The sequence below is a fragment of the Aporhodopirellula rubra genome, assembly GCF_014192335.1.
GTDB classification, from domain to species: Bacteria; Planctomycetota; Planctomycetia; order Pirellulales; family Pirellulaceae; genus Rhodopirellula; species Rhodopirellula rubra.
On sequence record NZ_JACHXU010000007.1, the window covers coordinates 164,422 to 279,764 of the forward strand.

Genomic DNA, 115,343 nt, shown 5'->3' on the forward strand with positions numbered 1-115,343 from the left:
GTGGCACCTTGACCGCCGATCAAATGCGTGTCACCTCGGGCGGCGCGTTTTCGACCGGCTCGCTTACCGCTGGATCGATCACTGTTTCCGGTGGGGATCTGCAATTGTTGAGCGAAACTGACGTCAATCATCTGGACGTCACCGGTGGTAGTTTAGATGCCGACGGCCTTTTGCAGGTGGATCAGACGTTCAATTTCACAGGGGGCACGTTGTGGGGCGACGCGGGGATCGAACTGGCCGGCACCGTCATCGGCACGATGTCCGGAAGCAACTACAACGAATACAGTTCGACGATCGCGACAACACTGACCAACCATGGCACGCTCACTTGGGATAGCGAGTACGCCGTGAACCTGGGGGCCAGGATCGATACGACTGGCAACTACAGCTACGAATACTTCGGTGGCACGCTGCTCAATCACGGGACTTTGGAATTGACCAGTGATGCTCGGCTCAATGATCTGTCCAGTGAATTCGACTACGACACCGACCAAGAGGTTTCCTTGAGTCTGCTGGACAACCGAGGCACCATCATCAAAACGGGCGTTGACAGTTCCAGCTTCACGGTCAGTGAATTCAACACGCCGATCAACAGTTCCGGCGACTTCCAAATACTCGATGGAAACCTGGAGATTTCCGGAGTCGGCACTGTCTCGGGGGACATCTATCTGGCAACCGGAAGTGAATTGGAGTTGAGCCCCGCCAGCAGTAGCTATGAACCATCTAGCGATCCGGACCTGACGTTTACTTCAACCGCAGCCATCACTGGCCAGGGAATCGTTGAGGCGTCTAGCGGCAACATACTCTTTCAAGGTTCCTTGGACGCAGCTCAGCTAGACGTGACCGGAGCAGACTTGGACGTTACTGAATCCGTCTTCATTGATGTCGTGCGGGTTCAATCTGGATCGATACAAATCAGCGGTAACGTGAACAGTCTCGAGTTAACCGGTGGTGAACTGTCTGGTGTATCGGATTTGACGATCGGCCAGTCGCTCCTTTGGTCGGGTGGCAAGATGGACGGGGTCGGCAGCACAATCTTGGCCACCAGTGCCACAGGGATGCTTACCGGCAACTCGACCAAGATTTTGGATCGCGAGTTCCGCAATCAAGGTCATGTTGAATGGACCGGCGGTGACTTCCAATTGGATGATGAGTTCGACCAATACAACTACGTATACGACGAGGAAGACGATGCAGACTCAATCCGGTTTGTGAATCTTTTTGGAGCCGTATTTGATATCATCGCCACACGCCGGATTGTGTCGGGGGCTCAAGTCGAATACGACCCGTTAACGGGTACAGATCGCGCACCACAGCCGCCCATTATCGAGAACCATGGGTTGGTCGTAAACAACGTGCAGGGCGAACTGTATGTCCAGTCCGTTTTTGAAAACTACGGGGTTTTCGATCTCGGATTGGCCAACCCTCAGTCCAGTCCCAGTGGGGATTTGACCAGCAATCAGACTTTCCTCTACGGCGGTTTGGTCACTCATCCTGATTCAGAAACCATTTTCCGATTCGGTGCGTCCAGTCATGGTGATCGTTACTCGCGAATCATGTTGGACAGTGATGACAACTTCAACTTTGCCTCCTTGATGCTGCAAGGCAATGTCAGTTTGGAAGCAGAAGACGGTACAACGCTCGATGGAATCGACTCGCTCACGCTGATCGAAAATTATGCCGATTCCTTCACCAACCAAATCGCAGGTGAATTCGTCGATCTTCCCCAAGGGGAACCATTGATCCTAGGCGGCAATCTCTACTATGCCTTCTACAACTCCGACGTTCTTGGTGGCTTGGGTGATGGTAATGACCTGGAATTGATTAGCGATTCGACGATCAACTTCGGCGCAGACACCGTCGGTGACACTCGAAACACCGCCCAACCTTTGAATGTCGTAACCGGTGAAACAACAGCGTTTGCCGCGCGAATCGGCGATGGTGTCTACGGTCGAAACGATGTCGACATGTTCTCGGCTACCCTGACCCGTGGTCAACGAATCATTGTGGATGTGCAAACACCGATCAGCCAGCTCGATGCCGAAATTCGTGTCTTTGACCCTAACGGGGATTCGGTCGCGACAACGACCGTCTTTGACGGATCATCCGGCGACAAGGTTTCTTTCAATGTCACCTTGGATGGGCTGTATTTCATCGGGATCTCGGGGCGTGCCAATGATGATTATGATCTCGACGTAATCAATAGCGGTTCCGGCGGCAACTCGATTGGCACGTTTGAACTGAACATCACCGCCGAAGATCCCACGGCCGATACGGTGGGTGATTCCATCCAAGCCGCTCGACGCTTGACTGTTGCCCCCGGTACCACCACCACGTTCGATGCCCGCATCGGTGACGGGTTCTTGGCTGGAAACGATGTGGACGTGTTCTGGACCGAACTGTTGCCCGGCCAAGTGCTGACCGCCACGGTCGCCACGCCGGGAAGCAACCTGGATGCCACCTTGCGGCTGTTCCAAGAAGATGGAACCGAGTTGGCCATCGATCAGGGCAGCGGTCCCAATGGCAATCCGCAGATCAGCTACACCGTGGTGCACCACGGGCGATACTACATCGGAGTCAGTAGCAGCCCCAACGACGAATACAATCCGCTAACAATCGACAGCGGCTCGCCAGGAACAACGCTCGACACATTTACGATTCAGCTCGATGCCACCGAGGTTCCACTGGTCGGCGAGGCTGACTTGCACGCGAGATTGGATCTGTCGGAGCCTCTTTCACCAACCGGAAACCCTATTGATTTCGGCAACACGGTATTTGGCTCGCCCCGCCGTCGTGCTTTCTATGTACACAACTCCAGCGACTATTTCCTACGCGTGCAATCCATCGACGTTCCCGATGGCTACCGAATCATCGGATCGCAGTCCAACGTGCTGGTCCATCCGCAATCGACCGTCGGCTTTGTCATCGAACTCGAAGCATTCAGCTTGGGTGACATTTCGGGCGATGTGATCGTTCGCAGCAGTGACCTCGACGAACCGGTCCTGAGCTTCCCAATTACTGGCTTTGTCGCTCAAGCAGACTTGGATGCACAAAACGACACGTTCACAGGCATCGTCGCTTCCGAATCAACGCGGCTGACACCGTTGACCAATGACGACGGAGTCTTCCCCACGATCGTCGACGTCAGTGGCCATCCAGGGGTGAGCATTGCCGATGATGGCACGACTCTATTATTCCAAACCGATCCTGGATTCGGGCAAGCTGTCTTGACCTACACGATCAGTGATGGATTTTCGCAAGACACCGCCGAAATCACGCTCCAAGAAAACTTGGCCCCTGTCGCGGTCGATGACCACATCACCCATGTCATCGAAGGTGGCACTCACGATCTGTCTGTGATCGAAAATGACGCGGATATCGATGGCGACTCGCTCAGTATTGTTGCGGTTTCCGCACCCACTGCGGGGTCGGTGGTCAACATGGGTACGTATTTGGTTTACACGGCAGGTGAAGGCTTTAGTGGGGACAACCTGACCTATACGATCCAAGATGCCGCCGGCAATCAAGCGACCGCGACCGTCAACTTGTCGCCTCCTGCCCAACCCAGCGGTGTGGCGACGATCGATTTCGATCGGCTAACCGATGTGACCACCAGCGTCGATTCTCGCTATCTTCGCACCTCGTTTGTGGACCAGTCCCGCGAATTGCATGCTGAGCTGTTGCTAGAGAACGTCGGCACCTTTGGCATTCGCGGCCCCATTCTGATGGGCGTGCGGAACATCGACCGACCGGATGTGCTTCCGCTGGACGTCGACGGTTTCACCCCCAATGGCATGCCTTACTATGACGTCACCGAATACCTCACCGACGATCAGTTCGATCTTTTCTCGCCTGGCGAAGTTTCATCGGAGCGTTTCGACTTGGCGTTCGACGTGCCTTCGCGTGATCCTTTCACGTACGACTTGGTGTTCCTGGCGTTCTTGAACGAAGCACCCGTTTTTGAAACGACACCGGTTACCAGTGTCCGTCCCGGGGCCACCTACGTTTACGATTCGGGTGCCGTCGACCCCGACTCGGATCCGGTCACCTATCGCTTGGCCGCGGGCCCCGCCGGTATGCAGTTGTTCGCAACCAGTGGCTTGATTCAATGGACGACCACGGGGGCGGACATTGGAAATCACAGCGTCGTGATTGAGGCCACCGATCCTTACGGCGCGACAGCCCAACAAGTCTTTACGATCTCGGTGGAAGATTCCGGCAATCGTCCGCCCCTGTTCACCTCGACGCCCGTTGCGGACGCTCATGTTGGTGAAGTTTATGTCTATGACGTCGATGCAATCGATCCCGATGGCGACGTGGTCCAGTACACACTGATCGATGGGCCCGAAGGACTCGAAATGCTTCCCGATGAGCGAGGAGTGTTGCGTTGGGATCCGCCCTCATCACTCGGTGGCCAAGTCGTTACGGCAACTGTGCTCGCCGAAGACGCAATGGGTGGCCAGGCGGTTCAAACGTTTGACATCTATGTACACCCGGACCCGCTGAACTTACCTCCGGTCATCATCACTGAGCCCGATCTCGAGCACGTAGTTGCCGCGTTCCCTGGTCAAAGTGTTGGCGATGTCAATCCCGATGCCATCCACCTAGAACTTGGCCCTGGGCAATCGATCGACATTCCGGTGGTTCTGGGAACTCAGGGCGACGAGGCACCTAGCACGCTTCCTGGGTTGGTTCCCGACCAATTGGTCGTTCGCAATACCGATGACGCGATCGAATTGCTTGATGCCTTGTTGGCGACTGGCAACGAAGGCATTGTCGTTACGGACGTCAACTTGGCCGGCCAGTTCCGCGGCCCAGAAGCCAACCCGACTCATCTGTCCAGCGGTATCTTCCTGAACGACACCGACATCTACGGACTTTCCCCGTACGGGATCGTGCTCAGTAGCGGCAACGCGGAAGATTACGGCCAAGGGCCGGACAGCACCGGTTCGACAAGCACATCTTTCGGCACCGTCGCAACCCCCGAACAAGCCGACATCCTGCGGCCTATCAGCGGGAACTACACCTTTTACGATGTCACCCAATTCGACGTTACGTTTGAGTTGGATCCTGAATTCGATGCGATCAGTTTTGAGGTCGTCTTCGGCAGTGAAGAATTTCCCGAGTGGGTCAATTCGTCTTACATCGATGGCTTCGGTCTGTTGGTCAACGGTCGCAATGTCGCGTTTGCCAACGATGAAGCAGTCAACATCAATCACCCCGACTTCCGGACCGCACCGGGAACCGAGCTGGATGGCGTCATCATTGCCCATACCACCTCGGCGCCCGGAACCAGCGTCGATGCCGAACACGCCACCCAAGCGGTCATGCAATTCGTGGTCCCAATTACCCCCGGCTCCGAAACCAACACGGTTACCTTCATTACTTCCGACGCCAGTGATGGAATCTACGACACGACCGCCTACATCTCGGGATTGACCGGTGCCCTTGCCAATCCGGTCGAACTGGATGCCAACGCTGATCTGGCGGGCAAGCCATTTGTCAATCAAACCGGTGTCGTCACCGGAGTCTTGCCGGGTGCCAATGCTTACTTCGACAACACGATCTCGTCTCCTGATGGGACCGGCGATGCGTTCAATATCTTGATCACCGATGCGAATGACGGTGCCTTGGAAGGTTCGATTCCCGTCACGCTGAACACCGGTTATTTCTACCCAGTTCGCGCCATCGATCCCGACGGCGACGCGATCACCTATGCACTGGTCGATGGCCCCGAAGGAGCCAGTATCGATCCCGAATCGGCCTTGGTTTCGTGGGTACCGCCCGCACCTGGGGACTACGATTTCACCATCCGCGTCGATGACGGACGTGGTGGCGTCGACACTCAAGCATTCACGGTGACGGTTTCTGACAGCGCTGATTTGACCAACAACGGCCCCACGCTTCAGGACATCGACGATGTCGTCGCCGATGTGAACCGACCGATCGCGATCCAAGCGGTCGGTGACGACATCGACGGAGATGCGCTGAAATATTACCTGTCGGGCGCGCCCGAAGGATTAGGGATTGATACCGACACCGGGCTGATCACTTGGACGCCCTCGTTGGAACAATCCGGACTCACTGATCATCCGGTCACCGTCTCGGTTTTGGATCGACGCGGCGGAGTCGCCTCGGTCGATTTCAATGTGACGGTCAACGATTTCTCCGTTTTGATCAACAACGCCCCCGTGATCACTTCCGCGCCGGTGACCAGTGTGGCTGCGGGTTCGGAGTATCGGTATGACGTCGATGCAATCGATCCCGATTTCGATCCGGTTAGCTACGGCTTGGTCTTTGGGCCGACGGGAATGGCAATCGATTCGACCACCGGAGAATTGGTTTGGAATCCCACCCGCGAAGCGATCGGGACTCACAATGTCTATGTCACGGTCGAAGATTCCCGTGGTGGCGACGATTACCAAATCTTCCAATTGACCGTTGCCGCCGAAAACCAACCGCCAGTGTTCACATCGCTGCCCTCGATCGCTGCGGTGCCTAGTGAAGCTTGGACATACACTCCCACCGCCACCGACCCCGATGGTGACGCGGTATCCTACCGCCTGCTCAGCGGTCCGCTCGGCATGCAATTTGACGGGCCCGCACTGAGCTACACGCCGGATAGCCATGTGGCGTCTTTCCGATTCACGATCGAAGCCGACGATGGTTTGGGAGGCACCGCCCAACAGACCGTCGAGGTCTTCGTCCAACAAAACGCGCCACCCGAAATCACGTCACAGCCCGAAGGAACCTGGTTCGTCGGCGACACGTTTGTTTACGACGTGGTGACCTCCGATGCCGATGGCGATACCGTCACGTTGTCGCTCGACGACAGTTCGCTCGCTCGTGGAGTCCAGGTTCAGGGGCATCAAATCACTTGGCCACTGACCGCCGATGGTGAATTCGAGATCGCCGTGACGGCCAGCGATGGCCAGGGCGGCACGGCCCAGCAAATCGTGACGCTGCCGGTCTACCAACAGGTCGTCGATAGCCTTCCTCCCGAATTCACTTCAACCCCTTCAGGACCCATCTATACGGGAACTCCGTGGCATTACGATTTCGCTGCGACCGATCCCGATGGGGATGATTCACAGATCACTTACGCCTTGGTGGCGCCGGTCGCCGGCGCAGCAGGGGTTCAGCTCACGGGACAACGTTTGACGTGGACCGCCGATTCGCCAACCGCGCTCGAGTTCACGATTCGAGCGACCGACGAAGCAGGAGTCTCGACCGATCAAACCTTCACCGCACGTGCGATCGCCAACCGAATCGGCAGCCCCCCGGTGATTCATAGTGTGCCGGTCGGGCCCGCAGTTCGCGGCACGGCGTATACCTATCAAGTGGACGCGACCGATGCCGATGGGGACACCCTCCGCTACGCCGTCACCGATGCCTCGGGAACCCTGATCGATGGACTGAGCATCGACTCCGACACCGGTCTACTGACCTACGCCACCGGAAGTGTTTCATCAGTCACGATGCACATCACCGTCAGCGATGTCGATGCCCAAGGCAATGTGCTTGATGGATCCACCGTTCAAGTATTCACGTTGCCAATCGTGGATCCCCCCGGATCGATCCCACGAATCACCTCGACACCCGTGGGCCCGGCGATCACGGGTCAACCATGGCAATACACCGTCACGACGACCGACATCGATGATGATTCGATCACCTACGCCTTGGAATCATTCTCCAGCAACACGGGCTCGGCAACTCCCGTCTTTAGCGGCGACACGTTGACCTGGACTCCCTCGGCCGATGACGTGGAATTGACAGTGACGGTCTCGGCATCGGACGTCGACGGCACACGCACACAAACCTTCACCATTGCGTCCGTTCCACCAATCGACACCGGTAACGGAAACGCCGCCCCGGTATTCACCAGCACCCCGCGTGGTCCTGTCTTGGTGGGCCAACAGTGGACCTACTTTGCACGGGCAAACGACCCCGATGGCGACGCGGTCACCTACTCCCTCCCCTCTCCCGACTCGGGTCTTGCGACACCGGAAGGCATGACGATCGACGCGGCAACCGGTCGATTGCAGTGGACGCCCGACGCTACCGGTGATTACCCGATCACCATCACAGCGTCGGACAGCTTGGGCGCCGCCACGCCCCAAACCTTCACGCTCAGCGTGGACGTGTCCAACGTGGCCCCCGAGATCACCTCCAACCCCGAAGGCCCCATCACAGTCGGACGTCAGTGGTCCTACACCTTGACCGCGACGGATGCCAATGATGCCCCCGAGTCACTTACGTTTGCCATGTTGCAACCCACCGCCAACGGTGATCTGGTGTTCGACGCAACGACGGCGACGGTGACCTGGACACCCGCGGACACCTCGCCGGTGAACTTTGTCTTTGCGGTCACCGATCCACAGGGCGCTTCGTCAACCCAATCGTTTACCGTCACTCCGGGAACGGCGACGGGCGCCCCGAACCGCGCGCCGATCATCACCAGCGTGCCGACCGGTCCAGCCGTCCTTGGCGAAACGTTTGAATACCAAGTCGTCGCCACCGACCAGGACGGCGATGACTTAACGTACACTCTCAATCCATCGGTACCCGGGGCAACCTTGAATGCAGACGGCCTGTTGCAATTCACCGTCGCATCGCTGGCCCCACAGCCCTTCGTGATCGAAGTCTCCGACGGCAACGGGGGCCTGGCGACCCAGGCGTTTACGCTTGAGGTCCGAGACAGCAACGATTTGAATCTGCCACCTCGTTTCATCACGTCGCCCGTCGGGCCCGCGATCGTTGGCGAACAATGGACGTACACCCCCGATGGACAGGATCCCGAAAACGATGACTTGACCATCCTCTTTACCGAGACCTCTTCGCTCGGATCCGTTTGGACAGGCACGCAGATTCAGTGGCAACCGGCTTCTGCCAACGATGTGCTCACCGGTGATGTCACGATCACCGATAGTGCTGGCAATGTCGTCACCCAATCCATTTCCATTTCGGCCATCGATCAACCCACCAACGATCCCGGCAATAGTCGGCCACGATTCGTGACCACTCCCCAAGGCGGCGCGGTCGTCGGGTTGAGTTGGTCCTATGACGCCCTTGCCGTTGACGATGACATTAACGATGTCATCACCTACTCGTTGGACGACGCAGCCCGTGCGGGTGGCTTTGCCGTTGATCGCAACAGTGGATTTGTGACTTGGACACCGACTAGCGATGGATCGGCAACGTTCACGATCACCGCCGATGATGGGCGGGGCGGCATCGATCAACAAATCGTTTCGGTCCCGGTCGCCAACCCCAACGCGGCTCCTCGTTTTACCAGCACCCCCACGGGTCCGGCTGTGTTGGGCACCGCATGGACTTACGCGTTCAACGCGACCGACGCCAACGACCCCGACACCAGTTTGGTTTACGAATTGGTGTCCCCGAGTGCCGATGCGAACGTGGTCTTCGATCCAGTGGGCCGCACCTTGAATTGGAACGCGCCGGCTCCCGATTTGGATCAAAGCTTTACGATCCGCGCCACCGACCCGCAGGGTGCGTCGATCACCCAGCAGTTCACTATCCGGAGCGTTGCCAACTCCGATGCGGTCAACAGTCGTCCGGTCTTCACCAGCATCCCCGTCACGACGGTGCGTCTGGGTGAAGCGTATCGCTACGACGCGGATGCCTTCGATGCCGACGGCGACAACGTCATCTTTGGATTGGCGTCCGCTCCGATTGGCATGACCATCGATGCCCAATCGGGCCAGATCGTTTGGACCCCACCGGCGATCGGTAGCTACGACGTCGTCGTGAGCGCTTCGGACGGCAATGGACCAGCGACCCTCGACGGGTTCACCATCACCGTCACACCGCCGGTGACGACCAACGATCCTCCGGAAATCACCAGCACCCCATCGGCCCGTGCCGTTCGCGATACCAGCTGGCAATACGCAGCCACCGCGATCGACCCCAATGGCGATGTGATCACCTGGCGAATCGATACCTCGTCGGTTCCGGCCAATGCCATCGGCGACTTGCAAGTCGACTCGTCGACCGGGCTGTTAACGTGGACACCAACCGTTGCCGGCAGCTTCACGTTTGACCTGTTCGCCGCGGACGACCAGGGCGCCGAAACCGGTCAACGGATCACCCTGCCGGTACTCGAAAACGCACCACCTCGATTCGAATCGGCGCCCGTCCTCAGCGTCGCCCAAGATTCGCCGTACGTTTACGATTCTCTGGCCGTTGATCCCAACCTGGATGACGTGCTGACCTATTCGCTTGATGCGGATTCGCTCGCCCGAGGCTTGGAAGTCAACGCTGAATCGGGCGTGGTCACTTGGGCCGCCAATCTCACCGGCACGCCGGGACTGTATCCGGTCACCTTAACGGTGGCGGATGACGATGGTGCCACCGATACCCAATCCTTTGACCTGCGTGTCGTGGCCCCCGCCGCGCCGAACCAGCCGCCCCAAATCGCCAGCACACTGTCTGGCAATGTCCAAATCGGCCAACGATTAATTCACGATGTGATGGCGTCGGATCCCGACGGGGATGCGTTGACGCTCTCGTTGATTGATGCACCGGCAGGAATGACCATCGCACAGACGGGGTTGTTGGACTGGACACCCGCCGCTTCGCAAAACGATCAATCCTTTACGTTCACCGTTCGCGCCGATGACGGACGCGGCGGTGTGACCGACAAACCGTTCGCTTTGACGGTCGTCTCCGAAAACACCAATTCGGCGCCCCTGTTCACGAGCCAACCGAACACAGCGGCCGTTGCGATTGGCTTGTACCAATACCAGGCGACGGCGATCGATCCCGATGGCGACACACTGCGTTACACGGTGTCCACCGGTCCGGAGGGAATCATCGTCAATCCACAAACCGGACTCGTCCAGTGGATTCCCACGACCGCACAAATCGGTGATCACGATATTCAGTTGTCCGTTGCCGATCCACGCGGCGGAGTCGACACGCAGTCCTTCACTATCACGGTCGGTGGCGCCAATCGACCGCCCGCGATCACGTCCTCACCGGGCACCAACGTGGTCGTCGGTCAAACCTACACTTATCCCGTCATCGCGACCGATCCGGACAACCACACGCTGACCTACTCGCTTGGCGAACCGGCCACCAACGCGGATAACAACGGATCGATCTCGATCGATCCCGACACAGGGGTTCTGTCGTGGACGCCAACGTCTCTCGGCTCGCACTACATTCAAATCGAAGTTCGTGACCAATTCGGCCTTGGCACCGCACAAACCTTCACCGTCGAGGTGGTCAACGAATCGACCGGTGGCGGTGGAGGCACGGGGTCGGTCAACCGTGCCCCCTTCTTCGTCGACGGCGACGTCACCTACATCGCCCGGCAAGGTTCACCCTACTCGGCTACTTTGGCCGCCCAAGATCCCGACGTCGCTGATACCCTGGTCTTTGAATTGGCAAACGGTCCCAGCGGTGCCACCATCGACACCTCCACGGGCGAATTGGTTTGGAACGTGCCCGCCGATCAACCCCTTGGCCAGGTGAACTTCACCCTCCAAGTCGCCGATCGCCCGGTCGGTGACCCGGACCGTGAAACGGCGGAGTTCAATTACGGCGTGTTCGTGAACCCCGCTAACGTGGCCCCATGGGCACGCGATATCGACGACCAAACGATCATCGCTGGCAACGAACTGGCCGTCGATGTGTGGGCCTTCGACGCCAACGGCGACACGATCACCTACACCATCGACCAAGCCTCCCAAGACCTCGGGATTACGATCGATCCGCTTGGCCGGATCCGTTGGCAAACGACCGCCGACGACGTCATGCCCGACGGGCACCAGGTCCTGGTGCAAATCAGCGACGGCTTTGAAGCCGACGGTGGCATCTCGGATCAAAAAGGATTCACCGTCCGTGTGCTTGCCGACGATACCGGTCCGGCGGTCAGCCTTTCGGCGTCTGCAGGTCAAGTCGACCTGGGCACCTTCGTCGACGTGCGACTGCTTGCCATCGACGATGTCGAGGTCACCTCTCGAACACTCACCCTGGCATCGACAACTGACCCGCAAGGCAACACGATCCAACTGGACCAGCCGCTGAGCATCAACGACCAAGGCTACGCTCGCGTCGAAGGATCCCTGTTAACCCTCGGCACACTCACCTTCCTCGGCACCGCCCGCGATGCCGCCGGCAACGAATCCACTTCGGCCCCACTGACCGTTCAGGTCATTGACCCCGACGACAACGAGGGCCCCCGTGTCGATCTGTTGCCGATTGACGGTAACCTCGAACACGTCGCCGATCTCGTTGGCACCGTGCTGGACGACACGGTCAACGTGAACTGGGAATTGACCCTGTCGCCGCTGGACAGCGAACGCGGCGATTGGACCAGCGTGATTGCCTCGGGCAACGGTCAAGTCACGACCGCCGAGCGACTTGGACAGATCGATGCCACGAGTCTGCGCAACGGATCTTACCTCGTCACACTGACGGCGACCGACGCGGGAGGCAACACAGCAACCGATAGCGAACCGGTCAACATTGACAGCGAATTGAAGTTAGGTAACTTCAGTCTGTCCTTCACCGACCTGAGCATCCCGGTATCGGGCATCCCGATCACGGTCACGCGCACCTATGACACGCTCGAAGCGGACGTCTCAGGTGATTTCGGCTATGGTTGGGATCTTGACTTCAACATGCCCACGATGACCGTGGTGCGTGGATCGACCGGCGCGACGAACTTCTCCGGCTATGCCTCGTTCGTCAACGGCACCCGCGTGCTGGTCACCACCCCCGAGGGGAACCAGGAAGGTTTCACGTTCGCCTGGGTGCAAGCCGGTGACGGGCTGGGTGGTATTGGGCTGTCCCGTACCTACCGACCTTCGTTCACCCCCGATCCAGGCAATGAGTACACGCTGATTCCGCCGGGACAGGACGTAGCCTTCCGCCGATTGACCGTCGACGGGCCCTACCAAGACGACTCGGGGCGACTGTACTCGGCGCAAGATCCGTACTTCGGCGGCGTCTATCAGCTCAAGCAATCCGATCCACGTGGACGCCAGTTGGATTATGACATTTTGGTTGGGGATCGTGGCACCGTCGAAATGACCGCCCATCGGGTCAAGGATAAGTACGGCAACGCATTCGAACTGCAGCCCGACGGCATCTTCGGCCAACAGGTCGCCGAGGACGGGACCATCACCGCTGCGACCCGCAATGTCTCCTTCGTGCGTGATTGGCAAGGGCGGATCACTCAGATTATCGATCCACGTGGCGGCGAGCTGAACTATCGCTACGACTCGCTCGGACGCCTGACCGAATTCCATGATCGACGCGCCAGCGAACGGTTGAACGATTCGGTCGAGGGCAACGAATTCGAACCGACCCGTTTCGTCTACGACATCGAAGAATCGATCCGGCGAAACGAACTCGCCCTCGGCACCCCGATTGAAGACGAAGCATTGCAAGTCGTCATTTCGCAGTTGCCCGGCGCCGACAACTATCTGTCGCAAATCATCGACCCACTGGGCGTTGATGCCCTACTGGCGAATTACGGCCGCGATGGTCGTCTCGGTGGGCTCGTCGATGCCGAGGGTAACCCGTCGCAATTGGAATATGAAATCGGTCCCGACGGAGCGACCGTTTCCAGTGAGACGACCGAAATGAATCAAACCCAATCCGCGTTCGATCGATTCAATCGATTGATTCGCGAAACCTCCGCGTCCGGGCAAGTCACGATTTACACCTACCTGAGCGACGCCGAAAACGACGACTACCCCTATCAAACGATTCAAGTGATCGGCGCCGAAGACGGCCCCGAGGCTTGGGCCGACACCAGCATCGGTGACGATCGCGTCACGACGCGTTTGTATCATCAAGAATTCGACGGCGCGGTCACCCAGGAAACGGACGCGGACGGCAACACCGTTCTGACCGCCTACAACACGTGGGGCTACAACAAGGGGACTCCCAGCACCGTCTACAACTTGTCCGACGGCACCTCGACGGATTACCACTGGTTCGACTTGACCGGCAACGGCCAACTGGAACTGGTCACCCAAACCGACTCCTACGGCAACACCACGCAGTACGGTTACGACACGTTCGGCAACGTCAGTCAATTGACTCAAATCAACGAGTTTGTCGGAAGCTCCACCACGACTGGCTTCACCTACGACACCTTCGGCGACCTCGTCGAAGTGATCGATCAAGACGGCAACGTTCGTGGTATCTCCTACAACGAAAACGGCGACCAAACCGGCACCTTGTTCTACCATTATCCCACTGACCAACGGCCTCCCGTAGTGGACGAGGCGACGAGTCCCTCCACACAAGGCTACACGGCCGCCGACTTCCCAATTACGCGCACCAAACTCCGCACCGAAAACGAGATCAACTTCGCCGGAGACGTCACCGGCTCACGCACCTACGTGACCGAGCAAACCCTGGATCCCGCCACGCTCACCTACATCGACGGCGAGACGACGGTACGCAACGAATCCGGCACCGTCGAATTCGACGCGATCGGTCGCGCTTTCCGCACCACCGACGAAAACGGGCGCACGTCCGAGACGATCTTCGACGCTCGCGGGCTCGCCATCGAAACCCGCAGTGAATCACCCACCGAAAACGGCAGCGGTACCTGGCTGATCAGCCGTACCGTCTATGACACCGAAGGACGGGCAGTCTATTCAACTGGTTCATTCCCCGAAGACGTCTTCACGAATTCGCCGGACCAGATCACTGGCACGTACTCAATCTACGACGGCAAGATCCCCGTCACGTTCGATCTCGACGGAAATGGCACCATTGAAGCCGACGAAACATTCGGCGGCGCGGGCACCGGTCGCATGCTAGCCAGCGTCCAACTGCTCGGCCTGGACATCGACCTCGTAGGACAGGCTGCCAGCCTGTCATCGGCACTCACATCCGCCGGTTCTGTCGTCAGTTTCTCGCGCAGTTTCTACGACGACAACGACCGCGTCATCGAAACCGAAAACGACTACGGCCTCCGCAGTCAAACACTCTACGACGACAACAGTCGCGTGATCGAGAGCCGTAGCGAAGTCGTCGCCAGTGACGGTACCCGATCCTGGATGGTCTCCCGCACGATCTACGACACCGAAGGCAAGGTCACCGCCTCGACCGATCGCTTCCTGGTCCCCGGCGACACGCCATTGGGCGAAGACCCCGCATCGGGCCCCGTCATCACCCAGATCACCCAAACCATCTACGACGATCGCGACCGAAGCATCGCCACCGAACGCTACATCCAAGCCATCGTCGCCCCCGCGAGCGGCGAGGCGCTAGCCACCGGTGCCCCTCACCCCGGTTTCGAAATCACCAACCCCGGTACGCTCGAATCCGTCAGCGAAACGCTCTACGACGAAGCCAGCCGCGTCTTCCGCACCATCTCGGGCCGGATTCCCGTCGAGGAGGTCGCCACGCAAGACATCGCGGCGGCCCAATCGCTGTATGCGACCTACGGCAGTGACACCGACCGCTACGCCGATTTGAATTTAAGCTCCGGCGTGATCAGTGACACTCTGTTCGATGATCGTGGTCGCCAGATCGCGAGCCTGGGTCATCCACTGCCCGCCGAAGAAGTCGGCATGGGGGATGCCTATCCCGGGCTGTTGATACGTCACCGCAGTGAAACCGAATACAACGGTCTGGGCCAAGCCTTCCTCTCTCGTGGCGGACTGGCTCAAGTCGAAAACCCGGATGGCACTCTGGTCGCGATCGTGGACGATCAGTCGATCGACATGCAATCAACTTTTGACGCGTTCGGAAACGTCGTTCGAGTGGACTACGTGACCGGTGGCACGATCAGTGGCGGCACAAGCCGGGTTGGTGGGATCAGCCAAACGAGCACGCGCACCGGCGGCGTGAGCGAAACGTTCACGCAAACCCGCTTCGACGACGAAAACCGTCCGATCGCCGAAATGCAGCAAACTTCTGCCGACATCAATGCTGTTTGGGATGAGACGCTTGATTCCTTCGTCATCGACGGCACGTCCACCACCATCCCCACCAAACTCTATCACTACGATAGCGACGATCAACTCGAAGGCGTTTCGCTTGGTTACGTCGACCCTCAAGACTCAAGTCTCAGGCCTCGCTACTCGTACAGTTACGACGAACGCGGCAACCAAACCTCGTCCATCGACCCGCTCGGTCGAGAAACCCGTTTCACCTTCACCGACCGAGGCCAACAGGCGACACGCACATTACCGCTCGGTCAAAACTTCACCCTCCCTCTGGGAGGATCGAGCGACAGCGAGGGGAGGGCGGGCATGGAAAACGCGTTCACCGAAGCATTCTTCTACGACGACCGAGGCCGCCAATCCCACCACACCTCCTTCGAAGGCATCGTCACCGAGAATGTCTACGACGATTATGGTAGAATGTCAGCGATGAACTACTACGCCAGCAAAGCCGACTTCGACGCGGGCCTTGTCTCCGAGCGGGACGAGTACACCTTCGACGCCTACGGCAGACGGGCCGGCTGGACTCGCTACACAGTAAGTGAGCCGACGGCGCTAGCCGCGGGTGACAGTGCCGCAGACGACACCAACTTCACCGCATCCCGCACCGAAGTGATGGGCTACGACAACCGAAGCCGTCTGCTCTTCGAGACCTCTCCCGAAGGCGTGTTGTCATACGGTTACGACTCCGCCGGGCGAATGACGCACACGGCGATCAACGCCGATCCGGCCGTAGTGGATTTTGTCAACGATCCCTACAGCTACCTACCCGCCGACGCAACCACCGCCGAACGCGTCACCCTCTACGGTTACGACATCCTCGGTCGCCTCGTCAGCGTTACCGAAGACGCCACCCCCGGCGACGGTACCGACGAGGCACAAACCGAAACCACCTACGGTTTCGATTTGCAAGGTCGCCAGCGATCGATGCAGACGTTCACGGGCAACAACACCGTGCCGACCCCATCGATCCTAACCGTCATGCGTTACGACTCACTCGGCCGCCTCGACGTGATGACGGACTTCACCCTCCCTCCGGGAGGGTCGAGCGTTAGCGAGGGGAGGGTCACTGCCTCGTACGATTACGAAGTCCGCGCCGACGGCCGCCGCACCAGTTCCACCGAAACGTTCTGGATCGACGAGAACGAAGACGGTGAGCTAACCGCTAACGAGCTAAAAGCTAACAGCTATTCTTGGACTTATGATGGCCTGAACCGTCTCACCGACGAAGTCATCGACCACTGGGACGACGCCTTCGACCAAACCGAGTCATTCGAATACGACCTCACCGGCAACCGGACATCCAAGACGCTCGACAAAGGCAACGACGGCACAGTCGATGAGTCCGTCGACTATCGCTACGACGCCAACGACCGCCTCTTCGCCGAACTCTCTAACGATCTCACGGCCACGGACGCCGACGCCACCACGATTTACGGCTACGACCATACCCAACAAACCGCCAAAACGGTCTACGCCGATCTCCTCGACGATTCCACGATCGAAGCCCTCATCGCGGGCGACACCCTCACCTCGCCACTCGTCACTCGCAGCTCGCAACTCTTCACCTACAACCTCCAAGGGAGAATGAGCGAAGCGGTCATCGACAAGTACAACACCGATGGCACGCTCGAATCACGCGAACGTTCTAGCTACGAATACGACATGCGCTCATTCCGAGTGGGCAAGGTCCTCGAAAAATGGAACGAAGCGACAAGCAGTTTCGATCTCGCTTCGAGCACCTCGTATCTCGCGTCTCACCGCAACCACACGGGTTACGCGCAAACGCTACGCGAAATGGTCAAAGACGCAGACGGCAACGTCATCAAGACAACCGACTACACCATCGGCAGCGACGAGATCGCGCAAACAGTCACCGAGAACGGAGAGACCACCACGCTCGTTTACGGCCACGATGGCCACGGCAGTGTGCGAGTTCTCTACGACCTATCCGAATCGGCAGCCAACCTAATCGAACAGATCGCCACGTACTCCGCCTACGGCGTGATGATCGCGATGCATTCCGGAAACGGAATCGCGTCACCAATCACCGAGTTCATGTCCACGCTGACCTACTCAGGTGAAGCCTGGGACAACACCCTCAACAAAGGCTACAACCGAGCCCGTTGGTACGACGCCTCGTCCGGCCAGTGGAACCGTCTCGATCCATTCGTAGGCAACATCCAAGATCCGCAGAGCCTGCACAAATACGCCTACGTGCATGGGGATCCGATAGGAGGCATTGATCCGAGCGGATTGGTCAAAGTTAAGCCATGGGTAACGCGTTGGATTACACGTATAGGGCTGAGCGCAGCTTACTACATTCTGTTCGGATGGCTGGCAGAATACACGATCGCGCAGCAGTACCTTCTCAATCGTGGTAGGGGGCTGGAGGACGTTAAGCTTGGCGTTCCATTAGGTCGCAACAACGACCCGGATTTGCCGCCTGGTGGCAACACAGATCAGTTCAGACGAAACAAGCCGGATATCGTCGACAAAGGGCACCGAACCTACTACGAGATCAAGTCGGGAAGCCCGTTCGGAATAGCGAAGGGCTTAAAACAGCTGAAACGGTACGATGATGCTGTTGCCGCTCGTTGGCCAGGCCAGAACTACAAACGCGGAACGTGGGCACCAAGCCCAATGATGCTTTGGCTGAAGGCACCAATTTGGATATCGGGTGATACCGACTTGCCAATCAATATTGAGTTGCCAACAATGATACTAACCTACCGTCATTCGCCGGGTCTGGTAGTTTATGATCCGTACACACTGATGACTCAGTCACTTGTATGGGGCTATGCTACCGAAAAGATAGTGACGAAAGCTATCACAAAGATTATCACTCGAATGGGAGGTCCCCGGACTGGAAGTTCTCAAGGTATTCAAGAAGTCGTCGACGAGATCTTCACGACGACCGGGCCATCAGGCGGATCACCTGTTCGACTACCGAACCTACCTGGCTCCTCACCCACATCACCGACAGGGACGCCAGTCCATTTTTCGGGGATGTCATTCTCCTTCACTTTCTCCGTCGGAGGGTTCTCGTTTTAAATCAAAATAGCATGATCAAATTCAGCCATAAAAAGACCTACATACTTCCGGGTTATGTACCAACAGCGCTTTGGAATGAAGAAGCATTAGAGAATCAAGAAATTGAATTCCAACATGGTATTCATTCTGGCGGCATCTTCTACCGCGATGTGACTGCTGAATCTGAAGACGAAGACTTAGATTTATTCGTCATCAATCAACTCTGGCGGGATGCAATATTCGAATGTAGGGTCGGCCCAACAGATTTTGCCAACAAGATGTCCACTTTACTCAGAAAGTCTGCTATCTCGCTCGAACCTCCAAGGGTTCCTAAAATTGCAGAAAGGTACGGTTATACCACCACAAAGTTTCGCCGCCCGACCTGTTTCGTGACACCGGAATCCGTCGATGGATTAAAAGACGAAATGTTTCTTGCGATTGCACCGAGAGCAAAGAAACAGCGATTCGGCGCCTCCCAATTTTTGCTGGAACAATTGGGTGCGTTCGCCATAACTTGTGTACCAGTCGAAGCGTTACCGTCAATTTGCGTGCGTGAACTGCCTTGGTTGACGGAAGGTCGTTCGAACTGGGTATTTTTCTCACTTCATTTCAAAATGGAAACTCCCAGTGAGATTTTGCTGAGCTGCTTGATTCACTGTATTGAAGCGATTGATTCGCTTCACCAGAAAATTTCCGTCGCTCATGTCTTCGCTGATTTTGAGGGAAATCCAAGAGTGCGTGAGTTTTGGACTTCGCCACCGGCATAATGGTCGCAGGAGAAATCAAAGGAGAAACGCGTCGCGTGGGGTCAGGCTCGGGATTCGGGATTCAGTGTCAATCACCGATCACGAAGTGAACGGGCGAGGACCAAGAAAAGGTGGGCGAGATCAAATGGGACGGGAAGACAAGGGTGTCAGGTACCGAATTGGCAGCATAGGCAAGACAGCGTTACCCAGTTATCTTCAACGCAGATTGACGTGATGACCTCCAGGGAGCGAAGAGAATGGGTCGACCGAAGCGTGCTGATGAGGCCGGTTGCATTTACCACATGCTCAACCGCGCCAATCGGCGAGACAAACTGTTCTTCAAGGACCAGGATTACGAAGCATTTGAACGTGTTCTCGGCGAAGCGGTCGCACGTCACAAGATTGACCTTTTTAGCTATTGCGTCATGCCCAATCACTGGCATCTTGTTGCAGCTCCACGTCTCGGCGGCGAGATGTCCCGGTTCGCCCAGTGGCTCACGTTGACTCACACGCAGCGGCATAACGCTCACTACGATACGGTTGGCTACGGGCACCTCTACCAAGGCCGATATAAATCCTTTCCGGTGCAGAATGACGAGCATTTTTTGACGGTTTGCCGATACGTCGAACGCAATGCCTACGCCGCCGAGTTGTGCGAAACGCCCGATGCATGGCGATTCGGAAGCTTGCACCGCTGGAAGCACGGCACGGCGAAGGAAAAGTCTTTGCTCTCGAAGTGGCCCATTGCCCGCCATCGGGACTGGATCCGATGCGTTACCATGGCATTGAGCGACAAGGATACCAAGCGATTGCATTGGTCGAAAACACGCGGCTGTCCGTTCGGCGAGGAAACCTGGGTCGAGTCAGTCGCTAGACGTTTCGATCTCGAGATGACGATGAGGCCACGAGGTCGGCCACGGAAGTTTCCGAGCACGCACAAAACCACCTAACCTGCCAATTCGGTACCTGACACCTTTCTTGCCAATCCTGAAAGATCGATCGGCTGAGTGTCACGCATGCCATCCATCCCCTGCCGCCTGCCAGGGGTGATTAGACGCCGGGACCAATAAACGCCCCGCTCACGACGCACGCGTTTCGCTGCTTTTGCTAGGGAGCAGCCACAATTGCTCGCGATGTTGTTTCCATAGCGACGATTGCCGACTCCGAATCGAGATCCTTTTTGAGTTCGGGGTGAGCGGTGAGGTACGCGGTCACTTCATCTTCGCTGGCGACGGGACCGCCCCCGTCACCACAGCCACAAATCAGCGAACTGAAAAGTACAACAGTGGATAACGGAATCAGTCGCGATCGTAGACTTGAAAAAGGTTTCATCAATTTGTTCACAGAGGAGACACGGAAAAAGAAAAACGAGATCAGTTGAGACAAAAATCTCAACACTGATAACTCATCCAACGACGCACTTTTGCCGAATCGCGTGCAACACGGCAAAAGTGCAAACACCGGTTTGGATCAATCATCAAACGCAACCGCTTCAACATGCAGAATAATTAGAACAACGATTCTGCAACACGAATCATTCAAAGCCGAAACGAGAACTGATTAGAAGTCCGCTTCGATTGTTTCTTTGGATGCGGCGGTGCTTAGAGCACCCCACAAGCCGAACGGGCTTTTCGATCCGGGTGCAATCGGACCGCCATAGTAGACCTGCGAACTTGTCTCGTCGCCCGCTTCGATGGAGTCCGTGATGAACTTGACCGCACCGTCGCCCATCAAGATGTGGCAGCCACCTTGATGCCGACTTCCGGGAGGAGCAATCATCGCGTTGCCGTGATAATTTGCCCGTGGGCTGGTCCCTTTGGCGACACAAATTTCTTTGTTGGGAGCTAGGATCGCGTTCATCTGACCGTACATCGGACGTCCCGACGCCCACTTATAGCCTCGGCGTTGCTCAGCGTCGCCGACGTTCGTACCACTGGCCCAAAACTGCGGACGTTCAGGATCGATGAACGTACGGCACGAAAGCGCCTCGCCTGGCCCTCGGATTCCCTGTCCCGTACCACGACCACTTGCCGCTCCACCGATGTCGGCCTTCCCGTGGGTTCGTTTGTCTTGATCACCCAAGTCGGTTGGAATTTCACCCATGGCGATCGTGTTAGAGAGGCCGTCCAAGACGTCACGGAAATAGGAGTCCGCTCGAGCTTTGAACATTCCGCGGCAAGACGCCCGAGCCAACTCAGATAGATTGTTCGGGCTGGTACGATTCCCATCTTCATCGGCGTACCCGTGATTGCAGATGTATGCCGAATCACCGGAGCAGGCGACATAGTTCGTGCGGCCCGCCGATGGCAAACCGGCACCGGGGTCACTAGGACAACGCAAACCGGGAACCTCCGTCAGCCACGGTTCATAACGACTGATCTGATGGTGGCTCAAATTGGCCTGCGGGTTACCGCCCATGGGTTGATGGATGTTCCCATTCTGATCTTGGAGCGGATTCGAGATTTGCTCCCAAAGGGCTTGCTGCTCCATGAAGGGCATCAACCCTACGAGAATACTGAGTTCTTCACGGTTGTTAGAAGATGGCGCCGTTGTGCCACCGTTAATTGCACCAATCGCATTCGTTCCACCTTGCAACCGCGGTAGCTGGTCATAGGCGGAATGGTAGTTGTGAATCGCGAGGCCGAGTTGCTTGAAATTGTTACTACAACTCATTCTTCGAGCGGCTTCTCGAGCCGCCTGCACCGCGGGCAATAACAATCCGACGAGCACACCAATAATGGCAATGACGACCAATAGTTCCACCAAGGTGAAACCCTGGCGGACACGTGTTGTCTTGTGAAAACACATCAATAGCACTCCGAAGAAGCGAGGTGACGAAAAATCCAGAACGGGGCACTTTATCCCCGCACAACTTGTTTCCGTGGTAGATTGTCGCAGTGCCATGAATTCCCTCAAAAAGAATCGATTTCGTTAAATGCCCTCGAAATTGATTCAAATCATCAGAAATCGTGGCACGCTATCGGCAAAGCCACTAAGTAAGAGCGACCGCGTGGCACTTCTTGTGATGAACATTGCTATCTGCCATCCGCGTTGGCAACAGCTTCATCTCGCCGAGATCAACGCAGGCGGTATCAGATGAGTTTGCATGACTCGCCAATCGAAAAGGAGCAAGAGAATCCGCTGTGATCCCTTTAGACCCTCTCCAATCGAAATCCGAAACGCTTGTGCAGTTGTTATCTGAACACCACGATCAACTGTATCGTTACATCCACTCGCTCGTCGGTACCTCGCACGACGCACGAGATGTTTTGCAAGAGACATCATTTGCACTCTACGAAAAGTTCGAAGTTTTCGATTCGAGCCGACCGTTCCTGCCGTGGGCATATAAGTTCGCATACATCCACGTACTTAAATGGCGTGAAAGTCAATCAAGGCAAATGCCACTTCTCAGTGGCGACGTCTTGGAACTCTTGGCGCAGGAGCGACAGACACAGGAAGTTGCGTTAAGTGAACGTCTGACCCTGCTCGGCGAGTGCATGAGTCAGTTGCCCGAGAGCGATCTCGAACTCGTGCGATCGCGTTACCTCGAAGGCATCGCGCCCGATCTCATCGCAGAAAAGGTGAACGCAAGTCGACGCACCCTGTTCCGCGATCTGAAAAGAATCCGACATCTCTTAATGAATTGCATCGATAAAAAACTAGCGATGGATGAGTTTTGATGAGCCAGAACAACAACCCGCATACCTCACGTCCCCGGCTCGAAGAACTCGGGTCCGCTTTCATCGACCGAACGATCACGCAGGAAGAAATCGAGGAACTGGATTTCCTCCTTCGCGACGATTCGAGAAATCGGATTCTCTTTTTGCGGTACATGGATCTGCAATCGGAGATGGTGAACGTTCTCGTGCGAGACTCCGACGAAAAGAACGCAAAGGCAGATTCAGTTTTCGATTGGGCGTCAACACTCGCCGAATACGCGGCATCGCGGCAAACGTCCTCTCAAACCCGAACGCACCAATCGAAACGAGAAAGTGCTGTTGCAACACCTTGCCAGGGCAACCTAGCGCCTTGGATCGTATCGGTCGCGTCGGTAGCCGTGTCGCTCATGTTTGCGATTGCGTTCTACACCACGCAATCCGTTGAGAGCATCAAGAACGAACCTACGCTGGTCCAGCAAGTCGTTGCCAAGAAGACGGATCAAGATTTGGTCCGATTGTCAGACCTCGCGGGTGCCGAGCTTTTCAATGAGATGGCTCCGGCCAAAGGGTATTCGTTGCAATACCAGCATGAATATGCATTGGTAAATGGAATGATGTCGCTGATTTTTCCATGCGGCGCGGAAGTCATTTTAGAAGCACCGAGCGTGATCGAAATCACCGATCCGATGCAACTCTTGGTCAAAGCCGGTAAATGCAGCGTGCACGCACCCGACGGCGCCGAGGGCTTCCAAGTGATCACTCCTCAAACGGAAGTCACCGACCTCGGGACACGTTTTTCGGTTTCGGTCGACGAAGGCGGCAATACTGAGGTGCAGGTTATCGAAGGCGCCGCCGAGGTACGCCAACTCGACAAGAACGACTCGGAGAAGGTTCTTCTTAAGGAGAAACAAGCGAGCCGCTTCGACGGCGGAGAATCTTCTTCGGTTGACTTCACTCCCTCTCAATACCGCAGTCAACTGCCCGACCGGATTGTCGGATTTCATCTCGCGAACGAAAGTCAGGATTCAAAAGGGAAGCTCGAAAGCGTTTCCATTCAACACGCGGGTGTTCAGCGTCTCTACCACGTTGACGAGTTAATCGGCGTGGAGGTGATCCATTTTCGCGGAGGCAACAACACCAGCAATCTCTCAACACATATCGGCGTCAGCGCTGGCGAGGGAGATGCTCGGCGTGCAGCGTTGGAGACGGACGCCTTTCTCCATACCGGCTTGATCAATCCCGGCGGCAGCCGCGAACCACTGACACAGGATCCCGTGATGAGTCACGCCGATGGCAAGGAACTCACACTGGGAATGGCGATTCGATTTCGCGAACCTGTCGTCAATCGCCCCGGACCCGACGTCGTGTTTTTTGAGTTGCAATCGGCCATGAATCCTGTCGCAGGCGATGGTTTCCACGTCAGTCCGCTGAAGTTTCAACCTAATTTGCGATCGCATACAGTGATGCGTTACGACATCACGTTGAATTCACCGGAAGCGTGGGCACTCCCCGATTTCGAACTGATGCAGTTCGACTCTCAGATCCAGTCACTCGATGATTTGCTCAACGGAACGTTTGAGATACGTAATCCCGCGATGTCATTTTGGGCGATCGCGGTGAGCATCGATTTCAGCGACCTCGGCTACGCCGACAACTCGATTGTCGAAGGCCTCTTCTTTCAAGATGTGATGGACGACGAACACTTCATCGACCCGGTCTTTATTGCGGGACTTCCTTTTGAACAAGAGGAAGGCGAATGAACGTGCGGAAACTGATTCCATTACTGATTCTAGGATGCTTCGCACCGGGTGCTCGTGGTCAAGACGTGTCGCCGGGTCACGCGAAATTCTTCGAAAATGAAGTGCGGCCGTTGCTGGCAAAGCGTTGCTATGAATGCCACAGCGATGCGAAGTCGAATGGCGAGCTTCGTCTCGACACGTTTGCGGATTTGATGCTCGGTGGCGAATCCGGTGACCCCGCGATTGTTCCCGGCAAGCCCGACGAAAGCATGCTGATTGATGCGATTAACTATGAATCGTTGGAGATGCCCCCTGGCGAAAAACTAACCGACCAGGAAATCCAAACGTTGACCCGCTGGGTTTCCATTGGAGCGCCGTGGCCGGGCGCAGACCCCAACGCCCCGCTACGCAAACGCGAACAATTTGACGACCAAGACCGTGCGTGGTGGGCAATTCAACCATTGAAGAAACCACGGGTCCCGGGTGTTGAGAGGAGTGGTTGGGCAATCAATCCGATCGATCATTTCATCGGCGACCGTATGCTGTCCGAAGGATTGTCGCCTGCCCGTGAAGCGACCAAAACGGAACTCGTGCGTCGACTCTATCTTGACGTGACGGGATTGCCGCCTAGACCGGAACAAGTCACCGCTTTCCTCGATGACGATTCACTCGACGGGTACGCGAGACTCGTTGATTCACTGCTCGACTCGAAAGGGTATGGCGAACACGCCGCCCGGCAATGGCTCGACCTCGTCCGATACGCCGACAGCGACGGATATCGCGCGGACGGTTTTCGTCCTCAGGCGTGGCGTTACCGCGACTACGTCATTCGATCATTCAACGACGACAAACCCTACGACCGCTTCGTCCAAGAACAATTAGCGGGAGACGAAATGTTCCCCGGCGACCTCGACGCGCAGGTCGCACTGGGCTATTTGCGTCACTGGGTATACGAATGGAATATTCGCGACGCCCCGACGCAGTGGAATACGATCATCGAAGATCTCACGGACACGACCGCAGACGTGTTCATGGGGTTGGGACTGCAGTGCGCCAAGTGCCACAACCACAAATTCGATCCGTTACTGCAGCAAGACTACTTCCGCCTCCGCGCCTTCTTTGCCCCCATCATGCCCCGCGATATTTCCGTCGCCACCGCGGAAGAAATCGCTCGTCATGACGTCAAACAGAAGAGATGGGAAGAGAAAACAGCAACCATCCGCGAGCAAATTGCTGCGATTGAACAGCCTTATCGCGACAAGTATCGCGACATTGCCATCGACCGCTTCCCCGAAGACATTCAAGCGATCGCGCGCACACCCGAAGATCAACGAACGGCCTACGAAGATCAACTGACTTATCTCGTTCAACGCCAAGTCCAGGCCGAACACGACCGCCTCAATTCGATCATCAAAGGAGATGACAAAGAGCGGTTGGTTGAACTGCGCCGAAAATTCAAAGCGTTCGACTCGCTGAAACCGAAACCGCTGCCGACGGCGATGTCCGTGACCGAGGTCATCAAACCGCCGCCACCGACGACGATCCCCAAGTTCAAAAACAAAACGATTGAACCAGGCGTCCCCACCATCATGGAAGCATCGCCGTTGCCGATCGTCGCGTCGCAGTCATTAACCACCAGCGGTCGCCGCACGACGTTAGCTCGATGGATCACCACGCCCGAAAACCCGTTAACCGCACGCGTTATCGCCAATCGCATTTGGCAAAGCCACTTCGGTCGTGGGCTAGCCGAAAACACCAGCGACTTTGGCATTCTCGGCGGCCCACCATCACACCCCGAACTACTCGATTGGCTCGCAACTGAGTTAATCAAAGACGACTGGAGTTTGAAGTCACTGCATCGCAAAATCTTGCTCTCGGCGACCTATCGGCAATCGACGCAACACTCTGAATTCGCCACTTTCCATCAAATCGATCCCGCCAACGAATTCTATTGGCGGCACGACACATCACGCTTGAGTGCAGAGCAAATTCGAGATTCGTTGCTCCTCGTCTGTGGACGTTTGAAAGACCGCAACGGCGGAGGCAGCGTTCATGCGGATTCACCGTATCGGTCGATCTACACTCGCCAAATGCGAAATTCACCCGATCAGTTGCTAAACAGCTTCGATCTGCCGCAGTTCTTTTCGAGCAACTCATCTCGCAATACGACGACGACGCCGATCCAGTCACTGTTGCTGTTCAACAGCGACCAAATGCTGTCCTACGCGAGATCCTTGGCAGAACTCGTCTCGCGGCAATCGAGCGATTTGGAAACGCGAATCGCGATCGCGTGGCGACGCACCTTTGGCCGCGAGGCCACGCCCGACGAAATCAGATCGTCACTGGAGTTCATTGCCGGACAGACCTCTCACCTGCGTTCTCTCCAGAAGCAACGATCGGAACAAGAAGAAGATCAAACACTCATCGAGACTTCTAAATTGCCTTACCGCGATGGTCAGGCCGTCCGCTTTCAAATCGACGATCCATCGTTGGTTTTGTCGATTCCCCATGCTCCCGAATTGAACCTCGGCGATTTCACAATCGAAACGTTCTTTCAATTGCGATCGATCGCTAACTCGGGAAGTGTTCGTTCGATCGTCAGCAAATGGAACGCGAAAAAGAATCCTGTTGGATGGAACTTTGGCGTCACGGGAAAGGGCTCCCGCCGCAAACCGCAAACGCTGGTCATGCACATGTTCGGCCAGTTACGAAGTGGCAAATTGGGTGAAGCTGCGGTCTTCTCGGACCAACATATCGCGTTGCATACTCCGTACTACGCATCGGCGAGTGTTCGACTGGCAACGGAAGACAAACCAGGCAAGGTCACGTTTTTCTTGAAGGACTTATCGAACGATGACGAACCGCTGCAAATCGCGGAGGTCGAACATCACATCAGCGAAGGCATCACCAACGAGGCTCCCGTCTCAATCGGTCGACGCAGCGACACCGGCGCAAGCCAATTTGACGGCTTAGTTGACGATGTGCGATTGGTCAGCCGAGCGATCCATGTGGATGAGATCCTGCAGACGGTGGAACGTGACATCCCTGGCGTGGTCGGGTACTGGCAATTCGAAGTCGACCCGGGCGTCCGTCGAAACAGCGTCAGCGACAAACATGGAATCACTGCGTCCGGCGAAGCCATCATCGACGACACGCCCGAAGAAGCGGCACTCGTCGATTTCTGCCACGCGTTACTCAATTCGAATGAGTTCTTATATGTGAATTAGGTTCTCTCGTCTAATCGGTCACGAGTTGGACCTCACCATGCGGTTCGCTCTGACAAGAGAAACGCATCCTCCAACCCTCCGAGCCAATCGATTGCAATCCTTTGGGCGAATATCGATTTCCCGCCTCCCTTCCCTCCCCACCTCAACGTGTCATGCACATCAAGATCCCCCAATCGAGACGTGAGTTCCTTGCACACAGCGGTGCCGGCTTTGGCGCCGTCGCCTTGGCTGGGCTCATGTCCGGCGCGAACGCAGAGCCGATCCGTGCGAGCGACAGCGATCCCAAGGGACCGTCACTCAATCCGGTCGCCCCCAAACTCCCGCACCACAAACCGACCGCGAAACGCGTCATTTTCTTGTTCATGGAGGGAGGACCGAGCCATGTAGATCTGTTCGATCCGAAGCCCTTGCTCAACGAGTTAGCCGGCCAAGCGATCCCGGATAGCTTTGGTGAAGTGATCACGGCAATGGGTGAGATGAAGTCGCCTCTCCTTCCGAGCAAACGCAAGTGGAAACAACATGGCGAAGGAGGGTTGTGGATTTCCGACTGGCTGCCTCACACCGCCGAGTGTGCGGACGACCTCGCCGTGATTCGCTCGTGCGTTGCCAACGGAATCAATCATTCCGCAGGCGTTTGTCAAATGAACACGTGCTCGATCTTGAGCGGCCGGCCATCATTGGGCAGTTGGGTGACCTACGGACTCGGCAGTGAAAACGAAAACCTTCCCGCCTTCGTTGTCATGCAGGACAACAACTCTCAAATCGTCAACGGCCCACGAAACTGGAGTGGCGGGTTCATGCCAGCGGCGTATCAGGGCACGCGGCTCAGCGAAGGGTCTCAGCCGATCCCCTACTTGAACACTCCCGAAGGCATCACCCAAACACGACAGTTGTCGAAACTGGATTTCCTGAACACGCTCAATCGCAACTATGCGGACTACCATCCTGAGCAGACCGAACTAGAAGCCCGCATTGCGAGCTATGAGTTAGCGTTCCGCATGCAATCCGAAGCTCCCGACGCGATCGACCTCAGTGACGAAACGGCAGAGACGCTCGAACTGTACGGAATCAACGACAAAGAGACGAGCGGCTACGGGCGTCTCTGTTTGCTCGGTCGACGCCTAGCCGAGCGTGATGTTCGGTTCATCCAGTTGTACAGCGGCGCGGGGTCAAAGTGGGATTCACACAGCAACATCGAAGGCAACCACTCGGCGCTGTGCCGCGGCGTTGACAAACCCATTGCGGGGCTCCTCAAAGATCTCAAACGTCGGGGCATGCTGGACGACACACTCGTCGTCTGGGGCGGCGAATTCGGACGGACACCGATGAGTGAAAAGGGCAGCGGCCGCGACCACAATCCGAGCGGTTTTACGATGTGGATGGCGGGCGGCGGCGTCAAAGGCGGTCAAGCGATTGGGCAGACCGACGAACTCGGGCTGCACGCAACGGTCGACCGCCAACACGTCCAAGATCTACACACGAGCATCCTGCATCTGCTCGGACTCGGCAACATGGAACTGACCTACATTCACAAGGGTCGCCCCGAACGCCCCACGATCAATGAAGGAACTTTCTGCAAACAACTGGTAACGGGATAGCCATGAATACTCGATTCTTTTTCGCGGCGATCACGCTAACAATCGCTGGCATGACATCAGCCCATGCGACCGACGAGAGTGTCGCGGCGAGATGGACGTTCGATAGCGAGGGCGCCGCACCACTGGACCTCAACGGCGAAGTCGAGCGTGACCAAGCGGGCCCGAGGCCTCCCGAGTATCCTGATTTCTCCGATGACAACACTGCGTTGAAGTTCAACGGTGGCGGTTACCTGGCCGTTCCTAAATATCTCAACGACGACCGATTTCAGTTTCGAAACGGTGACGACATCACCATCGAAGCGTGGGTCAAAGTCGACACGGCCCGCGACGGGCAACAGATGTACGTGATCGGCAAAGGTCGAACCGGCTCGCCCCTCTATCCACCGGACAATCAGAACTGGGCACTTCGCACCGTCTCGCATGGTGGAACGGTGCGAGCGAGCTTTCTGTTTGCGACGAAGCTCACATCCGATCAATCGCATTGGCACCGATGGACATCCGACGAAGGATTCGAGTGCGCGACAGGATGGCATCACATGGCGGTGACATACCGATTCGGGACGCCTGATTCGATTCGCGGCTGGATCGATGGGCAGCCCGCCAAAGGTCGTTGGGACATGGGCGGAACAACCGAGGAACCTCCTGTGGTGGACGCCGACGCCGTCTGGATCGGATCATCACAAGGCGGTGCCCGTGCAAATAGCTTCGTCGGATACCTCGATAACGTTGCCGTGCACCGAGAGCGTTTAACTGACAAAACGATTGCGTCACGTTTCAATCGAGTCGGTGGCCCGCGAGTCGCGGCGGCAAAACCGGTCCCCAAACCGCTTCCCGAGATTGCACCGGAGCTGAACGACGTTCCCGCGGGCAAGGTTCTGTTCTCGGTCGCCGAAGGTTTGCCGAGCAACGCTCGCTGGTTGCTCGAAGGCGAATCATGGCCACGCGAAACGGTACGCTGGACAGGTGATGCGTTTCTCTTGCCTCGTGTGCCTGTCCGCTACGACGAATGGGGCATTCGCGGACGCTGGAACTCGCCTTTGTTGGTCCGAGTCGCCAGTGACATTTCACTAAAACCGGGAAAGCATCGCGTGTTGGTGAGGGCGAGATCGTTGAGCCGGCTTTGGATCGACGGAAAGGTCGTCGCCCGAACGCGAAAGAACCCACATGGTGGAGGAAACCTGCAACCCATTATCCCCATTGCTGATCCGCCCGCACCGGGCAATCGTGTCGTGCGGTTTCCTCAACAAGAAGTATTCGGGGAATACGTTGTCGCGGGCGACCAAACGAAATCGCTTCGTGTGATTTATGAACTCGTCGTCGGCGGGAAAGGCTACCGCACAGAATCGGGAGAAGTTTGCGTTGCAATGCAGCACGAAAATAGCGACACCTTTGTGGTGCTCGGTCCTTCAATGTCACTTCCGCTGACCGATGATGCCGTTAACTCGGAATTAATAAAGATTGAAGAATCGCTCACCAAACTAGACGATAAATCGCGTCGCACGGCCTCGTTATCGCAAAACGCATTTTGGAACCGTCGTCATGAAATCGCACGTGATGTGAGTCACCAACAAACTCGTGGGAAGCACACGTCGAGAGAGCATCCAATCGATCGAGCGATTGCCAATAAGATCAGCCTCGCGGTCTCTCAGTCGAATCAACATGACGAAGCGACGACCACGCACTTCTACGAGCGTGTGTTACCGATCTTGCGTGACGAGTGCTTTCGTTGCCATGGCGAAAAGAGCAAGGGTGGGTTACGCCTGAATTCTCACGACGCCGTACTCGCGAGTGGTGAGTCCGATCTTCCCGCGGTCGTGCCCGGCGATCCCGATAACAGCGAACTGATTGTGCAGATTCGCGATGGCAACATGCCACCCACCGACACGGGACTCTCGCCCGATCAAATCCAAACACTCGAACAGTGGGTAGCGTCAGGTGCGGTTTGGCCCGCGCAGCCGATCGATCCAAAAACAACCGAACTCGCGTCAATTGTGAGCGATGAGTCGTTCTTAAGGCGAGTCTATCTCGACACGATCGGAGTCCCGCCGAGCGAAGCTGAAGCCGCCGCATTCCTGGAAAATCCAGACCGCAACGAAAGCATCGACAAGTTGCTGGCCGATGACCGGTACGCTGATCACTGGGTCAGTTTGTGGATGGACTTGTTAGCGGAAAACCCGACTCTGCTAAACGTTTCGCTCGGCAGCACGGGACCGTTTCGCTGGTTTCTCTATGAATCGTTGCGTGACAACAAACCGCTCGACCGGATGGTGACCGAACTGATCTTGATGCGTGGCGACGCCCATTACGGGGGCAGCGCCGGATTCGCCATCGCGGGAGAAAACGACGCACCGATGGCCGCCAAAGCCCACGTGTTGGCGGCGGCGTTCCTGGGCATCGATCTGCAATGCGCTCGCTGCCACGACTCGCCCTTTCACAACACAACCCAGGAAGATCTGTTTTCACTCGCAGCGATGCTGGGGCGAAAATCGATCACGCCACCGAAGACGAGTCGGGTGCCTGATGAGTTCTTTGAAAATCAAACGCGAGAGTCGTTGATTAGCGTGACGCTGAAACTCGGCGAGTCGGTGAAAGCGAAGTGGCCATTTGCGGACTTCACCGGAGCGGAAGATTCACCACAACTCGATGAACTCATGCAGAATCCCAAGGACGCACGAGAGCGTTTGGCGGCTCTGTTTACCACGCCAAACAATGTTCGATTCCCACGGGTTGTTGTCAATCATCTTTGGAAACGTTTGATGGGTGCCGGCTTCGTCGAACCCGCCCATGATTGGGAGGGAAAAACGCCGAGCCATCCTGAACTGCTCGATGAATTGGCCATCGAACTGGTAACGCACGATTACGACTTGAAGCATGTCCTGAGATTGATCATGACGTCGCGTGCCTATCAACGCGAGGCGATGGGACAAAACGAATCCGCGACGCCGGAGCAGCGTTACTTTGCCGCACCCGATCGACGACGACTGACGGCGGAGCAAGTTGTCGATTCACTGTTCCAGGCAACCGGTAGCAAAATGGATGTCGAAGAATTGACCTTCGTTCACGATGGAACGCAGGCGATGAATCGACGCGTCACACTCGGCAAACCGAAACGTGCGTGGATGTTCGCCGGACTTAACAACGAACGTGATCGCCCGAGTCTTTCGTTACCACGAGCGCAGGCCGTCGTCGATGTACTCGAAGCGTTCGGTTGGACGGGCACCCGTCAACAACCAATCATCGAGCGAGAGACGGATCCCAACGTGCTGCAGCCCGGTATTCTGGCGAACGGCAATCTGTCCAAATCGCTGACGCGAGCCGCCTACGAGAGCGAACTCGCCGAATTAGCGGTGCAGGCAACGTCTGCCGAGCAGCTGGTTTCGTCGCTGTATCTGCGTTTTCTTTCACGCTACCCGAACTCTTCGGAACGTCAACTCTTTGTCGCCGCGCTGGACCATGGATTTGTGGACCGGTTGGTGCCACCGGCGGACGTCACGCCACCGCCGAACGATCCGCTGCTGCCTCAGTCGACATGGACGAACCACTTGGTTCCCGAAGCGAACGAGATCCAACAGGAATGGGAACGTCGCGTGAGGCGCGGCCCGCATGAGGACCCTCGGCTTCGCCCCGAGTGGAGAGAGGTCTACGAAGACGTGGTGTGGAGTCTCGTCAACCACGCCGAGTTTGTTTGGATTCCTTAGAAATCCGGTCCGTGAAGTCCAACGCCGAAGGTTTGCCCCGAAGGAACGCCGTCACGCTTCGTTATTCCATTCCGTGAAAGGTTTTATGCAATGAATATCAACCGCCGCCAGGCTCTTGCGATTGCAGCATCAGGTGCTTTGTTACCTCGTCTCGTGTCTGCTGAATCCACACCAACCCCCGTTGCCGGCAAGGCCGAACACGTGATCTCCATTTGGCTCGGTGGCGGCATGGGCCAGATCGACACGTTCGATCCGAAGCGTAAAGGTGATCCCAAAGCGAAGAAGGCAGGCTCCTACTACGATCCGATTGAGACAAGCGTCGACGGTGTCCAACTTTGTGAACACCTACCCAAGATGGCCAATTTGATGGAACGGGTCACGGCCGTTCGGAGCGTGCATCATGAAGTCATCGACGAGCACGCTGCGGCGACCAATCGGATGCACACAGGTCGAGACATCAGTGGCACGGTAACGTACCCGTCGCTCGGTTCGATCGTGACTCATGAACGCGGCGCTGTTCACGACGGTGCACCGCCTTATGTCTTGATTGGATACCCCAACGTGACACGCGGCCCAGGTTTCCTTGGCGCCAAAGATAGCTATTTGTATCTGACCGACACCGGCCAGGGTCCAGCCGGGCTTTCGCGTCCCGATGGCATCACGCCGGATCGTCAGGCTCGACGCGAAAGTTTTTTGACGGCGCTCAAACAAAGCGGCAAGGCCGTCGCCGATCAAAAGATGAGCGACTATGACGAGGCGATCGAACAAAGCTTAAAACTCAGCGGTCCTGAATTCGGCGGCGTCTTCCAACTCGATTCAGAACCCGATCGTCTGCGCAATCAATATGGAGGCGAGTTTGGGCAACGTTGCTTATTGAGTCGTCGTTTGGTGCAGCGTGGTGTACGGTTCATCGAAGTCTCCCATAATTTGAATTTCCTCAATGGTGCCGGATGGGACGTCCACAACGCCGGGATTCTCAATCAGCACAAGTTGATTCGCGAACTCGACAACGCCGTTTCTGCTCTGATCACGGACCTGCAAAACAATCGCCTTCTCGACAAGACCCTGATTGTGATTACGACCGAGTTTGGACGACCGCCGGAATTTGACAGTGGCGGAGGCCGAGGACATCACGGCAGAGCGTTCTCGTGCGTGCTCGCCGGTGGTGGGCTGAATCATTGCGGCGCCTATGGCGTGACGGACGAACTATCGAAAACGATCCTCCAAAACCCCGTCAGCATCCCCGATTTCTTCGCGACCATCTGCGCCGTCCTGAACATCGACCCGGCCAAGAATCTCTACGACGGCGACCGCCCCGTCCCCATCACCGACCGCGGCCGCCCCATCCAAACACTCTTCAGCTAGCCCAAACGGCGTCATTGGCAGGCGTGTTTTTCCAAACACAACTCAAACGCAATGTTTCAAATCAATGGGCGGTCAATTCGTAGGCCGGACCGAGCGAAGCGATGTTCCGGCACAACATGTCTCACGATTGCCGGAGCGACGTCGCGGGGCTCTTTGATCCGGCCTACTTCGCGGCCGTTGGGAGGATGGGCACAAAAAAAGCCAGCCCGTGATTTCTCACAGGCTGGCTTGAGTGGAGGCGGGGAGGATTGAACTCCCGTCCCGCGATACATCCACGACACCGTCTACATGTGTAGTCAAGCTATTTGTAGGAACTCGAAGTCCCCTTTTCGCTTCACGAGGCGCTACCTGACAGGCTCCCCGATCGGCTAACTCGAATCTTTTTTAATCCACCGCGTCCCGAGTAGGACGATGGACGATCCAGAATTGTGACGGACATTCAGGCGACTCTGGCGATCCCCATCAGTCCGCGCTACCTGTTCTTAGGCGGCGAGTGCAAAGTTTTCTTCTGCAACTAAAAATTTTTGATCAGATTTTTACGTGGCCTTCTGATCAACCACGACACGCAGGTATTCGCTTCTTGTCATCCGGTCGATTCCAAGTCGCCCCCGTTGCTTGGGAGAACCCGAACGGCGTTAATTCGCCGCTCAGATCCTGTTCTTATCTTATCAGACGCAGGTGGCGAAGGAAAGGTTCACCCTTTCGCGGACAGAGCGGATTAACGGCCTGATTTGCTCGGCAGTTAGCGAGAAACGCCGGCGGCGATTGCCCCGCCGTGGGCGAGTTGCCAATAAACCTGGGATTGGTAATCTCGCGAAACCAGTGAACTGCGTTTGTACGCGGGTAGTCGCGACAATAACATCTCGTACAGATCCCGCAAAATCGCTTCGCTGTCTCCGTAGTAGCTGTGCCCGAGCAGACTCAGATCGATGCCCGAGACGTCGATCGTGTCGACCCCCGGCACCACCACGAGAAATTCACCTGTCTCGCCTGCTCGCGGGTATCCGTGGACGGCCTTGGATGCGACGAGAGCCTGATCGTCCGACGAGGCGTATAGCGTCACTTGCTCGGCGACCTGCGTAAGGGCACCGGCGAGATCTTTGCGGAACAAGTCGGCATCAACGTCAGGTGCGGCGAGTACGACCCGATCGAAAATAGGCTCGGCGTCCTGTCGCGTGAGCGCCATTTGTTGCATTGCGGCGGTCATGGCCCGGTTGCCCATGCTATGCGCGACGACGTGAATCGACTTCGCCCCGCTAGTGTCGACCAATTCGTTTAAGAATTCCTTGAGGTGCCCGACCGTCCACGCGGCATTATTTTCATCAACGGGGTATCCCATCAACGTGCCTTGGCTCGGCCAACTGTAACAAATCGGAACGCCCTGGAATGGCAGGTCGACGGCGATTTGGGCCGTTCTCAAAACCGCCGATTCGAAGCCGACGTTGTAACCGTGAATGAACACCAATAGGTCGGGCTGTGAGGCCGATTGGATTTCGGCATGGAGACGTTGCGAAAACGCGTCGCCCGCGAGTTCTTCGACACTGGTCAAAACAATGTGCTTGGATTGATCCTCGGAGACTTCAAATTTGAGAAGACTCGGTCGCTCCACCGTTCCGGGTGTATGCGTTTTGGGAACTGTGACACGGCACACGCCACGGACCAACGTTCCACGATCACCGGTATACGTGACGCCATGTTTTTCAATCGTAGCGGCGCCGGAGAAAAACACACATGCAGCGGCGATCGAAAACGCAAGCGTGAGCCCACCGGAGAGTTTGGCCGTCGTCGTGCGACGCAGCAGCCAGGCGAGCATCGCGAGAACTGCGGTGGCCGCGACGCCCATTCCGAGCAGACTGACGAGTTGCCGCTGCCCGGTTAACTGATAGGCGGACAACGGGTGAGTGTCCTGTTTTCGGTCAGTCGCGTAGAGCACATCGACGGATTGAAATGGCGACTCGGAGTCTTCCGCACCGCTGTCCGCCGGTAGCGAATCAGACGTCAGTGGAGCGTCCGGTTGATCCAGATCGATTTGTTCGAGAGCAAGATTCTCGACGGCCGTGCTCGCAGCCGCTTTTTCGTCCGCAATGCTTTCATCTGCGGTATTTTCGTCTGCGGTGCCTTGATCGAAGGACATCGCCTCTTCGGACGACATCTCAACCATCCCGCTCGCAGGCGTCGAATTGCCCGAGAATGACGATCCGGATGCTCCCTTGTCTGAGAACTTCCACGACGGTGCCTTCGAACTCTTACTCGGTGTGGGTGAATAGGGGCCGCGAGATCGAGAGTAGCTCTCCTGAACAGCAGATTTTGTCGCGTTTTGGCTCCAAATCGAAGCCGACGAGCCCGATGCGCGCGGCCGACGAGCAGGAGGAGCCGCTTGACCAACAGGTGGCATCGCGGGCGTTGGTGATGTTCCGGTAATCGGCGATGGCTCGACCTCGGCCACCAAAGGTTCCACCGACTGGCTCGCCGGACCCGTCATCGGCGCCGCATTGGGGAGTTGGTGAGGTGTCGAAAACTCTTCGGGAAGCTCGATCTCCTGCACCGGCGAGGAATTTTCCGCCATTTGATCGGGAGCGCGAGAACATCCCGCCACCACGATGATCACGATTCCAGCTAGCCACGTGTGATTGTTTCGCCAGTTCATCGCTTGCTCTCTACCCATCGGAATGATTGCACTTCTCGTGTCGTCACAATGGCGACGGCCCCGTTTTTAGGCTATCGGGGGGATCGACGTAAATGTCGATCTGGGAGATGCGATCGCAACCGATGCCCTGATTAGCGAAGAATCAGGGCGTGCGATGTGGTAACCGGGACCCTGGATTCCCGACGCGTTCCATTGCCGAATCGAAACCGTCAGCAGCCAGACGATTGCGTCTTGACGATCACGGCGGTTCGATCGTCGTGCTGGATCGCGTTACCGTTGAAGTTTTGAGCGAGCATGAACACCGAATCGAGAATGCGTGTCGCGGGCAAATTTCTACCCATGACAACTTCCTCCACGACTCGGCGGTCACCGAGGAAGTCTTGATGGTCGCACGTGGCTTCGGAGATGCCGTCGGTGAACAGAGCCAGCAAATCTCCACGCTCGAACTGGTGCGCGCAGCATTCGCAGAATTGTTCTTTCGGATTGATGCCCAGAGGCGGGTTATCGGTTTCCAACCGGACGACACATCCGTCGGATTTCACTAGGTAACCGGGATGTCCAGCGCTGCAGTATGATAACTCGGTCCCCTCGGCGTTGAAGCTCGCGACGAAGAGCGTGACAAAGAGTTGTTGCTGCATATCATCGGCGAGCAACCGATTGACTTGCGTGATGATTTCACCGAGCGTCATTTGCGTCGACGCGAGTGCGCGGACAAACGCGCGAGATTCGACCATCATCATGGCGGGTCCGATTCCGTGACCGCTGACGTCGCCGATAACGACCATTAGGGAGCCATCGAAGCGGGTGATGTAGTCGTAGAAGTCACCACCATTTTGCGTTGCCGAGGAACAGCGACCGGCAAGGCTGACGTTGGGAAACTGCGACTCGTTGCGAGGATACAGTCGCTGTTGGATCGTGTCGGCCAACTCAAGATCGTGCCGAACGCTGGCGAGTTCCTTTTCGAGCAAATGCCGAGCGTTGCGTTCGACGGCGAAATGAACGGTACGGCCGAGTAACTCGGGCGTGAAGTCGTCACCCTTGACGATGTAATCTTGAGCGCCCAAACGAACGGCGCTGACGGCGGTTCTCTCGTCGGTGTCCCCACTGATAATCACGATTGCCGCGTTGCCACTGGCATGAGCCAGTTTCCGGAACGTCTCTAGTCCATGACTGTCGGGCAAATTTAGATCGAGCAGGACGAGATCGACCTTCGTTTCATCGAGGGCCACCAAAGCAGATGCCAGACTGTCTGCTTCGCGAACCGAGTACTTTCCACTGAGACCTTTTTTCAAACAAACCTGCGCATGAAATCGTGCGGTCGGGCTGTCTTCGACAAGCAAGATTGCAATGGGAAGAGCGTTGTTCAATGGGGACTCAAGTTGGCTTGCTCTCGTCGGTCCGATTTCCGACGAGAGACTTCGAACCGCTGCGAGACAAGAACGCGGCATAAGCAACACGCTCTTATGAGGGGTAACGGACATCCCTTATTATATTACCGCCAACAGATGCTTCACAAGTCTCTAATCTGAGACTCTTTGTCACCGTTTGCGTTTTTTCTTCTTCTCCCTACGCTCATTTTTGCGTTTCGATTTGTAAATCGATTTCCCCTTTGCGGCGGCCTTAGGTGGACGAGCGGAGCCCTTCGCGGCAGAGAGATTCTTGACCACTCGCAGGTAGAGTTGTCGGTCCTGCAAATCAACTTTATCGATGCGGACCACCAACTGATCGCCAAGACGAAACTGGTTGCCCTCCTTGTATCCGACGAGCATTTGGCCACGCCGTTCGAAACGGTATTGGTCACTCGGCAACGTCGTGACGGGAACGAATCCGTCGACGGGCAATTTGATGCAACGTGCGTGCAAACCGTCGGCGAACACACGACTGACAACCGCCTCGAGAGTCTCGCCGATTTTCTTCTTGAGAAAATGAAGCAGCTTGAGTTGGATCAACTCGCGTTCGGCCGATGCGGCGTTTCGCTCGGCGTCACTGCACTCATGCCCTAATTTAACGAGTTCGGCAAACGACTCGTCGGGAGTGGACTTCTTATCGATTAGTTTCTGCACCAACCGATGCACGCTGAGATCCGGGTAGCGCCGGATGGGACTCGTGAAGTGACAGTAGTGCTCCATGTCCAACGCGTAGTGCCCTTCGCGGTGCGGGCCGTAGACCGCTTTGTTCATGCTCTTGAGCACGGCAAAGTTCACCGCATTTTCCATCGGAGTGCCAGCGACCTTGTCCAGAACCGCTTGGATTTCAAAGCGGCTCTCGACGTTGTCGATTCCGATGCCGAGGTCTTTGACGAACGACGTGAGGCTGCGAAGTTTCCGTCGCTCAGGTGGCGCGTGGATACGATGCAAGAAGTTCAGTTCGAGGTTATCGAGCCAATACGCAACCGCTTGGTTGCCCGCCAACATGAACTCTTCGATGATCTGATGACTCTCGGTATGTTCGACCAGATAGGCACCTTTGACTTTGCCGAGTCGATCAAGATCGAGCTTGATGTCTGGCATGTCCATCGACAGCGAACCTTCGCGGAAACGCTTTTTGCGCATCTTCATCGCGAGGGTGTGCATGTTATCGAGCAGTTCGCAGATTGGCTCGCCCCATTCCTCTCGGAACGCTTCGGGCGATGCGAGGTATTGATCGATCTGCTCGTAATTGAACCGCTTGTCACTGCGGATGACCGCGTTGTGCGTTTCGGTATGCGTGATCGTAAGGTCGTCAGTGAACTCAATTTCCACTGATTTGACGAGACGACGGCGATCGGGTTGCAGTGACGCGAGGTGGTTGCTGATGATTTCGGGAATCATCGGGATCACTCGATCGGGCAGATAAACACTCGTGCCCCTTTTTCGAGCCTCCTCATCGATCGCGCCACCGACGTGAACGAAATGGCTGACGTCGGCGATGTGCACCCACAACCGCCAACGCCCGTTTTCACGGCCGAGCGAGATTGCGTCATCGAAATCGCGAGCGTCAAAGGGGTCAATCGTGATCGTCAACAGATCGCTGAGGTCGGTACGATCCTCCGGCGGATTGTCTTCATCAAATTCATCCGCCCGAACGCGTGCTTCATCCAAAACGGCGGCCGGAAACTCGTCCGGCAGTCCGTACTGACGCATGATCGTCAGGGTGTCGATCGCGGGGTTCTTGCTGCTGCCGAGGCGTTCGAGAATGACCGCTTCGCCCCCGCCCCCGTCGTCATCGGGGAAATCAACGATCTCGACAAACACCTTGTCGTCATCGACGAGCGGCAAGCCGCGAACATCTCCGACGCTGACCGGGGCATTGAAGTGGACGCCGTCGAGATATACAACGGGGCCATCGATCTCGACAACGGGTCCGCGGTCCTCTTCATCGGGCGGCATCGGTTTCGTTCGGAACGTGCCGGTGAATTGGCGACGTTCGCGCTGGATCACCGCGATCACGACGCCCTCGACACCACCGCGACGTCCCGGGCTGATTTCGACTTCGACGAGATCGCCTTCCATGGCCCCGCCCGTGGCACCGGGCGGCACAAACACGTCTTCGGGCACGTCACCGTCGGCATCGGTCCCACCGCTCGATGGACGGACGAATCCAAAGCCGCCTCCCATGGCGCGACGAAATTTACCGCGGATACTGTCGGCGCTACCACCGACGGCGGCCGCCGCCATGACAAGGTGATTGCCACCGTAGACGAGCCGCCCCTCAAGGACGAGCTGTTTGATCACACGACGTAGTTCGCGATATTCATCGCCGTCGAGCTTCAAATGGGTGGCGATTTGTTTTGGTTTGCTAGGGCGATATTCCGCCGCATGGACCCATCGAAGCAAACGATCGGTCAATTGTTGAGAAACTTCCATGTCGCCCAGGATAGCGACAGGGTGAACCGGAAGCGAGACGCTGAAAATACCGATTCCGCCAACATCACCCCCAACCGCCAAACAGAGCGTCCCCGTGGTGGGGAGTCACCGCGATACCAGATGCGTGCCGCGAGCCCTCAGCCGATCAAATCGAACGGCCGTTTAACAGAAATTCTCAATCACACCGACACCGCTGAGGCCGTTGCGTCGCAGCGAAAGAGCAAGCGTTTCCACCTCGAGGGCTTTCGTTCGTTGCATGTCACGCACGATCAAGGCGGTGTCGCACAAAACCGAATCCGCAATCGAGGAAGGGCCACAGTCAACAATGACAATGTCAAACGACTTTTGCAGCCGAACGAGCATCTCACGCAATTCTTCGGATTGAAACGGTGCTTCGCCGTTGCGTTCGAGCAGCGGTAAGAGCGTCAACGCGTCGGCATCGGACGCGACCGCGATTTCCTCCAGCGGCGTGTTCCCGCGGATCGCATCGGGCCAACTGTGGTCGAGATCAAGGTGCAGATCAGTTGCGATTTTGACTCCTTCACGGTCGGCATCGACTAGAGCCACGCGTAGTCCCGAGAACGCAACACTGAGAGCCAAACCGATGGCAACGGTCGAGCGTCCTTCACCGGGTTTCGTACTCGTGATGGAAATCGTACGGAGACCTTGCTCGCGAGCCTTTGCCAAGCGGGCTGAAAGTTGTTCGGCGATCGATCCGGACAAAAACAGCTCATCAATCGTTGCCGGGACAATGAACTCGTCGACTTGCCAAGCCGGGGTGAACTCAGCCAGCGGTGCGGGTTGGCGTGCGGGCTCGGGTTCGGTTTCGACAACGGGAGGCGTGACCGGTTGTGGTTCAGCCGCAGGTTCGAGTTGAGTCGCCGACTCGGGTTGAGTTGCTGTTTGCGGCGGTGCAGTTGTTTGCGGAGGTGCAGCGACGGGTTGCTCCGCGGCAACCTCAGGCTTCACGGGAACTTCAGTTGCCACCACAACTGCGGCGGGCTCCACTGCCGAAACCACCGGTGCCGGCTGGACCGGAGCAGCAACAGCGGATTGAGACGCGGAGTTGTCCGCTTGATGCAAACGGGTTTGCTCCGGTGCTGGGATTGGTTCTTTGACTTCGTTATCAGTGATGCGAGCGGTCGTCGACAAAATCATGACGTCGATCGGCTGCGCGAACATCGCTTCGAGAGCGTCCGCCGAGATGCTCGTTTGCTCCTCGGAGACGCGGTTTGCCTCGACTGGTTCGGCGGGACCAGCGACAGGCGGACGGGTGTCGACGGGTGGATGTTCGGCGACCGGCTCGGGGTTCATCCGAGGTGCAAAATGAGGTGCGGATTGCGGTGAGGGATGGGCCGTGTCGAGACGGATCTGCTGAGCGGTCTCCTCGTTTTCCAACCACATGGAACTGGATTGCGACACCGAATGATCGAACTCGAGCCCGGCGCGATGCATCCGCTGAGGTGATTGAAAGTCTTCGTCGTACAGGTCACGCTCAACATTCAATGCTCCCGCGCCCATCGCGGCGGCATCCTGTTGGAACGAATCACCCGATACGGAGTCGCCCGTGATGGAGTCGCCGGTAAGTGGGGCCATCGCGACACGATTGGAATACGCGACGGCTTGCGTTGGTCTCGCGACCGGAGCCTGTGATTCTTGAGTGCGGTTGCGACCTGCCGCTCGGTCGAGTCGCAATAACGCTTCATCCAATCGCCGCGACGCCAGAACACTGGACTGCGTCATGTTTTCTTGACCGATTCGTTCACGCAACGATCTTGGGTGAACAGCGGTCGCCGTTTGTTGTGGAACGTGTGCATCGCCCGTGGCACGGGTGGGTTCATTGGCGTGGGGCATGATGGGTCTCAAACGAAAAAACTTTGATTGAGCGATCGGAGGAGCATCCGTGCTCGGATTCGAAATGATTCAGAGGTCTCAGCGAATTCCGCTGGCACCGGAATAGCCACCCGAGGGCATCGCAACACGAGCTTCGGGAGTCGTCATCGATTCCGCCGCACCGGTCGCGGAGGACGAGCGAGCGTCTTGACCGGTAGCACCTGAGGCGGTTTCACCCGGCAATGCGAATCCGAAATCAGGTTCGTCCGGCAATCCGGTCGTGCGAGGCCCGACCGACACGTTGGCGTCAACGCCCTGCATCGCGGCGGTTGGCTCAACGAGCGACTCCGATCCGACAGGTGGCAGGTACTTTTTCCAGTTCGTGATCGCTTGCGGTGTGCGGCTTTGCAGGATTTCCGTTCTCGGTGCAGACACCGGTTCAACCGAAACCGTCGACTGAGCGATCGACGGAGCCATCGCGAACGAGTCGGTTGGCATTGCGTTGGTGCCGACGGGCCCTGTTTGCGAATAGGCTTGTGGCGTTTGAGCGGCAGCACGTGCGGCGTCCATACGACGAATCTCTTCGTTAGCCGCCGCTGCGAGTCTGGCCGACACCGCGTCGAGTTGCGAAGGATCAAATTCCGGCGTGTTTGTCGTCCGGTGACCGCTCGGCTGTGACGCAGAATCAAACGCGACAGGAGGCATCGCCGCGCCGTTCTGGTTTGGCATGCCGGGCTGGTTGGGCATGCCAACGTGGTGATGTGAGGAAGGATCATCGAACCCAGGTTGCGTTTGATTCGCATAGCCGGGGAACGGCGGAGCGTTCGGTTGCGATACACTCACCGTTGACGCATGGGCGTGGTCATGTGGTGGTTGAACTGGCATGCCGAATTCGTCCGAACTCGGTTGCTGGATCATGTGCGAATTCGCCAACGGGCTTCCGATATGGCTGGTCGCCGTTGGCGATCCGGCCGACGCGTGATTGTGTGCTCCCGCCTCACCATCAATTTCGGAATGGAATAACGATTCTGGCGTGGCCTCCGAAGAGGCCACCGATGAAAAGAAGTCTTGTTCGGACGGCATGACGTCGGACTCTGCGACGAGAGATGACATGTCTTCGATTTCGCCTTCACCGCCTCGCGGCATGAACACGGCGAGTCCCGCGATCAAAAGAAGCACGACCAACAACGCCTTTCGTGATGCCATGGTTTCGAGCAACGAAGACTCCTGCGACTCACGCTCCTCGTGTGCCTTCGATTTGGCACCGGTCGAAAACTCGATCGTCGCTGGCGATTCATCAGCGGCCGAAACTTCGACGAACGATTCCTCGAACACAGGCGGAGTGCTGGCGGCGCGAGGCAGGGCGCCGAACGAGGGCAGCGGCTCGGACAATGCGTTCGGCCCGTTGCCGGGACCGGTCGCAGAATGAGTTGGTGAGGCGGGGGCCTGCGGTTTGGCCGACGCAGTGGGTGCAGGATCCTTCACAACCGAGCGAACCGGCTCCGTGGCCATCGTGTCCGTCTCTACCGCGACCTCGTTTTCCACAACGCCGTTTTCATCAGCATTGTTTTCGACGCCGCCGTCTTCGGGTGCGTACTCATCTTGCTGTGCGTCCACGGGATCGAGATCCGGGAGGCGCAACAACGTCGGAGGCAGAGCGTCCGAGGTGGAGTTTCGGCTGGAATATTGATTACTGGCACCGGCGCGATCCGGCGTCTTGTTCTTGGTTTCAGACGCGAGCGTCATCGTTGCATCCCTGCATTTTGAAATGGATCGATTCCGATCTTCCCCCCTATCGTGTGCATCGACCTGTCGGCGGCACATGCTTGAGGATTATTCGGGATAGTGAAACTTTGACGGCTCTCGCAAGATGAAAACGGTCACGGGAACCGCGTTACGACGTTTTTTGACGCAAATTGCCCGTGGTGGTCGATTCGGATCGACTTTGCAAGAATGCCTGGGCAGCGTTTGTTCCGACTGTGTTTTGCGTCATCCCCAATCCCCCATCTTGCACAGAGTTCGTCACCGCTCATGCCGCGTCGCCTACTCGTCACCGCTGCGTTGCCCTACGCCAACGGTCCTATTCACATCGGGCACCTCGTCGAATATTTGCAAACGGACATTTGGGTTCGTTTTCAAAAACTCCGTGGTCACCGCTGCCTCTACATCTGTGCCGACGACACCCACGGCACCGCGATCATGATTCGGGCCCGCAAAGAGGGCCGCAGCGAACTGGAACTTATTGGCGAAATGAGTGAGTCGCATCAGCGTGACTTTGCCGGGTTCGGAATCGAATTCGACAACTACGGCAGCACCCACAGCGACGAGAATCGCAAAATCTGCGGCGAATTCTGGCAAGCGTTGCGGAACGAGGACCTCGTCACCGAACGGACCGTTGAACAACTCTTCGACCCGGAAGCAGAAACGTTCTTGGCCGATCGGTTCGTTCGCGGCACTTGCCCGAAATGCGGACGCACCGACCAAGCCGGCGATAACTGCACGTGCGGGCACACCTACAACCCAACCGATCTGATCGATCCGGTCAGCACGCTCAGCGGCGCGACCCCCGTTCTACGCGAATCGGCCCACCTTTTCGTTGAGCTGGAAAAGCTGCACGGATTCCTGAACGAATGGGTTGCCGAATCGGGCGCCCTGCAGAGCGAAACGGCCAACTATCTCAAGGGACATTTCCTTGCCGACGAACTGCGTGACTGGGACGTCAGTCGTCCGGCACCGTATTTCGGTTTTGAAATCCCAGATTCACCTGGCAACTATTGGTACGTCTGGTTCGACGCACCGATCGGATACATCGCCAGCACGCAGCAGTGGTGCGACAAGCACGGCGAAAAACTCGACGATTGGTGGAAGAGCGACGAGTGCGAAGTCCACCACTTCATCGGCAAAGACATCACTTACTTCCACACGCTGTTTTGGCCGGGCATGTTGAAGACGGCCGGCTATTCGCTGCCGACGAAAGTACACATCCACGGTTTCCTGAACGTCAACGGCATGAAGATGTCCAAACGTGACGGAACCCTGGTCAAAGCCGAAACGTTTTTGAAACACATCGATCCGGCAGCGCTGCGTTATTTCTACGCGTCGAAACTGTCATCGCGCGTCGAGGATCTCGATCTTTCGTTGACGGAGTTTGTTGACAAGGTCAATTCGGACCTCGTCGGCAAAGTCGTCAACCTCGCCAGCCGCGTGGGTAAATTCGCTGGACAAACCGGATTGTCGGAAACCTATCCCGATGACGGGGGACTGTTCGAGAAAGCGGCTGCGGCCGGGGATGCGATCGCGGACGCGTATGAACAGTGCGAATACGCCAAGGCGATGCGATTGATCATGGAACTCGCCGACGCGGCCAATCCGTTCGTCGAACACGCACGTCCATGGGAAATGAAGAAGGATGCCGAGCGAACGGACGAACTGCGAGACGTATGCACAGTCGCGTTGAACCTGTTCCGACAACTCGCCGTTTACCTCACGCCGGTACTGCCATCGCTCGCCGCCGCGTGCGGTGAACTTTTAGACGATCCCATTGTGTCGTGGGACCAAAGTCAGACGCCGTTGGTCGGTCGCGGCGTTAACAAATTCAAACGAATGATGGACCGAGTTCAACTAGAGAACCTCGAAAAGATGATTGAAGAAAGCAAAGCCGAAGCCGCCGCTGACGCCGATGTTACCGATTCGCCAGCACCCACGTTCAACGACAGCGATCAACCACTCAAGGACGAACCGCTCGCCGACGAAATCACAATCGATGATTTCATGAAAGTCGATTTGCGAGTCGCGCGAGTCGTCGCGGCCGAACACGTTCCCGAAGCCAACAAATTGCTGAAACTCACGCTGAGCCTCGGCGGTGACGAAACACGTCAGGTCTTCGCCGGAATTAAAGCGGCGTACGAGCCTGAAAAACTCATCGGCCGACTGGTCGTGATGGTCGCTAACTTGAAGCCACGCAAAATGCGTTTCGGCATGAGCGAAGGCATGGTCGCGGCCTCCGGTCCCGGTGGTGCAGAAGTCTTCGTACTGGGCGTGGACGAAGGTGCCCAACCGGGCCAACGGGTACACTAGAGCATTTCCATTTTTGTTGTAGCCATCGTCGCCCGACGGTGGCCCACGGTGCGGCGAACGTAGCTACTATTGAAAACTACGTCATTGCCAGAAACGCTCTAATCCCCGTTCTTTCGCCGAACAGCGTCCTGGCACGATTGTCAGAGTTTGAGACGAATGAGGGCGTTGTCCCGCTTGCGGTCCACGCACCCCGTTGAGGTTCGCAAACCAGGAGCGTTCGCGTCTGAAAGGGCACGACGCTCTGGTTCTCAGGCGTCTCAAACTTCGTGTGGCATGCCGCGCCGCGGACCTTTGGGAACTCTTCCATCTTGGGTTTGAAACCACGTGAATGAATCTCCGATCAACGTCGCCATTGTTCATTGCCATTTCGAACCGGGTGGCGTGACGGGTGTCGTTCAGAATCATGTTGATTGCTTACGTTCGGGAAAGGAACGCGAGTCGATCGGAAAGATCGTTCTTGTCTCCGGCCAACGCGTGTCTGGGATCCGCAAATCGACGCTCGCTCATGCTGACGCGATTCAGATTCCCCAGCTCGATTACGACGCACTCGCGATCGATGGATTGCCCAGTGCAAAAAGCTCATCCGGACAACCGGAATCGGAGGAGTCGCAATCGCCAAAATCGTCGTTTGAGCGAATCAAAGGCTTCCAACGCAGCGACGCGAGGCACGGCTCCGTGGCCGGTCAACGCCTGTTCGAGTTACTCGATGCGACCCTGCGACATGAGGGACTGCGGCCGGAAGATTCCGTTATCCATTGGCACAACCATAGCCTTGGAAAAAACGCGGGTGCCCCCTTTGCGATCGCTCACTTGGCCAATGCAGGCTGGCGGTTGCTGCTTCAAATCCATGACTTCGCCGAAGACCAGCGTCCAGAGAACGTTCAACATCTGCTCGAACAAACCGGCGCGACGCGATCGTCCACATTGGACGCGATCCTGTACCCGTCTCATCCCAACATCGCGTACGCGTGTTTGACGGCAGGTGATGCGGACGTGTTGAAGGAGTATGGCTTTCCGCAATCGCGTGTGACGACGATCCCAAACAGCGTTCGGCTGCCTCCCGGCGAGATGTCGAGTCGTGAAACGGCGATCGCGAAAGTCACCGCTGCCGTCTCGATCGCGCCAACAAGCAAATGGGTGCTGTATCCGGTACGCGGAATTCGGCGAAAGAACGTCGGCGAGTTTTTATTGGTCTGTCAGTTGTTGCCGGATGGGTTCATCGGCGGGCTGACGCTCAAACCCGACACAACTCTCGAGGCGGAATCGTACGAACGATGGCGAGCGGTCGCCAAGGCATACGTGCCAAACGTTATTTTCGACGCCGCTCACCACGACAACATCACTTACGCGGACAACCTGTCGGCGTGTCATTGTGTTTTATCGACCAGCGTGGCCGAAGGATTCGGGATGGCATTTCTCGAACCATGGTTGGCCTCACGCCGCGTGGTCGCTCGAAATCTTCCTACCGTAACATCGGATTTTGCGGCCGAAGGCGTTCGCCAACCGGACCTTTACGAGGGTGTTTGGATTCCCGGCGAAGCCGCCTGGGTTGCCGAAATGAAACGCCAATGGTCGGCGGCGCGGGAACAAGCCTGGGCGTCATTACCTGCGGATGTCCAACCACGCGAACTCGACGCCGACGCGGTCACCGGACGATCCGACGCCGTCGACTTTGCCTGCTTGCCGCCGTCGGAACAAATCACAACGATCAGACGTTCCGCGACGGACGCGTCCTTTCGCAAGTCGATAGAAGAACTCAACACGGACTTGATTTCATCGATCACCGCCGACCCACCCTCGGACCTGATAGAATCCAACCGGCAAACGATCGCGATTCGGTACAGCCCCGAGGTTCAATGCGAGTTGTTAACGAACTGTTACCGGGCGTTGACGTCTGGCTCCGCCGAGGAGCTTAATTTGATCCCCACTCTGCCACGAAGTGACGACGTGAGAATGATGGACCTGGTCGCAGGTTCGCACCCATTTTACCCCTGCCGCGTCGAAGGCCACCCGGTCGCTCAGTTGCCCGGCGATCAACGGTAACCGTTAACTACACTGTTGCCACTCCTCCTCACATCCCCACTCCTTGACGCATCTCCACCTATTGAGACTTGATATGAAAGCTCTGTTGCTAACCGAATACAAAACGATGCAGTGCACCGATGTCGAGGAACCCGCCATGGGCCCGGACGACGTTTTGATTCAAGTCGAAGCGTGTGGGATATGCGGCAGCGACATTCATGGATACGACGGCAGCACGGGACGACGAATCCCGCCGTTGGTGATGGGACACGAGGCCGCGGGAGTAGTCGTCGCGACGGGCGATAATGTGACCGACTTGCCTGCCGGGAGCCGCGTGACGTTCGATTCGATGGTTTCCTGTGGGCAATGCCACTTCTGTAACGACGGTCATCAAAATCTGTGCGACAATCGCTTGGTGCTCGGCGTCTCTTGTAGCGAATACCGACGGCATGGCGCGTTTGCGGAGCGTATTTCAGTTCCCCGTCGCATCGTTTATCAACTGCCTGACTCACTCCCGTTCGAACATGCCGCTTTGGTCGAGGCGGTCAGTGTTGCCGTTCATGCCGCCGCCGTCACGCCAATACGATTGGGCGACACCGCTGTCGTCGTAGGAGCAGGAATGATCGGCCTCTTGACGTTGCAGGCCGCTCGCGCCGCCGGCGCGACGCGGATCATCGCCGTTGATTTGAACGACAAACGGTTAGACACCGCGTTGAAGCTAGGTGCGACCGACGTCCTTCGCGGTGATCAAGTCGATGTGCCGAATGCGATTCGTGAAATGACCGAAGGACGCGGGGCCGACGTGGCGTTCGAAGTCGTTGGGGCGACACCTACCGTTACCACGGCAATCGAATCAGTTCGCAAGGGCGGAGCCGTGACCTTAGTCGGAAACGTCAGCCCCACGATCGAACTGCCATTGCAGTCGGTCGTCACCCGCGAAATCCGACTTCAAGGAACGTGTGGCTGCAACGGTGAATACCCACAGTGCATCGACTTGATGAACCGAGGCGTGATCGACGTCGAACCACTGATCACGGCAAAAATTTCGCTCGCCGATGGCCCGAAATGGTTCGAGCGTTTGTACGCAGGCGATCCTGAACAAATGAAAGTTGTGGTCTGCCCTAACGCTTGAAATCAGAGCCGACAAACATCCGAATCGCCGAGGGAATCACCTCAAATTCGATTGGTTCCTTTTCAATCAGTTCACCGTCGAGCGTGAACCGCATCGGCGGTTCGGATCGCAATCGAATCCGTTTCGCTTTGCGGAAAATCACCTGTTCGCATTCCAAGAAGTTACCGAGCAGGTTTCCTGAAACGATCTCCACCATATCGATCAGATCACCGTCGCGAATGATCACCACGTCGAACAATCCATCGACGGGAGACGCGTGCGGGGCAACCTCGATGTGCCCCGCGTTTGTTCGGCCGTTGGCGATCAAAACGGCCCACGAATCGAGCTGTTCGAACGTTTCTCCATCGACGTCGGCAAAGAGACGATACGTCTGCATGTCGGCGAGCACGCCGACGGCCCCTCGCAAATAACAGAACGCGCCCCAGCGAGCCTTCACGTCATCGGTCAGCTCTTCCGACACACGCACGCAATTTCCCCCGGCGGCGACATTGGAATAGTAACGTTCGATCCCGTCACCGCGGATGCGGATCACGTCAACAGGCACACTTTCCCGGCTGAACAACGTCTTCGCGGCGAGGTCGATTTCATTGGGGATTCGTAACGTTCCCGAGAAATCGTTGGCTGTTCCCAATGGGACAATGCCCATTGAAGGCCGAGACTTAGAATCGATTTGCATCAGATGGTTTACTACCGCGTGCACGGTCCCGTCGCCACCTGCGGCGACCACGGTCTCACCGCCGGAATCGATGAAGTCTGTAATCTCAGCAGACAAATCCACGTCACGATCGAGCTCCAACCAAGCCGTCGGATGCTCGGCTAGTTCCAACCGAAGACGCTCGATTTGCGAGGATCTCCCCGAGCCTCCGTTCCATATGACGAGTAATTTCATGGTCGCATCTGCGTCTGAATTCTTCTGACTGGGATCGCACGTGCGATCAACCAACACAGCAAAGCCCAGACCAATCCGGCCGCCCATCCGGCGAGCACGTCGGTCGGATAGTGCACCCCCATATACACGCGACTGACGCCGACCAAGAACGACAAAAACACCGCGACCGCGATCACATAAACCCGCACCCAAAAATGTCGCAACACGGGGGCGATCAAAGCTGCCAAAGTCAGATACACGACCGCCGACATCATCGAATGCCCGCTCGGAAAACTACTCGTGTAAACGTGCGACAAATGCGGGACGATGTCGGGGCGTGGACGGGAAAACCAATGCTTCATCATCAGACTCATGCCCATTCCCCCAAACGCGGAAACCAACAACACGAGCAGCAAGCGATAGGAACGATTGATCGCCAAGAATCCAGCGGATGCCGCGATTGCGATCAACAAAACCGAGATCCCACCGAGGCCCGTTAAATCACGACCGGCCTCCGCGAGCCACGCGGGCCCGAGCGGTTGAGACAGGTCACCGTCCTGCCGCAGGTTCAACACCGCCCAACGGTCGAATGTGGCGGTATCCCCTTCGGTCACCTCACCGGCGAGTTCGACGAACCCCCAACTCAACAACACGACCGCCAACATACCAAACAACACGATCGGTTCACGACCTCGGATAAACCGGACCACGCGAACAAGGGATGAGTCAGACTGGTGAAGATGTTTGGTTTCCATGAGACCCTCAAATTAGCAATCCTCGTGCCAGGACGCAGTCGTCAGCGGCTTTACCGAAATCGCAAACACAGCCGGAACAGCGCAGGCGTCCCCGCGATATCCGGTGAACACACATCCTTCCTGTGAACCGGCCTTAAACGGTGCCTCGAGTCGAAAAACGCGCCGAATACCTCGTGCAGGTGCCTTTCGCCGGCATCATCTTCGCTTGCGATGAAACCGCATCGTCTTGTCGATCGGGCGGGGAATGATATCGTGTAGGATTCACTCCAAACCTCGCCAGTGCCCGATTTTTTCATGCCGCAGTCCGATCTCGACACAAACCAACACCGCGATCCGGACGGCGATTCGCTCGATTGGCAGCGTGAGGGTTTGTATCTCAACGCATTCGGCCGCGCGTTACGGCGAAAATTTGGCGGACGCGTCCAACGCGTCAGTCTCGACGCGGGATTCACCTGCCCGAACGTCGATGGCGCCGTGACCACCGGCGGATGCAATTTTTGCGACAACCGATCGTTCAGCCCGTCTCGCCGCGTTCGCCTGGAACGTGTCAGCGAACAGTTGCGTGCTGGCATCACTCGAGTGACGCGACGATACGATCGCGTTCAGGGTTTCATCGCCTATTTTCAACCCGCGACGAACACCTACGCCCCGGTCGACCAACTGAGAGAGATTTACGAACTGGCGTTAAATGCCGACCCACGAATCGTCGGACTCGCGATCGGCACCAGACCGGATTGTGCCCCCGAGAGCGTTCTCGAACTGCTGGAAGAGATCGCCAAGCATCACGTCGTATCGCTCGAGTTTGGAATGCAATCGGTGCATGACGAATCGCTGCGTTGGATGAACCGAGCTCACACGCACGACGACATGATTAACGCGATCGACCGCGCCCGCGGCCGAGGGTTTGAATGCTGCGGCCATGTGATCTTAGGTGTCCCCGGCGAAGACCACGCGATGATGATGCAGACGGCACACGAGGTCGGAATCCTCGGCTTTGACGCGATCAAGTTGCATAACCTGTACAGCGTACACGGCACACCGCTGGGTGAAGAAGTCTTGGCGGGCAAGGTCAAGATGATGGAACGAGAACCCTACGTTCAAACCGTGGTGGACTTCCTCGAACGCATTCCACCGACCACCGTCGTGGAACGCGTCAGCGGAGACGCACCACCGAATTACTTGATCGAACCCAAATGGTGTCTCGAAAAATCAGCCATCCGCATTGAGATCGACGAGGAATTCCAACGCCGGGGCACACGCCAGGGATCACACTTCGTTGCACCGGAGATCGCACCGGAACAGCGTCCACGTCCGGTCGACTCAACACCACCCGCCATCCAAGACCAGATCGACAACCGCGGGCGTTTACCGATATTGAAGATGCAAGGGGGAGTGGTCGGTGGACTTCACCGCGATTGATTTCGAAACGGCAACACGCCGGAGCGACAGTGCATGCCAGTTGGCGGCCGTTCGCGTGCGTGGAGGCGAGATCGTCGACCAAGCATGCTGGTTGATCCGACCGCGTCCGTTTTACATCAGCCCGCAAAACATCCAAATCCACGGCATCACACCGGACATGGTGAGAGACCAACCGGAGTTCGGCGAACTGTGGCCGGTCATTTCCGAGACACTCGCCGACGACTGCTTGATCGCCCACAACGCGAGCTTCGACCTCGGCGTCTTGATGGCTTGCCTCGAAACGCACGGCCATCCGATTCCCGACATGCAGTACAGTTGCACGCGGGCGATCGCCAAACGAACCTGGCCCAGCCAACCACGCTTCGGACTGAAACCGTTGTCAGACTGGCTCGGCGTTCGATTCAAGCACCATGACGCCCTGGAAGATTCGATTGCGTGTGCCAAGATCGCTCTGGCCGCAGCCGAAGAAGCCGGTGCGACGTCACTCGAGCAACTCGAAGCCAAACTCAAATTGTCGCGAGGGCAAGCAGGCCCCTGGGGCAAAACCGGACCTTCGGCGGCGAGAAAAACCTCTCGCCGAAGGACTTCGCCTCCATCCCCTCCACCCGAATCACCCGGCGTGGAAATCTTGATGAGCGGAGCGGGCGTCGATTTGCAACGCTTATTTGTACGCGCCGAATTCATCCGCCCTCTCGCCGGTCAAAGCGTCGTTTTCACGGGAACATTAACTCGGATCGCTCGGGAAGATGCCGAACGGTTGACCTTGTGCAGCGGCGGAAAGTGCTTGAGTAGCGTGTCCCGGCGAACGAATTTACTCGTCGTAGGTGAGATCGATCCGAGGACACTTCGATCGGGAAGATCGCAGAGTACCAAGGAAGAGAAAGCCCGCGGGTTGATTGCCGAAGGAGCCGATGTGCGGATCGTCACGGAGCAAGAGTTTCTGAATTTGATCTCCGCGACGATGTAGGAAGTTTGACAACGGCACGATACCGGCCTTCACCGTCAATTGTGGGGGCAGCCAGACGACGGGTCGTTTTTTTCGCAATTGGATTCTTGATTCCGCGCACGCATTAGGCCACAACGGGATTGCCGGGTGGATCGTCCGATTCTTGTGAAACGTGTGGTTTATTGACTCCCGTCGGACAAAACGCGGCAAATTCGTCTGGCAGTACCTCAAACTCGTTTGCGACAAGGCAGGCTACGAAGGCTAATCAAGATTGGCCTCACAATCGTGAACCTCTATACTTCGTCGCAATCATCGGTGCGTATTTACGCACTATGATCGGCGTCGTGTTCGAAGGTCCGAACTCGCATACGATGATCCCGCTACTTTCTCTTCGAAAGAACCAAGTTCATGTCCAATACACTGTCCGACCGCCCTTCCGCAAAAAAGCAGTCCTCGACTGATTCGATCCCGACCCTCGGAATGCTTGATTTACCTGCGGATTTGCGGCGTCACCTGACGATCACTCTCGGTCACGCCGATCCAGCGACGCCAGCGGAGAGCGAGACAGAACAGAGCTATCTTTATCGGGCTTTGGCCATCACCGTTCGCGATCGTCTCGTCCCGACATGGCAACAAACCTGGAAACGGATGAAGCAAAGCGACGACCGCAAGATTTATTACCTTTCACTGGAATTCTTGATCGGTCGCTCGCTGACCAACGCGATTCAGAACCTGGATCTCGACGACGACGTCCGCGAAGCCTTGCACAACTACGGAATGCACCTCGAACAGATCGCGGACAAGGAACTCGACGCCGGTTTGGGCAACGGCGGTCTCGGACGTCTCGCCGCGTGCTTCCTCGATAGCTGCGCGAACCTACAACTGCCCGTCATCGGATACGGCATCCGATACGAATACGGAATGTTTCACCAACACATCGAAGACGGCCGGCAAGTCGAAGACCCCGACCACTGGCTTCGTGACGGCAACCCTTGGGAAATCAAGCGTGCCGAAAGCACCCGCCGAATCCGTTTCTACGGTCGTCCCGAAACCTATCACGCGCCTGATGGCACACTACGCAAACGACTGGCCGATTCACGCGACGTACTCGCCGTGCCATTCGACATGCCGATCCCCGGCTTCCGTAACGAAACCGTCAATACGCTTCGGCTTTGGAAAGCTTCCACAACGGACGTCTTCGACCTCGCTGAATTCAATGCCGGCAGTTACCCCGAAGCCGTTGCGGCCAAGAACGACGCCGAACAAATTTCGATGGTGCTCTATCCGAACGACGCCAGCGAAAACGGAAAAGAACTTCGTCTGAAACAGCAGTACTTCCTCGTTTCCGCATCGCTGCAAGATGTGATCGAACGTTGGGTCGAAAAGAACGGTGAAGACTTCACCGAATTCGGACTCAAAAACTGCTTCCAACTCAACGACACCCACCCCGCCTGTGCGGTTCCTGAGTTGATGCGATTGCTGATGGACGAACACGGCATGACTTGGGACGACGCGTGGGAAGTCACGACGCGTTGCATGGCCTACACCAACCACACGCTCCTCCCGGAAGCTCTCGAACGTTGGTCCGTTGGTTTGTTCAGCCGATTGCTGCCACGCCTGCTTGAAATCATTTACGAAATCAATGCACGGTTCCTGAAACTCGTTGACCAACAATGGCCAGGCGACATCGCGATGCGTCGTGAAATGTCCTTGATCGAAGAAGGTGACAACCCACACATTCGCATGGCCTACCTCGCCATCGTCGGCAGCTTTTCGGTCAACGGTGTCGCCGGACTGCACACCCAATTGCTCGAAAGCGGTCTGTTCAAACACTTCAGCGAACTGTGGCCTCGCAAGTTCAACAACAAAACGAACGGTGTCACGCAACGCCGTTGGTTGTCACACTGCAACCCAGGTCTGCGTGGTCTGCTCGACGAAACCATCGGCGAAGGCTGGCAGACGGATCTGAGCAAGATCAGCAAACTGGCGCCGTACGCAACCGACGCCGCATTCCAAGAACGTTGGATCGCGATCAAACTCGAGAACAAAAAACGCTTGGCCGAATTAGTCGCCAAGAACACCGACGTTCAATTTGACACGTCGTTCCTGTTCGACGTTCAAGTCAAACGGATCCACGAATACAAACGGCAACTGCTGAACGTCCTTCACGTGATCCATCTGTACGACCGCATTCAACGCGGCGAGACCGCTGGCATGGTGCCACGATGCGTTTTGATCGGTGGTAAAGCCGCACCGGGTTATCACGTTGCCAAATTGATCGTCAAACTGATCAACGACGTGGCTTCGGTTGTGAACAACGATCCAAAATGCAAAGACCTCCTGCGCCTGGTCTTCTTCCCGAACTATCGCGTTTCGTCGATGGAAATCATCTGCCCGGCAACCGAGTTGTCCGAACAGATTTCGACCGCAGGGAAGGAAGCATCAGGTACCGGAAACATGAAGTTCATGATGAATGGTGCCTTGACGATCGGCACACTCGACGGAGCGAACATCGAAATCCGCGAAAACGCAGGCGAAGAAAACTTCTTCCTCTTCGGTTTGGATGCACAGGAAGTCGTCGAAGCGAAGAAAGACTATCGCCCGAACGAGATCATTTCGGCGGATGCAGAAATCGCCAGCCTTATGAACCTGCTCGAGAGCGGTCGCTTCAACCCGACCAATCCTGGCTTGTTCGATCTGCTCACCGGCGGATTGCGAAGCCCTCATGACCCATGGGTCACGATCGCCGACCTGCGAAGCTACATCGACGCTCAAGGAGAAGTCGGTAAAGCCTACCAGGACGTCAGCCACTGGAACCAAATGAGCATTCTCAACACCGCCGGCAGCGGTTGGTTCAGCAGCGATCGCACGATCCAACAGTACGCCCAAGATATCTGGGACGTACGTGCCTTGCCCGCAAACGGCTAGAAGGCACCCACAACAAACGCAGGGCCGGTCTCACCGGCCCTGGCATACATCCCGCCCGCCGTGATGCATTTTGAACTACAACGTGCCGTGCCACAGCAGCTAGATTAACCAGAATTTAGCTTGGCGACATTGGCTCATCGATTAAACATGCACCAACAACGGTGGCTACCGTAACAAGATGCTCTCGGAATCAGGGTGAAAGATTCCGATGCGGTTGGGCCATGCCCGGGACTTCCCAATGGCTGACACCTTTTGGTTGACCTACCGCGGTGGTTCGCCGTGGACGGTGGGAGTCGCGTAGGCTGGACGCAGACCACTGACAATCGCCGCCGCGCTGCCTCCCGACACGATCGCTACCACAACCCAAATGAGCCTCGCGGCAAATTTGCCAAACCGGTTCTCGATATGCGCGACCGATCGAATTTTGTAGGGGGCATCCCAAGGGCCCAGCGCGATGCCGGTCGCAACTACAGAGAGGGTGAGAGCCAAGCAGCTAACGAAGAACTCATCCGGAGACAAAACACATCCTCTTTTAATTCAGGGGCAACCAAAACCGGAGTCAGACGTCGCTTTGACGCATCCGACGACGAATCTGCCGACGCTGCATCCGAGCCGTCTCCAGATCCGGGTTGATGTCCACGCAATAATCGAGTGCGTGGAGCGCCTTTTCCAGGTTGCCGTTCAGATACCGGATCTTCGCGAGACTCTGCCACGCGAGGTAATGGAACCGACAATGCCACAGGCAGCTTTGGTAAGCCCGTTCAGCATGCGCGAAATCTTCCAGCCCGTGCCAACAAATTGCCAACTGATGGTGAGCCTCAGCGTACGTCGGAGCCTGATCAATCAAGATCAACGCGGGTGAGAGGGCGGCCGCGTATTCGCCACCGTCGTTGAGATGCATCACCCGCAGCAACTGCTGGTGATGCAGTGGTGCCGCGTCGCGGACCAACACCGCTCGAAACGAATCGTCCGCGACCAAACGCACGCCACGGTCCGAATCGGAGATCGCTCGTCCCAACGCGTCGACGCAGCGACGATCACCGAGCATGCCGAGGGCGAGAGCCGCCGCCCGACGCTGTTCCACCACACCGCGACTGAGCAGAGAAAGCAGAGTCGCCGAAGTGTATGATTCATCGACTTCGTGTGCGAATCGGCACGAATTGGCCGACTGGAGATACCGTCGGTAGGCAGCCGTCAGGCGGGTGGTATGAACAAGGGGTGTCGTCACGTTGGCATCCATTTGGGGCGGTATATTCGATTCAACTATCCAACTGCTACGTCATCGAGGTTAAAGATCCGTTTTCTTTCTATCCCCCATTTGACTTTCCGATGTTAGACCGATCAAGCTGACAGGCAAGACGACAAATGAAAAAGAATTTGGGATGCCGAATGAGCCAAAGCAGCCGAAACGAGCGACGAGCCCGCAATAGCTGCCCTTGTGCCACGCCCCCCCTGTCCACGCTCCCCCCCACGATAATTTGCGGACACCCACGACCGCTCAGCAGCCACTTTTGGTCGCTCCGACAGATCCGCTCAAACGCGTCGTTCCGCATCGCATGCGTGCCGGTATTTGCTGCCTATCTGGCAATCTTTGCTACCACGGAGCATGCTGCGGCACAGCCTCCTCTGACGAGCCCATCAGCAGCCGACGCGTTGGCTCGCGCACGGATCACCCTTAGCGTCGAAGAGCAAACGCTCGGCACGCTGCTCGACCAAGTTCTCCGTTCCGTTTCGGCGGGCGAGACACCACCGGACGAATACCAGGCCGCCCCGATCCGGTCGATCTGGATGGATCGACGAGTCGACCCGACCACGAAAGTCAGCATGACGGTAGCGGCCCAACCAGCCGCTCAGGTCATCCTCGACCTCACCCGACGCGAAGGGCTCGCCCTGTTTCCGCTGCCCGGCGTGCTCGTCGTTGGCCGCGACGAATGGGTGGACACCACGGTCGCTCGTCTCGCAGGTGGCTCGCCCCGAAGCACTGGAAAAAACCGAGACGCGGAAACCATTTCCGTCCGCTGGCCAACCGGCTGCACGGCGGCGGAGCTGCTGGCACTGATCGTATCGGCACCGAAATCGAACACGCGAACCAGCAAAATCACTGACTTGGTCTCGTGGCAGGAAACCGCCGCTAAAACACGCAGCGGCACGTCCCACGTCAACTGGTTGCCTCACGACATTTGGCCAGCCGGCTCGCTGATTGGTGTGGAGAGGACAACGGCCGTCTCACTCGTGTTGGCCCAGTTCGATCTCGCACTCAAACGAGGGACTCGCCTTGAAACACTGGTTTCGAAGACAACCGATGACGCGGCCGGCCAACCCAACAAACAGATGCCCGATCTGCCAACCGGGGTTCAACCGTGGACAGAATTGCCTGCCGCGAGAGCGTTCCCGTTAAACTACCGGGCCGGGGACTCGACACCCGCCATCCGCCAATCGCTCGCCGATCAAAAACCACGATCATCGGTTCGCGCGACCGGCGAACACCTGACGGTTCTCGCGACTGCGGCAAACCATCGACACGCATTGGTCGCTCACTGGAATGCGATCGCCGACAACGCAAATCCTAACGCCGGCAATCCAGGCAACCCTCCCGCCAAAGCAGCCGTGTTCGACCTCAAACTGATCAACAAAGCCGCCGGTGATGTCCTGCGGCAACTCGCGGCTGCCGATGGGAAAAAAATCCGCATCGAAGTAGCAGCGGAATTAGCCAGCGAAAAACGGATCAACCTCGACGGAACCAAAAAAACGCTTAGGCAACTCGCCCAGATCGTGGCAGAGTCCGCCGGGCTGGCCGTGCAGTGGGGCGACGATGAGGTAGTCGTCAGCAAACCCTAACCCATCTTCGCATGCTTCTCGCCTCACCGGCGCGATTGCGCCATCGCACGTCAAAAGGGTTGTCGGGTTTAACGATCAGCGATCGAGGTCAATGCCGGCTAACACTCCGCGATATTGACCGCGAGCCCGCCCTGCGAGGTCTCTTTGTATCGGGACGACATGTCTGCCCCGGTTCGCTTCATCACTCGAATCACGCGATCGAGAGACACCGTGTGCGTGCCATCACTCCGCAGCGCCAAACGACTCGCGTTGATCGCTTTGACCGCCCCCATGGCGTTCCGTTCGATACAAGGGATTTGCACCAAACCTTTGATCGGATCGCAGGTCAATCCTAAGTTGTGCTCCATCCCGATTTCGGCGGCCTGCTCGACTTGCTCGGGCGTTCCACCGAGAACCTCGGTGATCGCCCCCGCAGCCATCGAGCACGCGACCCCCACCTCTCCCTGACATCCAACCTCCGCACCCGAAATGGACGCGTTGCGTTTGTAGAGAGAACCGATGGCCCCAGCGGTTAAAAAGAACCGTTCGATTTGGGCATCGTTCGCACCCGTGCAAAACCGCGTGAAATAATGCAACACCGCAGGAATGATGCCCGCTGCACCGTTTGTCGGCGCCGTAACCACACGCCCTCCCGCCGCATTTTGTTCGTTGACCGCAAGGGCGAAGAGATCAACCCAGTCGAGCACCATCATCGGATCGGTGGGCAACTGATCCTTCCGAGTTAGCAGATCGTGCAGCCCCGGTGCTCGACGCTTCACTCCGAGCCCGCCCGGAAGAATCCCTCGTGTTTGACAGCCCAGCCGAACACACTCCTGCATCGTTTGCCAAATCTCTTGCAACGCCTGTTTGATCTCCGCATCAGAACGAAAGACTCGCTCGTTCTCGCGAATCAAATCACTGATGCTGCACGAAGTCTGCTGAGTCAAAACCAACAGGTCGTTCGCCGATGAAAACGGATACGGAACCTCGACGCATTCCTCGGAATTCGGTTCCTGTCCCTCTTTGATGACGAAACCACCACCGATCGAAAAATACGTACTCTCGTGCACCAACTCATCGCGACCGTCGCCTCCGTATGCCTGAAATCGCAACGCATTGGGATGAGCATCCAACGTAATCCGGCGGTTAAAAATAAGATCCGTCTTTTCGCAAAACGCAATCGATTTCACCCCATCGATCTCGATCGCACCGGACTGCCGAATCGTTTCTAACCGTGCCGGAATCAATTCCGGATCGATCTTCTCGGGGCATTCCCCGCAAAGCCCCATCAACAACGCTGTATCGGTTGCGTGCCCCAGACCGGTCAACGCGAGCGACCCATACAGATCGATTTTGAGACGGTTGACCGAACCGATCAAACGGTCATTCGTCAACTCATCGACGAACAACTTTGCCGCTCGCATCGGTCCTACCGAATGTGAACTCGACGGCCCGATGCCGATTCGAAACAAATCGAACACGCCGCAATAGGGACTCGCGTTGGAATCGCTCTCAGTTTTTTTCGCTGCGGACAATGGAACACGATCTCGGAGGAAGCGGACTCGGCAAGACGACGTCGTTCAAAACCGTGAAGGCGAATAAGGCGACGCGTCAATATGAGTATCTTCCCCCGTCACTAACTCGGCAACCAATCGTCCCGTTGAGGGTGCCAGACTCAGTCCTAGCATGTTGTGACCGGTCGCGAGAAACGCATTACGCAGATTTTTTGTCGGACCAATGATCGGCAGACTGTCCCAAGTCATCGGACGCCATCCATACCAAGTCTCTTCCGCGTCTCCATCGACCGACGCGACCAAGTATGGACGTGCCGAATCTCGCAATTGCTGAATCCGCCGACCATCAATCGACGTGTCGTAGCCAGCAAATTCCATCATCGACCCGAGTCGCAGACCTTCGTCGAATGGCGAAACACCGACCTTATGCTCCGGGAAAAGGATTGGATGCTTCGGCAACGGCTCCGATCGCTTCATCGTCACCGAATAACCCTTGCCCGGTTCTACCGGAACGCGGCACTCCAGTGCGTCGGACCAACGTGTGCTCCACGCTCCCATGGCGAAAACAAAGTGCTCGGCTTCCAAGTCACCTCGCGTCGTCGACAGATGTTTGACCCGTCCGGCTTCCTTGTACACCGACGTCAGTTCACAGTTCTCGTGGATCGTGACTCCTGAACTGCGTAAGAGCTCCCCCCACTGACGGTTCAGCTTGTCCGGCCGAACCGACGTGTCACCGGTGTAATGAAACGCCCCCGCCAACCCCGACTTCAACCCCGGATCAAATTCCGACAATTGATCGCCTTCGATCCGGTCGGCCGACACTCCGAACTCCTTCGTCAGCATCTGGTCCGATTTGGCAAACGCATCCATCCCGCGTTGCGTACGCAAGACATACAGCAACCCATCCTCTTTCCACTCACAATCAATCGAGTTTTCTTCAATCAGATTCCGGTATTCGGCCATCGACGCGTCAAGGATCGACTGCAAATGCTTCCCCGCGGAGAGAACCTGACGATGATTGCAACGACGGGCGAACTGCCACATCCAATTCCACATCGCCGGACTCATTCGAGGCTTCACTCGAAAAGGCGCCTGCGGGTTCAACAGCGACTTCATCGCAACCGCAAAAGCACCAGGTTCGGTCAGAGGCGGCACGTGACTCGGACAGATGTATCCGCAATTGCCATGCGAACACGCCGAGGCGACCGTACCACGGTCAATCAGAGTGACCTTCAAACCAGCCTTCGCAAGATAATGCGAGCACGCAATCCCGATCGTCCCCGCACCGACAACGACCACCGAACCACGAGCATCAGGCATGGTCATACCTCACCTTCCATGGGCGTGTGACGACGAGGACTACGAATACCGTTCTTGAAAGGATCAGATTCGTGACGAATCAATTTCCCTTCGCTACAAACGAACGCACTACCGACGATCGTCGGAACAACTTTATCGGCATCGATCCGCTTGTAACTTCCACTGAATTGACTGCCGATCACACTTTCCTGAATCCAAATTTCACCTTCATCGAGTTTGCCGTCCGCCGCCAAGCACGCGAGCTTGGCGCTTGTACCGGTTCCACACGGCGACCGATCGTATTGTCCACCGGGGCAGTAGACGAAATTTCGACTGTCGGCATCGTCTGAATGCGCCGGCCCGAAGAACTCAACGTGATCGATCTCCGCGCCATCTTCGCCCGTGATGCCATGAGCCCGCAACGAATCTCGAACTCTCGCCGCCGCGTCGGTCAGGATGTCCACATTTTCCAAACAGAGCTCCGCAGGAGTTTCGCCGATGAGAAAGAACCAGTTTCCGCCCCACGCGATGTCGCCTACGACTGTCCCCATTCCTTCGACGTCGACCGCCACGGAAGAACGAAAACGGTAGCTCGGCACATTTTCGATCGCTACTTCGTTTGGCCCCAGCAAATCAAACTCAACGACGCCCACAGATGTTTCAAGCCGATGCTTCCCGAGTCCCACCATCCCGAGATGGTGAAGGGTCACGGCAACGCCGATCGCGCCATGACCGCACATACCTAAGTAACCAGCGTTGTTAAAAAAGATCGCACCACTGGCACAGGTCGGATCGGTCGGTTCGCACAATAATGCTCCCACAACCGCGTCCCAACCTCGAGGCTCATGAATGACGCATCGGCGGAAACAATCGGACGTTTCGCGAAAACGGGCGACCCGGTCGCGAATCGGTCCGCCACCAACGTCGGGACCGCCTTCGACGATGATTCTCGTCGGTTCGCCTTCGGTATGAGTGTCAATAAATCGAATTTCGTTCAAGATGCCCTCCCAGACCAATTGTCCCACCACGTGCGAAAGAGTCGCCACTGCCCTTCTAGGAACGCACGCTGTGATGAACTCAGCACGTCCGTCGAGTTGATTTGGTGTTCATATTCCGGGTTGCCCTCCAACACCATCAGATGTTTGTAGTAGAGCACCAAGTCCGGTCCGTCATCGAACTTCGCCAGCACCGCGAGAGCGTTATCAAGCTCTTCGGCAAGTCGGCGGGCTTCCACATCGCCGGCGGCGGCCTGTTGACACAATTCGACCAGTCGCAAGATCTGCGTCGGCAACGCGTTGCCGACACCCGTGATCGCACCGGCCGCGCCGCAACGAACAAAGCCGTGGAAGACTTGAGTATCGACACCCACCATCAACGTCAGAGCAGGATTGCCACTGGTGATGAATTCAGAGGCGTAACTGAGCGAAGCCGCTCCACCAAACTCTTTGAATCCGATCAAGTTAGAAAATTCATGATGCAGGTCAAAGAACAAATCCGCCTTCGTTTCAAAACCATAGTAGGGGCTGTTGTAAATCACCGATGGTAAGTCTTCGCCCGCCTTCAAAATCCCGGCGAAGTGGGCTCGCTGCGCCGCCGGTGAAATCCCGCGTGACAATACGCGTGGGATCACCATCAAACCGGCTGCACCCACTTTCTTCGCGTGGGCCGCGTGATCGGCAGCGAGTTGTGGGTTCTGCGCGCCGGTGCCGACAACAACCGGCACCCCCGCCTCGGCCAATAGCCGCACACCTTCTTGGCGTTGTGCGTCCGTGAGCAGTGGCCAGTCACCCATCGAGCCACAGTAAACAACCGCTCGCATTCCCAAATCAATTAACTCGCGTCCCTTCCGGACGAGGGCGTCAAAGTCAGGTTTGCCACTAGCGTCACAGGGCGTCATCAGGGCAGGGATGCAACCGCGAAAAATCGTTGAACTTTCAAACACACACATCTCCAGGCTATCGAGTAGTCGACGCCACAGAGCGTCGTAAGGGATCGGTTTAGGATTCGAACGAATTCCGGATCCACGTTTTAACGGGTTCATTCAGCGCTGACAAAACCCAGACGATCGTGACCCAACCCAAATATTAGACGCTCTCATAAAATTCTTCTTGGCACCACCGAAGCCACCAACACAAAAACGCGCACAATTAGACCGGACGACAACTTGCCTGTGAAGCCTTGCAAGAATTCACAACCCTCATCCTTGAGCCTGCCATTCCACGCCATTGCGAACGCATAACCTGAGACCGACAGCCCACGTTCGAAAATCGACCGTTGGCGTTCTGTTTGGCGACGGAACATCACCTTCCAACGTTTTTCGCTTGACTTATTGATCGCTTTTGCGTTGGATGATTACTCGAACGTTCGGTCAAACAAATTTTTCCCAATCGCACCGGCCTCTGACTGGCTATCTCGCTGACTCTGATGAGCGATCGTAGATCGCGAACCGGTGGCCCGTTGAAACCAGTCGAGCGAGCGTCGTCCGCGTGGACAGCGAATTCTAAAACGCGCACACTCCGCAAATGGAGCCACCATGATGATCAAAGAGATTCTCAGCCAACTTCCCGAACCGTTCACCGGCGAAGAACTGTTTGACCACCTCACCGACAGCGTGTTTTTCATTAAGAACGCGTCGGGCGAATATCTCGTCGTTAACGAGACGCTCGTTCAACGAAGTGGTGTGCGAGACAAAGGAGACGTTATCGGCCGCACCGCCGAACAATTGCTGCAACCACCACTCGGCCAACGCTACACCGATCAAGACCAGCGGGTGATCGAAACCGGACGACCGCTGTTGGCTCAACTAGAATTGCATTTGTATTCTTCCGGAATCGTCGGTTGGTGCATCACCACAAAGCTGCCACTGAAAAACAGTTCCGGCAAAGTCGTCGGGCTCGTTGGTATTTCTCAAGACCTTCGTCTTCCCAACTATGAAACCGACGAATACTCCCACATCGCCGCGGCTCTCGAACATGCAGAGAAGAACCTGAGCTCACCGCCGTCAGTCGAAAAACTCGCCTCGATCGCAAAGATGTCGAGGTACCAACTCGATCGTCGCATGCGTCATATTTTTGGCATCACCACAGGACAATGGCTGATGAAAGCCCGCATCGATTTGGCGGAAAACCTGTTGGCCGAAACATCTCATTCCATCGCGACGATCGCATTGGAATCCGGATACTCCGACCAGAGCGCGTTCACTCGCCAATTCCGCCGAGCCACGGGACTTTCACCCCGCGAGTACCGCGCCGTTCGAACGAATCAGTAACCGCGTGCCTTGAAGTGGTCGCGTCAAAAGCGGAAATGAAGCGAAGACCGTCCCGCACGCCCACGCACGACAGGGGCGTGACGAACCGGAGCAACAACGCGGACAGCCGGGCGAGGTGCCACCACAAATACGCTGCGCGGTGAAGTGACATAGGTCGGCGAAACATAAGTTGCCGACGCCTCGGCCCGCGCCATCGCGTAACTCTGCTGTGACGCCGACTGAACGGCAACGATCACTCCGTCGGAAACTCCATTGGCCTTCAAATCGATCAAACCGTCAGGGCTCAAATCAAAAGAGCCTCCGCGTGTTTGCACCGCATTGATGATGACGTGATCCCCAAGCCCAGATTGCGCCATCCGGATCAGATCGAGGTTTGACAACGCGGATTCCGATGCCGGATAGCTTACCTGGCGAAGAGCCGCATCGCGTTCCTCACGAGCATCCTTCGCATCACCCACCAAGGCTCCGGCGACGGCACCCGTGGCCGCGCCGATCAACGCACCTTCGCCTGCGTGTCCGGATTGATGCCCAATGACCGCACCTGCCGCGGTACCTAAAAACGTTCCCACCGCCGCGTCGTGCTGCGTGTGATTCGTCGTTTGGCATCCGGCCGCCATGCACAAACCGATCGCCGTCATCGACAAACCGAACATTTGTTTGCGTTTCAATTCCGTTGACATAGTCACCTCAACATCGGGGGGATGTGGCTTACTGATCCAACACAGCGAGATGCGAAAAAACAAGGTTGATCGCTTCAGTTTTCGCCGTGAGACATCGCTTCCATTCGGCAACGGCCGCAGACGGTCTAGACACTTTCGTGATTCGAGCACGTCCACCGTTCATCCAATCAACTGGCTGCGTTTGTGATCTCACTCACAATTTCCTCAATGAGGACTCAACTAGCCATTTTGCCAGCACCGCTTCTCGCGGTAACTTGACGCTGACTTTGGATGGTGATAGCTCCGTTGTCATTGAGTATGCCGTCGTGAGCGGACATTCATAACTCACCTGTCCCCGAGACTGCCACTGCGACCAGAGGCGATCTACCAAGAAAAGCTCATATCAATAGCACGCGGTTGCGGGAGCAAACAGGCGGGTTCACGAATTGTGCAAACGGCCCCGACTACAGCAGCTCAAACGACTCGCGACCGAATGCCTTGCCGTTGATTTGCAGAGTCACGTGGTGAGTTCCTGGGTAGAGTGTGTAGGTCGTCGCGTTTGCTCGTAGGACATGCCGTTTCTGCAACTCAGTGGTGCTGCCTCGACTCACTTCCACCTGTTTGAGCTTATGCACCTTGGAAGACCGTTTGCCGTTGGCTTTCACAAAATCGATGACATAGTCGATCATCAACGCCTCGTCGCGTTGGGCCTGCAAAACAAACGCGAATTCGATCGCTTCTCCTGGCTTAACTGCTTGACGTGCCATGGAAAACTCAGACACTTCGATCGCCGGGTTGGATCGGAATCCGAGCAACTTCAACGCCTTGGGATTCCCTTGTTTCACCAACGTCCGAAGTGCATGCTTACTCATCCAACGCAGCTCCTCCTCCGCTTGATCGCCTTGCCGTTTCCATCGATTCAGTGCGGCTAAAACCGCGGCGGGGTCCGATTTGGCAATATCGTTGAGGTGGTTGGCCACGGATCGCGTGACCAGACGAGTGGGATCGGAGTGCAACTGATCGAGAATTGGCATCGCGGCAGTGGTCTCAATTTCGAGCCTCTTGGACCACGGCAACAGGGGACGCGTTCCTTCACTCGCCAAACGACGAACGTGGTAATGCGAATCGAGGGCCCACTTCTGTAACTCACTCATCGTTTCGGCAGGATACCGATTGATGAATGCTCGGATGGCGTCTTCCATCGAGAACCGCTGCGTGAGTGCCTTCAGTGTGCGGAGGGAAAGTTTAAGATGACGCTTTTCCAATCCGTTTCGGACAACGAATTCTCCGAGCGGTGCGAAAATAAAATCACCAAAATCGTCATCCGTTTTCGTCGGATCCAGTGGTGGCGGAAGCATGTCAACAATCTGTTTTGCCGCGAGCTTGTAGTCGTCAGCGACGAACCTTTCGAGCGTGCTGGCAATATGAACAATGCGCTGTTTCAGCTCGAGATCCGTGAGGCCTTTCATCGTCGCTCGAACAAAGGCCGTTCGTTCAAACTGACAATCGGCATGATGAAACAACGATGCGAGGTACTCGACGCGGTCGCGATTGAACAATTGATCCTTCAGGCTGAATCCAGCCCCCGGTGTGTCGTTAGCCATCGCGTGTCTGCTTCCTATCGCTGTTTAACTCGACGAGATAACTTCATATCTCGATTGCACGAAACCAAATTCGAATACCTTCGTGCTCCGGTGAACCAGTCTTCTATCCTCGGTAAAATTACCGAAGAGGGGAATCCCCGAGCCAATCAAAACGGGAATCACCGTGACGATCAATTCGTCAATCAATCCGGCCTGGAGGAAACGTGTGATCGTTTCCCCTCCATCGACATAAATGCGTTTTGCACCTTCCTCGGACAATCTCCGATGCAGCTTTTCGGGACTCTCCGACGAATGCGTCACACACTGAGGAATCTCCGCCGGAAACACAATTTCATCTCGGCTCAAAACGATCACGCGATGCTCGCCGTACGGCCAAGCCCCAAACGACAATACTTTTTCGTAGGTATTGCGGCCCATGACAAGAACGTCCACTGAAGCCATGAATGCGTCGTATCCGCAATCTTCACCTGCGGGCACCGTTGCGTTGGCTTCGTCGAGCCAATCAAGCGATCCGTCTTTGCGGGCGATGTACCCATCAAAACTGGTCGCGATAAATACGGAACAAATTGCTGTCATCGAATCGCATTCCTTTAAAAACTCTTCAGCCTAGCCACGAGAGAGATATCGTCAGGTCTTCTCAATCGCCAGCAATTTTCCCAGGTCACCACCTGTGATCGCATCGAGATTCTCTTCGATTTTCTCCACCGGCCAATCCCACCATTTGATCTGGAGAAGTGCTTCGATTACTTCTTTGGAGAAGCGAGATTTTAATTTTCGTCCCGGGTTGCCCCCAACGACCGTGTACGGCTCGACGTCTTTAACGACAACAGACCGACTGCCAATGATCGCTCCATCACCAATGGTAACGCCCGGCATAAGGACCGCGTCCATCCCGATCCAAACGTCGTTACCCACCCGCGTGTCACCTTTGCGATTTGCCACCTCGAACATCGCCATGACGTCTTCGCGAGAGGTCTCCGCCGTCATCATAAAATTTGAGAAAGGATAGGTCGAAAAACCGGACGTTTGATGATTCGCCGAATCCGTGATAAACCGCACGCCATGAGCGATCTGCACGAACTTTCCGATGACCAATTTCTCGGGACTCAGCGGAAACAGATAGGGAGCGATCGCTGTTGCATAATCATCGAGCACCGCGAAATTGTGATAGTAACTGAAGTCACCGACTTCAATTCGCGGGTGGTCGATCACCGGTTTCAACTGCACCACTTGTTTGATCACCGTTCCGTCCGGCATCACCATGGGGTGTCTTTTCTTTGGATCCAAATTCGGCATCGTTCCACCAAACTCCTTTCTGCGATCGAGTGCACCGTGCGGCTCACCAACATAGACACCGCTCCCAGATATTTATGGCGAAGCCGACGAGATGACGCAGTGTCTGATCAAATGGTCACGCCCTAACCGCCCACACCCGGACTGAATGCACGCCCAACGACTACGGAGCATCGTTCACCAGTTCAGGTTCACGGGATCGGCAAACCAATTGCATCTTTTGCCGCCTGAGCGAGCCGCCCGTACGTTCAGTCTCGATGGATCATTTTTTGCAGAACGATGAACCCCAGCAACAGCACACCGATTGCGATCGTTGCGATCGATGACCGGAGACTGGCGAAGAAAGTGATTTGATAGATCGTCGCGTAAATCAGCAGCCCCAACATCGTGCCGGCAATGTACCCAACCCCGCCGGTCAACAGCGTACCTCCGATCACAACGACGGCGATCGCATCGAGTTCCAGTGCAGTTGCGTTAATTGGATTCCCAGAATCCATGTACAGCGTCATCGTGATTCCCGCCAGCGCGGACAAGAATCCGTTGATCGTGTAAACGCAAACCTTCGTCCGCCCGACCGGCAGGCACATCAGCACGGCCGATTCTTCATCCCCACCGATCGCGTAGACGTTCCGACCAAACCGCGTGTAGTGGGCTACCACGAGCGCGATCATGAACAAAACTAAAAAGATCAGCGGCGCAATTCCTAACTCGGCTCCTCCGCCAATGGGAATCGCAATATCACCGAGACGATCGTAAACCGGATGATCGATTTGCACCGCTTCCGGCTTGACATAAAACGCCATCCCACGTGCCAAAAACAATCCGCCGAGCGTTACCAAGAACGCGGGAAGGCGGTACACGTGAATCAACGCCCCCATCAAAGCACCGAAAACCGTCCCGAGCGCCAACGCAATGCTCCACACGAACACAGGCGACATTTGGTGATCGGTAATCAGCGTGGCAACCAATATCGATGTGAATCCGATCACCGACCCGACCGACAGATCAATCCCGCCGGATAGGATCACAAGCGTCATACCGATCGCGGTAATACCCAAAAACGCGTTCTCAGAAAACAGATCCGCGACCACGTACATGGATGCGAAACCTTCGAACCGCATTGACGCGGCGGAAAACAAAAACACGAACACCGCCGCAGTCGTCAACAGCGGAATCCATTTCTTGGGTATCAACTTCATCTCTTCGCCCCTTTTCCGAACAACCGCCGAACGTGCGTTCGAAAAACCTGCGACTGCAGCAGACAAACGGCAACGATGACAATCGCCTTAGGAACGGGGGCGACGTCGGAAGGCACCCCATAGGTATAGAGAGTCGTCATCAACGTCTGCAACAGAACCGCACCGATTAGGGATCCCGTCAGTGAGAAACGCCCACCGGTCAGCGCGGTACCGCCAACGACCACGGCAAAGATCGCATCGAGTTCCGTAAACACACCCGCGTTCATCGTGTCGGCGGCGTTGATATTGGAACTGTCGATCAACCCGGCGATCACGGCACAGAATGCCGCGAAGATGTAAACCGCGATCTTAATCCATTTATCGGCAATCCCGCTGGCACGACTCGCGGTCTCGTTCGCGCCCACGGATTCGATGAACAACCCCAACGACGTCATCCGAACGAAAAGCCCCGTCACCACGAACAATGACAAGAAGATCGTCACCGTGAAGGGCAGTCCGAACAGGTGTCCTTTGCCGATGAAATCGAAAAAGTAATTGTACGAATCGTCGCCGATCGTAATGATCTTTTCACCAGTGATGAACTTGGCGATCCCACGACCCGAGACCATCAAAATCAAAGTTGCGATGATCGGTTGAATTTTTAAATAGGCGACCAAGACGCCGTTCATCGCTCCTGCTAGAACGGCAACCAACAACGCACACGGCAGGACTGCCCACATCCCCAACTGCGTTTCGGTAAGTATCAACGCTGCGACGGCCCCCGAGATTGCCATCACGGAACCGACCGACAAATCAACGCCGCCGGTCGCGATCACGAGAGTCATGCCCATCGCAAGAATGATGCCGATCGAACCACGGTTGAGCACATCGATCAAGCTCCCGTAGAACGCCCCGTCGCGAACTTCGACGGCGAAAAACGACGGGATGAAGATTGCGTTGAAGACCAACACGACGGCCAAACTCACCAACGGCCAAACCAACCGAGAACCCATCAAACGGATCACCGAAATGCGATTCGATGCCTCGGACGGTTGAATTGCCTCGGCGGTCGTCGATGGAACGCTGTGGTCAGTCATGGCTGCTCGCGATCATCTCCATAATCCGATGCTCCTGCAGGTCGTCGCCGCTGACTTCGCCCACGACTTTTTGATCACGCAAAACGACGACTAGTTGACACGCTCGGACGACTTCGTCGAGTTCCGACGACACAAACACGACGGACATTCCGTCACGGCGAAGCGACGCAACGAGCGACTCGATCTCCGCCTTGGCCCCCACGTCGATTCCTCGTGTCGGCTCATCAAGGATGATCAATTTCGGATTCATTACTAGCCAACGTGCCAGAAGAACCTTTTGTTGATTCCCACCTGACAACGTCCCGACGGCGGTCTCGGTCGACGGCGTTTTGATTTGCAACGCATCGATATAGTGCCTCGCCAACGCGAGTTGCTTTTTCATCGGCAACGTTCGCAACAACGACCGACTCGCTTGCATCGCAAGGACAATGTTTTCTCGGACGGACAACTCCGCAATTACACCATTGACTTTTCGATCTTCGGGACAAAACGCAATCCCGGAATCGATGGCTCGGCGTGGCGTCCACCCTGATCGCTCGACGCCGTCGACGGTCAACGTTCCGTCGGTCGGTGAATCCAAACCAAACAGCAAGCGTGCAATCTCGGTACGTCCACTCCCCAACAAGCCAGCGAGGCCGACAACCTCACCTTTGCGAACGGTCAGATCAAAAGGCTGGATCGCGCCTCGCCGCGTGTACTGTTTGGTTTGCAAAACAGGTTGCTCATCCGATTCGTTTGAGATCGCCGCCGCATCCTGATGGTGTGCCGCCGCCGTGGCCGCTTCCATCGATTCCACATCGCTCGCCTCCTTGCCCAGCATCTTTGCGATCAGTTCGATCCGCGGCAATTCCGAGGTAACGTATTCACCGACATGCTGCCCGCCTCGCAACACCGTGATCCGGTCGCAGATTTGGTACACCTGATCCAGGAAGTGGGAAACGAACACAATGCCGAGGCCCTGGTTCCGCAACCGATCCATCACCGCAAACAGCTCTTCGACTTCTTTTTCATCGAGACTCGAAGTCGGCTCGTCGAGAATCAGCAGTTTTGCGTCCAGATCGATGGCTCGCGCGATCGCAATCATTTGCTGCGTCGCAACGGAGTACGAACACAACTCACGATTCACATCGAGCGATAAACCGAGTCGCTCGATCGCGGTACGTGCAGAACGACGAACGGCACGCCAGTCCACCAATCCGAAACGTCGTGGTTGCCGTCCCAGCGCAATGTTTTCAGCCACGGTCAAATTGGGGATCAGGTTCACTTCCTGGAAAACCGTACTGATCCCGAGAGCTTCCGCCTGAACCGGTGCGCGAGGGTGAATCGACTTCCCATCCAACCGGACTTCACCCCCATCGCGTTCATGAACCCCCGTGAGAACCTTGATCAGGGTCGATTTCCCCGCTCCGTTTTCTCCCATCAGGGCATGAACTTCACCGCGCCGCACACGGAAGTCAGCGCCGGCGAGCGCCTGCACCCCCGGAAATCCTTTTCGCAGGTCGCGAATCTCCAGTAGCTCCGACTCAGCCATGTCGTGACCTAGTATTTTCGTGAACCGATCACATCTTTCGCGGTCTCACGTTCATAAACTTCATCTTTGATCATCTGCTTTTTCGGCATGTCACCGATGTCGCCGGCGAGGATTTTCCCCATCGCCTCAAAGGCCATCGGGCCCTGCAACGGATTGCATTCCACGGTGCAATTCAGTTTGCCTTCCACCATCGCCTCGAAGGCACTACGAACCCCGTCGATTGAAACGAGAATGATATCGTCGCCGGGCTTTTTACCCGCATCTTCAATCGCCTGAATGGCACCGATTGCCATGTCATCGTTATGTGCGTAAACGACTTCGATCTCATCGCCGTGTTTTTTCAAGAACGCTTCCATGACCTCCTTGCCTTTCGATCGACGAAAGTCACCACTTTGCGAGGCAATGATTTCGATTCCTGGTTGATCGCCGATCACATCACGAAAACCGTTAAAACGATTGATCGTTGGCGAGGCTCCCGGCGTGCCCTGCAATTCAACGACTTTGGCCTTACCGCCTGTTTTCTCGATCAACCACTCCGCCGCGAGACGGCCTTCATTGTAAGTGTCCGCGCCGATGTAAGTGACATACAGTGAATCATCTTTGACGTCGACTTGGCGATCGAGAATCAAAACAGGGATGTTACGTTTCTTCGCTTTTTCAAGAACGTTATCCCAACCCGTTTCCACCAACGGCGCGAGTATGATTCCATCGACGCCCTGAGCCACGAACGAGCTGAGGGCTTTGATTTGGTTCTCCTGTTTGGCCTGCCCATCTGCGAACCGGAGTTCATAACCGGCCGCCTCGGCTGCCTCGCGAACGGATTCAGTGTGAGCCTTACGCCAATCACCTTCGGAGCCCGTTTGCACAAAACCGATTACGGGTTTGCCAGCCCCATCGGCACCGGAACCTTCCCCTGTCCCAGCCGTGTCGGTTTTAGAACTACAACCAAACAAAAACATTAGCGACAGGGTAGCAACGGCGGCGAATCGGCAGGATCGTCGAGTGGTCAAACTCATTGAGATTCTCTCGGTGCGAGGAGGGGGATCGGTGGGGAACGGTCGACTATCGCGAAGGATTGCGGGCGGCCGCTTCGATACGTTTGCGTTGCTGTTCGCTGAGCCCGAATTTGAAATTGATTTCGGGATCATTAAAGATATCACTTTCTTTCATCTCGATGTCGTTTACGTCGAGACTAAGATCGCAGTCGAAGCGTGCCAGCATACTGTGGCTCTTCCCTTCATCACGTTTGAGATTGCGAAAGTGACAAAGCCCCCACGTGATACCGCGGCCGTCTTTGGTATCCGTAAACGCATCGGGCACATAGGCTCCTGGCGCGATCGGCATCAAACCGGTGATTGCGGCAACTTCGAAATTGACGCCATCGGGAGAATATTGAATCGTGTTGTGCTCGAGTCCATGTCGGCTGACCAGTGCCGCGAGCCCACTGCGAAACGGAAACAGTGACGTTTCGTGGCCTGAGTTAATAACAGGATTGAGCGGGTGTTTCTCAAACGGACCGAATGGATGTTCGGCGATCGCGAGCCCCTGTGCACGAACCGGTAAAGGCGTGCCACCCATCTCGCCTTTGTAATACAGATAGATCTTCCCATCGCGGACTAGCGGGTAAGGATCATGGATCACATACTGGTCCCACGATCCCGGAGGTCCATTCTCAACGACAATTTTGTTTGATGGTGTCCATGGGCCGTCGGGCGAATCCGCGACCGAAGCGGACACCGGGCAGTCATCACCGTTGGTACCACTGGATTCGCGACTCCCTGGCATAAACAGGTAGGCTTGGTAATAGAGGTAGTATTTACCTTTCCAGATCAAGATGTCGGGCGTTGAAACCGAACGCCAACCTGCCCGCGGCTTCTCCATCCGCTCGATCGCGACACCCTGTTCCTCCCACTTGAACCCGTCTTCACTGGTGGCATACCAAATCTCAGACAAATCCCAATCTCGAGATGGGATCGTTTCGTTGGCGCCACCGTCATAATTTGGAGGCGTAGGGGTATGACGCTTCGTGTACCAGACGTAGTACTTGTCGTTTGCACGGATAATTTTCGTCGCGTCGCGTCGAGAAACGGTCCCGTCATGGCCGTGATAGTCGAAACCTTCTAGCGGCGTGTACTTGAAACGCGAGAAGAGTTCGTTGCTCGCGCAATCCACCCCCGTGTACGTGCCATCGTAGACACGCTGCATCGCCGCACTGAGCGGCATGTTTGGCTTCTCCGCCGGTACATTGCCATAGGGAAAGACGCCTAATTCATGCGTCTGTTCCACCGGTTCGTCTGCGATGCCACCCGCAACCATCACCGAACAAAACAGCAGAAGCAAGAAAGCAATTCGGACAATCATCGGATGCTCGTCAACAATGGAAATGGAAGTCAACAAAGTCGCGTTTTAGACGCGCCACCGTACGTCGGCTAATAACGTCGCATTTTCGAGAAGAGTCACACGGGATTCAGCCCTCAACGCAAGCCACGAAATAAATCACAGGAAAGCCCGATTTGGCGACGAACGTTCACCCCGCGTATAGCTCGACAATCCTTGCCCGGCCACGCGTGTTCGGTAACACCAAGCCGATCGGTTACGTCATGCAAACTCGGTCGACCTTGTTCGCAATTCGAGTCACGCCGCTCTCGCTCCAACGCCCTCAATCAGACCGTTCGACAAACGCGGCGGCCTCCGCGAACGGGGGCCACCGGTCACGAACAGACACGATCAATAGGTTGGCGCCAAAACACATTCGTCGGAGAACGCGACTCGGTGACAGGAGATCTTTTCCCAGTCGATTTCAACTCCGTGGCCCGGTCGATCCGACGCGTACGCGTATCCGTCTTTGATCTCGAGTTGATGAATCAAGAAATCGTCAATTCGAAATGCATGAATCTCCAACAACGACGCGTTGGGAATCGCGGCCAGACAACTCACGTGCATCTCTTGGATTCCGTGCGTCGTCAGATTGCGGTTGTACGCTTCGGCAATGTGGGCGACTTTCATCAATGCGGTGATACCACCAAGGTTCGAGATATCTGCGTCGGGGAACGAAACTCCTCCACGCGAGATCATTTCTTTGAACTCATAAATGGAGTGCAAGTTCTCTCCCGTCGCGACCGGAATCGGTCCTTCCATCTCGATGCGGCGGTTGCCTTCGATGTCATCCGGGATCGTGGGTTCCTCGATCCAGTGAAGATCATATTTCTCGAACGCACGAACCGCGCGGAGTGCTTTCTCAACGCTCCACTTCATGTTCACGTCCACCATCAATTTCTTATCGGGGCCGAGAAACTCGCGAATTGCGGCGATGCGTTCGCATTCTTCCGCGATTGAATCACGGCCGATCTTGATTTTGATCGCTCGGATCCCCGCATCCAGGAAGCCTTGGGTTTGGTCCAAGAGCTGTGGGATCGTCATGTCAAAATCAATGCCGCCGCCATAAGCTTCCGCTTTGTTGTCATGCCCACCGAGAAAACGCCACAACGGCTCGTCAGCGAGGCGTGCTTTCAAATCCCACAACGCCGTATCCACGGCCGACAACCCAAAGACAGCGATCCCGCTACGCCCGACGTAGTGCAACGCCCACCACATCTTGTTCCACAGATGTTCGATCCGCCGTGGATCTTCGCCGATCAACAACGGTACAAGGTTGTCTTTGACCAACGTGGCGATCGAGGTTCCGCCCACTTTGCCGACGCTATACGTGTAGCCCATCCCGGTCGCACCGTCGTCGGTAGTGATCTTGACGACGATCAATGAGAACTCACGTTGCACGCCGTGAATCGCATCGACAACGGGTTTGGCGAGCGGAACGTGGTAGAGCTCGGTTTCGACTTTTTCTATTTTCATCGTAATGGGTGGTTGGTTAGAAGCAGGTGCGCGAAGTGTAAACAATTTCCGTTCGACTACTCAGAGAAATTCACATACATGGTCTTCTTCTCTAGATAATTGTCCATGCCATATTTCCCATCCTCACCACCGGTGCCGCTGAGTTTGTGTCCGTTGTGGAACCCTTGCCTCTGTTCCCCCATCGGACGATTAACGTAAATCTCGCCGAACTCTAGCTCGAGGACGGCTCGTTGAATCAAACGCATGTCGCGTGTGAACAAAAACGCCGCCAAGCCGAAATCACTGTCGTTGGCCAATTCGAGAGCCTCATCGTAGCTGCTGACCCGCATGATCGGACTGACAACGCCGAACACTTCGTCTCTCATCACGGCCATGTCGTTGGTACATTCGGTCAGGACTGTTGGTTCATACCAGTGCCCTTTTTCAAACTGTTGCCCTTCAGGACGTTTTCCGCCGACAGCCACCTTTGCACCAGCTTCGACTGCCGCGTTGACGACCTTTTCGAGCTGCGTTGTTTCGTGGGCGTTGACTTTCGGTCCGATGTCAGTGCTTTCGTCCATCGGATCACCGATCGTCAACTTGGAGACCGCCTCGCAGTACTTCGAAAGAAATTCATCATAGACCGCGTCGTGGATGTAGAACCGCTCGGGACACGTGCAGACTTGGCCGCTGTTGAGGTGACGCGAAACCACGGCCGCCTCGACCGCTTTGTCGACATCGCCGTCGGACAACAAAATAAACGGTGCTTTGCCGCCCAATTCCAAACGCACGGCCGTCAATCGTTCGGCGGCTTTGCGGAAGATCTCCTGCCCCGTTGGCGTCGAACCGGTCATCGTTACCAAGCGAGTGATCTTGTTGGTGACCAACTCTTCCCCCATCGTCGAACCGCCGCCCGTGACGAGGTTCAAGACTCCCGGTGGGATCCCCGCCTTCAACGCCAATTCACCGAGGGCGAGAACCGCTACCGGCGTCACCGACGGTGGTTTGACGACCATGACGTTACCGGTCGTCAATGCCGGACCGATTTTCCGACACGAAAGAGCGAGCGGGAAGTTCCACGCGGCGATCCCGACGGTTACACCGTAGGGAACCTTGTGAATCATGATGTGTTCGTTCGGCAAATCCGACGGGAGAATATCACCTTCCAAACGTCGCGCCGCCTGAGCGGGGAAGTTGATGAAGTCGGCCGAAACGTCAACCTCACCCAGAGCCAAGCTGTAGGTTTTGCCCATTTCGCGGACGAGAATCGTCGCGAGTTCTTCGCGGTTCTCTCGAATGAGATCAGCAAACTTCGCCAGAATTTCGCCACGCTTTACCGCAGGTGTTGCCGCCCACGCTTTCTGTGCCGCCTGCGCGGTCTCCAAAGCCAAAATGGCGTCTTCCGTGTTTCCCTTCGGAACGGTGTAAATGACCTCTTCGTTGGTGGGACTCTCAACGTTGATCGTTTCACCCGAGACCGAGTCCTTAAACTCGCCATTGATGAACATGCGATAGTTGTCGATGCCGCCGCTGGTCGTCTTCATAGACAATGACATAGTTGGTCTGTTTCGGTAAAAAGTTTGAAGAAAAGGTTATCCAACGACGACTAGCGTCCCATCCATCCACCGTCGACGAGCAGGGTCGTGCCGTGAACGTACTCCGCGGCGTCCGACGCAAGGAACACGGCAGGCCCCTTGAAGTCTTCCGGATCGCCCCAACGGCCGGCCGGAATTCGCGCCAGGATTTGTTCGCTACGAACGGGGTCGTCTCGCAATGCCTCAGTGTTGTCCGTCGCGATGTATCCCGGAGCGATCGCGTTGACGTTAACGCCCTTGCCTGCCCATTCGTTGGCAAGCGCCATGGTCAACTGCCCGATGCCGCCCTTGCTAGCCGCGTAACCCGGCACAGTGATCCCGCCTTGGAACGTGAGCAGCGACGCAGTGAAAATGATTTTGCCACTGCCGCGGGCGACCATGTCTTTTCCAAACTCACGTGAGAGCACGAACTGCGCGTTCAGATTGACCTCCATGACTTTGTCCCAATACTCATCGGGATGCTCCGCCGCGGGCGCGCGAAGGATCGTCCCCGCGTTATTGATCAGGATGTCAATTTTCGGGTAATCCGATTTGACTTGTTTGATGAACGCGTACACCGCTTCGCGATCCGAAAAATCACATTGGTACCCCTGGAAGGATCGCCCCAATGCGGTGACGTCATTACCGACATCACTGCCCTCGGTTTCGAGTGATGCGGACACACCGATGATGTCGGCACCTGCCTCAGCAAGGCCAACCGCCATCGCTCTACCGATGCCGCGTTTGCACCCGGTCACCAAAGCGGTTTTTCCGGTCAAGTCAAATTGTTGAAGAATGGTCATGGGGGTTGGTACGAATTGGGATTTGAAAAACTTCTAGCTGCACTGAATCAGATACTTGATGCCGTCAGGGTTGGCATCGATCGCCTCAAACACTTCTTGAACTTGATCGAGCGGGCTGACCTTGGTGATCAATTTGTCCAAGTGCAACTTGCCGCTGGCGGCGAGTTGAATCGCTTCGTCGAAATCTTGTTCCTCGTAAAGCCGAGCACCAATCATCTTGATCTCTGACCAGAAAAACTTGAACAAGTTGACCGGTTTGGGTTGCGGGTGAATCGCCACCATCACAATCCGGCCGCGGACATTCGGAAGTTCAGTCATGACTTCAACGCCCGGTGCGGACCCCGAAACCTCGAACACGCAGTCCGCCATCTTTCCGTCGGTCAGTCGGCTGACCGCAACGGGCAGGTTTTCATTGATCGGATTGATGCCCTGGATCCCCAACGTTTCCGCAAGATCCAATCGGGTTTGATTGACCTCCGACAAAATCACTTTGGCACCTTTTTCGAGTGCAACCAACGCGATCAACAGTCCGATCGGTCCACCACCGATCACGACGCAGGTCTCTCCCGACTTAACTTCACCCAGCCGAACGTCGTGGCAGGCCACCGCCGCGGGTTCGATCATGGCGCCGTGCTGCAGGTCCATCGACTCAGGCAAATGATGCAACGTGTACGCCGGAACCGTCCACGACGATTGCATGCCGCCGGGCATATCGATACCGATGAACTTCAGATTCTTTCCGACGTGAGGGAACCCCTTGTCGAAGCTCGCGGGTTCACCAAAGTGCAGTGGCCGGACGGCAACGCGATCTCCCACTGCAACGTTCGTCACGCCCTCGCCGATCTCGGCAACGACTGCGGACGCTTCATGGCCGATGATCTGCGGCATGTGAACGCGTTGGTCCATCGCACCATGAAAGATGTGAATGTCGGTGCCGCAAATGCCGCAATAAGCGACTTCCAAACGGGCCTCACCGGCCGCTGGCGCGATCGCTTCGCTGGTGCCGACGTCGACGGTTCGGTCGCCTTTGTACTGTGCTGATTTCATCGAAGGTCAAATGGTGGATTTAAGAGAGATGTAATTTGAAAAAAAATTTCAACAACCGTAAGGGCAAACTGCGACGCCGATTCCGGCATGATTCGCTACCGATCAGATGCTGCGTCCGACGGCCGGCCACCCGGAAGGATGCCTCACAATGATGTGGTATTTACACGCCCGCCGTGTCCTGAATGATAAATGAGTCGTGCGTGGCAACCGTGTCGCCAACGGGTTCAGCGACGGGTGCCTGATCGAGCGTTTGACCGAATGCGAGCACCAACACGCCGGCAACCATACAAGCCAACCCGGTGTACAACCAACGGCGAGCGGCGGGCGATGCTTTTGTCCACTCGCCCGTCAACAAACCGCTGACCACGGCGACGACCAAACAAGTGGTGTTGAAGATCGCATAGACCACGACCGGCCCGTTCGCACCGAGTTTGTCCGCGGCGAACGCATACATCGCCGATGCGGCGTAGTGGAAGAACGCCATGACGAAGATCAGAATAAAGTTCTTACCGAACGCGGGCGTCTTGAATTTGCCCCACGCTTTCTTTTGCGACAATTGAAACAGGAAGTAGAACGTCATCACGGCACCACCGCTCAGAAAGACCGGCAGCATGACCGCCATCGCCGTCATCCAGCTCGGGTTCCCGTTGGCAGCAACCGCATTACCGAGCGGCTCGGCGCCATACGTGAACGCCACGTTGAAACCGGTCGCGAGCAATCCGCCAACGACTGCGATGGAGATTCCTAACCCGTACGACTTCGGTGACGCGGTTTCGCTGACATCTCCGCTAGATTCTTCGGCGGCTTTCATTGCTGCTTCGTCGGCTTCTCGAGCCAAACCGGCTTTACCGTTTGAAAGAACTCCAAACAACACGATCCCGATGCCCGACAAAATCGCGATCAACGCTGGCGTCGACGGCAACGCCTGACCTTTCGAAATGGCAATGCCAAGCGGCAAAATACTGCCGACCAAAATCACGGTCCCGATGAACAGCGAAAACCCCAACGACAAACCGATGTGATCGATCGCCTTGCCCCACATCATCACACCAACACCCCACAGAAAACTGGAGATGATCATCGTTATCAGAATGCCGGAATCGATCCCCGAATAGATCGAACCGACACCTTTCATCAACGAGAACGTTGCGACCAAAGGCACGACAAACATCGTCAACACAAAGAACAAACTCCACTTGTTCTCTTCTTCAAAGTCGCTGGTATATTTACCAGGGAGGGCGTAAAGGCCGAGCATGGTTCCCGCGACGAGCGCGGCGGCAATACCGATGAACATGTACCGTATCCGGTGGAAAGATTGTGGGGAGGGTGAGCGTGGACGACGCTATCGAATATTGGCTCGAATCGCCGCTACAGTCGACTTCGCGTCATTGTCAGCCAACGGCGTGAAGATCTCAAAATGTTCACGATACGTTTGGGCGTAGTTTTCGTGACGTGTATAGGTAAGCAGCATTCGCGAACAAAGTTGACGCCACGCACCCAACATGTCATCGCCACCGCAGGCGATCAGAACAGATTCGTGAAATTCAACATCACGCAGTGCGATCACGGTTGCCTTGCCCGCATCACAGGCCGCCTTGAGTCGATCCAATGCCACCTCGACGACCTTCAACGACTCCTCGGTCACTTGTGAGGCGCCCTTCAGCACAACGTGCGTCTCGATATCCTGACGAATTGCTGTGATGAACTTTCGGTCTTCCGGATTGGGTGGGTGCCGTACCATGACGCCCCGATTGGCGTAGTATGCCAGGTAGCCTTCATGCGAGAGCTGAATGAAAGCATCACGAACGGGCCCACGACTGACCCCGAAGCGACTGGCCAATTCGATTTCGCGTAGCATCGACCCCGCTTCAAAACGTCCTGACAAAAGGTCGTCGCGAATCTGGTTGGTAACCTGTTCTCGTACCGTTTTAGGCTGTATGGACATCTTACGACTCAGTTTTGAAAGCAGGCACCTTCCGAATGCCGTCTGTTAATTGTTAACATCGTACCGTACGGGGACACGAAATACAAGTCATTGCCCATCGAGTTTTTGCCAAGACCGATAACGCCGGAGAAACAAATTGATTGATAAAATAGAGAGTTTGCGAGTCATTCCCGTTGTCGCCATCGACAACGTCGAGGACGCATTGCCGCTCGCAGAGGCCCTCACCGCGGGCGGATTGCCGGTCGCGGAGATCACATTGCGAACCGACGCGGGGATCGCGGCGATTTCCAAAATGGCTGAACTGGAGGGTTTTCTCGTCGGCGCCGGAACCGTCCACAGCGCCGATCAGGCAAAACAGGTCGTCGACGCCGGTGCCAAATTCATCGTGTCGCCGGGATTCAATCCGAGAACGGTCCAGTGGTGCCTCGATCACGCGGTGCCGATCTTCCCCGGGATCTCCAGCCCCACGGACTTGGAGTCGGCAATTGAACTCGGCATCAACGTTGTCAAATTTTTCCCGGCTGAGCAAATCGGCGGCGTCAAAATGCTCAAGGCTCTCCAAGGACCCTACGGCGAAATCCGATTCATTCCGACCGGCGGCATCAACGTCGACAATCTCGGCGAGTACCTCAGCCTTCCGTCGGTCGTTGCCTGCGGAGGAAGTTGGATGGTCAAACCAGACCTCATCCGCAGCAAAAACTTTGAAGAGATCCAACGACTCACCCGCGATGCGGTGCAATCACTCTAGAGGCGTCTCTTTGTTGAACCGGTGAACTCCGCGAGAAAAGGGAGAGCACCGAAAACCGTCACACACATCTTTTATCGACATTGACCCCCATCATGAAAAACAAACTCAATATCAAACCCGCTGCCGACTGCCGCTTTGATCTCGTTTCGTTAGGGGAGGTGATGATCCGACTCGATCCCGGTGAAACACGAATTCGCACCGCGAGGCAATTCAATGTCTGGGAAGGCGGTGGCGAATACAACGTCGCACGCGGACTGCGACGCTGCTTTGGGATGCGTACCGCCCTCGTCAGCGCGTTCGCCGATAACGAAATCGGACGCCTCGCCGAAGACCTGATTTTGCAAGGCGGCGTCGATATGAGTTTCGTTAAATGGATGCCCTACGACGGACTCGGACGCACGATCCGTAACGGTTTGAATTTTACGGAACGAGGTTTCGGCATCCGCGGTGCCGTCGGATGCCCTGACCGTGGCTTAACCGCGGCGAGCCAACTCAAACCCGGTGACATCGATTGGGAACACCTTTTCGGAACACTCGGGGTGCGTTGGTTTCACACTGGCGGCATCTACGCCGCGCTGAGCGACACGACACCGGATGTCGTCATCGAAGCCGTCCAATGTGCGAGAAAACATGGAACCATCGTTAGCTACGATCTGAATTACCGACCTTCGCTGTGGAAGGGAATCGGCGGTCACGACAAAGCACAAGAAGTCAATCGAGAGATTGCCAAATCGGTTGATGTCATGATCGGAAACGAAGAAGACTTCACGGCCTGCCTCGGTCTGCACGTCGAAGGCGTCGACGAAAACCTCGCAAACATCGATGTCGAAAAGTTCAAGCAAATGATCGAGCGCGCCGTTGACGAATTCCCCAACTTCTTGGCCACCGGAACGACGCTCCGAGAGGTCCATTCGGCAACCCTGAATGACTGGAGCGCTGTGGTGTGGTGCGACGGCGAGTTCTACGAATCGCAGCCGTTCCCCAAATTGGAAATTCTCGACCGCGTGGGAGGCGGAGACAGCTTCGCCAGCGGTCTGATCTACGGCTTCCTCGAAACAGGTGACCCGGACAAGGCGGTCAACTACGGCGCCGCGCACGGTGCACTTGCAATGACGACTCCCGGCGACACCACCATGGCCACCGTCCAAGAGGTCGAAAAAGTAATGGCGGGCGGCGGCGCGAGAGTCGTCCGCTAACCGCGCTTTCACCGCGTGACGCCCGCCAGCAGGAGCATTATCGCACCAAAGCTTCTCCGAATGCGAAATCCAACGCCGCTAGGCTGTTGACAGCGAACGCCCACGAAGTAGATTGTTAACAATCTACAGCTCTCGAGGGTTCTCGCTGCCTCTGTTATGGCCTATGCCCTCCGAGACGAGAGCTTCCGCCGGTTCGTTCACCCGCGAAACGACGGATCGAAGGTGCCGCAACTTTCCATTTTGAGAAATCATGAGACTCTTACCGCGTGTGATCGCGTACTCTTGTTTGGCAACCATTGGCACGCGAAACGTCGAACGTCCAACCTGCCGATCGGCGGGCACCCACAAAAAGAACGCTGGTCGAATCGTGTTCGATCGTCTTCTTGCCGCGTCGACGTTGGGGCTTCGCGTTGCGGCGTCCCTCCTGTTGATCAGTCTTTTGGCGAAGGCAACGCACGCCGATGACGTCCCCTCTCGTTTAACACTGCTCGACTTTGCCGACGACGCCTCCGTGGACAGAGTCGAGGCCCGCGACATCGACGTGAGTCGCGTCGATGGCGAATCGGGTTCTAAGCTTCTGCTTCAATCGGGACACAACATCGATTGGCCCGGGATCACGCTGCGGCCCGAAGGCGAATTTTGGAACGGTGCGTCGTTTCAACGCATCGCACTCGACATAGCAAACGTCGGCGAGACCGGCTTCGAACTGGGCCTACGCGTCGACAATCCCGGTGGCGACGGACAGAACAAAAGCGTCACCGTCATGACGTTTGTCAAACCGGGCGAATCGCGAACCGTTTCGGCAAACCTCTCCGACACACCATGGCAATTTTCGAGTCCACTGAAACTCGAAGGCATGCACGCGGCGCCGGGACAACAGTCGATCGATCCGGCGAAAATAAAAGAAGTGATTCTCTTCCTTCGCACGCCAAGCCACGATCATCAATTCACGATCGGCAACGTGCGTTTCGAAGAACCAGTCGAGGTCCTGAATCCAGACACGTTCCTGCCATTTATTGATGAATACGGTCAATTCATTCACGGCGAATGGCCCGGAAAGATTCACTCCGACGAGGAACTTCGACAAAGCCGCGAATTAGAAAAGGCTGATCTCGTGGCGAATCAAGGTCCTCCATCCTTCAATCAATTCGGCGGTTGGAAGAACGGTCCGAAACGTGATCCTTCTCGATTCTTTCGAGTGGAAAAGCACGATGGCGTTTGGTGGTTGATCGATCCTGAGGGATGCCGTTTCTGGTCACATGGAATCGATTCGGTCTCGATACGTTTCGGCGGGACCGGTACCGAACATCGAGAGAACTACTTTCGAAACCTACCCGCGAAAGACGCCCCCCTGGGCCAATTCTATTCGTCGAGCACGTGGGCATTCGGGTTCTACGCCAGCCGAATCCCATTCGAAACGTACAACTTTTACACCGCGAACCTTTACCGAAAGTACGGTGATCGTTGGCGTGAGGAGTTCGCGAACACAGCTCACCAACGCATCAAGAGCTGGGGCATGAACACGCTCGCATCGTGGTCGGATCCGGACGTTTACCTACAACACAAGACTCCTTATGTCGCGTTCTTTCGCGCCGAAGATTGTCCGACGTTGCAAGGTGCCGAAAAGCGTTGGACGACGTTCGTCGACGTGTTCGATCCGCAATTCCGAACGGCCGTCGTTGAGGGAATTGAAACCTGTCAGGAATCATTGGGCGACCCGTGGTGTATCGGTTTCTATGTCGATAACGAGCTTTACTGGGGCGGCAATGAATCATTGGCATTGTGGACTCTCGCATGTCCCGCCCAACAAATTGCAAAACAAGTTTTCCTCAACGATCTGCAAACGAAATATAAAACCATCGACGCGTTGAACGAGACCTGGGGAACCAATCACGCAACGTGGGAGGCGTTTTCCGAAGAAGCCCAAACCCCCGATGTCAAAAAAGCATCGGACGACTTACTCGCGTTTTCGAAAAAGTTCGCAGAAACCTATTTCGGTACCATCAAGGCTGAACTCGCCAAGGCGGCACCGGACCAACTGTACCTGGGATGCCGATTCATTTGGGATTCCGAGGTCGCCGTGCGTGCGGCGAGCAAATTCTGCGACATCGTCAGCTTCAACCAATACCGGTACAGCGTCGCGGACTTGAAACTCCCCGCGGGCGAAGACAAACCGATCATCATCGGCGAGTTCCATTTCGGCGCCCTCGATCGAGGACTCTTCCATCCGACCAAAGTCCCTGCGAAAGACCAAGCACATCGTGCTGAATGCTACAAAAACTTTCTACACAGCGCGTTGACGAATCCACGTGTCGTCGGCACGCATTGGTTTCAGTACACGTCCGAACCCACCGCCGGTCGCGGGGACGGCGAAAACTATCAAGTCGGTTTCGTCGACAACTGTGACACGCCGTATCAGGAAACGATTACTGCGGCACGAGAGATCGGAAACGAGATGTACTCGCTGCGATCATCGATCGACTGAACCGTTTCACGTCCTGCCGTCCGGTTCCCGGCAATGTCTATCGAAAATTCATACCTGAAGGAAATCTCATGCGACTCCTCCCACTCCTGATGTTTGCGTGCATGCTGAACACCACCATGGCGCAAACGCTTCCGTTTTTTGTCGAGGGTGAAGACCCACGTCCATCCGACAAGGTGTGGAAACCGGTCGACCTCCTGTCAGACGAATTCGATGGCGATGAATTGGACGTCACCAAGTGGACGAAAGAACCGGCCGCGAAAGACTGGGGATGGATCGGACGCCCGCCTGGATTATTCCAACCCGAAAGTGTCGCAGTCGAAGAAGGCAATCTGCGTGTCACGGTAGGCGTATTGGAATCGCCAGTCGTGATCAAAGAGAAAGAATTCAAGTACCACGGCGGCATCGTGCGATCGCTCCACCCCGGCACAGTCGGATGGTACTACGAATGTCGAATGAAGGCCAATAAGACTGAAATGTCCTCGACGTTTTGGTTAATGACCAAGGGCAACGCCCCCAAGAAATTGGAATTTGACATTCAGGAATGTGTCGGTCGCACCTCGGAACTCACGGCCGGTTGGGGACGCAACTGGAATCAGATTTTCCACTCCAATGCAATCCGCCGTCCTACGGAAGAGCAGCCAGAAAAGATTCAAATTCAAAACTCCGTTCAAACGGAAACACCGAACTGGGAACGTTACTACGTCTACGGTGCGTGGTGGAAATCACCACGTGAACTGCGTTTCTATCTGGACGGCAAGTACGTTTACTCACTCGAGCCCGGTGTCGATTGGGATGTTCCCTCCTACTACCAAATGGCCATCGAAACCTACGACTGGAATCCCGTCCCCGAAGATGGCGGTCTGGTCGCCACGGCATCACGAGAAGAACGCACAACCAGCTACGACTGGATCCGAACGTGGCGTCTCGAATAACCATTCGCCCTGGTTCCTCGACACCTTACTCGCGAACGGGACAATCACTTTCGCGCAAACGCTTTCCGCACCTCTCTTATTTTGGAAACCTTCCCGTGTTCCGACGAAGCCACGTATTTCCCGCCCTCTGCCTGCTCCTTACGTCAGTCGCCACGGGGCAGAGCTTCGAGGGTTTCGTCTCGGATTCCGCATCCGGCAATCCCGTTTCGGGTGTTTCCGTCTTAGTGGCTGAAGACAACCAATCAACAACCACGGGCGATGATGGCTCCTTCGCAATTCCCATCGGTGATAGCCAATCCAAGACATTACGGTTCGCAATTGACGGATACATGTTCTTGGAAAAACGTGGGATTGCTCCGGCGACCGGCATCGACATCAAACTGCGTAAAGCCATAAAGAGCGCGGCGACTCTCCGTGAGGAACGCTACCTCACCAACGGATGCGAGATCGACAATCCCGAAAAGCCCGATTGGAATATTCGTTTCGAATCATCTCTTTTGAAAGGCGATTTGGCTCCCGACCCAACCTACACACGTCGAGACCCAAGCGCGGTCATCCTTGCAAATGGGAAATACTACGTCTGGTATTCCTACAGCCTCACGCATGACACAAACAAACTCGCTCCCTGGGACCTGAATGATCTCTATTTCGCAACTTCAACGGATGGCGAAACGTGGAATGAACAAGGGCCAGCGGTCTCGCGGGGCCCTGAAGGTTCTTTTGACCACCGCTCCGTTTTCACAACCGAGATCTTCGTCCACGACGGCGTCTACTACCTCATCTATCAAGCCGCGGGTGACGTGGACGGCATCTACAATCGCAATGTGATCGGGATGGCCAAATCCGAATCACCGGACGGCCCATGGGCAAAAGTTGACGAACCGGTCCTACGACCGACCTACACGAACGAGCAGTATTTCGATAACAACGCGGTTCACGATCCATGTCTGATTCACTACCGCGACAAGTTTTATCTTTACTACAAAGGTGAATGCAACTGTTTTGAAAATGAAGATTGCCAGCGGTGGTGCAACCCGTGCTGCGGTCTCAAGAAACAGGTGAAGTGGGGAGTCGCGATTGCGAAACACCCGACCGGACCGTTCATCAAGTCAGAATTCAATCCGATAACCAACACCGGACATGAAGTCATGGTCTGGAAATATGGATCCGGAATCGCGATTCTCCAACACCAAGACGGGCCGGAAGCGAAGACGATTCAGTACGCCGAAGACGGTGTCAATTTTGAAATCATGGGTTCCGCTATCGATATGCCTGAAGCCGCGGGCTTATTCCGTCCGAACAATCCTGAGAATACACCCCATGGCGGGATCGAATGGGGGCTCAGTCACGTGTTGAAATGGAACGCGGGCCCCAAAGGTTGGATGTACATCCAAAAGTACCAAAAGGTGAATTAACACGCCCGATTGAATTGGTATCGCAAATCAGTCGGCGACACACTAACACGGTTCACCTTGGCTATCTGAAGCAAGCATTTCTCGAAAGCATGAACATGAGCCACCCTCGCCCGTCGCTGCGACTTTTCATGTTCGTTGTCGCGGCGTTGACAACGGCCTCCAACGTTCACGGCGGTGACTCACGCGCGGTCGAATTCAATTCCGGTTGGCTCTTTTCCCTTCAAGAACAACCCGCTCACTCCGTCGACGTTGACGATACCGCATGGCGGCATGTGCAATTGCCCCATGACTGGAGCGTCGAATTACCGTTCGATCAACGCCTGGAAGGTTGCACGGCCTATTTGCCAGGCGGAATCGGATGGTACCGAAAACACTTTAAAACCAACGTCGATGACGATCACGTTACCTACGTGCACTTCGATGGGATCTACAACCGAGCGGAGATCTGGCTCAACTGTGTCAAACTCGGGTTTCATCCTTACGGTTATTCGCCACTCTTCTACGACATCACTAACCATCTCAACGCACCGGGTGAAGACAACATCCTTGTGGTGAAAGTCGATCACTCCCGATACGCGGACAGCCGCTGGTACACCGGTTCGGGCATCTATCGCGACGTCAAACTAATCCGAGCGAACAAACTGCATGTTCCGATTTGGGGAACTTTCGTAACGACGCCGAAGGTATCCACGGGAACATCCGAAGTTGCCATCGACATCCAAGTTCAAAATGCATTCGATCGCCCCAAAACGTTCCAACTCTTAACGAAAATCGTTGACTCATCCGGATACGTGGTTGCGAACGAGGAATTGTCCGCTGAGATCTCGGCTAAAACCACACACACGTTCCGTCAAGACCTTTCGGTGACCTCGCCCCGCCTCTGGAATCTCGATGATCCGTCGCAGTACGTCGCCGACACGACGATCATTAGCGACGGCGAGGTAATCGATTCCTATCAAACGCCATTCGGGTTTCGCGACATCAAGTTTGACGCGGAATCAGGTTTCTATCTCAATGGCGAACACACACTGATTCAAGGCGTGTGCCTCCATCACGACGCTGGACTCGTCGGAGCCGCAGTTCCGACAGGTGTTTGGGAACGCCGTTTATCCAAGTTGAAGGCAGGCGGTTGCAATGCGATTCGAACCGCCCACAACCCGGCTTCGGAGAAATTTCTCGACCTCTGTGACCGGATGGGCTTTCTCGTCCAAGAAGAATTTTACGACGAATGGGATAACCCCAAAGACAAACGTCTTAACATGGCCGAACAACATGACGACCGGATTACCCGTGGCCATGCGGAGTTTTTCCAAGACTGGGCCGAGCGAGACTTGAAAGCGACGATGCGTCGTGACCGCAACCATCCTTCGATCTTTCAGTGGAGCATCGGAAACGAGATCGAGTGGACTTACCCAAAATACCGAGAAGCGTCGGGATATTTCGATGCAGACGCGTCGGGGAATTACTTTTGGACACCTCCGCATTTGACGCCTGACGAGGTCCGCACTCGGTACCAAAACATTCCCGATGGCCCCTATGTTCTCGCCGACACCGCTGAGAAGCTCGCTCAGTGGACGCGAGAAATGGACACGACTCGTCCGGTGACTTCCAACTGCATCCTGCCTTCGGTGAGTCATGTGACAGGCTACACTGATGCACTCGATGTGGTCGGTTATAGCTACCGAAGAGTTGTCTACGACTATTCGAGAGAACACTTCCCCGGAAAGCCGATCATGGGAACCGAGAACGTTGCCCAGTGGCATGAGTGGAAAGCCGTGTTAGAGAGACCGTTCATCTCAGGCGTGTTTCTATGGACGGGCATCGACTACATGGGCGAAGCTCGCGAAGACTGGCCGCGAAAAGGAGTCCTCAGTGGTCTCTTAGATACCGCGGGTTTCGAAAAGCCGTCCTACCACATGATGAAGACGCTGTGGGGTGACGAACCTCACGTTTACCTCGCAACCCAAACGTTGCCACAAACGGATTATCACGTCGACGCGATTTCGGGAGTCATCGGCACCGAAAGTCCGGACGCATGGACCAAACGCACATGGGTTTGGCATTCGGTCAATCATCATTGGAACTACAAACCGGGTGATGACGTCGTTGTGGAAGTCTATTCCAACACCGATCGCGTCGAAGTGCTTCTCAACGGGCGGTCGCTCGGCATCAAGAGTCTGTCGGACTTCCCCGACCGCATCTTCAAGTGGCTGGTCCCTTATGAACCGGGCGTCTTGGAAGCAAGAGCCGTTCACTGCGATGCGGTCATCCGCAATCGCATAAAAACAGCCGGTCCGCCCGCGTCCGTCTCGTTGACGCCCGACACAACCGAGTTAGTCGCCAACAATCGCGATGTCGCCCACGTGGTCGCACAACTCGTCGATGCAGATGGCATCCCCGTTAGAGACCAGGAGTTGGACGTGGTCTTTGAGATCGAGGGTGTCGCACGGGTCCTGGGCGTCGACAACGGATCAGGCAAGACCGTCACTCAGTATCAATCGAACCGAGTGGTCACTCACCAGGGACGTTGCCTGTTGTTGATCCAGTCGACCGGAAAGTCCGGCGTCGCAACCATCCGTGCTCACGCAGACAACCTCCAAAGTCGCCCGATTACGATCGACGTCCGGTAAACACGTTGGACGGTTGGCTCTCGCTCACTGCCGCAGATCTCACCGCGGTAGAGACTCACTGCCGCAGAGACTCACCGCACCTCGAGAGACAGCGGTTTGCTGACGATGCCTGCCGCCGAAACAATCACCTCGCACCTTCCGCATTCGCGACCCGAACGAATCAATCCCATCGCTTGTCCATTGTGGGTGAGGACCGTTGATTGGTAGTGAGGATCGACGTTCATCTCCCACCCGTTATCAACCGCGAGAAGTTCGGCCTCACCGTTGACCTGGAACTGAACCTTTATCGCCGGATCGTTGATTCGTCTTCCAAACGCGTCGAGTAATCTCACACGAACGTGTGCGACATCATCACCATCCGCCTTGAGATTTTTTTTGTCGGACGACAACTCAATCTCTGCAAACTCACCGCTCGTGGCGAGAGTGTACTCCCGCGTGACGCCATTCTCTGCGTATCCTTTGACGCTCAACTCACCCGCCGTGTATGGAACCAACCATTTGATCACATGATCGTCCGGGAAATCTGAAAGTGCTTGCTTTCCCAAACTCTTGTTATTGAGGAACAACTCTGTCTCGTCACAATTCGTGTAGACCTGAACGACGATGTCTTGATTGGTTTGGTAATCCCAGTGTTCGTTCACGCGGTACCATTCCCATTTCCTCAACGCACCCCAAAACGGAGGGTCTCGTATTTGCATCTCAAACTGCCATCCGTCTTCCTGCGAGAAAGAGTATTCCGATTCGGCAGACGGTGTTGTGACCATGTAAACCTTCGGCTCATCTTTCCACAAACATTCAAAGAAGTGCCCGCGAGGTGTTTTGAACCCGGCGTAGTCGAAGAAGGATAAGTTGAGTCCCTTTCGAGGCCATGGCCCAGCTTCACCTAAATAGGCAAACCCCGTCCAAGCAAACATGCCACTGACGAAGTCTCGATCCAAGACATTCTTCCATTCGGAATATGCTCCCCAATTTTCCGAGCCAATGATTTTCATTTCTGGGTACGTTTAATGCGCCGCATCGTAGCATTCTGCTCGATAGTTGAATCCGGCAACGTCAACCGCATCGAGATACCCACTAACCGCTGCCAAAGATGGACGAACGCTTCCGCAGGTTACCGGACGTGAGGTATCGACTTCCTTCACCCACGCTGACAACTGTTTCGCAATTTTGGCGAGTGGATCGTCACCACCGGAAACTTGATCGAAAACCGGTTTCACAATCGATGGATCAAAGACGGGAACAGTTTTGCTTTCAAGGGATTCCGGATTCAGCATCGTGAACGCTTTCGAATAGGCCGGGAAGGTCCACTCAATTTCGTTACCGATGCTCCACATGATCACCGACGGATGGTTGAAGTCTCGTCGAATCAAGTCCTTCAAATCACGCTCTGCCCAACGTTCAAAAAACTCGCTGTAACCACGCGCCTCGTTGAGGTCTTTCGCACCTTGGTCACCGATATAGCGAAGACTCTTGACCTTGGGCCGATACCACTCGTCGAAGAATTCATCCATGACCAACATTCCCATTTGGTCGCACACGTCCATCAACTCAACCGAATGAGGATTGTGCGACATGCGAATCGCATTCACTCCGATCGACTTCAATTGCCCGACGCGATATTCCCAGACAGACTTTGGCACCGCCGCTCCCAACGCCCCCGCGTCATGATGCAGATTGACGCCTCTAATCTTCATCGGCATTCCGTTGAGTGAAAACCCTTTGTCCGCACCAAACTCGAACGTTCGAATACCGAATTTCGTTTCGACGCGATCGACCACGATGCCGTTTTGCCGAATGGTCGTGATTAACGTTGCCAGGTTTGGTGAATCAACGCTCCATCGAGAGGGATTGAGCACCCTGAGTTGGCTCTCGTACAGCCCGTCTTTCATTTCGGCTTGCACTGACCCCATGATCACGCCGTTCCCATCAACAACACGCGTTGCCACCTTGATGCCGTCGTTTTCGTGGCCGGCGATACTGGCCGGATCATTAGCCTCCTCCTCTCCAACAACCTTCGTCGTGACGAGAATGTCCGCAAAGGAAGATGTGACCTGCGGGGTCGTGATCTGCACTCCCCATTGAGGCACGTGAACCGGCGAAGTCTTGACCAATCGAACGTTTCGGTAGATTCCCGATCCGGTGTACCAACGCGAGTCAACATAGGCAGAGTGATCGACTCTCACGGTGATCCGATTCGGTTCGCTGCCAAAACGCAGGTGTGGGGTGAGGTCATACGAGAAACTGCTATATCCACTCGGACGGAATCCGAGATGGTGTCCGTTGATCCAAACGTCAGACTTGCAATACACCCCATCGAACTCAATCCGAAGGGATCGGCCTCGATCCGATTCCGGCAACGAGAACGCTTTTTGGTACCAACCGATTCCACCCGGAAGAAACCCTGTGCTCGCAGCAGTGTTTTTCTGTCGGTAGGACTCGCGAATGCTCCAATCATGTGGCAGCGTGACAGGCGTCCAATCAATCTCTAGTTGGTCGTCAACAAGAGCAGGTTGGCTGCGGGAATCGTGACGCAGAACATCCGAGTCCGCAGACTCTTGCAAACCAAACTGCCAATCGAAGTTGAAATCTACGACGGTTCGTGGCGAATCTTTCAAGACGCGATCGGCGGCAACACATTCACCGCCTGCACATGAAACGACAACCAGCAATAGCGTTTGGATAGTCTTCATCGTATTGTCTCGTTGTTAGACGCGTGCCAGTTGCGTGAAGAGATTGCCGCCCTCGAAACGTGCCCGACGACCGAGTTGTCGTTCGATGCGTAGAACCTCGTTCCACTTCACCATTCGCTCGCTGCGGGCAAACGAACCGACTTTCAACTGACCGGCATTGGTCGCCACCGCGAGGTGACAAATAAAGGCGTCTTCGGTCTCACCACTGCGTGCCGAAACGATCGGTAACCAGCCCGCCTCTTGCGTCATGCGAATCGCGTCGATTGTCTCGGTCACTGTGCCGATCTGATTCAGTTTGATCAAAACACTGTTGGCGGCTTGGCGACGGATCCCTTCTCGGATACGCGTGAGGTTGGTCGTAAACAGATCATCGCCGACGATCTGGACACGATGTCCTACGGCCCGATTGATCCGATCCCAGCCGCCCCAATCGGTATCCGCAGCGGGATCCTCGATCGAGATGATCGGATACTTTTCGCACCATTCGATTAACAGCGACGTAAACTCCTCAGAAGTGAATCGACGATCTTCGAGGCGAAAGTGGTAAGTCCCCGTCGTTTCGTCATAAAGATCACTGGCCGCGATATCGAGCGAAATCGATGCTTCTTTCCCCGGCGTGTAGCCCGCGCGCACCATCGCTTCGGTCAACACGCCGAACGCAGCTTCGTTGGTTTCGAACTCAGGCCAATAGCCGCCCTCGTCAGCCAAACCGTAATACTTATTTCGCTCACGCATGATATCGCCCGCCGCGTGATACACGTTGAAGGTGATCTCCAGCGTCTCGGCATAGTTCTTTGCTCCGGTCGCAATCACCAGGAAATCTTGAACATCGGTTCGCCAGTTCGCGTGAGCTCCGCCTCCGATTATTTGAATTTCAGGAAGCGGCAACAAACTCCCTTCGGTCCCACCGAGTGACTCGTAGAGTGGCACGCCCTTTTCCGCGGCAGCCGCGTTCGCCACCGCCATCGACACACCTAGAATCGCGTTCGCCCCTAAACACGCTTTGTTCGGTGTCCCGTCGAGTTCGATCATGACGAGATCGATTCCGGATTGATCAAAAACATCATGTCCACATAACGCGGTTGCGATTTTGGAACGAACATTTCCAACGGCTTGGAAGACTGACTTACCGCGAAACAAATGCATGTCACCATCGCGAAGTTCCAAGGCTTCGAATTGCCCGGTCGATGCTCCGCTGGGGACGAGTCCATAACCTTTCGTTCCACTCGCCAACGTGACCTCGACTTCGATGGTCGGATTGCCACGGGAGTCATAGATCTGATAGGCGTCAATCGTTTCAATTTTCATTCATTCATCAATGGTTGAAGAGTTTGGAACCAGTTCTCTGCGATTTGTTTCAAGGGAATGCCGTCACGCAAAATGTGCTCGCGAGTAAACGAGCGAACGAAACTTTGTTGATCGACGTTCAGGTATTCCACCGGACTTTTCCCATCGACGCGTGCGAGCATGAGCATCGGCAACAACGTCGCGGCACGCGTTTCGACCTCGCGGTAATGCTCTGGATTACCGTCGCCGTAGCCCTCTCGCACGGCGGAGATCATTTCCGGCATGGGCAGTTCGACCGGGACGTGGAACAGACTTTTCAGAAACAGATGATTCAGCAAAAACGCGAGATCGAAAGCGGCATCGGCAAAACACGCGACTTCGCAGTCCAGCGGAACCAATCGGCCATCCAGATGCATCATATTCTTGGGACTGTAGTCGCCATGAATCAAACATTGACGGCTCCTTGTCAATCGATCGGCTTCCGCCAGCATTTTCGTTGCCAAATCAGCGTGCTTCTGCGCGGTCCCTCTGAGATAAGGGTCAATCCGGAGCTGATCGAAATTGGGAATCGTGTCAAAGTCCGCTTTGATGCGAGAATCTCCCCAGGTGCGCGAGTGAATTTCACCAACCAGAACGCCAGCTCGGCGCGCTAAGTCGACGTCACAATGTCCCGCTAAGAGATCGTCTTTCCAATTTCGATAACCTTCGAGATACTCCATCGAGAACAATCCCGCCTCGGCATCGCATTGATAGATTTCGGGCATTGCGTCAGGGCGAAAACTCGCGACGTATCGCATGTAGGCTTGTTCGCTTCGATTACGCGACGTATCGGCGAACCAGTCCTGCTGTACCTTCAGTTTGGCCAGCGCTCGTTTAACAACGAATCGTCGATCTCCATCTTCAACAAGATAGATTTCACTGGAAACGCCACCGGTGAGCGGTTTCAGACTCGGCGTCGTGGTTTGCAGGAATCCGCGATCTCGCAACTGTTGCTCAAATGGGGTCGTCATGATGATGCACGCCTGCGATCAGACCGGTTCGGCGGAATCCAAAGTGCGTGGATGCACGTTGTTTGCGATAATTCGAAAGACGACCTGCTTGATCTCATGACGTTCCCCCTAACGCGCGTAGCTGAGTTCGGCGGCGGTCAGTTCGCTATCTCGATCCAAGTCGCGTTTGGGCGCGATGCCGAGTTTTTGCAAATCGCCGTGATAGGCCTTCACGGCTTCTTCGGGTGAGATGTCGCCATCGACAATCGCACGCAGATAGCGAACCATCGTCAGAGGATGTTCGGCATCCTTAATTTTGCGACCATACAGCGCAACACGGGCGCCATACTTCTGAGCCTCGGACAGCTGCTTGAATGCATCGTACGTCGTCCCGCTTCCGCCGCCCAAAATCCCGACGATCAACTCCGAGTCATACGCGGCCAATTCCTCCATCGGCTTCGGACCGAAGTAGGGAATCTTTAGGAACTTGGGCCAGTGATCCCGTGCGACGCCCGCCAAAGCGCGAACGAGTGCGTCGTTCACAAACGAAGGAATGGCCTCCGGGGCGATCCCACAATTTTCCACGTTGGGTGCAAAGACTTCCAGGAAGTACTCGAACCCACACTGAGCCGCTTCGTAACGAAACTCTCGAAACGCCATCAAATTGTTGATATCGGACTCGAGATCATTGTTGAACGTCATCGAGTACAACCCCAAGTTAACAACCGGTTTTTCGGTTGCTGGTGCCGTTAAACTTCCGTACTGAGCTTCGTGCAAGAAACTCGTTCGAAACGGACGTGACGGCTGGTCCCGATAATTCGCCACACGACTGATCCAGACATCCGTGGTGTCGTTGGCACGTATCGCAGGCGTGACGGGGCTGTTATCAAACAAGCGTTCACGGTGCGCGAGCACACTCATCGCTGAGTTGGATGCCAGCAGAATATCGATGTACCCACTGGCTACCATCTCACGCATTTGGTCCATGAACTCCGGTATGGAATAGAACCGTGATTCACTCCGCGGTGGATAGGGCATCCCCGGAGAGGCGATCCCCCACGCCATGTCCGCATCCTTCGCATCCGCGATGATGAAGTCCGTCGCGTCCCGATTGCTGCGCAGGTTATTGAGTTTCTGATCTAACGTTTTCAAGAAGTCGTTCCTCTTAAGAGACGATTGCGTCCGCCGCCCATTCGCGAAGGAACTGAATAAGTTGCGACCATGAGGCACTTTCGGCACGCCGTACGAAGTAACCCGAGCTGGCGTTGCCGAGTCGCAGTCGATCGGCGGGGTTGAGCCCTAACAACAGCCCCGAGAAGAATCCCGCGTTAAAACGATCTCCCGCGCCGACACTGCGTTTCGGTTTGATGCAGTACGGACCGCTTACCGTGGTGACCGTTTCCGTGGTTGCCGTTGTTGCCGAGTCGATGAGATGAATGCTGGTTTCGCTAATCTCCGCCCGCGTCCGGATTTCGTTCGCCAGACGTTCCCAGGATTTCGCGTCACTTCCCGCTTCATCGATCTTGAGTGCTCTCGCGATCTGGTTTGCTTCGTTGCCGTTGACGCTCAACGTGACCCGGCCGATAGATTCAAATCCCATCAAGGCGTCGAGCATCTCAACCAACGCGTCTGCCGTCCGGCTCGCGGGATCCGCGAGATCAAAAAAGAAATGAGGGCGATGCGACATTCCCGCGAGGACTTCCTCCACGAGGAATTTCCAACACTCCGTCATGTAGGGGTAGACCGACCAACTCGTCAGCGCGATCCCCGACGCCTGCTCGCACGCGGTTCGGAATACGCCGTCGGCGATCTGTTCGCGGAGATACGCAGGTGTGAAGTTGGCGAAATGACTGAACGAACAGAACATCAATTTGCCGTCATCAAATTCAGTGACGATCGCGCGTCCAGGGTCCATCCCGAGCGAGTGAACGGTTTTGCATTTGGCAATAAAGTCGGCGAACACTGGATGCGGCGGCTCCCCCACTCCTGAAAATGCAGTCAGCGGAAACCCCAACGTCGCGATGCCGTCGCCCATGTTGACCGTGCAACCGCCCGCGGTCACTTGCTCGCATACGAATTCTCGTAAACCGCTCTGTCCCGTAGCGGCGTTGGCCCACGAACCAAAGTCCGCAATGGTCGGCATCGGTTGATATGACTCCGGCGAGTGCCGTTGTCCAACAATGCGAATCGACTCATCGACGAACGCATCAAATCCCATCACCACCGGCAACCGATCGGTGGTCACCTCCGCTGACAAAAGCCGATCGGCCAATGCGTTGAGTTTATCGGGATGATGGTGGCTCAGCATTTTTAACGACTCAGCCCGTAGTTAGCGTTTGATTGGCGAAGTGGAATTTCCGTTAACCCGCAGAAATGATTCAACATCCGAAGTTCCTCGTGCCAATGGCCGTACCCGACGCTCCAGTGATGGTCGAGGCCGGCGTCAAAAATCGTCCCCATGATCTGTCCGACCGTGGCATCGCCCGTCGGCTTCATCAGTCCATAGGTACCACGGTAATCCAGTTCCGTGTCAACGAACTCTCCCTCGAACGCGAACCAACGACTCGCATCGGGTGCAAGATACCGCATGACTGTGATTGGCCCGTTGGCCAAGAGAAACTCCAGCATCAAACCAACGGCCGTCTCAGGGTCACCATTTTCCAAAATTGAGTGACGCGTCGCGGCGAATTGAGTCCCCGGTTTGAGCAACCGGGTTGGAGACGCACCACAATGCCAAATGCCGAGTCGATCCTGCTTCAATTTCCAAAGCGATAGATCCATCATCGTCGGTACAGCGTTACCGTTGGACAACAACCACAACGCCATCGACGACAGCAACCCGTTCATTTCGCCTTCTTCGGCAACGCAGAAACCATAGTCGTTCATCATCGACACCGAACCATCAATCGCGCAGTGATAACAATCGAACAGTTCAGGCCAACTCTTCACCGTGGCACCGAGATAACCATGCTCCGCCGCGAGATCCAGCATTGCCAAACCGAATCGATAGGTTTGCAAAATCTGCTCGTCAGGCACGCTCACCTTGGCGCAGTCAGGATGCCCGACCATGGCGTCTTTCAGACGAATAACATCGGCATCGGTGAAACGTTTGTTTGCGTGCTGAAAGACGGCTTCCAAATCCATCCGGTCGAAACGACACCCCAGGTTTCGCATGACCGCGAGTTCATCGACTTCGCCGTCATAAAATGCCGTCACACGCGAGCCACCGGCATGCAGAAATTTAGAGTGTCGAAATTTGTCGCGAGCAAACACGGCCCGCGCGAAGCATTGCAACATGCCGTGCGACGACGCATCGGTCTCTTCGTGCAACCAAGCGTAGGGCACCTCCATTTGGGTCCACATTTGCTGCAGGAAATTTTGGCACGTTAGGCTGTTCGCTTCATTCGATGCTCGGTTGCCCGGCTCCGGCCACGCCCACGAAAGCAGCGGGACTTTATGGTCGGTCAACCACCGTCCCAGATGACTTCCGATTTCGCCCGCGGTATAGGCGGCATGGAAGAACACGATTCCGGCCAGACCCTCTCGCAATTCTCCATCGAGCAGCTCACAGAGTGCGTCGGGATCCTCAAATGGCTCCTCGGCACGAACGATTTCAACCGGCAGATCTGCCGTGGCTTCGCACAACGCCGAGTACGCGGCATTGTATCGCTGACAAGCCTTCTCCCACGGAAAATGGATCTTCACCCCACAGGCAACAATCAAAATCCTGCTCGGCGAGAGTGGACGCGGCGGACGCACTATCTCGGACAGCACATCGTTCAGAATGCCTTTTGTCGGCAACGCAAATGTGGAGTTGTTATTCATCCCATCAGGATCCCAGGTCGCCCCCGGCGTCTCTACGCTTTGGCTCACAAAGACCTATACTATCTTCACCAGTTTTCGAAAAAACATGCCCGCAGTGCGTTACCAGAGCAATTCGCATGAAGATGATCTACGAGAAAGTCACCGTCGATGAGCAGGCGTCGTTTCGGTGCTTGGAGTGGATCGACAAGGACTTCGATTGTCCGCACCACTTTCATCCCGAAGTCGAGATCACTCACATCATCGCGAGCAGCGGTGAGCGGCTGGTCGGGGATCAGTTCGATACCTATACCCCCGGTGATCTCGCCATGTTCGGGCCTCTGTTGCCGCATCGTTACAAAAATTGGAAGTGCAAAAAGTCACACTCCCGGGTGGTGCAATTTCGCATCGACGCCCTGGGAGGTGACTTCTTCAATCTCGCGGAATGCCGTTCCATTCGCCAACTGATTCAAGACGCCTCACGCGGCCTGCAATTTTCGGATCCGGTTCGCAAAGAAGGCAGTCGCGTCATGACACGCCTTTTCAAAGCCCCCGTCGGCCCGCAGCGACTCAGTCGCCTGATCGAGCTATTGGACGTTCTCAGCTCCGACACTCAGCGAGAACAAATGGCCAGTCATGATTTTATGACGTCCGAACATGTCGAACAGGACAAGCGACTCGAACGGATTCTCAGTTACATCGACGCTCACTGGCAGGACACGATCCGCCTCGCCGAAATCGCGAAAGTTGCGTGCCTGCATCCTCAATCATTGAGTCGCTATTTTCGAAAACGTCTTGGCAGAACGTTCCAGGAATACGTTATCGAATTACGCCTTAGCCGGGCGGCTCGAGAATTGCTCGAAAGCAAACGCACCGTTTCGGATATCGCCTTCAGTTGCGGTTTTAACAATCTCGCAAATTTCAACCGACTCTTTTTGGCTCGTTACGAAATCTCACCGCGTGACTACCGATCGAAATAGCGTTTTGGACGCATCAGTAAACGCCACGAATGTGATCGTGGATCGATGACGCGTAGATCGAGGCGAGTTCGCGGTGCATTGAATCAGGGAGCGCGTCAAGATCCGAGACCGATGCATTGTCGACGACGTGCTCCGGACGAGAGGCTCCGGTAATCACAGTGGTAACGGCCTCGTGGTCCAGTATCCAACGCTGCGCGAACTGTGCCATCGAGAGGTGTGTTGGCACGAGCGGGCGAATTTGCACAACCAGTTCGAGCCCCTTCTCAAACGGCAGGCCCGCGAACGTCTCGCCCACATTAAAGGCGTCGCCATTACGATTGTAATTTCGATGATCGTTTTCTGCGAATTGGGTTTGGGCATCAAATTTCCCCGCCAACATTCCGCTCGCCAGTGGCAGACGAACGATCACGCCGACACCACGACTCTGACATTCCCCGAACAACGACTCCAGTGGTTTCTGGCGAAATAGATTGAAGATGACCTGCAGCGAGGTGAGCCCCGGTTGTTTGACGACCAGCGCGGCTTCAGCCATCGACTCGACACTCGCTCCAAAATTACGAATTACCCCTTGCCGCTGAAACTCGCGAAGCCATTCAAAAATTTCACCGTCCGCCATGACATCGGTCGGGACGCAGTGCAACTGAACGAGGTCCAGCTCATCAACGCCCAATCGTTTCGTGCAATCCGTGATGTGTTGACGCAGAAGTGGTTGCGTGTAGGGACCGGGATAGTTTTGCCGCCCCACCTTTGTCGCGACAAAAACCGTGGAACGACTCTGCCGTAGGAATTTTCCGATCAGATGCTCGGATCGTCCTGCCCCGTAGACATCAGCGGTATCAAAGAAATTGACTCCATGTTCGCCCGCATTTTCCAGAATTTTAAGTGCGTCATGTTCGTCCACCGTCCCCCAGTCGGCCCCTAATTGCCAACACCCCAATCCGATTTCAGATACGGCCACGTTGCTGTTGCCGAGAGTGCGGTACTTCATTGATTTTATCTTTCGTTGTGAGTGCTGGTGGCCTGGATTGAAGAGTAATACTCTCGACTTGCCGTTTGGAGACCATCTTAACGGAATCAGTTTGCTCGCTTAGACTCCGCAACTGGAACATCTCGCAGGCATCGCGACAGCTTTCGTCGTTTGTGAACGCAGGCGGGATTCCGATCTGCCTTCCATCGTTGGTTTCAGTGATCGACTACATCAAACTGCATTTCGTCATCTTATTGTGGGGATTTACCGCGGTCCTCGGAAACCTGATCGACCTCAGCCCGACGCAATTGGTTTTCGTGCGCAGCCTGTTGTCCACACTAATTTTGGTGGCCGTTTTACGATCGCGTTTGAAAATCGACACGAAGGTTGCGGCAATGTTGTTGGGCAATGGATTCCTGTTGGGACTTCACTGGATCCTATTCTTTGTCGCCGTCAAGATTGCATCGGTTTCCGTCTGCATGATCGGCATGGCGACGGTTTCGTTTTGGACTGCGGTTCTGGAACCAATGATGGTTTCGCGAGTCCGATTCAACGCGTTGAACTTGATACTCGGCGTCGTTGCTGCAGGCGGTGTCGGGATTATCTACTACAGCCAAGCTCATTTTCAAACCGGCGTGATCGTCGCGGTTGTGGCGGCAGTCCTGGCGTGTTTGTTTTCGATCTTCAATGGACAACTGTTTCATCGTGCGCCGCCCATTGTCATTGTTACTTATCAAATGGCGGGATCGGCCATGTTTTGCGCCGCAGCACTTTTGTGCTTCGGGTCATCTGAACTCGGGCCTACGCTGAACCCGTGGATTCCCCCGGTTTCGCAGTGGGGATGGATGATAATCTTGGTACTGGCCTGCACGATCTACGCTTATCACGTGTACGTGCGTCTGCTCGAGCGACTGAGTGTCTTCACGATCAATTTTGCGAACAACCTCGAACCGGTCTACGGAATCGCATTGGGTTCGCTGCTCTTCCACGATCATCGTGACGTCAGTTTCAGTTTTTACCTTGGCGCCGCGATCATCCTTGCTTCGGTTCTGATCCAACCGTGGTTGAGCGAGGCGAGGATCTCGCCACAAGGTACCGAACCGCTGACCTGAATTCGGCGAACGGCATTTCAAAACCAACAGACCGTTGCTCAGCAGCCAATGTTCGTCGCCGCCCCGTTTGAGGCGGCTTACGCAAGTGACGAGTCGGCATTTGCAAACGGGCGTGCCCCGCCGTGTGCGTCTTCCCATTTGGCATGACACGTCGACTATGATGCGTGCAAAAATCCCCATGCCTCCAAACCAATTTTCCCTCATGAAATATCGGTATGTGATCTTAGCGTTAGGTTGCCTCGTCCTTGCGGCGGTTTCTGCGACGGCGGCCCCCAGCAACGTCGTGTTTCTCATCGCCGACGACATTTCTCAGGAAGACCTCGGATGTTACGGACACCCGAGTGTGCAGACTCCCAACATCGACGCGTTAGCTGCCCAAGGCCTGCGTTTTGACAACGCCTACCTGACGACGAGCAGTTGCAGTCCGAGTCGTTGCAGCATCATCACCGGGCGATACCCTCACAACACCGGCGCACCGGAATTGCATACCGAGTTGCCCGCAGGCTCTGTGCTATTTCCCGAGTTGTTGAAAAACGCGGGGTATTACACCGTCTTGTCGGGCAAGCATCACATGGGCAATCACGCGAACGTCGCCTTCACCAAAATCTCCAAAGGCAAAGGTCCCGGCAAGGAAGAAGATTGGGTCGAACTACTGCGTGACCGCCCGAAAGACAAACCATTCTTCTGCTGGTTTGCCTCCACGGACGCACACCGTGCTTGGTCGATCAACGAGGACGCACCGAAATATGATCCCGCTGACGTTCTGGTCCCGCCTTACCTTGTTGACGGTCCGAAAACGCGCGAGGATCTCGCGAGTTACTATCACGAAGTCAGTCGGTACGACCATTTTGTTGGCGAGGTTGTCGCCGAACTCAAACGCCAGGATATTTTCGAAAACACGCTCATCATCGTCATGGCAGACAATGGACGTCCGTTTCCACGCTGCAAAACCCGATTGTACGACAGCGGAATTAAAACGCCTTTTGTCGTTCACGATCCGCGGCGATCCGAACCGGCAGTCGTAAAGAGTCTGATCAGTTCCATCGACGTTGCGGCGACGATTCTTGAATTCGCAGGCGTCGAAAAGGCCCCGCGAATTCAGGGTGTTAGCTTTTCGAAAATCTTGAAGGATCCGAAGGCCAGTATTCGTGACATGGTCTTCGCCGAACATAACTGGCACGTTTACCGCAATCACGAGCGGTCCGTCCGATTCGGCGATTGGCTCTACATCCGCAACAATTTTCCTGACCAGCAAAACCTTTGCGTGGAAGCGTGCATCGGCGGTGCGGGAGAGGAGCTTTGGGCCGCACATAAATCCGGGCAACTGACGGATCCGCAAGCGAACGTTTTTCAAAACCCGTGTCCCGAGGAGGAGCTTTATCACGTTGGACGCGACCCCGACCAGTTGAACAATCTCGCGTCAAATCCCGAGCAAGAGCAGGTTCTTTATCAAGCTCGTGCATTGCTAACACGCTGGACCGAAACGACCGGCGACACCATCCCCACCAACCCGACCCCGCACCGGGATGCCGCTCCCGGAGGTTCGAAGCTGGACCGCAAAGCGTTTCAGCATCTTGAAATGCCCGGTGACGCCACAACGGCCACGGAAATTAACGATCCCGGTCCGATCTCGCTGCCGTGATGTCGTGTTGTACGCGTCTTCACATGATGTACAGACAGGTGTCTCTCGGACAGTAAACGTTCTCTCAGATTTTTTGTCGACGATGTCGATTCGCCTAGATCTGTTTCGACTATCTATAACGCGGCGGGAACTTCCGATCGTCACACATACGAGAGAGAACGATGAAATTTATTTGTATGGGATTCATCGACGAATCCAAACTGCCATTTCTGGCCGAAGACGATGGCCAGCGGATGATGGAAGAATGTTTAGCGTACGACGATGAACTGCGTCGCGGCGGTCATTTTCTTGGTGGCGAAGCCCTCCAGGCGGCACAAAACGCGGTGACGTTGCGGATAAAGAACGGCAGTGTTGAGGTGACCGATGGTCCCTACATTGAATCAAAAGAAATGCTCGGCGGCATCCTGTTGCTCGAAGCCCGCGACCTGAATCACGCGATTTCGTTGATGACCCAGCATCCAGGCGTGAAGATGGGACCTTTCGAAATTCGGCCCGCCGATGAAGAGGTCAACGCGTTGATCGCCGCCCGCGATGCTGCCATGGCAAACGCATCGCACGATGAATGCGACCATTCACTGAAACCTTGCGACGGGAAGCCCGCCGTGGCCACGCGGAAAGAGTGGCAGTCTGCGATAGATTGTTTGCGGGTCAAAGAAAAGGCGGCAACACGAGCTCAAGATGCACTCGCTGCCGAGCGACGTCGGTTACCCATGGTCAAGATCGAAAAGGAATACACGTTCGAAGGCCCCAGCGGAATGGTCAAGCTGATCGATCTGTTCGAAGGCCGTCAGCAGCTCGCCGTTTATCACTTCATGTTCGCCGAAAACGTTTGCGGATGGCCGACGGCAGGTTGCGTCGGATGTTCCACTTTGGTCGACAACCTCGGGCACTCAGCCCACATCAACGCTCGCGGTTTGTCGATCGCGTTGGTTTCACTTGGGCCGCTCGCGAATCTAGAAGCCTACAAGAAACGCATGGGCTGGGCACTGCCGTGGTATTCATCGGCAGGAACCACGTTCAATGAGGATTTTGGCGTGACAACTCTCGAAGGGGAATCGCACGGCCTGAGCATGTTCTTGCGAGACGGCAATGATATCTATCAAACCTACTTCACCGGACAACGTGGTTGTGAAGCGTTCATGACTTCATTCGCGCTGCTCGATCGGGCTCCCTTGGGTAGACAAGAGACGTGGGAAGATTCCCCGCAAGGCTGGCCTCAATCCGATCCCTACGTTTGGTGGCGGCGCAATGACGAGTACGAGGCGCCCATGCTGACACCGTTGCAGAAATGAGTCATCTTTGTTGCGAGAGACGACAGCAACGTAACCGTGCAATCACGTACGCACGCCAAACCGTCCAATGGGCGATTCCCGGTATCCTGTTGTGCGTGATGCCGAAGTGTCCGTTCTGCGTCGCGGCTTACATGACCGTCTTCACGGGGATTGCGTTACCGCTGCCGCTCGCCGGTGGGATTCGAATCGGTCTACTCGCGATTTGCACTGCCTCGCTGTGCTGGTTGACGATCGTGTCTGGCTTGCGACTTCATCGACAGTGGAGGCGTCGACCGAACGACCGCGATCAGCCTTTACCAACAACTGATCGCAGTCTTTTTTAGATAAAACGACTGCGATTGAGCTAGATAACAACCGAACCTTTGAACAAATGGAGAAGTAAATGAAAGTCATGGTAATGGTGAAAGCGACGAAGGATTCCGAAGCGGGCAAATTGCCCAGCGAAAAGTTGCTTACCGAAATGGGGAAGTTCAATGAGCAATTAGTCGATGCCGGAATCATGAAGGCAGGAGAGGGACTCAAGCCGAGTTCGGAGGGTGTCCGCATTCGTTTTGCAGGATCAAACCGAACCGTCACGGATGGGCCGTTTGCCGAGACCAAAGAGTTGGTCGCGGGCTATTGGATTTGGGAGGTCTCATCGATGGAGGAGGCGATTGATTGGGTGAAGCGTTGCCCGAACCCAATGATGGAAGATTCCGAGATCGAAATTCGTCAAATCTATGACATGGCCGGTTTTGCCGAAAGCGATCCGTCCGGCGAAATCGCCAAACACGAACAACGGCTGACCGCCAAACTCGCGACCAAATCGGCGACGGTCCAGTCGTACCTATTTTTCGACGGACGTTGCGAAGAGGCGCTGAACTTTTACGAACACGCAATTGGCGCGACGGTAACGATGAAGATGCGATACAGCGAATCGCCCGAACCGCTTCCCGAAGGGATGGTGCCCAATGGATACGAGAACAAAATCATGCACGCGTCCTTTAACGTCGGCGAAATGTCGCTAATGGCGTGCGATGACTGCACCACAAAGCCCACACACGACGGATTCCGGCTCGCATTGTCTGTCAATACAGTCGCGGATGCGGATTTGGTCTTCGGTCAACTTGCCGAAGGTGGCAAAATCGAGATGCCTCTCTCACAAACGTTTTGGTCGCCTCGATTCGGCATGGTGACGGACCCTTTCGGCGTGGGATGGATGGTGATGGTTGCCGGTGAATGCGAATGACCACGATCCAAAGAGGACGCATTACTTTTGAATCGGGTCGCTCTCTATCCGACGAATATTATGGACGTTTCTCGCTGCCAGAACCTCAAAAAGAATCAGCGAGGTGAAAGAGGAAAAATCCAATAGGTTTGCATAAAACGGTCACTCTTCAGTTAACAAACCACGTGTCTTTTTTCCGCTCAAAGCGGACTGTTTTTTTGGAAAACGATCGCGAAAGGAATTGGAAAATGAAGTACATGCTTCTCATTTACGGAAACGAGGACTGCTGGACCGAGGACGAACGCAAGGAATGCATGCTCGAGTCGATGAAGATCAGTAACGAACTCCAACAAGAGGGAAAGCTGATTTCGTCTGACCCGCTGTACTCCATCACGACGGCAACGAGTGTTCGCGTGCGTGAAGGCAATCGGCAGATCACCGATGGACCGTTCGCGGAAACATCCGAGCAGTTAGGCGGTTACTACTTGATTGACGTCGAAAATCTAGACGAAGCGATCGCGATCGCGAGTCGATTGCCACCGGCGAAACTAGGGACGGTCGAAATCCGGCCGGTCTTTCCGAAGCCCGAATTGCTCGATACTGCAACCGAGAGGAAAGCAAGCGTCTAGCTTTTTTGCGACGCCCTTCCATCCGCCTATTGAATTGCGATGTCGTCACAGATGAACGCTAATGTCGTGGATCAGATCTACCGCAACCAATCGCGACAAGTGTTTGCGACCTTGGTGAGGTTGCTCGGCGATTTCGATTTGGCTGAAGAGGTCATGCACGAAGCGTTCGCGGCCGCCATACAAAAATGGCCGGAGCAGGGAACGCCCGCGAATCCGGTGGCTTGGCTGGTTTCGACCGCACGATTTAAGGCCGTCGACAACATCCGTAGGCGACGACGACTCAGTGATTTGCAACCTGAGTTGGCACGAAGAGTGAGCGAGATCGAAGAGGCCAACGATTCGATCGCTGAGCAAGATATCAAAGACGACCGACTGCGTTTGATCTTCACGTGCTGTCACCCCGCGATCGATCCGCAAGTGCAAGTGCCGCTGACGCTACGTGAAGTTTGCGGACTGACGACGGAGGAAATTGCACGTGCGTTTTTGGTGCCACCATCAACGTTGGCCCAGCGGATTGTGCGTGGGAAATCAAAAATCCGCAACGCAAAAATCCCGTTTTCCATTCCATCGCTCGCAGATCTTCCCGAACGACTCGATTCGGTTCTCTCTGTAATTTACCTGGTCTTTAACGAAGGATACTCTGCATCGAGCGGGGATAGCCTTACACGCGTGGATCTTTCGGATGAAGCGATCCGTCTCGCCCGATTATTGATGGACCTGCTACCGCAGCCCGAAGTCGCGGGATTACTCGCGTTGATGTTGCTGCACGAATCCCGACGCACCGCGCGTACGGATTCGCAAGGTGATATTGTTTTATTGGAAGATCAGGACCGACGTCTTTGGGATCAAACGCTGATCGCCGAAGGAAAAGATCTGATCGAACGATCATTGCTAACACGGCGTATCGGCGTTTACACGATTCAAGCTGCAATCTCAGCGGTTCATGCGGACGCGAAATCGGCGAACGAAACCGATTGGGAACAAATCGTGGCACTTTACGATGTGCTGTTGAAGGCAGCCCCTTCCCCCATTGTGAAACTGAATCGAGCAGTCGCGGTCGCCATGCGTGATGGCGTGGAGGTCGGGTTGGCGATCATTGATGAGTTGATGGAACGAGGCCAGATCACCGACTACCACCTTGCTCATTCGGCGCGGGGCGAATTACTGCGACGCCTGGGCCGAACCGACGACGCATTGCAGTCATTCGAGCAAGCGTTGAGCCTCGCCAAACTGCAACCTGAACGGCGATTCCTTCGTAAGAAACTGGACGCACTCCGAGCGAACTTGTAATCTCGCAAGCTCCTGATCGCGGGTATCGCTGGCAATCAGGCTAGGATGCCTTTGACAACACTTGCCGGTTCGACGCCGGTCAGTTTGAAGTCGAGCCCTTGATGACGATGTGTGAATCGCTCGTGATCGATTCCGCATAGATGCAAAAGCGTGGCTTGCAAATCGCGGACATGAACGGGATCTTCGGCCACGTGGAACGCGAATTCGTCGCTGCTGCCGTACACCGTCCCTGGTTTCACGCCACCGCCTGCCATCCAAATCGTGAAGGCTCGCGGATGGTGATCGCGACCGTGTGCATTTGGATTGTTAATGTCGCCTTGGACAAATGGTGTGCGTCCGAATTCACCACCCCAAATCACCAACGTGTCATCGAGCATGCCCCGAGCTTTCAAGTCCTTGACCAACGCCGCGCTCGGCGCGTCGGTGTCTTCGCATTGAACAGGCAGTTGCTTGGGGAGGTTTCCATGTTGGTCCCAACCGGCGTGCATGAGTTGGATATAACGTGTGCCCCGCTCGGCCAATCGGCGTGCCATCAGGCAGTTGTATGCGTAACTGCCTTTGCGATGCACGTCGGGTCCGTACATCTCCAGCACGCTCTGCGGTTCATCTGAAAAATTGGTGAGTTCAGGAACGCTGGCCTGCATCTGAAACGCCATTTCATATTGCGATACACGCGTTTCGATCTCAGGATCGGAATACCGCTGGTGTGCGAAATGATTCATTTCAGCGAGCCCATCGAGCATTTCGCGGCGAGCTTCGCGTGAGACGCCGTCCGGGTTGCTCAGATACAAAACCGGATCGCCGGCCCCTCGAAAGGGAACACCTTGATATTTCCCGGGCAGGAATCCGGCTCCCCAGTAATAGTCAAAGAACAATTGGCCGCACGATCCCTGCTGATCTTGGGAAGTCATCACGACAAAGGAGGGCAAGTCATCAGCCATCGATCCGAGCCCGTACGTCAACCACGCACCGATGCTAGGCCGCCCGGGTAGATTGTTTCCGGTCAGCATTTGCGTCATTGCCGGCGCGTGGTTGATCTGTTCTCCATGAACGCTGCGGATGAAACAAAGATCATCAACTATCTCTGCCGTGCGCGGCAGTAAATCGCTGACCCACATGCCTGACTCGCCACGGCGACTACCGCCCCACGCGGCGGCTAGGCAGGGTTTGGACTTTTGCCCCGCCGTCATCGTGGTTTGACGCAATCCCTGAAGAACACTGGCGGGCAATTCCTCGCCCTGCATCTTTCGCAACGTTTCTTTGTCGTCGAAAAGGTCGACGTGCGAAGGGCCTCCCGATTGCATCATGTAGATGACACGTTTGGCTTTGGGTGGGAAGTGTGGAAGAGACGATGTTTCGGCCGCCAGCAAATTCTGGAACGCCGGCATCCCGATGGACAGAGAGAGGCTACCGAGGAACGTTCGTCTGTTGAGCGAAAGTGGGTTCATCGTGAATGCGTTTCCATTTCGGTGGGTCGAATGTTGTCGGGATATCGAAAGCACTGCGCGTGCAACACAGTCAAGTGCCGCGCACTATTTACACAACGTCTCGTCTAAATTCAGAACGAGGAGGCAGATTGTCGTCCAGGCGGCGTGTTCGGGAGCAGAAAGGTCTTCCGTGACCGGTGCTTCACCGATCGATAGCAATTTAGACGCTTCGTCGGGGCAGGCTTCGAAGCGATGGCGAGCCTTTTCGAGTGAACCGCGTAGTGACGCGAGTTCATCCGGTTCGAGCGGTCTGGCCGTCGCGGCGAAAAACAACTGCGAAAGTCGTTCGGTTTCACCTTCGATCGTTGCCAGAGACGAGGCCCACACCCGAGCAGCCTCGACGTAGGTGGTGTCGTTCAGCGTCGTCAACGCGTGCAAGGGTGTGCTGGTGCGGGTCAGCGTCACCAAACAGGATTGCCGACTCGGCACATCGAAGAAATTCGCCGGAGCCACGACCCTTCGCCAGACGGTGTACAAACTACGGCGATACAGATCTTCGCCCTCGTCTTGCATGTAATGATTTTTGTTGAGACTCATCGCTTCCCAGATGCCACCGGGTTGATACGGAGCGACCGGTGGGCCTCCGATTTTCGTGTTCAACAATCCTGACAACGACAACGCTTGATCACGCAGTAGTCTCGAATCCAATCGTAGTCGCGATCCACGGGCGAGCCATTCGTTGTGCGGATCTTTTGCGATGACCTCCTCGTCGACCATTGCGGATTGACGATAGGTGCGAGACAACACGATTCCTTTCAACAACGCTTTGACATCCCACCCGCTTTCGCGGAACTCGACGGCGAGCCAATCGAGCAAATCGGGGTGTGTCGGCAATGCTCCCTGCAGCCCGAAATCGTCCGGAGTCGAGACCAACCCGCGACCGAACATCAGTTGCCAATAGCGATTGACCGTGACTCGTGATGTCAGGGGGTTTTCGGACGAAACCAACCATTGGGCCAAGTCGAGACGCGTGGGGCGTTGCAAGTTTTCGTCGACGCTCAGCGGGGGCAGGAAATCGGGCGTGGTCGGAGAGACTTGTTCTCCTGGGGTTTCGTAGTTCCCACGTAAGAGAACAAATGTCTCACGCGGTTGATCATCTCGCATGACCATTACGAGCGGTATTTTTTCCTGTAGAAGACTCTCCCTAGCCACCTCAGCCGAGATTTCATCCTGTATTGACTTCCATGGTTCGACGCATTTTAAGAACGTTTCGATCAGTTGTTTGAAACCACCGTCCTTGGGGTTGTCGAGATCGGCGTTGTGCACGAAGCGAGCGACATATTCGGATGGCTTAATCCGCTCGGCACCGAGCACGGGGTCGTCGCGGATTTCTTGAACCCATGTACGGGCCTCCACAACGTATTCATCTCGTCTCGTCTCGAGTTGTTTCCTAGCTGCGGCGACCTTCGCTCCTGCATCTGCGAGTTGCTGTTTGTGTTCGTCACTACCGACGGAGATGTAGGGTTTGTCAACGGCGTACTTCACTCCGAACGGGCGGTCGGGACGCTTCACGTTCATCTGTTTGCTCGTCATCCCTGATTCGCTAATTTGGTTGAAGAACGAGAGCAGCGAGTAGTAGTCGGTTTGTTTTAGCGGATCAAATTTATGATCGTGACATTGGCAACAGCCGACGGTCAGACCGAGCCATGCGGTCCCGGTTGTTTCGACCCGATCAAAATTATTCTTAGCTCGATTCTCCTCTGGAATGGATCCGCCTTCGGCTTGAATCATATGATTACGATTGAACGCGGTCGCGATCAATTGATCTTCGGTGGGATCCTCTAATAGATCGCCTGCAAGTTGTTCGATTGTGAATTCATCAAAGGGTTTGTTCTTGTTAAACGCATCGATCACCCAGTCACGCCACGGCCAGTTCATGCGGTAGGCATCGTTTTGGAATCCGTTGGTATCTGCGAACCGAGCCACGTCGAGCCAATCGATTGCCATTCGCTCGCCGAACATTGGCGAGGCAAGCAAGCGATCAACTGCATCGGAGTACGCTGCATCACCGTGCTCTTCGACGGCTTTGCGGAACAACCTGAGTTCATTCACGGTGGGAGGAACGCCGAGCAGATCGAAAGTCACACGACGAAGCCACTTTGCGGGCGATGCCGGTGCGGCAAATCGAAACCCTTTTGTGGCGAGTTTCCTGGCGACGAAATCGTCGATTGCGTCGGATGTGTTGGTCGCGTCGGTGTCCGGTCGTACGGGAGCCACGAATGCCCAATGGGGCTCGTACTCCGCGCCCTGTTCGATCCAGCGTCGAATCAGAGCGACTTCGTCGTCGGTAATCGGCGACTTATGTGCCGATGGAGGAGGCATCACTTCATCGGGGTCATCGCTCGTGATTCGGAGCATCAGATCTGAATCGTCCGGTGAGTCAACGTCCCAAACATGTTCGGCTTCCTCGCGGAGATCCAAACGCAGCCCGGCTTCACGGTGTGACTCATCGAACCCGTGACAGTAGTAACAGCGATCCGACAAAAGAGGGCGGATGTCACGGTTGAAGGACACGTCCTCTGCCGCAGCTACGGAGAGGAAGGTGACGACGAAGAACGGGACGCAGGCGTTGAGGTGGTGATTCTTCATGCCCGCCAGCTTACAGGAAGAATCAAACGCAGCAATTTACGAATGTTCGTAACAAATGCGTCTTTATTGTCTCCCCAGCTGCTCTATACAGGAGGATCAACGAGTCTTTCGCGGATGGCGAGCGCGACAGCGGCTGTTGCTCCGTTGACGTGCAGTTTGCGATAAATGCAACGAGTCACGTAATCAAGAGTGTGTAGATTGAGTTCGAGCTCCATCGCAATCTGCTTTCGAACCAATCCACGCGTCATCGCCTCCAAGACCAATTGTTCGCGTTCGGTCAATCCGTAGTCTGGCTGTTGAGGTGTCAGGTCCGCAAACATTTTCAACACGCGGCCCGCAATCCGAGGATGAATCGGTGCGGCGCCCTCGGATACTTGTTCGACAGCTTCGCATACCTTCGCAATCGAATCCGATTTCAAACAATACCCCGAAGCGCCGGCCTTCAATGCGCGAAAGATCTTCTCGTCATCTTCAAAGACAGTCAGAATTAGAACGGTCGCGTTAGGCAAGCGTTGTTTGATTTCACCGATTCCGTCGATCCCATCGATACCCGGCAAATCGATATCCATCAGAAAGACGTCCGGTGAGTTCCCATTATCGATTTCGGCGATTGCGTCTTCGCAGTTACTGAACTCGCGTGCGTTGATATCGTCGGCGAGTAATCGCAATCCGCGAACGGTCGCGTTTCGGAATTTGGCGTTGTCTTCGATGATCCAAATTTCGAGCATCAAGCATCCTGTGTGTTGTCTCAGTAAGCATTTCAGTTGGCGAGAAGACGGTAGGTCTTGCCGCGTGCGTTTGGTATTGTCTCAGCGAATCGCTTTTCAATTGCCAATTTCGATAGTTAGGCGGGCACCTTGACCGGGTTGAGAATTGATCTGCAGCGAGCCACCCAATTTCTTGATTCTGTTCTTCATGTTGTGCAGTCCCATTCCTCGCGGTTCCATTCTGCTTTCCCAAGCAAACGCATCAAATCCATCGCCATTGTCTTCCACTGAGATTCGCCATCCCTGCTCGTATTCTATGGCTGCGATATC

73 protein-coding genes and 1 other RNA gene (1 of these 74 running past the window's edge) are annotated in these 115,343 nt (G+C 55.8%); 31 read left to right on the top strand and 43 right to left on the bottom strand.

Going from position 1 to position 115,343, the window contains the following annotated elements:
- Positions 1-107 precede the first annotated feature (107 nt).
- The 3 genes from FHS27_RS11770 (at position 108) to FHS27_RS11780 (ending at position 20,670) form a co-directional block, all read left to right on the top strand.
- Complete coding sequence (locus FHS27_RS11770) at positions 108-18,995, top strand: putative Ig domain-containing protein (RefSeq protein ID WP_221225038.1); 18,888 nt, start codon at positions 108-110, stop codon at positions 18,993-18,995.
- 11 nt (positions 18,996-19,006) lie between these two features.
- Positions 19,007-19,741 (top strand): hypothetical protein, encoded by a 735-nt coding sequence (locus tag FHS27_RS11775; protein ID WP_184305138.1) that lies wholly within the window; start codon positions 19,007-19,009, stop codon positions 19,739-19,741.
- Between the two features lie 236 nt (positions 19,742-19,977).
- Positions 19,978-20,670 (top strand): transposase, encoded by a 693-nt coding sequence (locus tag FHS27_RS11780; protein ID WP_184305139.1) that lies wholly within the window; start codon positions 19,978-19,980, stop codon positions 20,668-20,670.
- Between the two features lie 157 nt (positions 20,671-20,827).
- On the opposite strand, the gene FHS27_RS11785 is transcribed toward FHS27_RS11780, so the two are convergent.
- Both FHS27_RS11785 and FHS27_RS11790 read right to left on the bottom strand, forming a co-directional pair.
- Positions 20,828-21,052, bottom strand: a complete 225-nt coding sequence (locus FHS27_RS11785) for a hypothetical protein (RefSeq protein ID WP_144058639.1) — start codon at positions 21,050-21,052, stop codon at positions 20,828-20,830.
- A 228-nt stretch (positions 21,053-21,280) separates the two neighbouring features.
- Positions 21,281-22,528, bottom strand: coding sequence for a DUF1559 domain-containing protein (locus FHS27_RS11790; RefSeq protein ID WP_044250604.1), 1,248 nt, complete (start codon positions 22,526-22,528; stop codon positions 21,281-21,283).
- Between the two features lie 377 nt (positions 22,529-22,905).
- Here FHS27_RS11790 and FHS27_RS11795 point away from each other — a divergent pair, with 377 nt between their 5' ends.
- The 6 genes from FHS27_RS11795 to FHS27_RS11820 all read left to right on the top strand — a co-directional run bounded on the left by FHS27_RS11795 (position 22,906) and on the right by FHS27_RS11820 (position 35,006).
- Positions 22,906-23,400, top strand: coding sequence for a sigma-70 family RNA polymerase sigma factor (locus FHS27_RS11795; RefSeq protein ID WP_184305140.1), 495 nt, complete (start codon positions 22,906-22,908; stop codon positions 23,398-23,400).
- Positions 23,400-25,139 (top strand): FecR domain-containing protein, encoded by a 1,740-nt coding sequence (locus FHS27_RS11800; RefSeq protein WP_184305141.1) that lies wholly within the window; start codon positions 23,400-23,402, stop codon positions 25,137-25,139. Before FHS27_RS11795 ends, FHS27_RS11800 begins: the two co-directional genes overlap by 1 nt.
- The gene (locus tag FHS27_RS11805; protein WP_184305142.1) at positions 25,136-28,345 is read left to right on the top strand and encodes a DUF1553 domain-containing protein; all 3,210 of its coding nucleotides are present in this window, start codon (positions 25,136-25,138) and stop codon (positions 28,343-28,345) included. The genes FHS27_RS11800 and FHS27_RS11805 overlap by 4 nt, the downstream gene beginning before the upstream one ends.
- Positions 28,346-28,497: 152 nt before the next feature.
- Positions 28,498-29,943, top strand: coding sequence for a DUF1501 domain-containing protein (locus FHS27_RS11810; RefSeq protein ID WP_184305143.1), 1,446 nt, complete (start codon positions 28,498-28,500; stop codon positions 29,941-29,943).
- A gap of 2 nt (positions 29,944-29,945) precedes the next feature.
- A complete protein-coding gene (locus FHS27_RS11815) occupies positions 29,946-33,641 on the top strand; it encodes a DUF1553 domain-containing protein (protein WP_184305144.1) in 3,696 nt (1,231 codons plus the stop codon).
- A 90-nt stretch (positions 33,642-33,731) separates the two neighbouring features.
- Entirely contained in the window at positions 33,732-35,006 is a 1,275-nt protein-coding gene (locus tag FHS27_RS11820; protein ID WP_184305145.1) for a DUF1501 domain-containing protein, read from the top strand.
- Positions 35,007-35,236: 230 nt separating this feature from the next.
- Here FHS27_RS11820 and ssrA read toward each other — a convergent pair.
- From ssrA to FHS27_RS11850, 6 genes are all read right to left on the bottom strand, one after another.
- Positions 35,237-35,616: a transfer-messenger RNA gene (gene ssrA, locus FHS27_RS11825) on the bottom strand.
- A gap of 132 nt (positions 35,617-35,748) precedes the next feature.
- Positions 35,749-37,653: an alpha/beta hydrolase gene (locus FHS27_RS11830; RefSeq protein WP_184305146.1), complete on the bottom strand. Its 1,905-nt coding sequence runs from the start codon at positions 37,651-37,653 to the stop codon at positions 35,749-35,751.
- 209 nt (positions 37,654-37,862) lie between these two features.
- The gene (locus tag FHS27_RS11835; protein ID WP_246419588.1) at positions 37,863-39,020 is read right to left on the bottom strand and encodes a PP2C family protein-serine/threonine phosphatase; all 1,158 of its coding nucleotides are present in this window, start codon (positions 39,018-39,020) and stop codon (positions 37,863-37,865) included.
- Between the two features lie 171 nt (positions 39,021-39,191).
- A complete protein-coding gene (locus FHS27_RS11840) occupies positions 39,192-41,498 on the bottom strand; it encodes a ribonuclease R family protein (protein WP_184305147.1) in 2,307 nt (768 codons plus the stop codon).
- Between the two features lie 162 nt (positions 41,499-41,660).
- Positions 41,661-43,352 (bottom strand): AAA family ATPase, encoded by a 1,692-nt coding sequence (locus tag FHS27_RS11845; protein ID WP_184305148.1) that lies wholly within the window; start codon positions 43,350-43,352, stop codon positions 41,661-41,663.
- A gap of 78 nt (positions 43,353-43,430) precedes the next feature.
- The gene (locus FHS27_RS11850; protein WP_184305149.1) at positions 43,431-45,077 is read right to left on the bottom strand and encodes a hypothetical protein; all 1,647 of its coding nucleotides are present in this window, start codon (positions 45,075-45,077) and stop codon (positions 43,431-43,433) included.
- 285 nt (positions 45,078-45,362) lie between these two features.
- On the opposite strand from FHS27_RS11850, the gene metG reads away from it, so the two are divergent.
- From metG to FHS27_RS11865, 3 genes are all read left to right on the top strand, one after another.
- Complete coding sequence (gene metG / locus FHS27_RS11855) at positions 45,363-47,408, top strand: methionine--tRNA ligase (RefSeq protein ID WP_184305150.1); 2,046 nt, start codon at positions 45,363-45,365, stop codon at positions 47,406-47,408.
- A gap of 324 nt (positions 47,409-47,732) precedes the next feature.
- On the top strand, positions 47,733-49,451 hold the full coding sequence (locus FHS27_RS11860) for a hypothetical protein (protein WP_184305151.1): 1,719 nt from the start codon (positions 47,733-47,735) through the stop codon (positions 49,449-49,451).
- A gap of 73 nt (positions 49,452-49,524) precedes the next feature.
- Positions 49,525-50,562 (top strand): galactitol-1-phosphate 5-dehydrogenase, encoded by a 1,038-nt coding sequence (locus FHS27_RS11865; RefSeq protein ID WP_184305152.1) that lies wholly within the window; start codon positions 49,525-49,527, stop codon positions 50,560-50,562.
- Here the strand turns inward: FHS27_RS11865 and FHS27_RS11870 are convergent.
- Together FHS27_RS11870 and FHS27_RS11875 are read right to left on the bottom strand one after the other, a co-directional pair.
- Positions 50,552-51,451 carry a diacylglycerol/lipid kinase family protein gene (locus FHS27_RS11870; protein ID WP_184305153.1) on the bottom strand — a complete coding sequence of 300 codons (900 nt, stop codon included), beginning with the start codon at positions 51,449-51,451 and terminating at the stop codon, positions 50,552-50,554. The two genes, FHS27_RS11865 and FHS27_RS11870, sit on opposite strands and share 11 nt — an antisense overlap.
- Positions 51,448-52,185, bottom strand: a complete 738-nt coding sequence (locus tag FHS27_RS11875) for a phosphatase PAP2 family protein (RefSeq protein ID WP_184305154.1) — start codon at positions 52,183-52,185, stop codon at positions 51,448-51,450. Before FHS27_RS11875 ends, FHS27_RS11870 begins: the two co-directional genes overlap by 4 nt.
- A gap of 294 nt (positions 52,186-52,479) precedes the next feature.
- Between FHS27_RS11875 and FHS27_RS11880 the strand changes: the two genes are divergently transcribed.
- From FHS27_RS11880 to FHS27_RS11890, 3 genes are all read left to right on the top strand, one after another.
- Entirely contained in the window at positions 52,480-53,604 is a 1,125-nt protein-coding gene (locus FHS27_RS11880; protein WP_221225053.1) for a TIGR01212 family radical SAM protein, read from the top strand.
- Positions 53,585-54,571, top strand: a complete 987-nt coding sequence (locus FHS27_RS11885; protein WP_184305156.1) for an exonuclease domain-containing protein — start codon at positions 53,585-53,587, stop codon at positions 54,569-54,571. The genes FHS27_RS11880 and FHS27_RS11885 overlap by 20 nt, the downstream gene beginning before the upstream one ends.
- Positions 54,572-54,958: 387 nt before the next feature.
- Positions 54,959-57,478, top strand: coding sequence for a glycogen/starch/alpha-glucan phosphorylase (locus FHS27_RS11890; protein WP_184305157.1), 2,520 nt, complete (start codon positions 54,959-54,961; stop codon positions 57,476-57,478).
- 261 nt (positions 57,479-57,739) lie between these two features.
- On the opposite strand, the gene FHS27_RS11895 is transcribed toward FHS27_RS11890, so the two are convergent.
- Positions 57,740-57,997 (bottom strand): hypothetical protein, encoded by a 258-nt coding sequence (locus tag FHS27_RS11895; protein WP_184305158.1) that lies wholly within the window; start codon positions 57,995-57,997, stop codon positions 57,740-57,742.
- 40 nt (positions 57,998-58,037) lie between these two features.
- Positions 58,038-58,706, bottom strand: coding sequence for a HEAT repeat domain-containing protein (locus FHS27_RS11900; protein WP_315854533.1), 669 nt, complete (start codon positions 58,704-58,706; stop codon positions 58,038-58,040).
- Between the two features lie 332 nt (positions 58,707-59,038).
- Here FHS27_RS11900 and FHS27_RS11905 point away from each other — a divergent pair, with 332 nt between their 5' ends.
- Positions 59,039-60,316, top strand: coding sequence for a hypothetical protein (locus FHS27_RS11905; protein WP_184305160.1), 1,278 nt, complete (start codon positions 59,039-59,041; stop codon positions 60,314-60,316).
- A gap of 98 nt (positions 60,317-60,414) precedes the next feature.
- Here FHS27_RS11905 and FHS27_RS11910 read toward each other — a convergent pair whose 3' ends face one another.
- The 4 genes from FHS27_RS11910 to FHS27_RS11925 are packed head-to-tail and all read right to left on the bottom strand — an operon-like array spanning position 60,415 to position 65,149.
- Positions 60,415-61,830 carry an L-serine ammonia-lyase gene (locus FHS27_RS11910; protein WP_221225039.1) on the bottom strand — a complete coding sequence of 472 codons (1,416 nt, stop codon included), beginning with the start codon at positions 61,828-61,830 and terminating at the stop codon, positions 60,415-60,417.
- A 45-nt stretch (positions 61,831-61,875) separates the two neighbouring features.
- Positions 61,876-63,135 carry an NAD(P)/FAD-dependent oxidoreductase gene (locus FHS27_RS11915; RefSeq protein WP_184305161.1) on the bottom strand — a complete coding sequence of 420 codons (1,260 nt, stop codon included), beginning with the start codon at positions 63,133-63,135 and terminating at the stop codon, positions 61,876-61,878.
- Positions 63,132-64,106 (bottom strand): proline racemase family protein, encoded by a 975-nt coding sequence (locus tag FHS27_RS11920; protein ID WP_221225040.1) that lies wholly within the window; start codon positions 64,104-64,106, stop codon positions 63,132-63,134. The genes FHS27_RS11915 and FHS27_RS11920 overlap by 4 nt, the downstream gene beginning before the upstream one ends.
- Positions 64,103-65,149 (bottom strand): dihydrodipicolinate synthase family protein, encoded by a 1,047-nt coding sequence (locus FHS27_RS11925; protein WP_246419594.1) that lies wholly within the window; start codon positions 65,147-65,149, stop codon positions 64,103-64,105. The genes FHS27_RS11920 and FHS27_RS11925 overlap by 4 nt, the downstream gene beginning before the upstream one ends.
- 492 nt (positions 65,150-65,641) lie before the next feature.
- Between FHS27_RS11925 and FHS27_RS11930 the strand changes: the two genes are divergently transcribed.
- Positions 65,642-66,376, top strand: a complete 735-nt coding sequence (locus FHS27_RS11930) for an AraC family transcriptional regulator (RefSeq protein ID WP_184305162.1) — start codon at positions 65,642-65,644, stop codon at positions 66,374-66,376.
- A gap of 23 nt (positions 66,377-66,399) precedes the next feature.
- Here the strand turns inward: FHS27_RS11930 and FHS27_RS11935 are convergent, their stop codons facing one another.
- The 15 genes from FHS27_RS11935 to FHS27_RS12005 all read right to left on the bottom strand — a co-directional run bounded on the left by FHS27_RS11935 (position 66,400) and on the right by FHS27_RS12005 (position 82,938).
- Positions 66,400-67,056, bottom strand: a complete 657-nt coding sequence (locus FHS27_RS11935; RefSeq protein ID WP_184305163.1) for a YMGG-like glycine zipper-containing protein — start codon at positions 67,054-67,056, stop codon at positions 66,400-66,402.
- A 443-nt stretch (positions 67,057-67,499) separates the two neighbouring features.
- Positions 67,500-68,639: a DNA alkylation repair protein gene (locus FHS27_RS11940; RefSeq protein WP_184305164.1), complete on the bottom strand. Its 1,140-nt coding sequence runs from the start codon at positions 68,637-68,639 to the stop codon at positions 67,500-67,502.
- Positions 68,640-68,663: 24 nt separating this feature from the next.
- Complete coding sequence (locus FHS27_RS11945; protein WP_184305165.1) at positions 68,664-69,215, bottom strand: dihydrofolate reductase family protein; 552 nt, start codon at positions 69,213-69,215, stop codon at positions 68,664-68,666.
- Between the two features lie 51 nt (positions 69,216-69,266).
- Complete coding sequence (locus FHS27_RS11950) at positions 69,267-69,902, bottom strand: CatB-related O-acetyltransferase (protein ID WP_246419596.1); 636 nt, start codon at positions 69,900-69,902, stop codon at positions 69,267-69,269.
- 278 nt (positions 69,903-70,180) lie between these two features.
- On the bottom strand, positions 70,181-71,131 hold the full coding sequence (gene yjfF / locus FHS27_RS11955) for a galactofuranose ABC transporter, permease protein YjfF (protein ID WP_184305167.1): 951 nt from the start codon (positions 71,129-71,131) through the stop codon (positions 70,181-70,183).
- Positions 71,128-72,207 carry an ABC transporter permease gene (locus tag FHS27_RS11960; RefSeq protein ID WP_184305168.1) on the bottom strand — a complete coding sequence of 360 codons (1,080 nt, stop codon included), beginning with the start codon at positions 72,205-72,207 and terminating at the stop codon, positions 71,128-71,130. The genes yjfF and FHS27_RS11960 overlap by 4 nt, the downstream gene beginning before the upstream one ends.
- Positions 72,200-73,738 carry a sugar ABC transporter ATP-binding protein gene (locus tag FHS27_RS11965; protein ID WP_184305169.1) on the bottom strand — a complete coding sequence of 513 codons (1,539 nt, stop codon included), beginning with the start codon at positions 73,736-73,738 and terminating at the stop codon, positions 72,200-72,202. The genes FHS27_RS11960 and FHS27_RS11965 overlap by 8 nt, the downstream gene beginning before the upstream one ends.
- 8 nt (positions 73,739-73,746) lie before the next feature.
- Positions 73,747-74,754: an ABC transporter substrate-binding protein gene (locus tag FHS27_RS11970; protein WP_184305170.1), complete on the bottom strand. Its 1,008-nt coding sequence runs from the start codon at positions 74,752-74,754 to the stop codon at positions 73,747-73,749.
- A 46-nt stretch (positions 74,755-74,800) separates the two neighbouring features.
- Positions 74,801-76,099 (bottom strand): glycoside hydrolase family 117 protein, encoded by a 1,299-nt coding sequence (locus FHS27_RS11975; protein ID WP_246419598.1) that lies wholly within the window; start codon positions 76,097-76,099, stop codon positions 74,801-74,803.
- Between the two features lie 366 nt (positions 76,100-76,465).
- Positions 76,466-77,590 (bottom strand): mandelate racemase/muconate lactonizing enzyme family protein, encoded by a 1,125-nt coding sequence (locus FHS27_RS11980; RefSeq protein WP_184305172.1) that lies wholly within the window; start codon positions 77,588-77,590, stop codon positions 76,466-76,468.
- A 56-nt stretch (positions 77,591-77,646) separates the two neighbouring features.
- On the bottom strand, positions 77,647-79,125 hold the full coding sequence (gene aldA / locus FHS27_RS11985) for an aldehyde dehydrogenase (protein ID WP_246419601.1): 1,479 nt from the start codon (positions 79,123-79,125) through the stop codon (positions 77,647-77,649).
- A gap of 50 nt (positions 79,126-79,175) precedes the next feature.
- Entirely contained in the window at positions 79,176-79,940 is a 765-nt protein-coding gene (locus FHS27_RS11990) for a 2,5-didehydro-3-deoxy-L-galactonate 5-reductase (RefSeq protein ID WP_184305258.1), read from the bottom strand.
- A gap of 39 nt (positions 79,941-79,979) precedes the next feature.
- Positions 79,980-80,993, bottom strand: coding sequence for a zinc-dependent alcohol dehydrogenase (locus FHS27_RS11995; protein WP_184305173.1), 1,014 nt, complete (start codon positions 80,991-80,993; stop codon positions 79,980-79,982).
- Positions 80,994-81,153: 160 nt separating this feature from the next.
- Positions 81,154-82,287 carry an L-rhamnose/proton symporter RhaT gene (locus tag FHS27_RS12000; protein ID WP_184305174.1) on the bottom strand — a complete coding sequence of 378 codons (1,134 nt, stop codon included), beginning with the start codon at positions 82,285-82,287 and terminating at the stop codon, positions 81,154-81,156.
- A gap of 48 nt (positions 82,288-82,335) precedes the next feature.
- Positions 82,336-82,938 carry a GntR family transcriptional regulator gene (locus FHS27_RS12005; protein WP_184305175.1) on the bottom strand — a complete coding sequence of 201 codons (603 nt, stop codon included), beginning with the start codon at positions 82,936-82,938 and terminating at the stop codon, positions 82,336-82,338.
- 136 nt (positions 82,939-83,074) lie between these two features.
- On the opposite strand from FHS27_RS12005, the gene FHS27_RS12010 reads away from it, so the two are divergent.
- From FHS27_RS12010 to FHS27_RS12035, 6 genes are all read left to right on the top strand, one after another.
- On the top strand, positions 83,075-83,686 hold the full coding sequence (locus FHS27_RS12010) for a bifunctional 4-hydroxy-2-oxoglutarate aldolase/2-dehydro-3-deoxy-phosphogluconate aldolase (protein WP_184305176.1): 612 nt from the start codon (positions 83,075-83,077) through the stop codon (positions 83,684-83,686).
- Positions 83,687-83,778: 92 nt separating this feature from the next.
- The gene (locus FHS27_RS12015; protein ID WP_184305177.1) at positions 83,779-84,882 is read left to right on the top strand and encodes a sugar kinase; all 1,104 of its coding nucleotides are present in this window, start codon (positions 83,779-83,781) and stop codon (positions 84,880-84,882) included.
- A gap of 250 nt (positions 84,883-85,132) precedes the next feature.
- Positions 85,133-87,367, top strand: coding sequence for a beta-galactosidase (locus FHS27_RS12020; protein WP_246419604.1), 2,235 nt, complete (start codon positions 85,133-85,135; stop codon positions 87,365-87,367).
- Positions 87,368-87,435: 68 nt separating this feature from the next.
- The gene (locus FHS27_RS12025) at positions 87,436-88,299 is read left to right on the top strand and encodes a glycosyl hydrolase (protein ID WP_246419613.1); all 864 of its coding nucleotides are present in this window, start codon (positions 87,436-87,438) and stop codon (positions 88,297-88,299) included.
- 95 nt (positions 88,300-88,394) lie between these two features.
- A complete protein-coding gene (locus FHS27_RS12030) occupies positions 88,395-89,714 on the top strand; it encodes a family 43 glycosylhydrolase (protein ID WP_315854535.1) in 1,320 nt (439 codons plus the stop codon).
- A gap of 95 nt (positions 89,715-89,809) precedes the next feature.
- Positions 89,810-92,344, top strand: coding sequence for a glycoside hydrolase family 2 TIM barrel-domain containing protein (locus FHS27_RS12035; RefSeq protein ID WP_246419619.1), 2,535 nt, complete (start codon positions 89,810-89,812; stop codon positions 92,342-92,344).
- Positions 92,345-92,415: 71 nt separating this feature from the next.
- On the opposite strand, the gene FHS27_RS31075 is transcribed toward FHS27_RS12035, so the two are convergent.
- From FHS27_RS31075 to FHS27_RS12065, 7 genes are all read right to left on the bottom strand, one after another.
- On the bottom strand, positions 92,416-93,336 hold the full coding sequence (locus FHS27_RS31075) for a DUF4982 domain-containing protein (RefSeq protein ID WP_246419622.1): 921 nt from the start codon (positions 93,334-93,336) through the stop codon (positions 92,416-92,418).
- 12 nt (positions 93,337-93,348) lie between these two features.
- Entirely contained in the window at positions 93,349-95,034 is a 1,686-nt protein-coding gene (locus FHS27_RS31080) for a sugar-binding domain-containing protein (RefSeq protein ID WP_246419625.1), read from the bottom strand.
- 15 nt (positions 95,035-95,049) lie between these two features.
- Positions 95,050-96,342: a phosphopyruvate hydratase gene (eno, locus tag FHS27_RS12045; protein ID WP_184305179.1), complete on the bottom strand. Its 1,293-nt coding sequence runs from the start codon at positions 96,340-96,342 to the stop codon at positions 95,050-95,052.
- Positions 96,339-97,331, bottom strand: a complete 993-nt coding sequence (locus FHS27_RS12050) for a phosphotransferase family protein (RefSeq protein ID WP_184305180.1) — start codon at positions 97,329-97,331, stop codon at positions 96,339-96,341. The genes eno and FHS27_RS12050 overlap by 4 nt, the downstream gene beginning before the upstream one ends.
- Positions 97,332-97,439: 108 nt before the next feature.
- Complete coding sequence (locus FHS27_RS12055) at positions 97,440-98,462, bottom strand: hypothetical protein (RefSeq protein WP_184305181.1); 1,023 nt, start codon at positions 98,460-98,462, stop codon at positions 97,440-97,442.
- Between the two features lie 13 nt (positions 98,463-98,475).
- A complete protein-coding gene (locus tag FHS27_RS12060; protein WP_184305182.1) occupies positions 98,476-99,618 on the bottom strand; it encodes a PfkB family carbohydrate kinase in 1,143 nt (380 codons plus the stop codon).
- Between the two features lie 2 nt (positions 99,619-99,620).
- Positions 99,621-101,135 carry an L-fucose/L-arabinose isomerase family protein gene (locus FHS27_RS12065; RefSeq protein ID WP_246419628.1) on the bottom strand — a complete coding sequence of 505 codons (1,515 nt, stop codon included), beginning with the start codon at positions 101,133-101,135 and terminating at the stop codon, positions 99,621-99,623.
- Positions 101,136-101,251: 116 nt separating this feature from the next.
- On the opposite strand from FHS27_RS12065, the gene FHS27_RS12070 reads away from it, so the two are divergent.
- Positions 101,252-102,091 carry a helix-turn-helix domain-containing protein gene (locus tag FHS27_RS12070; RefSeq protein WP_184305183.1) on the top strand — a complete coding sequence of 280 codons (840 nt, stop codon included), beginning with the start codon at positions 101,252-101,254 and terminating at the stop codon, positions 102,089-102,091.
- Positions 102,092-102,104: 13 nt separating this feature from the next.
- On the opposite strand, the gene FHS27_RS12075 is transcribed toward FHS27_RS12070, so the two are convergent.
- On the bottom strand, positions 102,105-103,079 hold the full coding sequence (locus FHS27_RS12075; RefSeq protein ID WP_184305184.1) for an aldo/keto reductase: 975 nt from the start codon (positions 103,077-103,079) through the stop codon (positions 102,105-102,107).
- A 197-nt stretch (positions 103,080-103,276) separates the two neighbouring features.
- Between FHS27_RS12075 and FHS27_RS12080 the strand changes: the two genes are divergently transcribed.
- From FHS27_RS12080 to FHS27_RS12110, 7 genes are all read left to right on the top strand, one after another.
- On the top strand, positions 103,277-104,170 hold the full coding sequence (locus tag FHS27_RS12080; RefSeq protein ID WP_315854536.1) for a DMT family transporter: 894 nt from the start codon (positions 103,277-103,279) through the stop codon (positions 104,168-104,170).
- 202 nt (positions 104,171-104,372) lie between these two features.
- Positions 104,373-105,812 carry a sulfatase family protein gene (locus FHS27_RS12085; RefSeq protein ID WP_184305185.1) on the top strand — a complete coding sequence of 480 codons (1,440 nt, stop codon included), beginning with the start codon at positions 104,373-104,375 and terminating at the stop codon, positions 105,810-105,812.
- A gap of 161 nt (positions 105,813-105,973) precedes the next feature.
- Entirely contained in the window at positions 105,974-107,104 is a 1,131-nt protein-coding gene (locus tag FHS27_RS12090) for a DUF899 family protein (RefSeq protein WP_246419632.1), read from the top strand.
- On the top strand, positions 107,101-107,427 hold the full coding sequence (locus FHS27_RS12095; RefSeq protein WP_184305186.1) for a hypothetical protein: 327 nt from the start codon (positions 107,101-107,103) through the stop codon (positions 107,425-107,427). Before FHS27_RS12090 ends, FHS27_RS12095 begins: the two co-directional genes overlap by 4 nt.
- 59 nt (positions 107,428-107,486) lie before the next feature.
- Entirely contained in the window at positions 107,487-108,332 is an 846-nt protein-coding gene (locus FHS27_RS12100) for a YciI family protein (protein ID WP_184305187.1), read from the top strand.
- Positions 108,333-108,559: 227 nt separating this feature from the next.
- Complete coding sequence (locus tag FHS27_RS12105) at positions 108,560-108,940, top strand: YciI family protein (protein WP_184305188.1); 381 nt, start codon at positions 108,560-108,562, stop codon at positions 108,938-108,940.
- 51 nt (positions 108,941-108,991) lie between these two features.
- On the top strand, positions 108,992-110,230 hold the full coding sequence (locus FHS27_RS12110) for an RNA polymerase sigma factor (protein WP_246419635.1): 1,239 nt from the start codon (positions 108,992-108,994) through the stop codon (positions 110,228-110,230).
- A 35-nt stretch (positions 110,231-110,265) separates the two neighbouring features.
- Here the strand turns inward: FHS27_RS12110 and FHS27_RS12115 are convergent, their stop codons facing one another.
- The 4 genes from FHS27_RS12115 to FHS27_RS12130 all read right to left on the bottom strand — a co-directional run.
- Positions 110,266-111,678 carry a DUF1501 domain-containing protein gene (locus FHS27_RS12115; protein ID WP_184305190.1) on the bottom strand — a complete coding sequence of 471 codons (1,413 nt, stop codon included), beginning with the start codon at positions 111,676-111,678 and terminating at the stop codon, positions 110,266-110,268.
- Positions 111,679-111,762: 84 nt separating this feature from the next.
- Positions 111,763-114,306, bottom strand: coding sequence for a PSD1 and planctomycete cytochrome C domain-containing protein (locus FHS27_RS12120; protein ID WP_184305191.1), 2,544 nt, complete (start codon positions 114,304-114,306; stop codon positions 111,763-111,765).
- Positions 114,307-114,389: 83 nt separating this feature from the next.
- A complete protein-coding gene (locus FHS27_RS12125; RefSeq protein WP_184305192.1) occupies positions 114,390-115,034 on the bottom strand; it encodes a response regulator transcription factor in 645 nt (214 codons plus the stop codon).
- 96 nt (positions 115,035-115,130) lie between these two features.
- Positions 115,131-115,343, bottom strand: partial view of an ATP-binding protein gene (locus FHS27_RS12130; RefSeq protein ID WP_246419638.1) — the final stretch only. The gene runs 1,782 nt beyond the window's last position; the window shows 213 of its 1,995 coding nt (coding positions 1,783-1,995); the start codon falls outside the window, past its right edge — the gene reads right to left on this strand; it ends in the stop codon at positions 115,131-115,133.

Bases quoted from the DNA above. Each gene is read 5' to 3' on its own strand.
- metG (WP_184305150.1), top strand. From the start codon at position 45,363: ATGCCGCGTCGCCTACTCGTCACCGCTGCGTTGCCCTACGCCAACGGT.
- FHS27_RS12035 (WP_246419619.1), top strand. From the start codon at position 89,810: ATGAGCCACCCTCGCCCGTCGCTGCGACTTTTCATGTTCGTTGTCGCG.
- FHS27_RS12070 (WP_184305183.1), top strand. From the start codon at position 101,252: ATGAAGATGATCTACGAGAAAGTCACCGTCGATGAGCAGGCGTCGTTT.
- FHS27_RS11780 (WP_184305139.1), top strand. From the start codon at position 19,978: ATGGGTCGACCGAAGCGTGCTGATGAGGCCGGTTGCATTTACCACATG.
- FHS27_RS12085 (WP_184305185.1), top strand. From the start codon at position 104,373: ATGAAATATCGGTATGTGATCTTAGCGTTAGGTTGCCTCGTCCTTGCG.
- FHS27_RS12065 (WP_246419628.1), bottom strand. From the start codon at position 101,135: ATGAATAACAACTCCACATTTGCGTTGCCGACAAAAGGCATTCTGAAC.
- FHS27_RS11840 (WP_184305147.1), bottom strand. From the start codon at position 41,498: ATGGAAGTTTCTCAACAATTGACCGATCGTTTGCTTCGATGGGTCCAT.
- yjfF (WP_184305167.1), bottom strand. From the start codon at position 71,131: ATGAAGTTGATACCCAAGAAATGGATTCCGCTGTTGACGACTGCGGCG.
- FHS27_RS12050 (WP_184305180.1), bottom strand. From the start codon at position 97,331: ATGACGACCCCATTTGAGCAACAGTTGCGAGATCGCGGATTCCTGCAA.
- aldA (WP_246419601.1), bottom strand. From the start codon at position 79,125: ATGTCATTGTCTATGAAGACGACCAGCGGCGGCATCGACAACTATCGC.
- FHS27_RS12100 (WP_184305187.1), top strand. From the start codon at position 107,487: ATGAAAGTCATGGTAATGGTGAAAGCGACGAAGGATTCCGAAGCGGGC.
- FHS27_RS11880 (WP_221225053.1), top strand. From the start codon at position 52,480: ATGCCGCAGTCCGATCTCGACACAAACCAACACCGCGATCCGGACGGC.
- FHS27_RS11935 (WP_184305163.1), bottom strand. From the start codon at position 67,056: ATGTCAACGGAATTGAAACGCAAACAAATGTTCGGTTTGTCGATGACG.
- FHS27_RS11775 (WP_184305138.1), top strand. From the start codon at position 19,007: ATGATCAAATTCAGCCATAAAAAGACCTACATACTTCCGGGTTATGTA.
- FHS27_RS11930 (WP_184305162.1), top strand. From the start codon at position 65,642: ATGATGATCAAAGAGATTCTCAGCCAACTTCCCGAACCGTTCACCGGC.
- FHS27_RS11800 (WP_184305141.1), top strand. From the start codon at position 23,400: ATGAGCCAGAACAACAACCCGCATACCTCACGTCCCCGGCTCGAAGAA.
- FHS27_RS12090 (WP_246419632.1), top strand. From the start codon at position 105,974: ATGAAATTTATTTGTATGGGATTCATCGACGAATCCAAACTGCCATTT.
- FHS27_RS11815 (WP_184305144.1), top strand. From the start codon at position 29,946: ATGAATACTCGATTCTTTTTCGCGGCGATCACGCTAACAATCGCTGGC.
- FHS27_RS12105 (WP_184305188.1), top strand. From the start codon at position 108,560: ATGAAGTACATGCTTCTCATTTACGGAAACGAGGACTGCTGGACCGAG.
- FHS27_RS31075 (WP_246419622.1), bottom strand. From the start codon at position 93,336: ATGAAAATCATTGGCTCGGAAAATTGGGGAGCATATTCCGAATGGAAG.
- FHS27_RS11845 (WP_184305148.1), bottom strand. From the start codon at position 43,352: ATGCCCCACGCCAATGAACCCACCCGTGCCACGGGCGATGCACACGTT.
- FHS27_RS11870 (WP_184305153.1), bottom strand. From the start codon at position 51,451: ATGAAATTACTCGTCATATGGAACGGAGGCTCGGGGAGATCCTCGCAA.
- FHS27_RS12095 (WP_184305186.1), top strand. From the start codon at position 107,101: ATGAGTCATCTTTGTTGCGAGAGACGACAGCAACGTAACCGTGCAATC.
- FHS27_RS11810 (WP_184305143.1), top strand. From the start codon at position 28,498: ATGCACATCAAGATCCCCCAATCGAGACGTGAGTTCCTTGCACACAGC.
- FHS27_RS11965 (WP_184305169.1), bottom strand. From the start codon at position 73,738: ATGGCTGAGTCGGAGCTACTGGAGATTCGCGACCTGCGAAAAGGATTT.
- FHS27_RS12000 (WP_184305174.1), bottom strand. From the start codon at position 82,287: ATGTTCATCGGTATTGCCGCCGCGCTCGTCGCGGGAACCATGCTCGGC.
- FHS27_RS31080 (WP_246419625.1), bottom strand. From the start codon at position 95,034: ATGAAGACTATCCAAACGCTATTGCTGGTTGTCGTTTCATGTGCAGGC.
- FHS27_RS11950 (WP_246419596.1), bottom strand. From the start codon at position 69,902: ATGGTGATGCCGGACGGAACGGTGATCAAACAAGTGGTGCAGTTGAAA.
- FHS27_RS11970 (WP_184305170.1), bottom strand. From the start codon at position 74,754: ATGAGTTTGACCACTCGACGATCCTGCCGATTCGCCGCCGTTGCTACC.
- FHS27_RS11945 (WP_184305165.1), bottom strand. From the start codon at position 69,215: ATGACAGCAATTTGTTCCGTATTTATCGCGACCAGTTTTGATGGGTAC.
- FHS27_RS11980 (WP_184305172.1), bottom strand. From the start codon at position 77,590: ATGAAAATAGAAAAAGTCGAAACCGAGCTCTACCACGTTCCGCTCGCC.
- FHS27_RS12075 (WP_184305184.1), bottom strand. From the start codon at position 103,079: ATGAAGTACCGCACTCTCGGCAACAGCAACGTGGCCGTATCTGAAATC.
- FHS27_RS11830 (WP_184305146.1), bottom strand. From the start codon at position 37,653: ATGAACTGGCGAAACAATCACACGTGGCTAGCTGGAATCGTGATCATC.
- FHS27_RS11875 (WP_184305154.1), bottom strand. From the start codon at position 52,185: ATGGAAACCAAACATCTTCACCAGTCTGACTCATCCCTTGTTCGCGTG.
- FHS27_RS12120 (WP_184305191.1), bottom strand. From the start codon at position 114,306: ATGAAGAATCACCACCTCAACGCCTGCGTCCCGTTCTTCGTCGTCACC.
- FHS27_RS12115 (WP_184305190.1), bottom strand. From the start codon at position 111,678: ATGAACCCACTTTCGCTCAACAGACGAACGTTCCTCGGTAGCCTCTCT.
- FHS27_RS12125 (WP_184305192.1), bottom strand. From the start codon at position 115,034: ATGCTCGAAATTTGGATCATCGAAGACAACGCCAAATTCCGAAACGCG.
- FHS27_RS12020 (WP_246419604.1), top strand. From the start codon at position 85,133: ATGAGACTCTTACCGCGTGTGATCGCGTACTCTTGTTTGGCAACCATT.
- FHS27_RS11890 (WP_184305157.1), top strand. From the start codon at position 54,959: ATGTCCAATACACTGTCCGACCGCCCTTCCGCAAAAAAGCAGTCCTCG.
- FHS27_RS12015 (WP_184305177.1), top strand. From the start codon at position 83,779: ATGAAAAACAAACTCAATATCAAACCCGCTGCCGACTGCCGCTTTGAT.
- FHS27_RS11805 (WP_184305142.1), top strand. From the start codon at position 25,136: ATGAACGTGCGGAAACTGATTCCATTACTGATTCTAGGATGCTTCGCA.
- FHS27_RS12110 (WP_246419635.1), top strand. From the start codon at position 108,992: ATGAACGCTAATGTCGTGGATCAGATCTACCGCAACCAATCGCGACAA.
- FHS27_RS11785 (WP_144058639.1), bottom strand. From the start codon at position 21,052: ATGAAACCTTTTTCAAGTCTACGATCGCGACTGATTCCGTTATCCACT.
- FHS27_RS11820 (WP_184305145.1), top strand. From the start codon at position 33,732: ATGAATATCAACCGCCGCCAGGCTCTTGCGATTGCAGCATCAGGTGCT.
- eno (WP_184305179.1), bottom strand. From the start codon at position 96,342: ATGAAAATTGAAACGATTGACGCCTATCAGATCTATGACTCCCGTGGC.
- FHS27_RS12005 (WP_184305175.1), bottom strand. From the start codon at position 82,938: ATGTCCATACAGCCTAAAACGGTACGAGAACAGGTTACCAACCAGATT.
- FHS27_RS11865 (WP_184305152.1), top strand. From the start codon at position 49,525: ATGAAAGCTCTGTTGCTAACCGAATACAAAACGATGCAGTGCACCGAT.
- FHS27_RS12025 (WP_246419613.1), top strand. From the start codon at position 87,436: ATGCGACTCCTCCCACTCCTGATGTTTGCGTGCATGCTGAACACCACC.
- FHS27_RS11975 (WP_246419598.1), bottom strand. From the start codon at position 76,099: ATGATTGTCCGAATTGCTTTCTTGCTTCTGCTGTTTTGTTCGGTGATG.
- FHS27_RS11925 (WP_246419594.1), bottom strand. From the start codon at position 65,149: ATGAACCCGTTAAAACGTGGATCCGGAATTCGTTCGAATCCTAAACCG.
- FHS27_RS11960 (WP_184305168.1), bottom strand. From the start codon at position 72,207: ATGACTGACCACAGCGTTCCATCGACGACCGCCGAGGCAATTCAACCG.
- FHS27_RS11995 (WP_184305173.1), bottom strand. From the start codon at position 80,993: ATGAAATCAGCACAGTACAAAGGCGACCGAACCGTCGACGTCGGCACC.
- FHS27_RS11940 (WP_184305164.1), bottom strand. From the start codon at position 68,639: ATGGCTAACGACACACCGGGGGCTGGATTCAGCCTGAAGGATCAATTG.
- FHS27_RS11790 (WP_044250604.1), bottom strand. From the start codon at position 22,528: ATGTGTTTTCACAAGACAACACGTGTCCGCCAGGGTTTCACCTTGGTG.
- FHS27_RS11850 (WP_184305149.1), bottom strand. From the start codon at position 45,077: ATGACGCTCGCGTCTGAAACCAAGAACAAGACGCCGGATCGCGCCGGT.
- FHS27_RS11915 (WP_184305161.1), bottom strand. From the start codon at position 63,135: ATGACCATGCCTGATGCTCGTGGTTCGGTGGTCGTTGTCGGTGCGGGG.
- FHS27_RS12060 (WP_184305182.1), bottom strand. From the start codon at position 99,618: ATGCTGAGCCACCATCATCCCGATAAACTCAACGCATTGGCCGATCGG.